The following is a 112,045-nucleotide window of genomic DNA, read 5'->3' on the forward strand; positions in this document are numbered from 1 at the left end:
GGCGGCATCGAGAAGCAGGACGGCACGGGCAACATCTCCTACGACCCGGCCAACCACGAGTTCATGGTCCGCACCCGCCAGGCCAAGATCGACGGTATCGACGTCCCCGACGTCGAGGTCGACGACCCGGACGGCGCCCGCACCCTGGTGCTGGGCTGGGGCTCCACGTACGGGCCGATCACCGCGGCGGTGCGGCGGCTGCGCAGGGCCGGGGAGTCGGTCGCGCAGGCGCACCTGCGTCACCTGAACCCCTTCCCGCGGAATCTGGGCGCGGTGCTGGAGCGTTACGACAAGGTGGTGGTCCCCGAGATGAACCTCGGGCAGCTCGCCACGCTGATCCGGGCGAAGTACCTGGTCGACGCCCGCTCGTACAACCAGGTCAACGGCATGCCGTTCAAGGCGGAGCAGCTCGCCGCGGCGCTGAAGGAGGCCATTGATGGCTGAGACGTCCACGACAGGCACCCGCACCGTCGAGGCGCTGTCCCTGGTCCCCAAGGCCGAGGGCAGGCAGTCGATGAAGGACTTCAAGTCCGATCAGGAAGTGCGCTGGTGCCCGGGCTGCGGCGACTACGCCATCCTCGCCGCGGTGCAGGGCTTCATGCCCGAGCTGGGCCTGGCGAAGGAGAACATCGTCTTCGTCTCGGGCATCGGCTGCTCCTCGCGCTTCCCGTACTACATGAACACCTACGGGATGCACTCCATCCACGGCCGCGCCCCGGCCATCGCCACCGGCCTGGCCGGCTCCCGCCGGGACCTGTCGGTGTGGGTCGTCACCGGTGACGGGGACGCGCTGTCCATCGGCGGCAACCACCTGATCCACGCCCTGCGGCGCAACGTCAACCTCAAGATCCTGCTGTTCAACAACCGCATCTACGGCCTGACCAAGGGCCAGTACTCGCCCACCTCCGAGGTCGGCAAGATCACCAAATCGACGCCGATGGGCTCGCTGGACGCCCCGTTCAACCCGGTGTCGCTGGCCATCGGCGCGGAGGCGTCGTTCGTGGCCCGCACGGTGGACTCCGACCGCAAGCACCTCACCGAGGTGCTGCGCCAGGCCGCCGCCCACGAGGGCACCGCCCTGATCGAGATCTACCAGAACTGCAACATCTTCAACGACGGCGCCTTCGACGCCCTGAAGGACAAGCAGCAGGCCGAGGAGGCCGTGATCCGCCTGGAGCACGGGCAGCCGATCCGCTTCGGCGCCGACCAGGCCAAGGGCGTCGTGCGCGACCAGCTGACCGGGGATCTGAAGGTGGTCGCGGTGACGCCGGACAACGAGGGCCAGGTCCTCGTCCACGACGCGCACGCCCCCTCCCCGACCACGGCCTTCGCGCTGTCCCGGCTGGCCGACCCGGACACCCTGCACCACACCCCGATCGGTGTGTTCCGCTCGGTCGACCGGCCCGTCTACGACACGCAGATGACCGACCAGCTGGACACCGCGATCGAGCAGCACGGCAAGGGCGATCTGGCGGCCCTGCTGGCGGGCGGCGACACCTGGACCGTCGTCGGCTGACCCTGCCGAAGAGCACTCCGGCGAGGCCCGGGACCGCTAGGAGGCGGCCCGGGCCTCGTCGTACGCCCGGCGCGCCTGCTCCACGTCGTCCATGCGGCGGTGGGTCCAGCTCGCCAGGGACCGGACCTGCTCGGCGGCCTCGCGGCCGAGGGCGGTGAGGGAGTAGTCGACGCGCGGGGGGATGACGGGCTTGGCGTCGCGGTGGACCAGGCCGTCCCGCTCCAGGGTCTGGAGCGTCTGCGTGAGCATCTTCTCGCTGACCGCGCGGCCCCCGGCGGTGCCGACGGCCCGGCGCAGCTCACTGAAGCGGTACGACCGCTCCAGGAGCGCGATCAGGGCGAGTACGCCCCAGCGGCTGGTGACGTGTTCCAGGACGAGCCGGTGCGGGCACAGGGTCTCATCCCCGCGATCACTTACTGACATGCCAGTACCTTACTTCAAAGTGGGTACTTACGAAAAGTAAGCGCCGCTCCTAGGGTTAGTGACATCACACCCCACAAGGAGAGTCATCCCATGAGCATCGTCGTCACCGGAGCCACCGGGCACCTCGGCCGCCTCGTCGTGGAGCAGCTGCTGGAGAAGGTCCCCGCCGAGCGGATCACGGCCGTCGTACGCACCCCGGAGAAGGCCACCGGCCTCGCGGAGCGCGGTGTGCGGATCGCCGTGGCCGACTACAACGACCCGGCGTCCTTCGACGGCCTCTTCGCGGCGGGCGACAAGGTGCTGCTGGTGTCGGGCAACGAGTTCGACAAGGGCCGGGTGCAGCAGCACACGGTCGTCATCGAGGCGGCCAGGGCGGCCGGTGTGTCCCTGCTCGCCTACACCAGCGCGCCCAGCAGCCTGACCGCCGCGCTCGCCGACGACCACCGGGGCACCGAGAAGGCCCTGCTGGACTCCGGCGTGCCCTACACGCTGCTGCGCAACGGCTGGTACCACGAGAACTACACCGAGAACCTCGCCCCGGTGCTGGCGCACGACGCGGTGGTCGCCGCCGCGGGCGACGGCAGGGTCTCCTCCGCCTCCCGCGCCGACTACGCCGCCGCGGCCGTCGCCGTACTGACCGGCGAAGGACACGAGAACACGGCGTACGAGCTGGGCGGCGACACCGCCTGGAGCTTCGCCGAGTACGCGGCCGAGCTGAGCAGGCAGACCGGGAAGGACATCGCCTACCACGCCGTCTCCCCCGAGGCCCTGGTCACCGTCCTGACGGGCGCGGGCGTGCCCGAGCCCTTCGCGCAGATCCTCGCGGGGGTCGACGTCTCCATCGGGCAGGGCGAGCTGGTCGTCCCCGGCGGCGACCTGTCCCGGCTGATCGGTCGCCCGACCACCCCCCTCTCCGAGGCCCTCGCCACGGCCCTCGACGGCTGACACCCGGGCTCGTCACCACGCTCACGGGCCCCGCGCCGCCGCGCCCCCGGACTGTCATGACCGTATGCCGATACGGGCATGACAGCCGGGGGCCACCGGCGTTACCGTCGTCCGCGGAGACACGCAAGGCGCGAAGGAGGGGCCCGTGACCGGCAAGCCGAGGGGTGAGCGGCACATAGGACTGCTGAACGGCTTCGCGGCCTACGGGATGTGGGGCCTGGTGCCCCTGTTCTGGCCCCTGCTGAAGCCCGCCGGCGCGGTGGAGATCCTGGCCCACCGGATGGTGTGGTCGCTGGTCTTCGTCGGCGCCGCGCTGCTCGTGCTGCGCCGCTGGGCCTGGGCGGGCGAGCTGCTGCGGCAGCCGCGCAAGCTCGGGCTGATCACGGTCGCGGCGGCGGTCATCACGATCAACTGGGGCCTGTACATCTGGTCCGTCAACTCCGGGCACGTCGTCGAGGCCTCGCTCGGGTACTTCATCAACCCGCTGGTCACCATCGCCATCGGCGTGCTGCTGCTGAAGGAGCGGCTGCGGCCGGTGCAGTGGGCCGCCGTCGGGACCGGCTGCGCCGCGGTGGTCGTCCTGACCGTCGGGTACGGCCGGCCCCCGTGGATCTCCCTGGCCCTGGCCTTCTCCTTCGCCACCTACGGCCTGGTGAAGAAGAAGGTGAACCTCGGCGGCGTGGAGTCGCTCGCCGCCGAGACCGCGATCCAGTTCCTGCCCGCGCTCGTCTTCCTGATCTGGCTGGGCGGCCGGGGCGAGTCGACCTTCGCGACCGAGGGCGCGGGGCACGCGGCGCTGCTGGCCTCGGCCGGCATCGTCACCGCGCTCCCGCTGGTCTGCTTCGGCGCGGCCGCCATCCGCATCCCCCTGTCCACCATCGGTCTGCTGCAGTACATGACGCCGGTCTTCCAGTTCCTGCTGGGCGTCCTCTACTTCCACGAGGAGATGCCGCCGGAGCGCTGGGCCGGGTTCACGCTGGTGTGGCTGGCGCTCGCGCTGCTCACCTGGGACGCGTTGCGCACCGCCCGCCGCGCCTCCCGGGCGCTCACCAGGGAGATCAAGGCGCCCAGCGCCACCAGGGCGACCGGCACCGACAGCGCCGCTCGGAAGGCCGAGAGCGTCTCCTCGGGGCCGGACCCGGTGGACGCCAGGCCGTAGACGGCCGTCACCGCGGAGATGCCGATGGCGGAGCCGAACTGTGTCGCCGTGGTGAGCAGTCCGCCGGCCAGGCCCTGCTCCGAGGCGCTCACCCCGTCCGTCGCGGCGATGGTCAGCGGGCCGTAGGCCAGGGCGAAGGCGAGGCCCGACAGGAAGAGGGTCGGGAACATCATCGCGTAGGACCAGTCCATGCCCACCGGCAGGAACAGCGCGTAGGCGGCCACCGCCAGCGCGAAGCCGCCGACGATCACGCGGGCGTTGCCGAAGCGGGCGACCAGTCGCGGGGTGAGGGTCGGGGCGAGGACGGCGTCGATGCCCATGACCAGCAGGGCGAGCGCGGTCTCCGTGGACGACCAGCCGCGCAGTTCCTGCAGGTAGAGCGTGACGACGAACTGGAAGCCGAAGAAGGCGCCGAGGAACAGCAGGGCCCCCAGGTCGGCCCGGACGACCGGGCCCTGGCGCAGGATGCCCAGGCGGACGAGCGGGTCGGGGCAGCGTCGTTCGACCACGACGAAGGCGGCGGCCAGGAGCAGCGCCGTGAGGCCCGTGGCCAGGGTGATCGGCCACTGGTGCAGGCCGTGTTCCAGGCGGACGACGGTGTAGGCGGCGAGCAGCATGGCGCCCGCCGCGGTGGCCGCGCCGGGCAGGTCGAAGGTGCGCCGGCGCGAGGGCGGGGCGTCGCGCCGGGGGATCAGGCGGACGGCGGCCGCGAGCAGGGCCGCGGCCAGCAGCACGGGCGCGAAGAACACCCAGCGCCAGCCCAGCTCGGTGAGCAGCCCGCCGATCACCAGGCCGAGGGAGAACCCGGCCGCGCCGGTCCCGGCGAAGATCAGCAGGGCCTTGTTGCGTGCGGGCCCCTCCTCGTAGGAGGTGGTGATCAAAGAGAGGGCGGCCGGGGTCATGAAGGCGGCGGCGACGCCCGTGACGAACCGGGCGACGATAAGCATCCAGCCCTCGGTGGCGAAGCCGCCCAGCCCCGAGAAGGCGAGGAAGACGGTCAGCCAGAGCAGGAACATCCGCCGCCGGCCGAGCAGGTCGGCGGCGCGGCCGCCGAGCAGGGTGAAGCCGGCGTAGCCGAGGACGTAGGCGGTCATCACCCAGGCCGCGGTGCCGGTGGTCAGGCCGAGATCGGAGCGGACGGCCGGGACCGCCACCGCCATCATCGCGACGTCGATGCCTTCGAGGAAGATCGTTCCGCACAGGACGAGCAGCAGCGCCCAGGCACGCGTGCCCATGGATCCACACTCCCCCGCCGAGGACCGCTCGCGCAACCGAGATACGCGCGAGCTGCGCCGGGGCAGCGACGGGACCGGCCGGCCATCCCGTCCCTGGAGGCCAGGACGGAACAGCACCGGGAGGAGAAGCATGGGCCTCGCGCGGCGGACGGCCGTGGGCGTCGCGCGGGCGGACGGCCGTGGGCCTCGCACGGCGGACGGCCGTGGGCCTCGCACGGCGGACGGCCCTGAGCGCCGCGCGGGCGGACGGCCGTGGGCGCGGTCCGCGGTGAGCGGGAACAGCGCGTCGCGCGGGGCGCGGGCGCGCCGGGGCTGCGCGGCGGAGACGGTGGCATGGAGCCCGTCGGGCAGCCTGCTGCGCTCCGCCCAGGCGACCAGGCCGGCGGGTGCGTGCTGCACCTCCCAGCGGGCGAAGGCGCCGGGACCGCCGGGGGTCGGCAGTTCCAGGCACAGCGCGCCGGGGTCGAGGCGGAAGGGCTTGCCCCGGGCCGGGACCAGGGTCGGGTCGGGGGACGGATCCGGCGATCCGGCGGCGCGTTCGCTCACCCGGCCAGTACAAGTGGTTCCATGACGCAGACACCGACATCCCCGGCCCCCGTCCACTTCAAGGTCGTCGTCGACGCAGGGGACCCGCAGGCGCAGGCCGACTTCTGGGCCGCCGCCCTGCACTACGAGGTCGAGGACAACAGCGCCCTCATCGAGAAGCTGCTCGGCTTCGGCGCCCTGCCCGAGGACGCCACGGTCTCCTTCCACGGCCGCCGCGCCTTCCGGGACCTGGTCGCCGTGCGCCACCCGGGGGACCCGGTCGACGAGGAGAGCGGGACCGGGCTGGGGCGGCGGCTGCTGTTCCAGCGGGTGCCGGAGGCCAAGACGGTCAAGAACCGGCTCCACCTCGACCTGCACCCGGGCCAAGGGCGGCGCGAGGAGGAGGTCGCGCGGCTGGAGGGGCTGGGGGCGAGTGTGCTGCGGAGGGTGAAGGAACAGGGCGGTGAGTGGGTGGTCATGGCGGACCCGGAGGGCAACGAGTTCTGCGTCCAGTGACGTGACCGGCTTCCCCAACTCTGTGGCCGATTACCGGTCTTGACGGAAAGTCAGTCCCAGCTTCACCATCTGGGCACCCCATTCACTCCGGGCTGCCCGTGGACACCCCACGGCTTCCCGACGGAATCCGGAGTCCCCACATGAAGCTCTCCGTTTCCGCGCGCACCGTCGCCGCGGGCGGCATGGCAACAGCCATGCTCCTGACCGGCGGTGCCGTGGCCGACGCCGCGTCCTCCGCTCCCTCCAGAGCGGCGGCCGCGCCGGACATACCGGTGGCGAACGTCAAGACGCACCTGTCCCAGCTGCAGTCCATAGCCACCGCCAACGGCGGCAACCGCGCGCACGGCCGGACCGGCTACAAGGCCTCGCTGGACTACGTGAAGGCCAAGCTGGACGCGGCCGGGTACACCACCACCATCCAGCAGTTCACCGCCTCCAGCCGCACCGGCTACAACCTGATAGCCGACTGGCCCGGCGGTGACACGAGTCAGGTCGTGATGGCCGGCTCACACCTCGACAGCGTCTCCTCCGGTCCCGGCATCAACGACAACGGCTCGGGCTCGGCCGCCGTGCTGGAGACCGCGCTCGCCGTGGCCCGGGCCCAGTACAAGCCCACCAAGCACCTGCGGTTCGCCTGGTGGGGCGCCGAGGAACTCGGCCTCGTCGGCTCCCGCTACTACGTCAACCGGCTCACCACCGGCGACCGTTCACGGATCAGCGCCTACCTGAACTTCGACATGATCGGCTCCCCGAACCCGGGCTACTTCGTCTACGACGACGACCCGGCGATCGAGAAGACCTTCAAGGACTACTTCACCGGCATCGGCGTCCCCACCGAGATCGAGACCGAGGGCGACGGCCGCTCCGACCACGCGCCCTTCAAGAGCGCGGGCGTTCCGGTGGGCGGGCTGTTCACCGGGGCGAGCCGGACGATGACGTCGGCGCAGGCGGCGAAGTGGGGCGGTACGGCGGGCCGGGCCTTCGACCGGTGCTACCACTCCTCCTGCGACACCACCGCCAACATCAACGACACCGCGCTGAACCGCAACAGCGACGCCCTCGCGTACGCGGTGTGGGAGCTGTCCGAGTAGCAGCCGCGGGCCGGTCCGCCTAGGCGCCGCCGGCGCGTGCGGTGAGACGGCCCATGCGGGCACGGGCCGACTCCAGTTCCTCGATCTCCTCGGCGGCCGCGCCGCCCTCGGCGGCGAGTTCGGTCCACAGGGCGATCAGTTCGTGCCCCAGCTCCAGCCCGGTCGCCGCGTCGCGCACCGCCCGCCAGGCGGTCGCGGCGCTGCGCACGTTGCCGTAGGCGCCCTCCGCGTCACCGGTGCGGCGGCGGGCGGCGGCCAGGTCCAGCGACATCCGGAAGGCCCGGAGCGGATCACCCGCCAAGTACGCGATGTAGGAACCGAGTTCGCGCAGCCGGAGCACCTCGGTGTGCTCCGGCCCGAGCGTGCCGGACGCCCGGGCGACGGTCTGCTCCGCCAGGTCCGCCGCCGCGTCGATCCGGCCCTCCTTCACCGCCTCGTTGATCCGCGCGACCGGCTCCGCGAGCACCGCGGGGGCGTTCGGGTCACCCGGGGCGGTGAGGGGCTCGTCGCCGAGCACGGCCTCCGCGACGGCGTCGAAACCGCGCGGCGGGGTGGGCTTGGGGTCGGGGTCGGCCGCGAGCAGGGCGGCCTCGGGCACCGGCACGGGCCGCGGCGCCGGAGGGTCCTCGGGGACGGGCAGCGGCCTGGCCTCCATGGCCGGGGGCGGGCCGAAGGAACCGGTCGGGGGTGCGACGGTGCCGGGGGCCGACGGCGGGGCCGGGGGCGTGTCCTGCGGTACGGCGCGCAGTTCGAAGGTCGGGACGGACTCGCCGGCCGGCTGCGCCTCGGGCACGGCCCGCAGGGGGAACGTCGGGGCGGCGCCCCGCTCCGGCGCGGGACGCAGGACGTGGGTCGCGCTGTCCCCCCGCCCGGGCTGCCGCTCGGCAGTCACGCCGGCAGGACCTTGCGGCTCGGCGGCCCCGGGAAGGGGCCCCTGCCGCTCCGACGCCCCGGGAACAGGAACCGGCCTCCCCGGCGCCCCGGGAACAGGCCCCTGCCGCTCCGGCGCCCCGGAAACAGGCCCCTGCCGCTCCGGCGCCCCGGAAACAGGCCCCTGCATCCCCGGCACCCCGGGAACAGAAACCGCCCTCTCCGACGCCCCGGGAACAGGCCCCTGCCGCTCCGGCACTCCGGGAACAGGTGCCTGCCGCTCCGGTGTCCTGGGGACGGGTTCGGCCGTGAAGTGGCTGGAGCCGTCCGGGTCCACGCGCAGCGGGACGACGTAGCCGATGCGCTCGTCGTCGACCGTGGCCAGCACGGGATGCCCGGTCGCCAGGGCGATGTGGTGGAGCCGGTCGAGCACGGCTCGCTGGATCTCCTCGCCGGGGGCCGCGAAGACCGGGACCCCGCCGACCGACGCGCCGTCGGACGCCCCGCCCGGACCCGCCGGGGAGCCCGTCCCCGCCCGGGGGACGTGGACCTCGATCGGCGTCGCCGGGGTCGCCGCGCGCACGGCCTGCTTGTGTTCCCGCTTCTTCTCGCGGCTGAGTCGAGACATCGTCCCCTCACTCGGCGTCGTACACCTACTGTCGAGTGTGTCCGCTCGCCCACGCTTCTCACGTCACCGCGGTGTCACAGGCTCGTCCCAAGGACAACGCCTGCCGGAGGGGATCGTTCCGCAGGGTGCGGGCACCGAACACACGAGGGAGGAGAGGGGCATGCCCACAGGGCGACAGGGGCCGGAGATCTGGTTGCGCGGCCCGGTGACCGCGACCGGGCCGGGAGCGCCGCAGCCTCCGCACGACCGCGCGGCGCCGCGGAGCTTCTCCTGGGTCGGCACGCACGGCGGGGCGGGCGTCTCCACCCTCGCCGCGGTCTACGGCGGCCACGACAGCGGCCGCTCCTGGCCCGGGGCGGGCGCCCCGCGCTCGGTGCTGCTGGTCGCCCGGACGCACGCGGCCGGTCTGGGCTCGGCCGCCGCGGCGGTGGAGGCCTTCCGGCGCGGGCAGGCCCCGCCGGGTCTCGACCTCGACGCCGTCGTGCTCGTGGCGGACGCCCCGGGCCGGCTGCCGCGCCCGCTCGCCCAGCGCGTCAGATCCCTGGAGTCGGTGATCGACGTGTACCGCGTGCCGTGGGTGACGGCCTGGCGGCTCGGCGAACCCGGCGGGCCGCCCCGCGAGACACAGGCCCTGGCCCGCCTCACCGGAGCGGTGCGCTGACGGCCGTTCCCCCGTCCGCCACCGGGATCGCGGCGGCCGTACGCTCCCGGCGCCTGCGCGCCACCGGCGTGGCCGCGGCGGCACTGCGCCGGATCGAGCGGGCCGACCCGGACCTGTGCGCGTTCCTGGAGGTGTGGCACGAGGAGGCACTGCGCCGGGCGGCGGAGGTGGACGCGCTGCTGGACGGGGGCGGCGTCTCGGGCGAACCGCCCCTCCCACTCGCCGGTGTCCCTGTCGCCGTGAAGGGCCGTCACGGGCTGCGCTCCGCGAAGGCGCTGGTCGAGGCCGGGTGCGTGGTCGTGGGGGCGACCTCCGTGCCCGGGCCGGGGACGCCGTGGCAGACCTGGGGGCTCGGGGCCCGGGGTCGGACGGTGAATCCGTGGCGCGCGGACCGGACGCCGGGAGGTTCCTCGGCCGGGGCCGCCGCGGCGGTGGCGGCCGGTCTGGTGCCGCTGGCGACCGGCGCGGACGGGGCCGGGTCGGTGCGGATCCCGGCGGCGTGGTGCGGGGTCCTCGGGCTGAAGGCGACGAACGGACGGCTGCCCTCCACCGACCGTACGGGCCTCGCCGCCCCCGGCGTGCTCGCCCGTTCGGCGCGGGACGCGCAGCTGTGGTGGCGAGTGGTGTCGGGGGAGCCGCCGCCGCCCGCGGTGGCGCTGCCCGTCACCGCCGTCTGGTCCCCCGGCCTGGGCTTCGCCGCGCCCGACCCGGAGCCGGTGGCACTCGCCCGGGCGGCGGTGGAGCGGCTCGTGGCGGCCGGGGTGGTCCGGCTCGTACGGCCGCGGGTGCCGGTGGAGCTCGCCGACCCGGGGCCGGCGTGGCTCGCGCTGCGGGCGGCCGGGACCGGGCGGCCGGCGGGTGGTCCGGGTCCCGGGGCGGACGGGGCCCACCGTGTGCGGGCCCGGAACGACCGGCGGCTGGCGGGGCTGTTCGGCGAAGCGCAGCTGCTGCTCACCCCCACCGCCCCGACGGCACCGCACGGCCACGAGGGACCCGGGGACCGCTACTCCACCTCCCTCACCTGGGCGTTCAACCTCAGCGGGCATCCGGCGCTGAGCCTGCCCGCCGGGTTCGGCGGCGACGGCTGCCCGGCCGGGCTGCAGCTGGTGGCACCGCACGGGCGGGAGGCGTTGCTGCTGGCCGTGGCGCGGGAGGCGCAGGCCCGGGCCGGTCACCGACCCGGCCCCGGACGAGACCCTGGCGGATTTACTTGCGCACGCATATGATGCAAGCGCCTGTAATTGACCTACGCCCATCATTCAGGGGGAACAGCCATGACCCGCCGCTTCCTTTTCGTCCTGGGCAGCGCCCGCTCCGACGGGAACTCCGCGTTGCTGGCCCGCCGGGCCGCCGAGCAGCTGCCGGCCGACGCCGAACAGCAGTGGCTCGACCTGACCGCCCATCCGGTGCCGGACTTCGAGGACCTGCGGCACGACAGCGACCACGTCCGGCCGACCGAGGGCAATGTGGCGCTGCTGCTCGACGCCACGCTCGGCGCGACCGACATCGTGATCGTCTCGCCCCTGTACTGGTACTCGGTCTCGGCGCAGACCAAGCGCTACCTGGACTACTGGTCCGGCTGGCTGCGCACGCCCGGCCTGGACTTCAGGGAGACCCTGGCCGGACGGACGCTCTGGGGCGTCACCGCCCTCGCGCACGAGGAGCAGGTGGTGGCCGACCCGCTGATCGGGACGCTGCACAACTCGGCCGCGTACATGGGGATGCGGTTCGGCGGGGTGCTGCTCGGCAACGGCAGCAAGCCCGGTGATGTGCTGGCCGACACCGAGGCGCTGGCCCGGGCCAAGACGTTCTTCGCCCAGGAGGCTCCGCTCGCGCGGTTCCTGTACGAGACGTGAGCGCCGGGTGCGCGGCCGGGGGACACGGAAGCCGGGGACGGTGCGCGCCGGGACGCTCACGTCCCGGCGCCTGCGACGTCCCCGGCCTCGTGCTCCCGGTCTCCCGGCGCGCGTGGCGGGTCACTTCCCCGCGTCGGCCGCCTTCACGAGCGCGTCCTTGGTGACCGCGCCGACGTAGACCTGGCCGTCGTCGGTGACGAGGGCGTTGACCAGGCGGGTCGAGAAGACCGTGCCCGAGCCGAACGCGCCGGTGACCTTGTCGCCGAGCGAGTCGACGAAGCCGCCGAGGTCGCCGCCGGCCGCGCCGGAGGGCACACCCTCGCCGCCGGTGCCGAAGGTGGCGATGGCGTTCCAGCCCTCGCCGATGGTCTTCATGCCGCCGGGACCCTCGCCGAGGTCCTTCCCGGACTCCGGGGCGTGTCCGCCCTTGCGGGCGTGCTCCTCGACGCCCTGGCCGAACTCCTTGCCGGCGTCCTTCTCCTCGGTGACCTTCGCGCCCTTGGGCGGGGTGAAGTCGAAGGTGGAGGCGGCCGGCCGGGAGAAGTCGACCTTGGTGAAGCCGGCGTCCACGACGGCCGAACCGCCGCTCGCGGGAACCAGCGTGAACTTCAGCGGCATGCCGGTCTTCGCGTCCACCGCCACGGTGACGGCTCCGACCGTCGAACCGGACTGCTTCGGCTCGACGACCAGCTTGTAGGCGTCGCGGCCGGCGACCCGGGCGGTGCCGTCCACCGTGACGGAGGTGGTGTCGTCGACGGCCTTCAGCACCTCCTCGGCGAAGTCCTTGGGCGTGGCGGGCGGCTGCTCCTTCTCCGCCTTCGGGCTCTGCGGGCCGGTGCCGTGGTAGACCTCGCCGGACTTGCCGTCGTAGGCCCAGACGTCCTTGCCGTTGTGGATGACGCTGTACTCGGCCGCGTTCTCCACCAGGGACAGCTTCTGCCGGTCCGGACCGTCGGCGGCGACGCGCAGGGTGTGCGTGCCGGAGGCCAGTTCGGTGAGCTTGGCGGTCGGGTCGGCGGAGGAACCGTCGCCGCCGCCCGCGGCGCCGGAGAGCAGACCGGACTCCAGGCCGCCGAGGTTCGGCAGACCGAGGTCCGTGGTGATCTTCACCGTGCCGGACAGCTGCTCGACGTCCGACTTCGCGATCTTCTCGACGAGCTGCTGGGCGGTGATGTCCGGCAGGTCGGGGTCGCCGGAGTCGGCGAGCGCCGGGACCAGGCCGATCGTCGCGGCCGCCACCCCGATCACCGTGACCGGGACGACGTAGCGAGCGGCCTTGCGCCGCCGGGACTGCCGCTCGTCGGCCTCCCCGCCGGTCGTGCTGTCGTCGGATGCGTACGGTGCCATGTGTGCCCTACCTCCGTGGTCGGCGGCGGCCGTCCGTGTCGTCCACGCACTCGTCCGTGAGCCGCCATTCTCACCCGAACAGGTGAGGAGTGGTGTCTTCCGTGGTTTCCATCTGACCAAATCGGCCGGGCGGATACGTCAGACCGCGGGCTCAACTCCGCGTACTGCTGGGGTATGACACGCGGGGGCGGCTTCTCCCCCGACCCGTAGGGGTCCGGGGAGGGGCGGGGTCAGCCGGCGCGGTGCACCACGGCGTCGCACAGCTCCAGCAGCGCCGTCTTCGCGGCGCAGTCGCGCAGCGGTGCCAGTGCCGAGCGGGCGTCCTGGGCGTAGCGGACGGTGTCCTGGCGGGCCTGCTCCAGCGCCGGGTGGGCGCGCAGCCGCCGCAGGGCCTCGGCGTGCCGGGCGTCGTCGGTGAGGTCGGAGTCGAGCAGCTCGCACAGGGCGACGTCCTCGGCGAGGCCGAGCCGGGCGGCCCGCTCGCGCAGCCGGAGCACCGGCAGGGTGGGGATGCCCTCGCGCAGGTCGGTGCCGGGGGTCTTGCCGGACTCGTGGGAGTCGGAGGCGATGTCCAGGACGTCGTCCGCGAGCTGGAAGGCGACGCCGAGCCGCTCGCCGTACTGGGTGAGCACGTGCACGACCGTCTCGTCGGCGCCGGACATCATCGCGCCGAAGCGGCAGGACACGGCGACCAGCGAGCCGGTCTTGCCGCCCAGCACGTCGAGGTAGTGCTCGACGGGGTCGCGGCCGTCCTGCGGTCCGGCGGTCTCCAGGATCTGCCCGGTCACCAGCCGTTCGAACGCCTCGGCCTGCACCCGCACGGCCTCCGGGCCGAGGTCGGCCAGGATGTGCGAGGCGCGGGCGAAGAGGAAGTCGCCGGTGAGGACCGCGACGGAGTTGCCCCAGCGGGTGTTCGCGCTCTCCACGCCGCGGCGCACGGCGGCCTCGTCCATCACGTCGTCGTGGTACAGCGTGGCGAGGTGGGTGAGTTCCACGACGACGGCCGAGGGCACGATGCCCGGCGCGTACCGGTCGCCGAACTGGGCGGCGAGCATCACCAGCAGCGGCCTGAACCGCTTGCCGCCGGCGCGCACCAGGTGCTGGGCGGCCTCCGTGATGAAGGGCACCTCGCTCTTGGTGGCCTCGAGCAAGCCTTCCTCGACAGCCGTCAGTCCGGCCTGGACGTCGGCTTCCAGAGCCTGGTCCCGCACGCTCAGCCCGAACGGCCCGACGTCGGTCACGAGGGGTCTCCTGTCTGCTGGTGTCTGGCGGTGCTACGCGCATTGTCGATAGGTCGCTGCCCTCACTCGAGTCAGCGTATCCGGTCACGTTTCGATCACCGCCAGCGCCCATGGTTACAGGCCGGGCGGTATCCGATCAGGACCGCAATGTTTTCGATCAGGTCATAAGAGCAGACATTTATCGACTTACCGGGAGGTAGCACCCTATGCCCGATTTGCCGACATAGGGAAGCGAATCCCAGTTGTGCACATTGCTCTCGGAGTCGTGATCAGTGAGTTGAATCACGCCCACCCTTTCACGACGGCACCCGGAACGCGGCCCCTACACCCTTCCCCCTCAAGCGAGTTGAGCCTTGGCGAAAGCAAAGGATCAAGCTGCCCCATACCGGTCCACCAAGGTCAACAAGCGCCATATGTGACTCCCGTGCTTGTTCCCGACATGTGCTCTCGCATACGTTCCCGCCCTGTCCGGCGGACGCCGAATCCTGCCACCGTCCGGGCACCCATCCACCGATCACTCACGCAGGGCAGGAGCGGGGGACCCAGGTAAGTCGCCGGTCCGCACAGCGGAACGGCTCGGGGTGAAGCCGCGCACGGCACACGGTGCCGTACGCGGCCGGGCACCTCCCGGCCCGAACCCGACAGCTCACCTCGCAGGCGCCGGAGAGGAACATCGCCATGCCCGGACGAGGCACGCACCGTCGCCCCCGTAAGAACCCGATCACCCGTGGTGTCGTCGCAGCCGGCACCGGCGGGGCGGCCCTGGCCCTCCCGCTCCTCGGCGCGGTGAACGCCGTCGCCGCCGAGCCGCAGAGCGCGCCCGCCGCGCACGTCCTGCCGCAGGCCGCCCAGCCCGCGAAGTCGCTCACGTACACCGTGACCAAGGGCGACACGCTCTACCGCATCGCGGACACGTATGACGTCTCGGGCGGCTGGAAGCAGCTGTACAAGGACAACCGCTCCGTCGTCGGCGACAACCCCAAGCTGATCCACCCGGGTCTGAAGCTGAAGGTGAAGGGCGCCGAGGCCGCCGCCCCGGAGAAGAAGGCGACCCAGTCGTCGGCGCCGGCCAAGCCGGCCGCGAAGCCCGCCACCCAGTCGGCCGCGAAGCCCGCCGGCGGTGTCGCCCAGGCCACCCAGGCCGCCACGAAGACCTACGCGGACAACCTGGACGGCTGGATCCGCGAGGCGCTGGACATCATGGCGCAGAAGGGGATCCCGGGCTCCTACGACGGCATCCACCGCAACATCATGCGCGAGTCGTCCGGCAACCCCCTGGCGATCAACAACTGGGACTCGAACGCGGTCGCGGGCACCCCGTCCAAGGGCCTGCTCCAGGTCATCGACCCGACCTTCGCCGCGTACCACGTGGACGGAACCCCCTTCGACCCGTACGACCCGGTCGCCAACATCACGGCGGCCTGCAACTACGCGGCCGACCGCTACGGCTCGATCGACAACGTCAACGGCCCGTACTGAGCCGCCCCGCCCAGCAGTCGCTCGAGGACGACGGCGATGCCGTCGTCCTCGTTCGACGCGGTGACCTCGTCGGCCACCGCCTTCAGCTCGGGATGGGCGTTGGCCATCGCCACCCCGCGGGCGGCCCAGTCGAACATCGGGATGTCGTTGGGCATGTCACCGAAGGCCAGGGTGTCCGCGGGCCGCAGCCCCAGATGCTCGGCGGCCAGCGCCAGCCCCGTCGCCTTGGTCACCCCGCACGGCTGCAACTCCACCGTGCCCGGACCGGACATGGTCACGGTCGCCAGTGAGCCGACCACCGACCGGGCCGTCGCCGCCAGTTCGTCGTCCGACAGGAACGGGTGGCGCAGCAGCACCTTGCTGATCGGCTCCCCCCACAGGTCGTCGCGCCGCTCGACCCGGACGGCCGGCAGGGTCGGGTGCGGCATGAGGTAGCCCGGCTCGATCAGCGTCAGCCCGTCCACGCCGTCCTGGTCGACCGCCGCGTACACCTGCCCCACCTCGGCCTCGATCTTGCCGAGGGCCGTCTCCGCGAGTTCCCGGTCCAGCGTGATGGACCACAGCAGCCGGTCCGCGCCGGCGTCGTACACCTGCGCGCCCTGCCCGCACACCGCGAGCCCCGTGCAGCGCAGGTCGTCCAGGAGCGGCCGCACTCTCGGCGCCGGGCGGCCCGTCACCACGAGGTGCTGGGCACCGGCGTCCGCCACCCGCGCGAGCACGGCGAGGGACCGGTCGGACAGGGTGTCGTCGCCGCGCAGCAACGTCCCGTCCAGATCGGTGGCGATGAGCGAATATGCGAGGGGTGCGGCCATGATCAGAGAATACGGACAGCGGGCCCCTGCGTTTCATCGCGCGACGGACGCCGATTGCCCGGTTGAAGGCCTCTGCACCGATTGGCAACAACATGCTCCGCTACCTACCCGAGGGACCGTCCCGGGCGGTACCTTCCATGTGTCCAGGGGGGACTTGATCGGGGGGTCGGGTTGAGCAGTGGACGCATTCGTGTGGCCGGGCCCGGGGAGCTCGGCGAAGAGGAGCGGGAGTGCTGGCGTGCGCTGCGCGCCGCCTCCCGGGCACCGCGCAACCCCTTCATGGAACCGGAGTTCACCGAGGCCGTCGGCCGGGTGAGGCCGCAGGCCCGCGTCGCCGTGGTGCGTGAAGGGGCGGAGCCGGCCGGCTTCCTGCCGTACGAGCGGGGCCCGTTGGGGCAGGGCCGGGCCATCGGGCTCGGTGTCTCCGACGCCCAGGGCGCCGTCCTGCGGCCGGGTCTGGCACTGGAGACGGGCGAACTGCTGCGGGCCTGCTCGCTGTCGAGTTTCGCCTTCGACAACCTGGAGGCGGAGCAGCGGCTGTTCGTCGGGCACGCGGCCGAGGAACACGCCACGTTCGTCATCGACGTGGAGAAGGGCTACGAGACCTACGAGTCGGTGCTGCGCGGCCAGTCGCCGAAGTTCCTCAAGACGACCCTGGCCAAGGAGCGCCGGCTGGGCCGGCAGACGGGCGAGCTGCGGTTCGTGTTCGACGAACGCGACCCTGCCGCGCTGCGCACGCTCATGGAGTGGAAGTCGGCGCAGTACCGCAGGACCGGCCGCCGGGACCGGTTCGCCCAGGAGTGGATCACCCGGCTCGTCGGGCAGCTGGCCCAAACCCGGGCCGCGCAGTGCAGCGGCACGCTCTCCGTACTGTACGCCGGTGAGCGGCCCGTCGCCGCGCACTTCGGACTGCGTTCGGCCTCGGTCCTGGCCTGCTGGTTCCCGGCGTACGACCCGGAGTTCGCCAAGTTCTCGCCGGGTCTGGTGCTGCATCTGCGCATGGCCGAGGCGGCGGCGGCCGAGGGCATCACCACGCTCGATCTGGGGCGGGGCGCCGCCGAGTACAAGGACGCGCTGAAGACGGGCGAACTGCCCGTGTACGAGGGCGCGGTGCTGCGGCCCGGGGCGGGCGCGGCACTGCACTGGCTGCGCCGTGAGCCGGTACGCCGCGCGCACGGCTTCGTCCGCGCCCGGCCGCGGCTGGCGGCACTGGCGGCGCGGACCTTGAAGGGCGCGGCCCGGCTGCGCCGTACCTGACACGAGTGGGGGGAGGGCGCATGGCCCGTACGGCACGTGCGCGGGAGGAGATACGGCGGTTCCTGGCCATCGGGGCGGTGCAGGTCGCCGAGCTGGACCTCGGCGCCGGGGAGGCGGTGCTCGTCCCGGGTCCGGGCAGCTTGCCCGTGACGTCCGGGGAGGTGTTCGTGCTGGTGCGCAAGGGCGGCCGGCCGGTGGGCACGTTGCTCGGACGGGTTCCCGAGGGGGCGGACCCGAAGGCCGTGCTGGCGGCCCGTGCGGCGGTGGAGTGCGCGGCGGCACCCGGCGAGGAGCCGGAGCGGTCCGGGGAGCCGCCGTTCACGAGCGTCGTCGTGGCCACGCGGGAACGGGCCGGGCAACTGGCCAGGGCACTGGACTCCCTGCTGGCGCAGGACCATCCGCGCTTCGAGATCGTCGTCGTCGACAACGCGCCCGTGACGGACGGGACCCGGGAGCTGATCGAGCGGAAGTACGCCGAACGCGTGCGGTACGTCTGCGAGCCCGTTCCGGGGCTCGCAGCCGCGCACAACGCGGGGCTGGCCGCCGTGGCGGGCGAGGTGGTGGCCTTCACCGACGACGACGTGGTCGCCGACCCGCGCTGGCTGACCGAGCTGACCGCGCCGTTCGCCGCGGACGCCCGGCTCGGCTGCGCCACCGGCCTGATCCTGCCCGCGCGGCTCACCACGCCGGCCCAGGTGCTGCTGGAGAGCCACGGCGGCTTCGCCAAGGGCTTCACCCCCAGGACGTACGACCCGGCGAGGCCCCCGGGCGACGAGCCGCTGTTCCCGTTCACGGCGGGGCGGTTCGGCTCCGGCGCGAACATGGCGTTCCGGACGCGGGTGCTGCGCGAGGTGGGCGGCTTCGACCCGGCCACCGGGGCGGGGACGGCCGCCCGGGGCGGCGACGACCTGTACGGCTTCGTCCGCGTCCTGGCCCAGGGCCACCGGCTGCACTACACGCCGTACGCCCTGGTCTGGCACCACCACCGGGAGACCTGGCGGGACCTGGAGACGCAGGCCTACGGCTACGGGGCCGGGCTCACCGCCTACCTCACGGCGGTCCTGGTGAACCGGCCCGGGCTGCTGCCGGCGTTCCTCGCGCGGCTGCCGCGCGGCCTCGCCCACGCCCGTGCGCTGACGGCCGTCCGCGAGACACACGGCGGCGGCACACCGGGCGACCACGACGTGCGGACCCACCCGTGGCCGCGACGGCTGTCCCGGCTGCAGCGCAGGGGCATGCTCTACGGCCCGCTCGGCTACCTCAGGGCGCGGCGGGTGCTTCGTACGGCGGTGCGGGGGGCGAGATGACAACGGGCGGCGGGGACCGGAGGAGACCGGAGACGCCAGGCGGGGCGGGGGGCGCGGCGTCGGCGGAGCCCGGCCCGCGGGAGGGGACAGGGCACGCGGCGTCGGCGGAGCACGGCTCACGGGCCGGTGGGAGGGCCCGGGGGCGGGACGGGGCGGGTGGCCGTGCGGTCATCCCGGTCTTCCTCTACCACTGCGTGTGCGACGATCCGCCGGACTGGATCGCCGAGTTCACGGTGACGCCGAAGCAGTTCGCCGCGCATCTGGACGCCGTCGTGCGCAGCGGGCGCACGCCCGTCACGATCAGCGCGCTCGCCGACCACCTGGCCGGGCGGGCACCGCTGCCGCCGCGGCCCGTGCTGCTCACCTTCGACGACGGGTTCGCCGACCTGCCCGGCCCCACCGCCGAGGCGCTGGCGCGGCGGGAGTTGCCCGCGACCGCCTATCTGACCACCGGCGCCATCACCCCGGGCGGCCGCAGTCTGCTGCCTCCCGCCGCGATGATGACCCTGGACCGGGCCGTGGAGCTGGAACGTTCCGGCATGGAGATCGGCAGTCACACCGTCACGCACGCCCAGCTCGACACCCTGTCCGCGAAGGACCTGGCCCACGAACTCCGCACGTCCAAGGCGGTGCTGGAGGACGCCCTCGGGCACGAGGTGCGCCACCTCGCCTACCCGCACGGCTACAACAGCCCGCGCGTACGGGCCATGTCGGCCCGGGCGGGCTACGAGACGGCGACCGCCGTCCGGCACGCGCTCAGCTCCGAGCGCGACGAGACCCACCGCATCGCACGGCTCATCGTCCGGCGCACCCACACCCTCGCCGACGTGGAGGGCTGGCTGGCGGGGGCGGGTGCCCGGATCGCCCCGTACCGGGACGGGCCGAGGACGATCGCCTGGCGCTGGTACCGGCGGGCCCGGGCGGCGGTGCGCGGCCCGGAGTTCGCGGGCTGACCGAGGCCGCATCGTGATGTGCGGGTGTACAACCCCGTAGGGGAGCCGGTCGTCTGTAAGGCGCCGGAGGGATGAGCCTCCGGCGCCTTTCCGTACGGAGATCGGGGATCAGGTGGGCAAGCAGGTCTGGAGAGTCGCCGTCGCCGGTGGTGCGGCGGCGGTGTTCACGGCCGTGGCCGCGGTGCCGGCCGGGGCGGCCGAGGGCGGGGTGGCGTTCACCCGTGTCCAGGTGAACGGCGGCAAGCCGGTCGTGATCGGGGTGTCGAAGGAGGTCGCGGTGCCCGCCTCCTTCCGGATGGCGACCACGCGGGCGTGGGAGTACCCGGCGGTGTACCTCTACCGCGACAACGGGGACGAGCTGTGGCACGCCATCGAGACCAGCGACTGCAACAAGGTGAGCGCGGGCGTCTGCGACTTCGACGAGACGATGTACTTCGACCCGAGCGTGTGGGACATGCGCAACAGCGAGGCCGGGGTCTGGAAGGTCGCGGCCCGGGTGCACTTCAAGGGGGACGGCGGTGACACCGACCACGAGGATCTGACGGTCCACGTCAAGCGCAACTCCCGCCTGACCGTCAACGCCTCGCCCGAGCCGGTGGACAAGGGCCGGACCATCACGGTGACCGGGAAGGTCACGCGGGCCGACTGGGAGGCCAGGAAGTACGCCTCCTACGGGGGCCGCCTGGTGAGCCTGCAGTTCAAGCCGGCCGGCACCGCCTCCTACAGCACGGTGAAGAAGGTGTACGCGAACGGCTCGGGTGAGCTCAGGACGACCGTGAAGGCCTCCACGACCGGTACGTGGCGCTGGGTGTACTACGGCAACACCACCACCGGACCGTCCACGTCGTCCGGGGACAACGTCGTGGTGAAGTAGCCGGTCGCTCGGAGGACACCGGCTACTCCAGCGGCTGGTTGAGGTACGGGTCCGCGACCGCGGTGCGCAGGCTGTCCCAGGCCGCGTCGTTGGCCAGGGCGAGGTCGCAGTGGGGCCCGGGGTCGCGGTAGTTCCACTGCAGGGCCGCCTTGACGCCGTCCAGTCGCTTCAGCACGGAAGGCACCTGCGCGTACCACTCGGCCTGCCGGTCCGGGCGGTCCGGATCGGCGGCGGTGCCGAACTCGGAGAGCATCAGCGGCTTGTCCCGGGAGATGTGCTCGCGGATCCAGGCGTGCGTGACGTCCTGGGTCCGGGCGAAGGTGCGCCAGCCGGTGTCGTGGCAGCGGAAGTAGTTGTACTGGTTGTAGCCGACCCAGTCGACGTACTCGTCGCCCGGGTACATCGCCATCATCGTGTCGGCGTGGTCGAGGTAGCCGGTGGTGATCCACGTCCACACCACGTTGCGGACGCCGAGTTCCCGGAACCGGTCGTGGATGTGCCGCCAGGCCCGCACGAACTGCGCCGGTGTGCCGTTGGCGGGGGTGCGGGTGTCCATCTCCAGGTCGAAGGAGAGGAACACCTTCTTTCCGTAGTCCTTGATGCGCCGGGCCTGGACGTCGACGACCCGCTCGTCCAGTTCCCCGGCGGCGATCTGCTCCCATGTCGGCTGCTGCTTCCTCGTGCCGCCCCACCACTTGCTCTCCCAGGACAGCAGCAGCATGCGGTCCCGGCCGACCCGCTGCTCCTCCGGGGTGAGCAACTGGCCCTCGCGGCGGGCCCCCTCGGGCAGCGACATGTCGTGGTACGTGTACACGATGTCGAGCTTGCGGCCCACGCGTCGCTCGTAGGCGGCGACCTTCTCCGGCAGGTCGTCCCGCTCGTGCGGCACGAACGCGCCGAACCAGGCCCCGCAGGGCGGCTCCAGCAAGGCCGTCGGACGGCAGCCGGCCCGGGAACCGGCGGTTCCCGGCTCCGGACCCGACGCGTTGCGCAGCGCCAGGACGGCGACCAGGACGGCGCTGACCACCGTCGCGGAGGTGAGCAGCAGCCGGCGCCGCTTCGAGGCGAACGGCCCGCCGGGGCGCCGCCCGGCGGAGCGCTCCCCACGGTGCTGCCCGGCCCGGCCCGGGCCGCGGCGGAGAAAGGGACGGGGACGGTCGAACCTCACTGAGCGGAACCCTCCGGAGTCGTCGGCGTCGTCCGCGCCCGCGGCGAGGCGCGCAGCGGCGGGCAGAGCGCGGCGAGTGTGGTCAGCAACGTCAGCGTCAGCAGCACGCGCTGGGCGCTGAAGGTGTGCGTGGCGATCAGGACGGTCGCGACGAGCATCACGGCCGCGACGGACACGAACAGGGCCAGCATCAGCCGCTCCAGCAGGTCGGAGCGGCGGGCGAACTCCGCCTCGCGGCCCTCGGCCGGGCCCTCGGCGGGCTGCGCCGCCAGAGCGGGGGCGCACACCCGGACCAGGGCGGCGCCCGGCCCCGCCGCCAGGAAGAGCACGACCGCCGCGCCGCGCAGCGGTGATCCGCCGGGCAGGGCGAGCGTGGCGAGGGCCAGCCAGCCGCCGAACGGGGGCACCATCCGGACCAGGAGTTCCTGCGGTGTCATCGCCGCGCTCCTTCCGGCTGCTTCAGTGCGTAGAGCCACCCGGCGCCGTTCTGCGCCACGAGCTCGAACCGCGGCGAGGCCGCGACGGAGTCCCGGATGCGGTCCAGCTGTGCCCTGGTGAGCTGCCCGTTCATCTCGGAGTTGGCGTACTGCCCCTGGGTGAGCAGCAGGTAGGCGCGGGCCGGCCGCGCCACCCCGGCCATGTCGGTGGCGAGGGTCGCGGCGGGCCGGGCGACGATCCGGTCGACGTGACTGCGCGCGTCGTCCAGGAACCAGTAGTGGTCGACGCTTCCGTAGGAGTCGTAGGCCAGCGGGTAGTTGCGGTTGGCGGCGACGACGAGGGAGCCGTCGGGTGCCTGGTCGAACAACTGCCGCACGAGGGACACCTCCTGCGGCGGGAAGTAGTTGATCCGGTCCTTGCCCGAGTAGGCGGGGACGAACGCCAGGGTCGCGGCCAGGAGCGCCCCCAGGGGCACCCAGGTGGCGGCCCCCCACCGACGGGCCCCCGCGAGGGCGGGCCGGACGTCGTGGGTCTCCCGCGGCCCGGCGTCCGAGGGGGTGCGCGCCCCGGGCAGGATCGCGGCGGCGGCGAAGAAGGCGGCGCCGGGCAGCATGAACAGCAGGACGCGGAAGATCATCTCGCTGCCGTAGCTGCTCGCCGCGAACATCGGCAGCGGGGCCGCTGCGATCAGCAGCAGCGGCCGGGCCCGGTGGCGCAGCGCCCGCCGGCGCAGCACGCCGTGGGCCGCGAGCAGCAGCACCGAGCCGGACAGCAGCCGGGCCGCCCAGGAGGTGGCGACGGCCCCGGTGCCCGTCGGGGTGGCGCCGTAGCCGGTCTCGACGTTGGCGCCGACGTCCCCGACCGAGCGGATCATGTCGGGCATCGCGGCGGACAGGAACGGCAGCGCGGCCGTGAGGCACCAGGCCAGGAAGATCACGACGGTGGTGGCGAGCGGGACCCAGTCGCGGTGGCCGCGGCTGAGACACAGGGCGAGCAGGCAGACGACCAGCATGCCGGGGGTGAGCTGGTGGGAGATGACGATGGCCGTGACCAGCAGGGTGACGAGCACCGTCCACACCGCGGGCCGCGGCCCGCCGCCCGCCGTGGTCCGGCCGAAGCGGCGCAGCACCACGGCGAGCACCCCCAGGTGCAGCGCGTAGGCCACCGACTGGGGCGAGAAGTAGTCCTGCCCGACCCAGTTGGCGACGTAGAACAGCCAGACCGCGGTCCAGATCAGCCGCCGGTCCTGCGTGAAGGTGCGGTAGATCAGCAGCAGCGGGAGCAGCAGCATCAGGCTGGAGACCAGGGGCCACCAGGCCATGAACAGCGTCGACGACTCCACGCCCAGCAGTCGCACCAGGGCGGCCTGGGCGGCGAAGAAGCCCGGCCACTGGTCGTAGACGGCCATGTCGCCGACCTGGTCGGCCGTCTGCAGGCCGCCCGCCGTCAGCAGGTGGTCGATGACCGCGTCGTGCTTCCACGCCCAGGCGTACAGCGGCGTCGGGTAGAGCACGGCCTGGGTGGCCCGCTCCATCACCAGCAGCCCCAGCACGTACGCCGCCGCCCAGACCCCCGGGTGGCGCGGGTCGCGGACCGTGCGGAAGAACCCGGCGGTGAGGACCGCCAGTCCGGCCCAGAACGCCGGGTGCAGCGCGCTGACCAGCCCGTAGTCGTCGAGCCGTGAGACGTCGGTGTGCCGCACGGCGTACGCCCACAGCGCGAGCGCCACGAGCAGCGGGATGCCCGGCCAGGCGAGCGCGCGGCGCCCCGGCAGGCCGGGGGGCAGGTCGGACAGGTCCGTCACGGGCTCGTGGACGGGGCCCGACGACTCCGGAGAGGCGGGGCCTGCCGCCTGCCCGGCGGTTCCCGGACGGCTGTCCGGGGTGCCCGTGCCGGCCCGTGCGGGTGCGGGTTCCGGCGTGGATCTCTCCTTCGGAGTGGCTGGCGGACGCACGGTGGTTCCCCCCTGGCGGTTCGGCTCGGTTCGGCTCTGTTCGGCTCGGGCGTGATCAGTCGTGGCGACCGGCCGGCGGTCTGTGCGGGGCGCGGCGGGACGCGGAGCGGGTGAAGCGGACGGGGCCCCACGCCGGCGCGGCTCGGCGCAGGAGCGGTGCCAGGGGGGCGAGGATGGCGAGGACGGCGAGGACGCACAGGGCGGCGAGCAGGAGCGGCGCGAGGGGCGCGAGCGCGTCACGCCACACCCAGCCGCCGACCGCCACGAGGTACAGCACCCCCCAGCGCCCCTGCCACGGCAGGCGTCCGGCCGCCCGGGCGAGCAGCGGCCACAGCGGTACGAGGCACAGCAGCAGGCACAGCGGCGGCGCCCAGCGCAGCAGCGGCCCGGGCCCGTCCAGCCCGAGCACGTCGGCCAGGGAGCCGGCCGCCCTCGCGTACCACGCCCCGTCCACCGGCCGCGGTTGCCACCCGAGGGCGACCGGCGCGGTGTGCAGGGCGAGCAGGGCGGCGGCCAGGGCCGTGCCGGGCAGCCACGGGCCGGGCCGGGTGAGCAGGGTGACGGCGGCGGCGAACACCACGAGCAGCACGGCGCCCGCGGTGAGCGACGGCAACGGCAGGCCCTGCAGCAACTGCCGTCCGGTCGGCGCCGTTCCGGTGGGGTGTGCGAGCCAGGGCAGGTCGCGCAGCGGCGCGCAGAAGAAGATCACGGCGACGCCGAGGAGACTCCACAGGGCGCCGCGCAGCCGCCGCTCCCCCGGGTCCCCTCCCGCGGGCAGGACCGCCGGGCCGGGCGCATGCCCCGTTCCCCCGGTCTCCGCCGGCACCTGGCCGTGCCCGGCGGCCCCTTCCGGCCGCACGATCAGAGCCATCGTGTCCGCCTGGAGTGCCTCGCGTTCGTATCCGGGGCGCCCGATGAACAGGGTGACGGTGTCCTGGTCGCCGCCCGGCCGGTACGCGGCGTCGCGGGCCCAGGTCGTGCCGTACCCGGCGGTGGCGTTCAGCCTGGCCCAGCGGGTGCCGTAGGCGGCGTGGTCCGGGTCCGGGTCCGGCTCCGGATCCGGTACGGCGGAAGGGCGGGGCGCGGGCGGGAGGGGCGCGGGCGGGCTGGTGGCGGGGCGCAGGGCCGCACGCAGCCCGGCGGCGGACACGACGGCGATCAGCGTCATGCTCAGCAGGACCGCCCAGCCGGCGCCGGCGATCCCGGCCGGGGTGAAGAGCACGGCCGCGCTGCCCAGCACCAGGGTGCACATGGCCCCTTGGAGCGCGGCGAGCACGCCCGTGCGCCCCTGGACGCGCAGCACGCCGATGTACAGCTCCACCACGACCCGGGGCAGCGCGCCGAGGGCGAGCAGCCGCAGCACGGTCGAGCCGTGCTCGGCGTAGTCCGGGCTGAACGGCGTGAGGATGTACGGGGCGAACACGACCAGGACCGCCACGACCGGGACCAGCAGCAGCGTCATGCGGCGCAGGGCGCCCCGGACGCCGTCGGCGAGCCGGCGCGGATCGTGCGAGGCGTGCGCGGTGAGCGAGGAGGCCATGTTGATGGCCATGAACTCCATCGTGCCGCCGACGGTGTACGCCACGTAGAAGTAGCCGTTCTCGGCGGCGCTGAAGCGGACCGCGACCATCACCGGCAGCAGGTTGATCATGGCGAGGCTGAACAGCGCGCCGAGGGAGTCCCCGGCCAGGAACCGGCCCATGTCCCGCAGCTTCGGCGGGTCCTTGTCGCGGTCGGCCCGGGCCTGCCGCGGGATGAGCCGGCGGAAGATCAGCCAGCCCAGGGGCAGCGTGGAGAAGGCGATGGCCACCGCCCAGGAGACGAAGATGCCGAGCACGGGCAGGGTGCCGGCGAACACGGCCAGCAGGGCCAGCTTGCCGACGGAGAACGCCGCGTTGCCGGCCGGCACCCACTCCGCCTTGCGCAGGCCGGTGAGGACGCCGTCCTGGAGGGTCAGCAGCGCCCAGGCCACGCACGCCGCGACGAACACCGCGCCCGCCAGGGGCGTGCCCAGCGGGGCGTAGGAGGCGCCCCACGCGTCCAGTGTGAGCAGGAAGACGGCGGCGGCGAGCGCGACGACCAGCGAGCTGGCCACGTACGTGCCCCACACCAGCCGCCCGGTCTCCCGGCCGGCGCGCGGGACGAAGCGGACGACGGCGCCGATCATCGTGGTCGCGGTGATGCTGGCGAGCAGCCGCATCGCGGCGATGGCGGCCGAGCCCTGGCCGACCGCCTCCTCGGAGTAGTAGCGGGCCGCCACCAGCCAGAAGCCCAGCCCCAGGACGGCCGAGACGCCGGTGCTGAGCATGAGGAAGTAGGCGTTCTTGAACAGCGAGTCGTGGGTGTGCCCGCTGTCGGCAGGCCGCGGTCCGTCGCCGGCGCGCGCGGCGGCGGACTCGTGCACCTGGGTCTCAGCCACGGAACTACCCCAGCCCTCCCGCTGTCGGCCCGCTCCCGGACAGTGCGTCCGGCGGGGCGGCCGGCCGGGCACCGGACCGCTCCAGCACCTCGACGACCGTCCGTGCCCGCAGCGGGTCCACGGGCAGCGCGTGCCGCGCGAACCAGCGGGCCGCCCCGGGGGCCGGTGAGGGGTCGGTGAACTCCGCACCGGCGTAGTCGTCCAGCGGCGGGTCGTACAAGTAGCCGACGACGATGCCCCGTTGCGCCAGGGCCGCGATCGCCGCGTCCCGGTCCGCCACGAACAGCGGCACCCGGAACAACGGCTGTGTCCCGTACGCGTCACGGGGTGTGGCCCACGGCGTGCCCAGCAGCAGCTCGGTGCCCGCGCGGCAGGCGTCCAGCACTCCGTCCAGCCGGGCCAGCCTGCGTTCGATGCGGGCCAGCCGGAGCGGGCCGGACTCCAGGCGGTAGTCGTGCATGTCCACGCGCACCCAGGGGTGGTGGGCGTCGAGCCCCGGCGTGTGACGGGCGGCGCGGGCGAGCAGGTCCGGGCGCAGCGGCATGCGGATCTCGTCGCGGTCCGCCAGCCCGAGCAGCCGCACCGCGGCCCACGCGGCGCGGCGCAGCCGCAGCCCCCGCACGGCCGCCTCGGCGTACGGCCGGGCCAGGTAGGCCAGTTCGGCCAGCGGCCGGCCCGGTGCGAGCAGGTCCGCGCAGGTCTTCCGCACCGCCTCGCCCAGCCCCGGGTCGGCGAGCGAGAGCATGCCCCCGGCCTGGGCGCCCACGTGCTTGGACAGGCTGAACACCGAGGCCTCGCCCCACGCGCCGACCGGCCGGCCCCCCACCGTGCTGCCGATCGCGTGCGCACCGTCCTCGAACAGCGGGATGCCGAGGGCGTCGCACCTGCGCCGCAGCCGCGGCGCCGGGTCCGGGTTGCCGTACAGGTTCGTCGTCAGCACGGCCGACACCGAGCCCCACACCTCGTCCGGCACCGCGTCGACGTCGATGGACGCGTCGAACGGGTTCAACGGCGCCTGCACGGGCCGCAGTCCGGCCGCGAGCACGACGAAGAAGATCACGTCGTCGTTGACCGGCGACATCAGCACCCGTCCGCCGGGCGGGCACCAGTGGCGCAGCGCCACGTACAACCCGAAACGGCACGACGGTACGTACACACATTCCCGGCCGAGCCGCGTGCGCATGGTGTCTTCCAGCCGCTCGAGCCGTGAACCATGCCGCAGCGAACCCGGGCCGGCCTCCCCAATGGCCATCCGCCCCCCTGGTGTGCCGTCGGAACGCCCCCTCCCCGAGGCCTTCCGGCACCCGCCCAGAGTCGCCCTGTTCGCACCGCTCCGTCAAGATTGCGTCGCGTCCTGTGGATAACTTCCGGCACGTGTGCATGTGGTGCCCCGTCCGGCGCGCCGGTCACGCTCCCCGTCCGGTCGCGCCGGTCCCGCGGGCCCGACCGATCCGGCCGGTTCGGCGGCGCCGCACGGGCTTCACCTGCCCCCTTCGTCCCGTTCGTCTCGCCGGACCCTGCCCGGATCGGGTGCGTCGCACGTAACGTGTGGCAGGACCACGGACACGTGGCGACGACATGGCACACCCGAAAGCGAGGCAGCACCCGATGCCCCCCTTCGATGTCCCCGAGGGTGACCCCTTCGGCCCGCACAACCTGCCGTACGGCGTGTTCTCCCTCCCCGGTTCCGACGACCGGAGGGTGGGCGTCCGGCTGGGCGACCATGTGCTGGACGCGGGCGCCGCGGCCCACGCGCTCGGCTCCCCGTACGCCTCCCTGCTCGCGCAGCCGACGCTCAACCCGCTGCTGGCGGCCGGGCGCACCGCCTGGTCGGACGTGCGCCGGGCGCTCACCGCGTGGGTGACCGTGCCGTCCCACCGCGAGACCGTCGAGGCGCTGTTCCACCCGCTGTCCTCGGTGACGCTGCACCTGCCCTTCGAGGTCGCGGACTACGTCGACTTCTACGCCTCGGAGAACCACGCCCGGAACGTGGGCCAGATTTTCCGGCCCGACGCGGAGGACTCCCTCACCCCCAACTGGAAGCACCTGCCGATCGGCTACCACGGCCGCTCCGGCACCGTCGTGGTCTCCGGCACGGAGGTCCAGCGCCCCTCGGGCCAGCGCAAGGCGCCCACCGACGCCGCGCCGGTGTTCGGCCCGTCGGTCCGCCTGGACATCGAGGCGGAGGTCGGCTTCGTCGTGGGCGTGCCCTCCCGCATGGGCGCACCGGTGGCCCTGGCCGACTTCCGCGAGCACGTCTTCGGGCTGTGCCTCCTCAACGACTGGTCCGCCCGCGACATCCAGGCCTGGGAGTACGTGCCCCTCGGCCCGTTCCTCGGCAAGTCCTTCGCCACGTCCGTGTCCGCGTGGATCACCCCCCTGGACGCCCTGGACGAGGCCCGGGTCGCACCCCCGGCCCGGACGCACGAGCTGCTGCCGTACCTGGACGACGCCGGCGACGAACCCGGCGGCTACGACCTGCGCATCAGCGTCGCGATCAACGGCCACGTCGTCTCCGAGCCGCCCTTCTCCACCATGTACTGGACGGCCGCCCAGCAGCTGGCCCACATGACGGTCAACGGCGCGTCCCTGCGCACCGGCGACCTCTACGGCTCCGGCACGGTCAGCGGCCGGACCGAGCGGGAGCGCGGCTCCCTGCTGGAGCTGACCTGGAACGGCCGCGACCCGCTGGAACTGCCCGACGGCAAGCGCACGTTCCTGGAGGACGGCGACGTGGTCACCCTGACGGCCTGGGCCCCGGGCCCGGACGGCGTGCGGGTGGGACTGGGCGAGGTGACGGGCCGGATCGTGAGCGGCTGAACCGGCCCGCGGGACAGGGGGCGGCGGCGCTCGCATCCGCGTTCAGCCCCTGACGCGCGCCGCCCGGCCCGTCATACTGGGCGTCGGGCGGTGTGCGCGCACCCGCGCGTGCACGGCGCGTGGGGTGCGCCCGTGGCGTTCCACCGGTGTGCGCGGCCGTGTCACCGGCGGGCGGGACGGCCGCATCACCGCGCGCACGGCGACCGCCTCCCTCCGCACGACCCGTAGCCGCCCCTTTTCCACCAGGAACCGGAGCCCGTGGCCATGACCGTCTGCCTGCTCCTGCTGAGCGTCGTCGCCGTGACGGCCGCCGTCCCCGTTCCCCGTGCGCTGACCCGGGCCTCGTGGCCGGAGCGGGAACCGGTCGTCGCGCTGTGGGTGTGGCAGTGCCTGGTCGCCACCGTCCTGCTGTGCTGCGTCACGGCGCTCTCCCTGGGGGCGGCCGCCGTGTTCGGCACGGTCCGGGCCCAGCTCTTCGCGCCGGCGCCGCCCGCGGTGACGGCGGCGTACGACCTGTCGGCCGCCCCGCCGTGGGCCGCCGCCCTCACCCTCCTGCTGGCCTGCGGGGCCGCCTGGACCACCGCGATGCTCGCGCGCGAACTCGTCGAGGCGCGCCGCCGCCGGTCCCTGGCCCGCGCCCATCTGCGCGAGCGCGCCCCCGACCTGCCGGCGGGCCTGCCCGCCGCCCGCGGACCGCTCCTCGTTCTGGAGGACGAGTACCCGGACGCCTGGTGGATGCCCGGCAGCCCGCCCCAGCTGATCGTCACCACGGGTGCCCTGCACCGGCTCACCGGCCACCAGCTCGACGCCGTGCTCACCCACGAACGCAACCACGCCCGGGCCCACCACGACTGGCTGCTGCACCTGTCCACCGCCCTGGCCACCGGCTTCCCGCGGATCCCGCTGTTCGCGCACTTCTGCGACCAGACGCACCGCCTGGTCGAACTCGCCGCCGACGACACGGCCTCGCGCCGCTGCGGCCATCTCACCACCGCGCTGGCCCTGATCGAACTCAACCAGCACCGCGGCGTGCTGTCCTGCGCCTCCAGCCACCGGCTGCTGGGCGAGCGGGTCGACCGGCTGCTGGAGCCGCCACCGCGGCTGGACCGCCGGCACCGCGCCCTGACCACCACCACGGCCGCGCTCGTGCCGCTGCTGCCCCTGCTGATCGCGTTCGCGCCGGGACTGACGGCCCTGTCGTAACCCTTCGGGGAAGGCGGCGGCGCCCGCCCCGCCCGGTGGCGGTTCCCGCCACCGAGGGAACCGAACGGCCAGCTCAGCAGTCGGGCCGGTCACTTTCCCGGTGGCGCAACATTGCCGCAACACCACTTTCCCTATCGGATAGGTATGGTCCGGTCCATGCCCAGTGACCGCATCCGAGACCACGCCGGACAGGGAGCCGCGACCACCGTCGCCGCCCACCGCGCGCGGCGACGGCTGCGCGCCGACCGGGCCCGGCAACTGGCCGACCTGCTGCGCAGGCAGTTGCTCACCGGTGCCTTCCCCGACGGCGCCCTCCCCCACGAGTCGACCCTCGCCGCCGACTACGGCGCCGGCCGCAACACGGTCCGCGAGGCCCTCGACCTGCTGCGGGCCGAGGGGCTGGTGGAACGCCGGCCCGGCGTCGGCACCGTGGTCACGGCCCACAAGTACCCCCACGGCCTGGACCGCCTGATGGGCCTCGCCGAGACCCTGCGCGAGCACGGCCGGGTCACCAACGAGGTCCGCACGATGGGCCCCGCCCCGGCACCCGCGCCGGTCGCCGCCCGCCTCGACCTGGCACCCGGCACCGACGTCCTGTACATCGAACGCCTGCGCAGGCTGAACGGCCTGCCCCTGTCCCTCGACCTCACCTACGTCCCCCTCGACATCGGCACCGCGCTGCTCGGTGCCGACCTCGAGAACACCGACGTCTTCCGGCTGCTGGAAGCCGTCACCGGCCGGCGCCTCGGCCACGCCGAGATCACCCTCGAAGCGGTCAGCGCGGACACCCACTCGGCCGCCGTGCTGGAGGCCCCGCACGGCGCCGCCGTCCTGATGCTGGAGCGCCTCACCCACCTCGAGGACGGCCGCCCGGTCGACCTGGAGTTCATCCGCTTCCGCGGGGACCGCATCGCCATGAGCGGCTCCCTGCACCGGAACCGGTAACCCGCCACCCGCCCGCCCACCTTCCTGGAGACAGCCATGCCCTTGGCGCCCCAGCGGGCCGACGTGCCCGTGACCATCGACCAGTCGAAGTGCATCGACGGCTGCACGCTCTGCGTGGACATGTGCCCGCTGGACTCCCTCGCCATCGACGAGCGCAACGGCAAGGCCTACATGCATGTCGACGAGTGCTGGTACTGCGGCCCGTGCGCGGCGCGCTGCCCCACCGGGGCCGTCACGGTCAACATGCCCTACCTGCTCCGGTGAGAGGCCCGAACTCCCATGAAACGCACAGCAGTCGCCCTGTCCGCGGTCGTCCTCCTGCTCCCGCTCAGCGCCTGCGGCGGTGACGCCGAGGCCGGTGGCGGCTCCACGGTCACCGTCACCGTCGGCTACCAGTCCCGGACGATCAACACCGTCACGGCGGGCACCCTGCTCCGCTCCCTGGGTGCCTTCGAGAAGCAGCTGAACGCCCTGCACGACGGCGTGCGCTACAAGGTGGACTGGCAGGACTACGCCACCGGCGCGCCCATCACCGCGCAGATGACCGCCGGGAAGATCGACATCGGTTCGATGGGCGACTTCCCGCTCCTCATCAACGCGGCCCGCGGCAAGCAGCTGAACAGCCCGACCCGCCTGGTCTCGGTCACCGGCTACAACCTGCGCGGCGGCCTCAACACCATCGTCACCGCGCCCGGTTCGTCACGGGAGTCGCTGAAGGACCTGAAGGGCGCGAAGGTCTCCACGAGCGTGGGGTCGGCCGCCGACGGCACCCTCGTACGGGCCCTGCAGCGCGCCGGCATCGACCCGGAGGACGGGATCGAGAAGCTCAACCAGCAGCCCTCCGTCGGCGCCTCGGCCCTGACCGCGGGCAGCGCCGACGCACTGTCGCAGTTCGTCGCCTGGCCGGGTCTGCTCGCCTTCCAGGGCAAGGCGAAGGCGCTCTACGACGGCGCCCGGCTGAACCTGCCCACCTTCCACGGCGTCACCGCGCGCGAGGAGTTCGCCACGCGGCGCCCGGCCGTGCTGGAGGCCTTCCTCAAGGCCCAGGCGGAGGCGACGGACTACCTCCACCGCCACCCGGTGGCCGCCGCGGAGAAGGTGGCGAAGGCCACCGGCCTGCCCGCGGAGGTCGTCTACCTCTACAACGGCGCCCACGGCATCGCCACGTTCGACCCGGCCATCAAGCCCCAGCTCGTGGCCGCGCTGAAGAAGGACGTCGCGATCCTCAAGTCGGCGAAGCTCACCGGCGACGTGGACGTCGACTCCTTCGTGGACGACCGGTACGTGAAGAAGGCCCTCGGGACGACGGCGTACTCGCGGCATCTCGCCACGAAGCCCGCCCCGGCCGCGAGCGAGGCCTGGCCCGAGGGCGCCTCGAAGACGGTCACCTTCGGCTCCCCCTCCGAGCTGCTGCGTCACCTCGCCGGGCACCGCGACGGGATCCGCGCCGCCTACGTCCCCGACGCCACCACCGGCACCCTCTGGTTCGCCGACAAGGCCGTGTGGGTGACCGACGGCCGGCGGCTGCTGCCGTTCGTCGCTCCCGACACCGCACGCGCCTACGTCGCCGCGCACCGCGGGGCACGGGTCGTCTCCTACGCCGACGCCCTGGAGCGGGCGTCGTGAGGCGGTACGCGCTCCGGGCGGCCTCCCTGGCCGCCGCCCTCGGTCTGTGGCAGGTGCTGACCAGCAGGGACGTCGACCTGTGGCTGCGCTTCTCGCAGTTCCCCACGGTCACCGACGTCGCCCGGGCCTTCGGCGCCCGGCTGTCCGGGCCGGACTACTGGACCGACCTCACCGACAGCCTCACCCGCATCCTCACCGGTTTCCTGCTGGCCGCCGTCCTGGGTGTGGCCACGGGCGTGCTCGTGGCGCGCTCACGGCTGGCCGAGGACCTGCTCGGCCCCGTCCTGGAGGTGCTCCGGCCGGTCCCCGCCATCGCCCTGGTCCCGGTCGCGATCCTGCTGTTCCCCTCCAACGAGCAGGGCATCGTCTTCATCACCTGCACCGCCGCCTTCTTCCCGGTCCTGGTCTCCACCCGGCACGCCGTGCGGGCCCTGACCCCCGTGTGGGAGGAGGCCGTACGCACCATGGGCGGCGGCCGGTGGCGGATCCTCGGCTCCGTCGTGCTGCCGGGCGCGCTGCCCGGGGTGTTCGGCGGCCTGTCCGTCGGCATCGGCGTGTCCTGGATCTGCGTGATCTCCGCCGAGATGATCTCCGGCCAGTACGGCGTCGGCTACCGCACCTGGCAGGACTACACCGTCGTCGACTACCCGGGCGTGTTCGTCGGCATGGTCACCATCGGCGTCCTGGGCTGGCTCACCTCCACCGCGGTGGAACTCCTGGGCCGCCGCCTCACCCGCTGGCTGCCGCGCACCGCGCACGGTACGGCGGCCCGGGCGCACCGGCCGGACCGGCCGGGGAAGCCGGCACCCGCCCCCGCAGGCGGAACCCCGTCCGAGGCGCCCGGCGGCGCCCGAACCGAGGAGGCCCGCGATGAGCACCTCGTCTGAGACCGTCCCCGCCACCGCATCCCCGGCGAAGCAGGCCGGTGTCCCGGACGGCCCGCCCGGCGCCGCGGTGCGCGGCACCCGCCTCACGCTGTCCGGAGCGGGTCTGGGCCGTCCCGGCGCTCCCGCCCTGGACGGCGTGGACCTGGACGTCCCGCCCGGCGAGATCCTCACCGTCGTCGGCCCGTCCGGTTGCGGCAAGTCGACCCTGCTGCGCACCCTGGCCGGGCTGCTGCCGCCGCTCACGGGCACCCTCACCGAGGACGGGCGGCCGCTGACCGGCCCCTCGGCCGAACGCGCCCTGGTCTTCCAGGAGGACGCGCTGCTGCCCTGGCGCACCCTGCGTGGCAACGTCGAACTCCCGCTCGCCATCCGGGGGGTGCCCCGCGCCGACCGGCGGGAGCAGGCCCGGTCCTGGCTGGAGCGGGTCGGACTCGGGCCCCAGGAGCGGCAGTTGCCGCACCGCGTCTCCGGCGGGCAGCGCCAGCGCGTGCAACTGGCGCGTGCCCTGGCCGGACGGCCCCGCGCCGTGCTGATGGACGAGCCGTTCGGCGCGCTGGACGCACAGACCCGGGCCGGCATGCAGGACCTGCTGGTGGAGGTGCTGCGGGGCACCGGCGCCACCGTCGTCTTCGTCACCCACGACGTGGACGAGGCGCTGTTCCTCGGCGACCGGGTGGCCCTGCTCGGCGCGGGCGGCCTGCTCTCCGTGCGCGCCATCCCCCGCCCGCGCGACCGCTCCGCGCACGACGACCCGGACCGCACGGCCCTGCGGCGCGACGTCCTCACCTCGCTCGGTACGTGATTCGGTACGTGACTCGGTACGTGAAAGGCACCCCGGTGACCACCTCCGTGAACCCCTCTGCGGACACCCCCCTGGCCGTCCCGCCCCTCGCCGACGCCGAGGAGCTGAGCTGCGACGTCCTCGTCATCGGCGGCGGCACCGCCGGCACCATGGCGGCCCTGACCGCCGCCGAGCACGGCGCGGACGTGCTGCTGCTGGAGAAGGCCCACGTCCGCCACTCCGGCGCGCTCGCCATGGGCATGGACGGCGTCAACAACGCCGTCATCCCCGGCCGCGCCGAACCCGACGACTACGTCGCCGAGATCACCCGCGCCAACGACGGCATCGTCGACCAGTCCACCGTCCGCCAGACCGCCACGCGCGGCTTCGCCATGGTGCAGCGGCTGGAGTCCTACGGCGTGAAGTTCGAGAAGGACGAGCACGGCGACTACGCCGTCCGCCAGGTGCACCGCTCCGGCTCCTACGTGCTGCCGATGCCGGAGGGCAAGGACGTCAAGAAGGTGCTGTACCGGCAGCTGCGACGGCGCGAGATGCGCGAGCGGATCCGCATCGAGAACCGGGTGATGCCGGTGCGGGTCCTCACGGCGGACGGGCGGGCCGTCGGGGCGGCCGGCTTCCACACCCGCACGGGGCGGTTCGTCCAGATCCGCGCGGGCGCGGTGATCCTCGCGACCGGCGCCTGCGGCCGCCTCGGCCTGCCCGCCTCCGGCTACCTCTACGGCACCTACGAGAACCCCACCAACGCGGGCGACGGCTACGCCATGGCCTACCACGCGGGCGCCGAACTCACCGGCATCGAGTGCTTCCAGATCAACCCACTGATCAAGGACTACAACGGCCCGGCCTGCGCCTACGTCGCCAACCCCTTCGGCGGCTACCAGGTGAACCGGCACGGTGAGCGCTTCGTCGACTCCGACTACTGGTCGGGGCAGATGATGGCCGAGTTCGCGGCGGAGGTGGCCTCCGACCGGGGGCCCGTCTACCTGAAGCTGAGCCACCTGCCCGAGGAGTCGGTCTCCGCCCTGGAGACCATCCTCCACTCCACCGAACGCCCCACCCGCGGCACCTTCCACTCCGGCCGCGGCCACGACTACCGCACCCACGACGTCGAGATGCACATCTCCGAGATCGGCCTGTGCGGCGGCCACTCCGCCTCCGGCGTCCGCGTCGACGACCACGCCCGCACGACCGTGCCCCGCCTCTACGCGGCCGGCGACCTGGCCTGCGTCCCGCACAACTACATGATCGGCGCGTTCGTCTTCGGCGACCTGGCCGGCGCCGACGCTTCCCGGTACTCGGCGTACGAAGGGCCGCTGCCGGCCGACCAGCTGCGCGAGGCGCACGAACTGGTCTACCGGCCGCTGCGCAACCCCGACGGCCCGCCGCAGCCCCAGGTCGAGTACAAACTGCGCCGCTTCGTGAACGACTACGTGGCCCCGCCCAAGTCCGGCGCCCGGCTGTCGCTGGCGCTGGAGGCGTTCGAGCGGATGCGCGACGACATCGCGGAGATGGGGGCCCGCACCCCGCACGAACTGATGCGCTGCGCCGAGGTCACCTTCATCCGCGACTGCGCGGAGATGGCCGCCCGCTCCTCCCTGGCCCGCACGGAGTCCCGCTGGGGTCTCTACCACGACCGTCTCGACCACCCCGGCCGCGACGACGCGTCCTGGTTCCACCACCTCGATCTGCGCAAGTCCCCGTCCGGTGCCATGGAGTTCACGGCCCGTCCCGTGGCCCCCTACCTCGTCCCGGTCGACGGCTTCGACCCGGTCGGCGGCGCGCCCCGGCACATCGGCGAGGTCCACGCGGAGGACGTGGCGACGGCCGGCTCACGCGAGGTGGCACCGGTGGCCGCCGGCGTCGGGGCGGGCGCGCCGGGCCTGCCCACCGCGGGACCGCAGGCACCGCCCTCCCCCGGGCCGGACGGTGATCGGTCCGCCGCCCGGCTCCTCGAACTCGTCGCCCTCGCCGACGAGCAGCCCGAACTCGACGCCCTGCGGCCCTATCTGGCCGACCCGGCACCCGCCGTCCGCCGGGAGGCCGTCGCCGTCCTCACCGAGACGCTGCCCCCGGGAACCGGGCCCGCCCTCGCCTCGGCCCTGCGCGACCAGGCCGCCGAGGTCCGTGCCGCCGCGGCCGCCTCCCTGCGGGAGCTCGTCGAGACGCTCCCGCCGGGGCCCGGCCTGCGGGACGGTCTCGTCGCCGCCCTGGCCGAGCCGGACCCGGTGGTGCGCGCCGCCGCCCTCGACGTCCTGCGCGCCCTGCGTCTCGGGGACGCGGCCCTGTTCGCCGCCTCCCTGACCGACTCCGACATCGCCGTCCGGACCGAGGCCGTACGGGCGCTCGTCTCGGTGGACGCGGCCGAGGAACTGGCCGCCGCGGCCTCCGCCGACCCGTCCCGCGAAGTGCGGGTCGCCATCGCCAGGGGCCTGGCCACGGTGGGCGCCGAACGCCTGGCCGGCACCGGCCCCGGCGACCTCACGGGAGGCGCTTCCCCGGCTGACGCCCCGGCACGGATCGCCGCCGGGGCCGGCGGCCGCCCGCGGGCCGGTGCCGGAGCGGAGACCGGGTCCGTGACCGCGGCCCTCACCGAGCTGCTCGGCGACCCCGACGCCCTGGTGCGCGCCGCCGCCTACGCCGCCCTCGGCACCACCGGCTGCCCCGGCCCCCTGTCCAGCCGGGCGGTGGCCGCGCTGGCCGAACCGGCCTGGCAGGTGCGGGCCGGAGCGGCGACGGCCCTGTCGGTCGCCGAGGCCGACGTGGCCGTCCCGGCCCTGGCCAAGGCCCTGGCGGACTCCAACGCCGACGTCCGCAAGGCCGCCGTCCTCGCCCTGACCCGGCACGGCACGACCGAGGAGGCCCGGGCGGCACTCGCCACGGCGACGGCGGACTCGGACGCGGACGTCAGGGCGTACGCGGCGCGGGCGTTGTGACCACCGGCGGCGCCCCGCCCCGGGCGGGGCGTCGCCGGTGCAGGTCCCGCCGCTCAGCCGGCGGCCCGGGTCACCTCCAGTCCTCGGGCTCCGGCTCCTCGTCCGCATCGGGCCAGAGGTCCGCGTCATCCCCCGGCGCGGCCGGGGCGGGAGACGGGGCCGAGGGCGTCTCGTCACCGGGGGCCGGGCCGGCCGGTGCGTCCAGCGAGGCGAGCACCTCCAGCACACCCTCCCCGTACGTCACCCGCTTCTTCTCGCCCACTCCGCCGATCCCGCCCAGCTCTGCCACCGACGTGGGCCACGCCAGGACGATCTCCCTGAGCGTCGCGTCGTGGAAGATGACGTACGCCGGGACGCCCTGCTCACGTGCCTGCTCGGCGCGCCAGGCCCGCAGCGCCTCGAAGGCCGGCTGGAGCTGCGCGGGCAGCTCGACCGCGGCGGCCTTGCCCTTGCGCTCCCCCCGTCCGGAACCCAGGGAGGAGCCGGACCGGCCGGTCACCGGCCTCGCCGGCTCCTTGCGCAGCGGCACCTCCCGCTCCCGCCGCAGCACCGCCCCGCTGGCCTCGGTGAGCACCAGCGTGCCGTAGTCACCCTCCACCGCGAGCAGGCCCTGCGCCAGCAGCTGGCGGATGACGCCCCGCCACTCCGGCTCGCTCAGGTCCTCACCGATGCCGAACACGGACAACTGGTCGTGGTCGAACTGGATGACCTTGGCGGTGCGCTTGCCCAGCAGGATGTCGACGATCTGCACCGCGCCGAACTTCTGCCCGCGCTCCCGCTGCAGCCGCACCACCGTCGACAGCACCTTCTGCGCCGCGACCGTGCCGTCCCAGGTCTCGGGCGGGGTCAGGCAGGTGTCGCAGTTGCCGCAGCCGGACGGGTCCGGGTCCTGGCCGAAGTAGGCGAGGAGCTGGCCCCTGCGGCACCGGGCCGTCTCGCACAGCGCCAGCATCGAGTCAAGGTGGGCCTGCGCCCGCCGCCGGAACGCCTCGTCGCCCTCACCGGACTGGATCAGCTTGCGCTGCTGGATGACGTCGTTGAGCCCGTAGGCCATCCAGGCCGTCGAGGGCAGACCGTCCCGGCCGGCCCGGCCCGTCTCCTGGTAGTACCCCTCGACCGACTTGGGCAGGTCGAGGTGGGCGACGAAGCGGACGTCCGGCTTGTCGATGCCCATGCCGAAGGCGATGGTCGCCACCACGACCAGGCCGTCCTCGCGCAGGAAGCGGGACTGGTGGGCGGCGCGGGTGCCCGCGTCCAGGCCCGCGTGGTACGGCACCGCCTCGATGCCGTTGCGGCTGAGGAACTCCGCCGTCTTGTCGACGGAGTTGCGCGACAGGCAGTAGACGATGCCCGCGTCGCCCGGGTGCTCCTCGCGCAGGAAGCTCAGCAGCTGCTTCTTCGGGTCGGCCTTGGGCACGATGCGGTACTGGATGTTGGGCCGGTCGAAACTCGCCACGAAGTGCCGCGCCGACGGCATGTCCAGCCGCTCGGTGATCTCCTGGTGCGTGGCCCGGGTGGCCGTCGCCGTCAGCGCGATCCGCGGCACGTCGGGCCAGCGCTCGCCGAGCAGGGACAGCGCCAGGTAGTCGGGCCGGAAGTCGTGCCCCCACTGGGAGACGCAGTGCGCCTCGTCGATCGCGAAGACGGAGATCTTGCCCCGGGAGAGCAGGTCGAGCGTGCTCTCCAGCCGCAGCCGCTCCGGCGCCAGGTACAGCAGATCCAGCTCCCCGGCCAGGAACTCTGCCTCGACCATCCGCCGCTCGTCGAAGTCCTGCGTGGAGTTCATGAACCCGGCGCGCACGCCCGCGGCACGCAGCGCGTCCACCTGGTCCTGCATGAGCGCGATCAGCGGGGAGACGACCACCCCGGTGCCCGGTCTGACCAGGGCGGGGATCTGGTAGCACAGGGACTTCCCGGCACCGGTCGGCATGAGCACCACGGCGTCCCCGCCGGACACCACGTGCTCGACGACCGCCTCCTGCTCGCCCCGGAAGGCCTCGTACCCGAAGACCCGGTGCAGCGTGGCCAGGGCCTCGTTCTCGGTCACTGCCATCTCGGCGATACCGCCCGTCCCGCCCATCGTCGTGTCCCCCGTACGTCGTCCCTCGACCACTGCGTCCACGATAGGCGCACCCACCGACAGCACCCGAGTTGTCCACAGGCAGCGCCCGTGTCCCTCCGTGACCGACCGGCGACCGGGCGCTTCCCTCCGCTTCTGGTCGAGAACGCCCGGGCCGCGCCGGCTCCCGCCTGCCTCCCCCGCCGCGCAGGACGGCGGCCCGGCTCCCCCCGAGAGGAGCCGGGCCGCCGTCCCGCCGCGGGCCGGGCGTCAGCGGACGAAGACGCCCGCCTGCCCCGCCAGGTCCAGGAAGTACTGCGGGGCCACACCGAGCACCAGCGTGACCGCCACTCCCACACCGATCGCCGCCATGGTCAGCGGTGACGGCACCGCCACCGTCGGGCCCTCGGGCCGCGGCTCGCTGAAGAACATCAGCACGATGACGCGGATGTAGAAGAACGCCGCGATCGCCGACGAGATCACGCCGATGACAACCAGTGGGGCGGCCCCGCCCTCCGCCGCCGCCTTGAACACGGCGAACTTGCCCGAGAAGCCGGACGTCAGCGGGATGCCCGCGAAGGCCAGCAGGAACACCGCGAACACGGCGGCCACCAGCGGCGAACGCCGGCCCAGCCCCGCCCACTTGGACAGGTGCGTCGCCTCACCGCCCGCGTCGCGCACCAGCGTGACCACCGCGAAGGCGCCGATCGTCACGAACGAGTACGCGGCCAGGTAGAAGAGGACGGACGAGACGCCGTCGGGCGTGGTCGCGATGACACCCGCGAGGATGAACCCGGCGTGCGCGATCGACGAGTACGCCAGCAGCCGCTTGATGTCGGTCTGCGTGATCGCCACGATCGCACCGCCCAGCATGGTGACGATCGCCACGGCCCACATCACCGGCCGCCAGTCCCAGCGCAGACCGGGCAGGACGACGTACAGCACGCGCAGCAGCGCGCCGAAGGCGGCCACCTTGGTCGCCGCCGCCATGAAGCCGGTCACCGGGGTCGGGGCGCCCTGGTAGACGTCCGGGGTCCACATGTGGAACGGCACCGCGCCCACCTTGAACAGCAGGCCCATCACCAGCAGCGCGGCACCGATCAGGAGCAGCGCGTCGTTGCCCATCGTGCCGGCGAGCGCCGGGTCGACGTCCTGCACGGTGCCGTCGACGACCTGCGCGATCGTCGCGTACGACATCGAGCCCGCGTAGCCGTACAGCAGCGCGATGCCGAACAGGGTGAACGCGGAGGCGAACGCGCCGAGCAGGAAGTACTTGACCGCCGCCTCCTGGGACATGAGCCGCTTGCGGCGGGCCAGGGCGCACAGCAGGTACAGCGGGAGGGAGAAGACCTCCAGGGCGACGAACAGCGTCAGCAGGTCGTTGGCCGCCGGGAAGATCAGCATGCCGGCCACCGCGAACATCAGCAGCGGGAACACCTCGGTGGTGGTGAACCCGGCCTTGACCGCTGCCTTCTCGCTCTCGCTGCCCGGCACGGAGGCGGCCTGCGCGGCGAAGGAGTCCACGCGCTTGCCGTGCGCCGCGGGATCCAGACGCCGCTCGGCGAAGGTGAACAGGCCGACCAGGGCCGTCAGCAGGATCGTGCCCTGCAGGAACAGGGCCGGTCCGTCGACGGCGATCGCGCCCATCGCCGCGATGCGCGCCTTGGTCGTGCCGTAGCCGTCGGCCGCGAGGGCGACCACCGCGGCGAACGCGGCCGCGAGGGCCACGACCGACACGAACATCTGCGCGTAATAGCGGGATTTGCGCGGTACGAACGCCTCGACCAGGATCCCGACGATCGCCGCTCCCACGACGATCAGGGTGGGCGCCAGTTGTCCGTACTCGAACTTCGGCGCGTCGATCTTGCTGATCGGGTCGGCCGCGTTTGTCCACAGGCTGTGGACGGCTGATGCGCTCACTTGGCCGCCTCCACCTCGGGCTGGGGGTCCTTCTTCTGTACGTCGGACATGGTCTGCTCGACCGCCGGGTTGACGATGTCCGTGACGGGCTTCGGGTAGACGCCCAGGAAGATCAGCAGTACGACCAGCGGGGCGACGACCACGACTTCACGGATCCTGAGGTCGGGCATCGTGGACACCTCCGGCTTCACCGGGCCCGTCATCGTCCGCTGGTAGAGGACGAGGGTGTAGAGCGCGGCGAGGACGATGCCGAAGGTGGCGATGATGCCGATGACCGGATAGCGGGTGAACGTGCCGACCAGGACCAGGAACTCACTCACGAACGGCGCCAGTCCCGGCAGGGACAGGGTGGCGAGGCTGCCGATCAGGAACGTGCCGGCGAGCACCGGGGCGACCTTCTGCACCCCGCCGTAGTCGGCGATGAGCCGCGAGCCGCGCCGGGAGATCAGGAAGCCGGCGACCAGCATCAGCGCCGCCGTCGAGATGCCGTGGTTGATCATGTAGAGCGTCGCCCCGGACTGGCCCTGGCTCGTCATCGCGAAGATGCCCATGATGATGAAGCCGAAGTGGGAGATCGACGCGTAGGCGATCAGCCGCTTGATGTCGCGCTGGCCGACCGCGAGCAGCGCCCCGTAGACGATGCTGATCAGCGCCAGGACGAGGATCACGGGCGTGGCCCACTTGCTGGCCTCCGGGAAGAGCTGGAGGCAGAAGCGGAGCATCGCGAAGGTGCCGACCTTGTCGACGACCGCCGTGATGAGGACCGCGACCGGGGCCGTCGACTCCTGCATCGCGTTGGGCAGCCAGGTGTGCAGCGGCCACAGCGGCGCCTTCACCGCGAAGGCGAAGAAGAAGCCGAGGAACAGCCAGCGTTCGGTGCCGGTCGCCATGTCCAGCGTGCCGTTGGCGCGGGCTTCGGCGATCTCCTGGAGCGAGAAGTTCCCGGCGACGACGTACAGGCCGATCACCGCGGCCAGCATGATCAGGCCGCCGGCCAGGTTGTAGAGGAGGAACTTCACCGCGGCGTACGAGCGTTGCGTGGCCGCCGTCTTCTCGCCGTGCTCGTGGGCACGGTCGCCGAAGCCGCCGATGAGGAAGTACATCGGGATCAGCATGGCTTCGAAGAAGATGTAGAAGAGGAAGACGTCGGTGGCCTCGAAGGAGAGGATCACCATCGCCTCGACGGCCAGGATCAGGGCGAAGAAGCCCTGCGTCGGCCGCCACCGGCTGCTGCCGGTCTCCAGGGGGTCGGCGTCGTGCCAGCCCGCCAGGATGATGAAGGGCATCAGCAGTGCGGTGAGCGCGATGAGCGCCACGCCGATGCCGTCGACGCCCAGTTCGTAGCGGACGCCGAAGTCGGCGATCCAGGCGTGGGACTCGGTGAGCTGGTAGCGGTCGCCGTCCGGGTCGAATCGGACCAGGACGGTGATCGCCAGGGCGAGGGTGGCGAGCGAGAAGAGCAGCGCCAGCCACTTGGCGGCGGTGCGCTTCGCGGCCGGTACGGCGGCCGTGGCGATCGCCCCGACGGCCGGGAGCGCCGCTGTCGCTGTCAGCAGAGGAAAGGACATCGGTATCAGACCGCCCTCATCAGCAGGGTCGCGGCGACGATGACCGCGGCGCCGCCGAACATCGAGACCGCGTAGGAGCGGGCGAAGCCGTTCTGCAGCTTGCGCATCCGCCCGGAGAGGCCGCCGACCGAGGCCGCCGTGCCGTTGACCACGCCGTCGACCAGGGTGTGGTCGACGTAGACCAGGGACCGCGTGAGGTGCTCGCCGCCGCGGACCAGGACGACGTGGTTGAAGTCGTCCTGGTAGAGGTCGCGCCGGGCGGCCCGGGTGAGCAGCGAGCCGCGCGGGGCGACGGCCGGGACCGGGCGGCGGCCGTACTGCGCCCAGGCGAGGGCCACGCCGATCACCATGCACGCCACCGTCGCGCCGGTGACCACGCCCGCGCTGATCGGCGGATGACCGTGACTGTGACCGGTGACGGGCTCCAGCCAGTGCAGGAAGCGGTCGCCGATGCTGAAGAACGCGCCGCCGGCCACCGATCCGATCGCCAGCACGATCATCGGGACGGTCATGATCTTTGGCGACTCGTGCGGGTGCGGCGGGGTGTACTCGCCGCGCGTCTCGGCGGCGGGCTCCACGTCGGGCTTGGCCGGCGACGGGGTCGGGGCGTCGCGCCAGCGCTCCTCGCCGAAGAACGTCATCAGCATCACGCGCGTCATGTAGAACGCGGTGATGGCCGCGCCGAGCAGGGCGCAGGCCCCGAGGATCCAGCCCTCGGTGCCGCCCTTGGCGAACGCCGCCTCGATGATCTTGTCCTTGGAGAAGAACCCGGACAGTCCGGGGAAACCGATGATCGCCAGGTAGCCGAGGCCGAAGGTGACGAAGGTGACCGGCATGTACTTCCGCAGGCCGCCGTACCGGCGCATGTCGACCTCGTCGTTCATGCCGTGCATGACCGAACCGGCGCCGAGGAACAGCCCGGCCTTGAAGAAGCCGTGCGTCACCAGGTGCATGATCGCGAAGACGTAGCCGATCGGGCCGAGGCCCGCGGCGAGGATCATGTACCCGATCTGCGACATGGTCGAGCCGGCCAGGGCCTTCTTGATGTCGTCCTTCGCGCAACCGACGATCGCACCGAACAGCAGCGTGACCGCGCCGACGATGGTGACGACCAGCTGCGCGTCCGGGGCGCCGTTGAAGACGGCCGCGGAGCGGACGATCAGGTAGACGCCCGCGGTGACCATGGTCGCGGCGTGGATGAGGGCCGAGACCGGGGTCGGGCCCTCCATCGCGTCCCCGAGCCAGGACTGCAGCGGCACCTGGGCGGACTTGCCGCAGGCGGCGAGCAGCAGCATCAGGGCGATGGCGGTGAGCTTGTCCTCACCGGCCGCGCCGGCCAGCCCGGCCTCCTCGTGGCCGCCGAGCACCGGCCCGAAGGCGAAGGTGCCGAACCACAGGAACATCAGCATGATCGCGATGGACAGGCCCATGTCGCCGACGCGGTTGACCAGGAAGGCCTTCTTGGCGGCCGTCGCGGCGCTGGGCTTGTGCTGCCAGAAGCCGATCAGCAGGTAGGAGGCGAGACCGACGCCCTCCCAGCCGACGTACAGCAGCAGGTAGTTGTCGGCGAGGACGAGGATCAGCATCGCCGCGAGGAAGAGGTTCAGATAGCCGAAGAAGCGGCGGCGCCGCTCGTCGTGCTCCATGTACCCGACGGAGTACAGGTGGATCAGCGATCCGACGCCCGTGATCAGCAGCACGAACGTCATGGACAGCTGGTCGAGCTGGAAGGCGACGTCCGCCTGGAAGCCCTCGACGGGGATCCAGCTGAACAGGTGCTGGCTCATGACGCGCTGGTCGGCGTCCTGGGCGAGCATGTCGCTGAACAGCACCAGGCCGAGCACGAAGGAGACGGCCGCGAGCAGGGTGCCGAGCCAGTGGCCGACAGCGTCCAGCCGGCGTCCGCCGCACAGCAGGACCGCCGCTCCGAGCAGGGGCGCCGCCACCAGCAGCGCGATGAGGTTCTCCACTTTTCTCCCGACCCCTTACAGCTTCATCAGGCTGGCGTCGTCGACCGAGGCCGAGTGGCGGGCACGGAACAGGGACACGATGATCGCCAGCCCGACCACGACCTCCGCGGCGGCGACGACCATCGTGAAGAACGCGATGATCTGGCCGTCGAGATTGCCGTGCATGCGGGAGAAGGCGACGAACGCGAGGTTGCAGGCGTTGAGCATCAGCTCGATGCACATGAACACCACGATCGCGTTGCGCCTGATCAGCACGCCGGTGGCGCCGATGGTGAACAACAGGGCGGCGAGGTAGAGGTAGTTGACGGGGTTCACTTCGACGCCTCCTCGGACCGCTGGAACTTCGCCGGCCCGACCGCCCTGCGCTCCAGGCGCTCCTCGGCCCGCTGCTCCAGGGCCTTGAGGTCGTTGAGCGCCTCCTGCGACACGTCACGGATCTGGCCGCGTTCGCGCAGGGTCTTGCTGACGGTGAGGTCGGACGGGGTGCCGTCGGGCAGCAGGCCCGCGATGTCGACCGCGTTGTGCCGGGCGTAGACGCCCGGGGCCGGCAGCGGCGGCAGGTACGTGCCCTTGCGCACGCGCTCCTCGGCCATCTCCCGCTGCGTCTTGGCGCGCTCGGTGCGCTCGCGGTGGGTGAGCACCATGGCGCCGACGGCGGCCGTGATCAGCAGGGCACCGGTGATCTCGAACGCGAAGACGTACCGGGTGAAGAGGAGGGCGGCGAGGCCCTCGACGTTGCCCCCGGCGTTGGCCTGGCCGATGCCGTTGAACTCCTTGAGGGAGGCGTTGCCGATCCCGGCGATCAGCAGGACGCCGAAGCCGAGTCCGCACAGCAGGGCGAGCCAGCGCTGGCCCTTGATGGTCTCCTTCAGGGAGTCCGCCGCGGTGACGCCGACCAGCATCACGACGAACAGGAACAGCATCATGATCGCGCCGGTGTAGACGACGATCTGCACGACGCCCAGGAAGTAGGCGCCGTTGGCGAGGTAGAACACCGCCAGGATGATCATGGTCCCGGCGAGGCAGAGCGCGCTGTGCACGGCCCTCTTCATGAGGATGGTGCACAGGGCGCCGATCACCGCGATCGTGCCGAGGATCCAGAACTGGACGGCCTCTCCGGTGGAGGTGGAGTAGGCGGCGAGCTGGGCGGTCATCGGCCGATCACCTCCTCGGACGCCGGTTCCGTCCCGCCGAAGGTCGAGTCGGCCTCCTGCACGACCTCGCCCTTCGAGTGGGCGACCTGCTGCTCGGTGCCGGGCGCCGCCTCCGTCACCAGGCCCCGGTAGTAGTCCTGTTCGTCCGTGCCGGGGTAGATGGCGTGGGGCGAGTCGACCATGCCCTCCTCCAGACCGGCGAGCAGCTGCTCCTTGGTGTAGATGAGGTTGGCCCGGCTGGAGTCGGCCAGCTCGAACTCGTTGGTCATCGTCAGCGCGCGCGTGGGGCACGCCTCGATGCACAGGCCGCACAGGATGCAGCGGGCGTAGTTGATCTGGTAGACGCGGCCGTAGCGCTCGCCCGGCGAGTAGCGCTCCTCGTCGGTGTTGTCGGCGCCCTCCACGTAGATGGCGTCGGCCGGGCAGGCCCAGGCGCACAACTCGCAGCCCACGCACTTCTCCAGGCCGTCCGGATGGCGGTTGAGCTGGTGCCGTCCGTGGAAGCGCGGAGCCGTGGTCTTCTGCTGCTCCGGGTACTGCTCGGTCAGCCGCTTCTTGAACATGGCCTTGAAGGTCACACCGAAGCCGGCCACGGGGTTCATGAAGCCGGGCTTGGTGTCCTTCGGTTCCTCGGCCTGCGAACGCTCGAGTTCCTCAGCCATCGGACGCCTCCTTTCCCTCCGTGGTTCCGCCCAAAGAATCGTCACTCTGAGTATCGGGCCCACCACTGACAATCAGCTCCCGCTCCCGGCGTGAGCGCCGGCGCGGAACGGGCGGGAGTTCCTGTCCCGGCAGGGGCGGTACGGGGTAGCCGCCCGCCATGGGGTCGAAGGCGGCCGGGGCCTCGGCGGGCTGCTCGGCCTTCTTGCCCTTCTCGCGGAACATGTCGGCGACGAAGGAGAGCAGCAGCAGGGCGAGCACGCCACCGCCGACGTAGAGGGCGATGTCGGCGAACTCGTAGCCCTCGTTGCGCAGGGCCCGGACGGTCGCGACGAGCATCAGCCACACCAGCGAGACCGGAATGAGGACCTTCCAGCCGAGCTTCATCAGCTGGTCGTAGCGCACGCGCGGGAGGGTGCCGCGGATCCAGATGAACATGAACAGCAGCAGCTGGACCTTGACGGTGAACCACAGCAGCGGCCACCAGCCGTGGTTGGCCCCCTCCCAGAAGGTGCTGATGGGCCAGGGGGCCCGCCAGCCGCCGAGGAACAGCGTGGTGGCGACGGCCGAGACGGTCACCATGTTGACGTACTCGGCGAGCATGAACATCGCGAACTTGATCGACGAGTACTCGGTGTTGAAGCCGCCGACCAGGTCGCCCTCGGACTCCGGCATGTCGAACGGGGCGCGGTTCGTCTCGCCGACCATGGTGACGATGTAGAGGATGAAGGAGACCGGCAGCAGCAGGATGTACCAGCGGTCGGTCTGGCCCTCGACGATCGTCGACGTCGACATCGACCCGGAGTAGAGGAACACCGAGGCGAAGGCGGCGCCCATCGCGATCTCGTAGGAGATCATCTGCGCGCAGGACCGCAGGCCGCCCAGCAGCGGGTACGTCGAGCCGGAGCTCCAGCCGGCCAGGACGATGCCGTAGATCCCGACGGAGGCGACCGCGAGGATGTACAGCATCGCGATCGGCAGGTCGGTGAGCTGCATGGTGGTGCGCTGGCCGAAGATCGAGATCTCGTTGCCGGCCGGGCCGAAGGGGATCACCGCGATCGCCATGAAGGCCGGGATGGCCGCGATGACCGGCGCGAGGACGTACACCGCCTTGTCCGCGCGCTTGACGATCACGTCCTCCTTCAGCATCAGCTTGATGCCGTCGGCGAGCGACTGGAGCATGCCCCAGGGGCCGTGCCGGTTGGGGCCGATGCGCAACTGCATCCAGGCCACGACCTTGCGCTCCATCACGATGGAGATCAGCACGGTCACCATCAGGAAGGCGAAGCAGAACACCGCCTTGACGACGACCAGCCACCAGGGGTCGGTGCCGAACATCGAGAGGTCTTCAGCGGCGAGGGACGGGCTCATGCCTCCACCTCCTTGGGGGCCTCGCCGGCGAGGGTCGCCGGGCCGATGCGGACGAGGGAGCCGGGCCGCGCCCCTGTGTCGGAGGCGACGCCGCCACCGGCGGAGTTCAGCGGCAGCCACACCACCCGGTCGGGCATGTCGGTGATCTGCAGCGGGAGTTCGACGACTCCCCGGGGTCCGCTCACCGCGAGGAGGTCGCCGTCCCCGACGCCCGCCTCGGCAGCCGTCGGTGCCGACACACGCGCGCGTGCGGCGTGCCGGGTGCCGGCGAGGGCCTCGTCACCCTGCTGCAGCAGGCCCTGGTCGAGCAGCAGCCGGTGCCCGGCGAGCACGGCCTCCCCGGCGGCCGGGCGGGGCAGCGCGGCGGCGGTCTCCACCGGTTCGCCGGCCCGCGGGCCGCCCCAGGCGCCGAGCCGGTCGATCTCCGCGCGCACGGTGCGCAGATCGGGCAGCCCCAGGTGGACGTCCATGGCGTCGGCGAGCATCTGCAGCACGCGCGCGTCGGAGGGCGCGAGGGTGCGGGTCATCTGGTCGGGCTTGAGCGCGGCCTCGAAGAAGCGGATCCGGCCTTCCCAGTTGAGGAAGGTGCCGGCCTTCTCGGCGACCGCGGCGACCGGCAGGACCACGTCGGCCTCGCGGGAGATCTCGCTGGGCCGCAGCTCCAGCGAGACGAGGAAGCCGACCTCGTCGAGGGCGGCACGCGCGCGTGCCGGGTCGGGCAGGTCGGCGATCTCGACGCCCGCCACCAGCAGCGCCTGGAGTTCGCCCGTGGCTGCGGCCTCCACGATCTGGCCGGTGTCCCGGCCGTAGCGGTGCGGGAGCCCGGCGACGCCCCAGACGGCGGCGACCTCGTCCCGGGCGCGCGGGTCGGTCGCCGGGCGTCCGCCCGGCAGCAGCGACGGCAGCGCGCCCGCCTCGATCGCGCCGCGCTCCCCGGCCCGGCGCGGGATCCACACCAGGCGGGCCCCGGTCGCGGCGGCGGTGCGCACGGCGGCGGTCAGTCCGCCGGCCACGGCGGCCAGCCGCTCGCCGACCGCGATGACGGCGCCCTCCGCGCGCAGCGCCTCGGCGGCGGTGGCGCCGTCGCCCTCCAGGCCGGCACCGCTCGCGAGCGCGTCCAGCCACTCGGTCTCGGTGCCGGGGGCCGCCGGGAGCAGCGTGCCGCCGGCCTTCCCGAGACCCCGGGTGGCGTGTGTGGCGAGCGAGAAGGTCCGCTGGCCGTGCTTGCGCCAGGCCTTGCGCAGCCGCAGGAAGACGCCGGGCGCCTCCTCCTCCGCCTCGAACCCGACCAGCAGGACCGCCGGGGCCTTCTCCAGCGCGGTGTAGGTGACACCCGTGCCGTCGAGGTCCCGGCCGCGGCCGGCGATCTGGGCGGCGAGGAAGTCCGCCTCCTCGCTGCTGTGCACGCGCGCGCGGAAGTCGATGTCGTTGGTGTCGAGCGCCACGCGCGCGAACTTGCTGTACGCGTAGGCGTCCTCGACCGTGAGGCGGCCGCCGGTCAGGACGCCGGTGCGGCCCCGGGAGGCCAGCAGCCCCTGGGCCGCGATCTGCAGCGCCTCCGGCCAGGAGGCCGGCTCCAGCTCGCCCTCGGCGTTGCGCACCAGCGGCGTGTCGAGCCGGTCGCGCTGCTGCGCGTACCGGAACCCGAAGCGCCCCTTGTCGCAGATCCACTCCTCGTTGACCTCGGGGTCCTCGGCCGCGAGGCGGCGCATGACCTTGCCGCGCCGGTGGTCGGTGCGGGTGGCGCAGCCACCGGAGCAGTGCTCGCACACCGACGGCGAGGAGACCAGGTCGAAGGGCCGGGAGCGGAATCGGTACGCCGCGGAGGTGAGCGCGCCGACGGGGCAGATCTGGATGGTGTTGCCGGAGAAGTACGACTCGAACGGGTCGCCCTCACCGGTGCCGACCTGCTGGAGCGCGCCCCGCTCGATCAGCTCGATCATCGGGTCGCCCGCGACCTGGTTGGAGAACCGGGTGCAGCGGGCGCACAGCACGCACCGCTCGCGGTCCAGCAGCACCTGCGTGGAGATGGGGACGGGCTTCTCGTAGGTCCGCTTGCGGCCCTCGAAGCGGGAGTCGGCGTCACCGTGCGACATGGCCTGGTTCTGCAGCGGACACTCGCCGCCCTTGTCGCAGACGGGGCAGTCCAGCGGGTGGTTGATGAGCAGGAGCTCCATCACACCCTTCTGGGCCTTCTCCGCGACGGGCGAGGTCAGGTGGGTCTTGACGACCATGCCGTCGGTGCAGGTGATGGTGCAGGAGGCCATCGGCTTGCGCTGGCCCTCCACCTCGACGATGCACTGGCGGCAGGCGCCCGCCGGGTCGAGGAGGGGGTGGTCGCAGAACCGGGGGATCTCGATGCCGAGCTGTTCGGCGGCCCGGATGACCAGGGTGCCCTTGGGCACGCTGATCTCGGCGCCGTCGATCGTCAGCGACACGAGGTCCTCCGGCGGGACCGCCGCCTGCCCCCCGCCGGAGGGAGAGCTGGTGGTCACGGTCATGCGTTCACCTCCGTGCGGTCGGCCCAGGCCGTCGACTTGGCCGGGTCGAAGGGGCATCCCCGGCCCGTGATGTGCTGCTCGTACTCCTCGCGGAAGTACTTGAGCGAGGAGAAGATCGGCGAGGCGGCGCCGTCGCCGAGGGCGCAGAAGGACTTGCCGTTGATGTTGTCGGCGATGTCGTTCAGCTTGTCGAGGTCGGACATCTGTCCCTTGCCGGCCTCGATGTCGCGCAGCAACTGCACGAGCCAGTAGGTCCCTTCGCGGCAGGGCGTGCACTTGCCGCAGGACTCGTGGGCGTAGAACTCCGTCCAGCGGGTGACGGCGCGGACCACGCAGGTCGTCTCGTCGAAGCACTGGAGGGCCTTGGTGCCGAGCATGGAACCGGCGGCCCCCACTCCCTCGTAGTCGAGGGGGACGTCGAGGTGCTCGTCGGTGAACATCGGGGTCGAGGAGCCGCCCGGTGTCCAGAACTTGAGGCGGTGCCCGGGGCGCATCCCGCCGCTCATCTCCAGCAGCTGGCGCAGGGTGATGCCGAGCGGCGCCTCGTACTGGCCGGGGCTGGCGACGTGGCCGGAGAGGGAGTAGAGCGTGAAGCCGGGCGACTTCTCGCTGCCCATCGACCGGAACCAGTCCTTGCCGCGCTGCATGATGGCGGGAACCGACGCGATGGACTCGACGTTGTTCACCACGGTGGGGCACGCGTAGAGGCCCGCGACGGCGGGGAAGGGGGGACGCAGCCGGGGCTGGCCGCGGCGGCCTTCGAGCGAGTCGAGCAGTGCGGTCTCCTCACCGCAGATGTAGGCGCCCGCGCCCGCGTGCACGGTGATGTCGAGGTCGAGTCCGCTGTCCAGGATGTTCTCGCCGAGGAAGCCGGCCTCGTACGCCTCGCGCACGGCGGAGTGCAACCGCCGCAGGACGGGGACGACCTCCCCGCGCAGATAGATGAAGGCGTGCGACGACCGGATCGCGTAGCACGCGATGATCATGCCCTCGATGAGGCTGTGCGGGTTGGCGAAGAGGAGCGGGATGTCCTTGCAGGTCCCCGGCTCCGACTCGTCGGCGTTGACCACGAGGTAGTGGGGTTTCCCGTCGCCCTGCGGGATGAACTGCCACTTCATGCCGGTGGGGAAGCCGGCGCCGCCGCGACCGCGCAGTCCGGAGTCCTTGACGTAGGCGATCACGTCGTCCGGCGTCATGGCGAGCGCCTTGCGCAGCCCTTCGTAGCCGTCGTGGCGCCGGTAGACGTCCAGCGTCCAGGACGCGTCCTCGTCCCAGAAGGCCGACAGCACCGGTGCCAGCAGCTTCTCGGGGCTCATGTCTTTCAGCTCGGGTGCCAAGGTCATCACTCCCCCTCCTCGGCGGTGGGCCCGGCCGGGTGGGCCGGGTCGGAGGCCGATGTGTCCTGCGGCGCGTCGTGCGAGCTCAGGTGCTCCGTCGGGGACGGATCGTGCGGCGCGTCGGTGCGGGCCTGCTCGCCGCGCGGGTGCACCACGCGCGCGGGCGACGCCTCGCCCTTGGCGAGCTTCAGGCCGACCAGGGAGGCGGGTCCGGCGCTGCCGCCGGCCTCGACGGCCCCGTCCCGCTCGTCGGGGAAGCCGGCCAGGATCCGGGCGGTCTCCTTGAAGGAGCACAGCGGGGCCCCGCGCGTGGGGGTGACCGGCCGGCCCGCGCGCAGGTCGTCGACGAGGCTCTTGGCGCTGGCGGGGGTCTGGTTGTCGAAGAACTCCCAGTTGACCATCACCACCGGCGCGAAGTCGCAGGCCGCGTTGCACTCGATGTGCTCCAGGGTGACCTTGCCGTCGCCCGTGGTCTCGCCGTTGCCGACACCGAGGTGCTCCTGGAGCTCCTCGAAGATCGCGTCGCCGCCCATGACCGCGCACAGGGTGTTGGTGCAGACGCCCACCTGGTAGTCGCCGCTCGGCCTGCGCCGGTACATCGTGTAGAAGGTGGCGACGGCGGTGACCTCGGCGGTGGTCAGGCCCAGCACGTCGGCGCAGAACTGCATGCCGGTGCGCGTGACGTGCCCCTCCTGCGACTGCACGAGGTGCAGCAGCGGAAGGAGGGCGGAGCGGGAGTCCGGGTAGCGGGCGATGATCTCGCGCGCGTCGGTCTCCAGCCGGGCCCGGACGTCGTCCGGGTAGGCGGGTGCGGGCAGTTCGGGCATGCCCAGGCTGACGCCCCGCTCGGAAGACGATGTGGTCACCGGTCGACGCCTCCCATCACGGGGTCGATGGACGCGACGGCGACGATGACGTCGGCGACCTGGCCGCCCTCGCACATCGCCGCCATGGCCTGCAGGTTGGTGAAGGACGGGTCGCGGAAGTGGACCCGGTAGGGGCGGGTGCCGCCGTCGGACACGACGTGCACGCCGAGCTCGCCCTTGGGGGACTCGACCGCCACGTAGGCCTGTCCCGGCGGGACCCGGAAGCCCTCGGTGACCAGCTTGAAGTGGTGGATCAGGGCCTCCATGGAGGTGCCCATGATCTTCTTGATGTGGTCGAGGGAGTTGCCGAGCCCGTCGGGTCCCAGCGCGAGCTGGGCGGGCCAGGCGATCTTCTTGTCGGCGACCATGACCGGACCGGGCTCCAGCCGGTCCAGGCACTGCTCGATGATCCGCAGCGACTGGCGCATCTCCTCCAGCCGGATCAGGAAGCGGCCGTAGGAGTCGCAGGTGTCGGAGGTCGGGACGTCGAAGTCGTACGTCTCGTAGCCGCAGTAGGGCTGGGCCTTGCGCAGGTCGTGCGGCAGGCCGGTGGAGCGCAGGATCGGGCCCGTCGCGCCGAGGGCCATGCAGCCGGCCAGGTCGAGGTAGCCGACGTCCTGCATGCGGGCCTTGAAGATGGGGTTCCCGGTGGCGAGCTTGTCGTACTCCGGGAGGTTCTTGTCCATCTTCTTCACGAACTCGCGGATCTGGTCCACCGCGCCGGGCGGCAGGTCCTGGGCGAGTCCGCCGGGGCGGATGTACGCGTGGTTCATCCGCAGGCCGGTGATCAGCTCGTAGATGTCGAGGATGAGTTCACGATCGCGGAAGCCGTAGATCATGATCGTCGTGGCGCCCAGCTCCATGCCGCCGGTGGCGATGCACACCAGGTGCGAGGAGAGCCGGTTCAGCTCCATCAGCAGCACGCGGATGATCGAGGCGCGGTCCGGGATCTGGTCCTCGATGCCGAGGAGCTTCTCGACGCCGAGGCAGTACGCCGTCTCGTTGAAGAACGGCGTCAGGTAGTCCATGCGCGTCACGAACGTGGTGCCCTGCGTCCACGTCCGGTACTCGAGGTTCTTCTCGATGCCGGTGTGGAGGTAGCCGATGCCGCAGCGGGCCTCGGTGACGGTCTCGCCCTCGATCTCCAGGATCAGGCGGAGCACCCCGTGCGTGGAGGGGTGCTGCGGGCCCATGTTGACGACGATGCGCTCGTCGTCGGCGCGGGCCGCCGACTCGACGACCTCGTCCCAGTCGCCGCCGGTGACCGTGTAGACGGTGCCTTCGGTGGTCTCCCGGGGGGAGGCGTGGGAAGTGCTCATGAGTACGACCTCCGCTGGTCCGGAGCCGGGATCTGGGCGCCCTTGTACTCGACGGGGATGCCGCCGAGGGGGTAGTCCTTGCGCTGCGGATGGCCCTGCCAGTCGTCCGGCATCATGATCCGGGTCAGCGCGGGGTGGCCGTCGAAGACGATGCCGAAGAAGTCGTACGTCTCGCGCTCGTGCCAGTCGTTCGTGGGGTACACGGAGAACAGCGACGGGATGTGCCGGTCGCTGTCGGGGCAGCTGACCTCCAGGCGGATCACCCGGTTGTGGGTGATCGAGCGCAGGTGGTAGACCGCGTGCAGCTCGCGGCCCTTGTCGTTCGGGTAGTGCACGCCGCTGACGCCGGTGCACAGCTCGAAGCGGAGCGCCGGGTCGTCGCGCAGCGTGCGGGCGACCAGCACCAGGTGCTCGCGCTCGATGTGGAAGGTCAGCTCGTCGCGGTCCACCACCGTCTTCTCGATGGCGTTGTCCGGGAGCAGCCCCTGTTCCTCCAGGGCGCCCTCCAGTTCGTCGGCGACCTCGTCGAACCATCCGCCGTAGGGGCGGCTCGCCGGTCCCGGGAGCCGGACCGAGCGGACCAGGCCGCCGTAGCCGGTGGTGTCACCGCCCCTGTCGGCGCCGAACATCCCCCGCTGGACGCGGATCTCCTCGCCGCCCTGGCCGCGTTGGCCCGGCAGGTTCTCGGCGGAGAGCGCCTTGTCGGGGTTCACGCCGTCTGCGTCCTTGTGCGCGTCGCTCACCGCAGCAGCCCCTTCATCTCGATGGTGGGCAGGGCCTTGAGCGCCGCTTCCTCCGCCTCACGGGCCGCCTCCTCGGCGTTCACGCCGAGCTTGGAGGACTGGATCTTCTGGTGGAGCTTGAGGATGGCGTCCATCAGCATCTCCGGCCGGGGCGGGCAGCCGGGGAGGTAGATGTCGACCGGCACGATGTGGTCGACGCCCTGGACGATCGCGTAGTTGTTGAACATGCCGCCCGAGGAGGCGCAGACCCCCATGGAGATCACCCACTTGGGGTTCGGCATCTGGTCGTAGACCTGCCGGAGCACCGGCGCCATCTTCTGGCTGACCCGGCCGGCGACGATCATCAGGTCCGCCTGGCGGGGCGAACCGCGGAAGACCTCCATGCCGAAGCGCGCCAGGTCGTACCGCCCGGCGCCGGTGGTCATCATCTCGATGGCGCAGCACGCGAGTCCGAACGTGGCCGGGAAGACGGACGCCTTGCGCACCCAGCCCGCGGCCTGTTCGACGGTGGTCAGCAGGAAGCCGCTCGGCAGCTTTTCTTCGAGTCCCATGACGTGTGGCCCCTCAGTCCCATTCCAGGCCGCCGCGCCGCCATACGTACGCGTACGCGACGAAGACGGTGAGCACGAAGAGCAGCATCTCCACGAGCCCGAAGATCCCCAGGGCGTCGAAGCTGACGGCCCAGGGGTAGAGGAAGACGATCTCGATATCGAAAATGATGAAGAGCATCGCCGTCAGGTAGTACTTGATCGGGAAGCGCCCGCCGCCGGCCGGCGTGGGGGTCGGCTCGATGCCGCACTCGTAGGCCTCGAGCTTGGCCCGGTTGTACCGCTTGGGCCCGATCAACGCGGCCATGACCACGGAAAAGATCGCAAAGCCTGCCCCGAGGGCTCCCAGTACGAGGATGGGCGCATAAGCGTTCACCGCTCCTCGCTCCTCTCAGTCGGCACTGACTGCTGGCGGTTGGCGTCGGGCTCACTTCCGCCCCACCCGTCCCCTGAACCCCGCCCGCCCCGGCGAAGATCGGGAACATGTGAAGCAGGTCACAAGCCCAACCGCGTGCATCTTATGCCCGACGCTCTGTGATCTGCGACACGGGGTATTGCACAAGCTTTGTGATCTCCACCACCTGACGATCGATCATGAAGTCGGATGAGCGGTGATCTTCACACGCGAAGCGTCCGAGTGATCACCAGAGGTGACATTTTGGCTCGTCAGCGCAGGCCGGAGGGGGCGTCTCAATATCAAGAGGGTTCGTGTGCATGCAAATTGGCGAGGGACTCGATCTCTTGATAGAGGCGCGTTCACACTTCAGAGGGCCTGCGGAACGGGGTGTGGACGCGTGCTTTCGTTCACGATCTCCGCCGGGTCGTGATCCGGCCGTGATCTCTACGCCCGGACGCACCCGCCGGGGCGGCCGTTCCGTGATCCCCGTCACATGGATGAGAGATCCAGGAATACGGGGCTTGGCCAATCGAGCCAACCGGTGGTAGGCGCGGGGCAATTCGGGCGTATTGATCAAACACCGTGATCACAGCCGGGTCACGGGGCGCCCGCAATGTCCGTTAGGGCGTCAATGAAGGGGCCGGTTCGGGGTTTTTGGGGCCCCTTTTGAACAACTGTGGCGCAGCACACGTTTCTTGAAGATATGAAGGAGCCCCTGGTACCGGTTGTTCCCATGTCCCACACCGCTCACATACGCAGCCACCGGAAGCCCCGCCGCAGCGCGACCTCTTCGATCGCCGTGCGTGCCGGAGTTGCCGGTGGCGTTCTCAGCATCGCAGCGGCGGGTGCGTCGGCCTCGGCGAGCGCCGCCGAGCCGGTGACGCAGACCATCGAACTGCCCACCCTGACGGCCGATCTGTCCGCTCAGGTCGCCCAGTCCGCCGCCGCCACCCAGCAGGCGGCCGCGAACTACGAACTGCGCGCCGAGCGTGACGCCGCCGCCGCCAAGGCCGCCGCCGAGGCCAAGAAGGACCTCGCCGCGGCGAAGAAGGCCGAGGCCAAGAAGAAGGCCGCCGAGGCCGCCCGCAAGGCCGCGGCCGAGCGTGCCAACCGCACTGCCGAGCGCGCCACCCTCTCGGCGTCCGCCTCCGGCTCCACGTCTGCCTCCGCCTCGGTCTCGGCGCCCGCCAGCGGCAGCGTCGCCACCGTCATCGCCTTCCTCAAGGCCCAGGTGGGCGACGCCTACGTCATGGGTGCCACCGGCCCCAACGCCTGGGACTGCTCCTCCCTGGTGCAGGCCGCGTACAAGCAGGTTGGTGTGGACCTGCCGCGCGTCTCCCAGGACCAGTCGATGGCCGGCACGGACGTCCCGCTGTCCAGCGTCCAGGTCGGCGACATCCTGTACTGGGGCGGCAAGGGCTCCGCGTACCACGTGGGTGTCTACATCGGGAACGGCCAGTACCTGGACGCGGCCAACCCGTCCAAGGGCGTCGTCATCCAGGACCTGTCGGGCTACCCGGCGTCGGGCGCCGTGCGCGTCCTCTGATCCCGCGCCCCCGCACGCATCACCGGCCGGAGGGCCGCCGCCGCACCGCCGGCGACGGCCCTCCGGCCGTGTGCGTCCCCCTCCCGCCGCCCTGACGGCCCTCTCGCGGCCCGTACCGGCCCCGGGGCGCCCCGCAGTGCCCCGCGGGCCCCTCGTCGCACTCACGGCCCACTGAGGCCCTCCTGCGCCCCGAGCGGTGCCCGCCGGTGCGCGCGCGGCCCGTCCCGACGGGGCACTTGAGCCCAAATTCTCCCCGTACGGCACCTCTGTGACAGCACGTCGACGCCCCGCGCGGACCATTCACGCGGACGACCGACGCGGACGACCGACGCGGACGGCACGGGGACGGCCCACGCGGACGGCCCGCCCGGAGCCGCCGTGGGACGGAGGCTCCGGACGGGCCGGGGAAGCGGGCGGGCCGGGGAAGCGGGCGGGCCGGGAGGCGGGCGGGTCAGGCCTTCGGGGCCACCTTGCTCAGCCCGTTGATGATGCGGTCCATCGCGTCGCCGCCGGTCGGGTCGGTGAGGTTCGCCAGGAGCTTCAGCGTGAACTTCATCAGCAGCGGGTGCGTGAGCCCGCGCTGCGTCGCGATCTGCATGACCTTCGGGTTGCCGATCAGCTTCACGAAGGCACGGCCCAGCGTGTAGTAGCCGCCGTAGGTGTCCTTGAGGACGCGCGGGTAGCGCTGCAGGGCCATCTCACGGCCGGCCGGCGTCGGGCGGGCGTGGGCCTGCACGATGACGTCGGCGGCGAGCTGCCCGGACTCCATCGCGTAGGCGATGCCCTCGCCGTTGAAGGGGTTCACCAGTCCGCCGGCGTCGCCGACGAGCAGCAGGCCCTTGGTGTAGTGCGGCTGGCGGTTGAAGGCCATGGGCAGGGCGGCACCGCGGATGGGCCCGGTCATGTTGTCGGGGGTGTAGCCCCAGTCCTCCGGCATGGACGCGCACCAGGCCTTGAGGACCTCGCGCCAGTCCAGCTCCTTGAAGGAGTCGGAGGTGTTGAGCACGCCGAGGCCCACGTTCGAGGTGCCGTCGCCCATGCCGAAGATCCAGCCGTAGCCGGGCAGCAGGCGGTCCTCGGGGCCGCGGCGGTCCCACAGCTCCAGCCAGGACTCCAGGTAGTCGTCCTCGTGGCGCGGGCTGGTGAAGTACGTGCGCACCGCCACGCCCATCGGGCGGTCCTCGCGGCGGTGCAGGCCCATGGCGAGGGACAGCCGGGTGGAGTTGCCGTCGGCGGCGACGACCAGCGGCGCGCGGAAGGTGACCTCGCGCTTGTCCTCGCCGAGCTTGGCGTGCACGCCCGTGATGCGGCCCGTGCGGTCGTCGACGATCGGGGCACCCACGTTGCACCGCTCGAACAGCCGGGCGCCGGCCTTCTGCGCCTGCCGGGCGAGCTGCTCGTCGAAGTCGTCGCGCTTGCGCACCAGGCCGTAGTCGGGGAAGGAGGCGAGATCCGGCCAGTCGAGCTGGAGCCGCACCCCGCCGCCGATGATGCGCAGGCCCTTGTTGCGCAGCCAGCCGGCTTCCTCGGAGATGTCGATGCCCATGGCCACCAGCTGCTTGACGGCGCGCGGCGTGAGCCCGTCGCCGCAGACCTTCTCGCGCGGGAACTCCGTCTTCTCCAGGAGCAGTACGTCGAGTCCGGCCTTGGCGAGGTGGTACGCGGTGGTGGAGCCGGCTGGCCCCGCGCCGACGACGATGACATCGGCGGTGTTTTCGGAGAGGGGCTCGGTCACGGCGGGATCTCCCCAAGGTTCGAAATCTGCGTGCCGACCGGCACTGGACACGGGCAGTCTATTCAGCAGGATCGATCACCCGGCTGAAGGGCTGCCCTGTGAACCGAGCTCTCCCCGCAGTACGGCTGCGCGTGCCCACCGACGAGGACGCCGTCGCCTGGCACCGGATCTTCGCCCACCCCGACGTCATGGAGTTCCACGGCGGCAGGTCGGCCGAGCTGTCCCTCTACGAGGAGCTCACCGCCCGGCAGCGGCGGCACGACGCCGAACGGGGCTTCTGCCTGTGGTCGGTGCTCGACGAGGAGGGCCGGGTGCTCGGCTTCACCGGCGCCCAGCCCTGGGAGCGGGACTGGGGTCCCACCGGGGAGATCGAGATCGGCTGGCGGCTGGGCCGGGAGCACTGGGGCAAGGGCTACGTCACCGCCGCCGCGCGGCAGACGCTGGAGCGGGTGCGGGCGGCCGGTGTGCCGGACGTGGTGGCGATGGTCGACGCCGCCAACAGCCGCTCCATCGCGGTGACGCGGCGGCTCGGCATGCGCCTGGCCGAGACGTTCACCACGCCGGTGTCCGAGCGGTCGGGTCACTGCTACCGGCTCGCCCTGTGAGGGAACGAGACCGTCACTCTACGTAGTTCACTGTCACAGAAAGACACCGGGCGCTTCCGGCCGGTACGGCGGCGGAGTTACCCTTCCTGTACCGCTGGGGGTGACATCTGTGCACATGTCCCGCAATACACCCGAAGTCCGCGTGCCGCGCCTGGTGGGCCTGATGGCCGTGGACGCACGTGAGGCGGCCCGGTCCCGGGGCCTGTCGCTCAGCGCGCCGGACCGGCCCGATCTCGGCGGCGTCGTCGTCGACTACGTCGTCCGCCAGTATCCGCAGCCCGGCGCGGAGGTGCCGCGGGACTCGATGGTCTACGTGTGGTTCGACTTCGGCCCCGGCGAGGGCGGCGGCGGCGTGCACGAGCCGCGCGTCCCGCCTGCGCCGCGGGGCGGACTCCAGCGCGAACTGGACGAGCCCGGCGACCCGTTCCCGGTCCTCAGCCCCCGCTGAGGACGGCCGCGTACGGCGGGGTCAGTCCTTCTTGAAGCCCCGGTGCAGCGCCACGATCCCGCCGCTCAGGTTGCGCCAGGCCACCCGGGTCCAGCCGGCGCCCCCCAGCCGCCCCGCCAGCGCGGCCTGGTCGGGCCAGGCACGGATGGACTCGGCGAGGTAGACGTAGGCGTCGGGGCTGGAGGACACCGCCCGGGCGACGGGCGGCAGGGCGCGCATCAGGTACTCGGTGTAGACCGTGCGGAACGGCGCCCACGTCGGGTGCGAGAACTCGCAGATCACGATGCGCCCGCCGGGCCGGGTCACGCGGTGCATCTCCCGCAGCGCGGCGTCCGTGTCCTGCACGTTGCGCAGCCCGAAGGAGATCGTGACGGCGTCGAAGGTGTCGTCCTTGAAGGGCAGTCGGGTGGCGTCGCCGGCGGTGTACGGCAGCCAGGGCTGACGCTGCTTGCCCACCTGGAGCATGCCCTGCGAGAAGTCGCACGGCACGACGTAGGCGCCGGTGCGGGCGAAGGGCAGCGAGGAGGTGCCCGTGCCGGCCGCCAGGTCGAGGATCTTCTGCGCGGGGCGGGCGTCGACCGCCTTGGCGACCTGCTTGCGCCACCGCCGGTCCTGGCCGAGGGACAGCACGTCGTTGGTCAGGTCGTACCGTTCCGCCACGTCGTCGAACATCGAGGCGACTTCGTGCGGCTGCTTGTCCAGGGATGCGCGGGTCACGGGCCCATTCTTGCAGCAGGCCCACCGGGCGGGAGCCGCGGCGTGCCCCCGGGCGTCCTCACCCGCGTGAGAGCTTCGCGGGCGGGAGAGGGAGCGTGCGCCATGAGGGGTTTCCGCGATCCGGTGGTGGCGGGGCTGGGCTGCCTGCTCGCCCTGGCCGTCGCGGGGTGCTCCGGGCAGGGCGGCGCGTCCGTGACGGCTCCCACGACAGCCGCCCCCGGCACGTCGTACGCGCCGTACGTCAGCGCCGCCGAACCCGCCCCCACCGACACGGCCGGCTCCCCCACGGCGTACAACCTGGCCTTCGTCACGGCCGACGGCGACGACTGCACCCCGCGCTGGGACGGCTCGCACGCCGTCGGCGACCCGGCCGTCGGGGCCCGGATCGCCGCGCTCGGCAGGGACGGTGGGCAGGTCCGGGTCTCCTTCGGCGGCGCCTCCGGGACGGAACTCGGCGCCGCGTGCGGCAGCGCCCGGGAACTGGCGGCGGCGTACGGGAAGGCCCTGGACGCGGCCGGCACATCCCTGGCCGACTTCGACATCGAGGGCGACGAGCTGACCGACTCCACGTCCGTGGAGCTGCGTTCGCGGGCGATCGCCCGGCTGCAGGACGAACGGCCCGGCCTGGAGGTGACGTTCACGCTCCCGGTGATGCCCTCGGGCCTGGACGCGCACGCGTTGGCCCTGCTCGGCTCCGCCAACGACCACGGGGTGCGGGTCCGCACCGTCAACCTGATGACGATGAACTACGCCCGTGAGTACCACGGCGACATGGGCGGTTACGCCCTCACGGCCGCCGAGGCCGCGCACGCGCAGCTGCGGACGGTCTTCGGCACCTCGGAGGCGGCCGCCTGGCGCGGCATGGCCCTCACCTCGATGATCGGCGTCAACGACGTCCCCGGCGAGACGTTCACGCTCGCCGACGCGGCCGAGGTCCGGGCCTTCGCCGAGGAGAAGGGCCTCGCATGGGTGTCGGTGTGGGCCGCCTTCCGCGACCGGCGGTGCGGCGAGGAGGCGCCGGCCACCGAGGCGCCGACCACGTGCAGCGGAGTGGAGCAGGAGGACGGGGCGTTCGGGGCGGCGTTCGGCGCGTAGGACGTCGGACGCCGGGCGTCGGAGGTCGGACGCTGCGCGCGGGACCGCGCGCTCAGCGCCCCCGGTACACCAGACGGCCGCCCACGACGGTGGCCACGCAGGTGGCCGCGCCGTCCCGCACGAGCGCGGCCCGGTCGGGTACGTCGAACACCGCGAACCGGGCGGGCCCGCCGACGGCGAGCCCGGGGAGCAGCACCAGCGGCCTCGGTGACAGGGACGCGGGCCCGGGCAGGGTGGCCGGACGCTGCGCCAGGGCGAGCCCCGCCCCGCGCACCGCGTCCAGGGCAGCGCGGCCTCGCAGCTCTCCGGCGACGGCGACCGTGCCGTGCGCCAGCATGCGCTGCACCCCGCGGCGCGCACTGGCGCCCCGCGCGGACGGGCCGGCGTCGAGGAGGGCCCGCGCGCGCTCCCCGAAGAGCGGTTCGGTGCCGAGCCGGTCCGCCTCGCGCGGGTCCGGGTGGTAGGCCTGCTCCAGCAGTTCCGGACCGTACGGGTTGAGCAGACCGGGCGTCAGGATGCCGGGCCACCGGCGCACCCGCGCCCGCGGATGGCCGGCGACCAGCTCCTCGTACGGGCCGACGGCGGCGAGCTGTGCGCCGTCGACCAGGACGGCCGTGTCGGGCGATGCCTCGCAGACGTGGAGGGTCAGCACGGGGGTGTCAGTTGGGAGCCAGCAGCTTCAGCTCGGGGTGAGCCGTGCCGCCCTCGATGGCCGTGGAGGAGATGTGCGAGACGACGCGGTCGTCGACGGGGTCGTTGGCCGGGTCGTCGTGGACGACCAGGTGCTCGTACGTCGTCGACCGCTGCGCGGGGACGCGGCCGGCCTTCCGGATGAGGTCGATGATCTCCATCCGGTTGGAGCGGTGCTTGGCGCCGGCGGAGGAGACGACGTTCTCCTCCAGCATGATCGAGCCCAGGTCGTCGGCGCCGTAGTGCAGGGAGAGCTGGCCGACCTCCTTGCCCGTGGTCAGCCAGGAGCCCTGGATGTGGGCGATGTTGTCCATGAACAGCCGGGCGATGGCGATCATGCGCAGGTACTCGAAGAGCGTCGCCTGCGTGCGGCCCTTCAGGTGGTTGTTCTCGGGCTGGTAGGTGTACGGGATGAACGCGCGGAAGCCGCCCGTGCGGTCCTGGACGTCCCGGATCATCCGCAGGTGCTCGATGCGCTCCGCGTTGGTCTCGCCGGTGCCCATGAGCATCGTGGAGGTGGACTCGACGCCCAGGTTGTGGGCGATCTCCATGATCTCCAGCCAGCGCTCGCCGGACTCCTTCAGCGGGGCGATGGCCTTGCGGGGCCGCTCGGGCAGCAGCTCGGCGCCGGCGCCGGCGAAGGAGTCGAGACCCGCGGCGTGGATGCGCTGGATGGCCTCCTCCACGCTCACCTTGGAGATCCGGGCCATGTGCTCGACCTCGGACGCGCCCAGCGAGTGGATCACCAGCTGCGGGAAGGCGTCCTTGATGGCCTTGAAGTGCTTCTCGTAGTACTCGACGCCGTAGTCCGGGTGGTGGCCGCCCTGGAACATGATCTGGGTGCCGCCCAGTTCGACCGTCTCGGCGCAGCGGCGCAGGATGTCGTCGAGGTCGCGCGTCCAGCCCTTGGCGGTGTCCTTGGGCGCGGCGTAGAAGGCGCAGAAGCGGCAGGCCGTCACGCAGACGTTCGTGTAGTTGATGTTGCGCTCGATGATGTACGTCGCGATGTGCTCGGTCCCGGCGTACCGGCGGCGGCGTACGGCGTCGGCGGCGGCGCCCAGGGCGTGCAGCGGGGCGTCCCGGTACAGCACGAGTGCCTCGTCCGGGGTGATCCGCCCACCGGCGGCTGCACGGTCGAGGATGGGCTGAAGGTCGGCCTTCTCGGTCACCGGGCGTCCCTTTCGTAAGGGTTGTGGACGGACCAGCCCAGCGTACGCCAGGGGATCAGGGCGCCGGACGCCAGGCCGCGGGGGCGGGGTAGGGCGGCGGGACGGGCGGGGCGGGCGGCGGGGCGAGGTGCTGCGGCCGGTGGCGCCGGGCGAGCGGAGGGCCAGCCACCCGGCCACCGGACCCGGCACCCGGCACCCGGGCGTCACGCCGTGTACGCGCCCACGAGGAGGCCGAGGAGGGCGCCGGTGATCAGGAACGGGCCGAAGGGGATGGCCGTCTTGCGGTCGGCGCGGCGCAGGAGCACGAGGGCGCCGCCGTACAGGGCGCCCAGGGCGAACCCGGCGAAGGTGCCGAGCAGGACCGTCGGCCAGCCGTACCAGCCGAGGGCGGCACCGGCGCCCAGGGCGAGTTTGACGTCGCCGAAGCCCATGCCCGCGGGGTTGATCAGGAAGAGGACGAAGTAGCCGCCGCCCAGGGCGAGCGCGCCGAGCAGCGCGGTGGTCCACTCCCCCGCGTGCTCGGGCACCAGGGCGGCGACGCCCAGCAGGGCCAGGGCCGCGGCGGCGAGCGGCAGGGTGAGGGGGTCGGGCAGCCGCCGCACATGGAGGTCGACGACCGTGAGCAGGACGCCGACGGGGGCGAGCAGCAGCCAGACGCCCAGCTCGGGCCGGGTACCGGTGGCGGCGGCGAGCAGGGCGCAGACGAGGGCGGTGGAGATCGCCAGGGGTGCCGCGCGCGGGCCGTCCCCGGCACCGGCGCAGTCCCGGCAGGCGGCCGGGCCCAGCCAGCCCCGCAGGAAGTGCCCTTGCGCGCACCGCTCCCGCCACGGTTCGCCGGACGGCACGGAGAACCGGTGGGCCGCACGCGGCAGCAGCAGGCCCGACGCCGCGCCCCACAGCAGGGCGGCCAGGGCCAGGAGAGGGGTGCTCATCCGGCCACCGCCCCGACGGGGGACGGGACGGTGGGGACGGAAGCGAAGGTGCGCGGTCGCGGCATGGCACGTCCCCCGGCGTCGTGTCGGCCCTGCGGTGACGCCTGCGGGATCCCCCGGCGTCGGACTCGGCCAAACCCTATGCGCTCGGCCTCTTCCTGCCCATGCCGAACTCGGGTTTCCGGCGCCTCACTTGGCACGCGCCCCGGCGGGGCCTCCCCGGATGCGGAAAGGCCCCGGATCGGCGATCCGGGGCCCTCGCGTCCGTCTCGTCAGGAGGCGACGGCGACGTTGAGGTGCAGGTCCGCCGCGATGCCCTGCGGCGAGACGGCGAGGCCCAGGCCGCCGCCGACACCGGCGGTGAGACCGGCGGCCGTGGTCTCGAGGTAGAGACCGGCCGCGGCGCCCGCCGCCGCGCCGCCCGCCTGTCCGCCGGCGACGGCGTCCAGTTCGGCGTCGGTCATCTGGGCGGTCTCGATCTGCGGGGTGAAGGCCATGAGCGGCGGGTCCCTTCGTTTCCATGAGGCACAGGGGCTGGGGCGCGACCGATCAAAACACGCGGGGTGGGAAGCGGCCAGCCGCCCGCGGCGGAGGCACGGCGGGCGCCGGTGACGGCGTCCACGAGTGTGGCCGTTCGGTCACCGGACGCCCCACTCCCTTCACACCTCGGCGACCCGGCGGTCGCGGAACACACCCGAGGTGTGGACCACCGGCCCCGCCCCCGCCCCCCGCCGGGTGTTCCTGCGGCCTCCCGGTGAACGGTGTGCAGATCCCCCGGAGGTTCGGGGTGCGCCGCCGTCCTCACACCGCCGGCAGGGAGAGTCAGGGTCGACGGCGACGGTCGTCCCGGCCCGCGCGGCACGGTCCAGGGGGCTGTACGCCGGTTCGCGCCCTACCGCACCTTCGACAGCCGGGCCTCCGGACGGCCCGCGCCCTCGCTCTCCGAGCGGTAGCGCAGGTCGTCGCCCACGGGCGTCAGCCGGACCGTCGTGGGGGCCGGATCGCAGCCGGCGTGGTTCGACTTCTCCCCGACCGACGCGGCCACCAGCTCCTTGCCCGTCGCCTTCTTCAGGGTCAGCACGTCGACACAGACACCGCCGAGCACGTCCGTCTGCCGCACCGTCCCCACCTTCCCTCCCACAGCCGCCTGTTCGACGGTGACGCGGAACGTTCCGACGGGGAGGCCGCCGTTCCGGGCCGTGCCCCGGCCCTCCCAGGTGCCGAGGTAGGCGGCGGGCACCGCGCCGGACGGGGCGGGGGCGGCGGTCGCCGCGGGCGGCGAGCCGGGGCCCGCGCCGGAGTCGCTCGCGTCGTCGTCGGAGCCGCGGCCCGGCAGCAGGTCGAGGACGAACACCGAGCCGATCGTCACGGCCGCCATCGCGCCCGCGACCGCCAATGCGACGGTGCAGCTCAGCTTCCGCACGCGCCCGCCGCCGTCCTGCCCGGACATGGCGGCGACGGACACGGACACCTTCCCCTTGCCGGGCCGCCGGCCGCCCAAGGTCCCGGGGCCTTCCCGATCCCGGCCGCCGTCCCCGTCCCGCGGGCCGGGCACATCCGGAGGAGCGGGCGGGGCCGTCCCGGGGGTGTGCGATGCCGGCATGACCGGCGGGGGACCGAACACGCCGGTGCCGGCCGCCGGGACCGCGTCACCGCCCGTTCCGGGCCGCCCGGCGGAAGGGCCGGTGAACCCGTCCGTCCCCGGTGGCCCCACGAACGGGTCGCTGAATCCGACCGGTCCCGAAGAGGTCTGCGTCGCCGCCGCCTCCAGGTTCAGCAGCCGCACGGCGCTGCGGCTGACCTGCTCCACCAGGGGGCCGGGTAGCCACCCGCCCGCCACCAGCCGGGCCGCGCCCCCGGGAGCCAGTCGGCGGGCCAGGTCCGCCGGGGTGGGGCGGTCACCCGGGTCCTTCGCCAGGCAGGCGGCCGTCAGGGTCCGCAACTCACCGTCCAGCAGGCCCAGTTCCGGCTCCTCGTGCACCACCTTGTACAGGAGGGCGGCCGAGGAGTCACCGGGGAAGGGCGGTTCGCCGGTCGCCGCGAACGCGAGGACCGCGCCGAGCGAGAAGACGTCCGCCGCCGCGGTGACGCCCCTGCCCAGGATCTGCTCGGGCGACATGTAGCCGGGCGAGCCGATGGAGACGCCCGTGGAGGTCAGGGAGGCCGTGCCGTCCGTGGCCCGGGCGATGCCGAAGTCGATCAGCAGGGGGCCGTCGAGGGTCAGCAGGACGTTCGACGGCTTGACGTCGCGGTGCACCAGACCCAGGTCGTGCACGGCGGACAGCGCCTCGGCCAGCCCGGCGCCCAGGGCCCGGACCGTGTGGGCCGGGAGGGGACCGCCGTCGGCGACCGCGGCCGACAGCGCGGGGCCCGCCGCGTACGCCGTCGCCACCCACGGCACCCGCGCGTCCGGGTCCGCGTCCAGGACGGGCGCGGTCCAGGCGCCGCCCACCCGGCGCGCGGCGTCCACCTCGCGCCTGAAGCGTGCGCGGAACTCCTCGTCCAGGGCGAAGTGCGGGTGGACGATCTTCACGGCGACCGTGCGGCCCCCGGCGCTGCGGCCGAGGTAGACCCGGCCCATGCCGCCGGAGCCCAGCCGGCCGAGCAGCCGGTAGGGCCCGACGACCGTGGGTTCGTCGATGTCGAGCGGCCGCATGCCGTCACCCCTCCCCCGTGGGCGGCCGGGGCGCACTCGTGGCCCCCTGCCGCCGCGCTCCTCGCAGCGTAGTGCCGCGGGGCGCACGGCTCACGGCTGGAGGAGGTCCACCTTCACGTCCGCGGGGAAACCGGTGGTCGGGCCGACCCGGCGGGCGAACTCGGCCACCGCCTCCAGCTGCGGGCCGCCGAAGCGGAAGTCCAGCGTGGTGAAGTAGCGGGCCAGGGTCTCCTCGTCGAAGGCCTCCCAGCGGGCGGCCTGCTCGGCGACCTTGCCGACCTCCTCCAGGGAGAGGTTGCGGGAGGCGAGGAAGGCCTCGTGCACCTTGCGCGTGATCACCGGCTCGCGCTCGGCGTAGTCGCGGCGCGCGGCCCAGACCGCGAAGACGAACGGCAGGCCCGTCCACTCCTTCCACAGGGCGCCCAGGTCGTGCACGTCCAGGCCGTAGCGCGGGCCGTCGAGCATGTTGGCGCGCAGGGCCGCGTCGCCGATGAGGACGGCGGCCTCGGCCTCCTGCATCATCAGGCTCAGGTCGGGCGGGCAGGTGTAGTAGTCCGGCTGGACGCCGTAGCGCTCGGCGAGGAGCAACTGGGCGAGGCGGACGGAGGTGCGGGAGGTCGACCCGAGGGCGACGCGGGCGCCGTCCAGCCGGTCGAGCGGGACCTGCGAGACGATCACGCACGACATCACCGGGCCGTCGCAGCCGACGGCGATGTCGGGGAAGGCGACCAGGTCGTCGGCGTGCTTGAGGAACTCGACGAGGGTGACGGGACCGATGTCGAGATCGCCCTGCACCAGCTTCTCGCTGAGCTTCTCCGGGGTGTCCTTGGTGAGCTCGAAGTCGAGGAGCGTGCCCGTTCTCGCGAGCCCCCAGTAGAGGGGCAGGCAGTTCAGGAACTGGATGTGGCCGACGCGCGGCCGGGTGCGAGGATTGTCCACATCGTGAGGCTAGCCCTCGGGGCGCACGACCCGGCGCGCGGGCCCGGGTGAAGGCGCGGGCCGGGCTCCGGTCGGCTCCGCCGTCGGGGTGGGGCGGGCGATCAGGTGTTCTCCGCCATCCGGCCCGGGATGTTCAAACATTCGGGTGACGTGATCTTGACCCCTATTGCATTCCGGGTCCCGCGTGCTAGGCTCGTCGCAAGTTGCAGTTTGGTTTCCCTTGCAGTACAGAGCCTGCGGAGCATGTGACCGCGGGCTCTCGTCATTCTCAGACATATGCACTTGTGCAGAATTCATCTTCACACTTGCTGGTTCTGGAGCAGGGCAACCCTTTTGAGCCCAAGGAGGGCTTATGGCTACCGGAACCGTGAAGTGGTTCAACGCCGAAAAGGGCTTTGGTTTCATCGCCCAGGAGGGCGGCGGCCCCGACGTCTTCGTCCACTACTCCGCGATCAACGCGCAGGGATTCCGGTCCCTGGAGGAGAACCAGCAGGTGTCTTTCGACGTCACGCAGGGTCCGAAGGGCCCGCAGGCTGAGAACGTCACCCCGGTCTGATCAGCAGTACCCAAGGAGCCCCGCGCCGTCAGGCGACGGGGCTCCTGCCCTTTTCGCCCCCGGACGTCCGGTGAATTCCCGGCGAATTCCCGGCGGGGGACGATCAGCGGATGGAACACGTTCCGGAGAACAGTGGGAGAGCGGCCCGGTAGGGTCCCGGGGCATGGCTGACACCGACTTCGTGAGCGCGACCCGTACCTTCTACGACGCCATCGCCGAGGACTACGCCGTACGGTTCCGTAACCCGCACACGGACGTGGTGCTGGACCGGTTGCAGCTGGACGCCTTCGCGGAGTTGGTCGGCGAGGGCGGGCGGGTCGCCGACCTGGGGTGCGGCCCCGGGCGGGTCACCGCCTACCTGGCGTCCCGGGGACTGTCCGTGTCCGGTCTGGACCTGTCGGAGTCCATGCTGGCGATCGCCCGGCGCGAGCACCCGGGGCTGCGCTTCGAGCGGGGCTCGATGCTGGAGCTGGACCTGCCCGACGCCTCGCTCGACGGGGTCGTGGCCTGGTACTCGACCATCCACACGCCCGACGAGCAGCTGCCCGCCCTGTTCGCCGGCTTCCACCGCGTCCTGCGCCCCGGCGGGCACCTGCTGCTGGGCTTCCAGTGCGGTGACGAGCCCCGTCACTACGAGCAGGCCTTCGGCCACGAGGTCTCCCTGACCTTCCTGCGGCGCAGGCCGGAGGGCGTCGCCGCCCTGCTGTCCGCGGCCGGTCTCGCCGTCCGCTCCACGACGGTGCGGGCACCGGACGAGGACCGGGGCGAGCCGGTCTCCCAGGCGTCCCTCATCGCCCGCAGGCCGCAGGAGCGGTGAGCCGGACCGCCGGTCGGCAGGCGGTGAGCCGCCCGCCGGCCGGCAGCCCGCCCTTCGGGGGCGCGGCCCCTACTCCAGCCCGATGGCCCGGCAGTCCGCCTTGTACGGGGCCGTGCAGATGTCCTTCACCGTGTACACGTCGTCCGTGATCACGGTCTCCTCGATGTTGTCCCGGGTCAGTGCGACCACCGGGACGAGCATCGACGGGATGTTGCGCTGCGTCGGGCTGTCGACCGTCTCGCGGGTCAGCGCCGCGAACTCGATCGAGCGGCCCTGCACCTTGGCGACGGCGATCTTCGCCGCGTTCGTCGCCTCCAGCAGGAAGGACTTGTACACGGTCATGTACTGCTCGCCGGAGACGACCCGTTGCACGGCGTCGAGGTTGGCGTCCTGTCCGGTCACGGGCGGGATCTTCGTGGCCCCGGCCTCCTTCAGTGCCTCGATGACGGCGCCCGCCATGCCGTCGTTGGCGGAGTAGACGGCCGCGATGTCGTTCAGCCCGACCGCCTTGATCGCCTTGCGCATGTTCGCCTTGGCGATGGCCGGCTTCCAGTCCGTGGTGTCGTAGCGCCGCACGATCTGCACCTGGCCCTGGAGTTCGCCGAGGGCGCCGGTCTTGAAGCGGGCGGTGTTGGGGTCGGCGGGGTCGCCGTTCATCATGACGACCTTGCTCTTCCCGGCCTGGTCACCCAGTTCGCCGACGATCGCGCGGCCCTGCACCTGGCCGACGAGTTCGTTGTCGTGGGAGACGTAGGCGTCGATCGGGCCCTCGGCCAGGCGGTCGTAGGCGATGACAGGGATGCCGGCCGCCTTGGCCCTGCGCACGTCCGGGGCGATGGCCTTGGAGTCGAGCGCGTTGACCAGGATGACGTCGACCTTGTCGGCGACCATCTGCCGGAACTGCTCGCTCTGTCTGGAGGCGCTGGCCTCGGCGTTGGCGTAACGGACCGTGCCGCGGCCGTCGGTGAGGGACTCGACCTCCTGCTTGATCAGGGGGTGGTCGAACTTCTCGAAGCGCGCCGTGTCCTTGTCCGGCAGCAGCAGGCCCACCGTGATGTCGTCGGCCTTCACCGCGGCGTCGTCGTCGCTCGCGTCGCCGCCGCCGCAGGCGGTGAGGGACACGGCCGACAGGGCGGCCGCCAAGGCCAGGGCGACGGGTCGCGCAGCGGTCCGGCGGGTGTTACGGGGTATCACTGGTGGTGCCTTCCGTGGGGGGAGCATCGCGTCGGCGTGGCAGAAAGCCAACGGGGCGGCACGGTGCGTCGTCAATAACCCCATGTGAAGACTCAGCGAAAGTGCCCTTCAGGTGTAGAGGCCCTCTACTTCGGCGGCGAAGTCGCGCAGGACGGCCTCGCGGCGGAGCTTCATCGAGGGGGTCAGATGGCCGGCCTCTTCGGTGAAGTCCACGGGCAGGACGGCGAACCGGCGGATCGACTCGGGGCGGGAGACCATCTTGTTGGCCTCGTCGACGGCCCGCTGAAGGACCGCGCGCAGCTCCTGGTCGTCGGCGAGGAGGGTGGGCGGCACGGGGTGCTTGCCGTTCATCTGGCGCCAGTGCGTGATGCCGTCCGGGTCGAGCGTGATGAGGGCGGTGACGTAGGGGCGGCCGTCGCCCAGGACGAGGCACTGGGAGATCAGCGGATGGGAGCGCAGCCAGTTCTCCAGGGGCGCCGGGGCCACGGACTTGCCGCCCGCGGTGATCAGCAGCTCCTTCTTGCGGCCGGTGATGGTGAGGTAGCCCTCGTCGTCCAGGGCGCCGAGGTCGCCGGTGGGGAGCCAGCCGTCGGGGGCGGCGGGGACGACACCGCCGGCCCCGGGGTCCCAGTAGCCGCGCAGGACGTGGTCGCCGGCGACGAGGATCTCGCCGTCGGCGGCGATGCGCACCCGGGTGCCGGGCAGGGGCCAGCCCACCGTGCCCAGGCGGGGTTTGAGGGGCGGGGTGACCGTGGAGGCGCCCGTGGTCTCCGTCAGGCCGTAGCCCTCGAAGATCTCGATGCCGGCACCGGCGTAGAAGGCGGCGAGGCGGCGGCCGAGGGGGGAACCGCCGCAGATCGCGTAGCGGACCCGGCCGCCCATGGCGCTGCGGAGCCGGCGGTAGACCAGTGGGTCGTACAGGGTGCGGGCGGCCTTGAGGGCGCGGGTGGGGCCGGGTCCGGTCCCGGTCTGGCGGGCCTCGACGGCCTCCCCGTAGCGCTGGGCCACCGCCGCCGCGCGGTCGAAGGTGGCGGCCCGGCCGGCCGATTCGGCCTTGGCGCGGGCGGAGTTGAAGACCTTCTCCAGCATGTAGGGGATGGCCAGCAGGCAGGTCGGCCGGAAGCTTTGCAGGTCCGGGAGCAGGTCCTGCGCCTTGATGCTGGGCGCGTGGCCCAGCCGGACGCGGGCCCGGATGCAGGCGATGGCCACCATGCGGCCGAAGACGTGGGACATGGGCAGGAACAGCAGGACGGAGGCCTCTTCGCTGGTCCTGGCCCGGAAGACCGGGTAGAGCAGCTCGATGGCGTTGTCGACCTCGGCGAAGAAGTTGCCGTGGGTGAGTGCGCAGCCCTTGGGGCGGCCGGTGGTGCCGGAGGTGTAGACGAGCGTGGCCAGGGTGTCGGGGCCGAGCATGCCGCGCCGTACCTCGACCTCCGGATCGGCCAGTCGTGCCCCGGCCTCGGCGAGCCGGTCCACATGGCCCTTCTCGACGATCCACAGGTGCTTCAGGTCGGGCAGGCGCTCGCGCTCGGGGCCGAGGGCGGCGGCCTGGGCGGCGGTCTCGGTGACCAGGGCGACCGCCCCCGAGTCCTGCAGGATCCAGCGGGTCTGGAACGCCGAGGAGGTGGGGTAGACGGGGACGGTGACCAGTCCGGCCGCCCAGGCGGCGAAGTCCAGGACGGTCCACTCGTAGATCGTGCGGGCCAGTACGGCGATCCGGTCGCCCGGTGCGAGCCCCTCGGCGATCAGCCCCTTCGCCACGGCCAGGACCTCGGCGGCGAACTCCCCGGCGGTGACGTCGCTCCACCGCCCCTCGGCGTCCTTGCGGCTGAGGGCGACGGCCCCCGGGTCGGCGCTCGCGTTGTCGAACGGCAGGTCGGCGAGCGAGCCGTGCGTCCACGGCGGGGCGAGGGGCGGCACGGACGCCTCCCGCACCGCCCCGTCCAGCCGCCGCACCTCGGGTTCGACCAGCACCGGTCCGCCGTACACGTCGCCGTGGGCGGAGGAGTGATTCGCAGTGGACACGGGCGGCTCCTGGGGCGTGCAGCGGGGGACTGCTTGCTGCATGACGTACGTGCCTCGCACGCCGAGGCGCTCAACCGGCGGGACCCGGACAGGGGTTACTGACGGTAGGAACGGGATCGTACGGCGTTCACGTGGCGGGTCTGTGCGCGTTCGGGGATGGTCCGGAGCCAGGCCTGTGCATGCTCGGGGGTTACCTGAGGGTCGTTCACCTCCGGCGCCGGACCCGGGCTCAGGCGCGCTCCAGCACGGCCGTCACGCCCTGCCCGCCCGCCGCGCACACCGAGATCAGGCCCCGGGCGGGGGCGTCCCGTTCGGCGAGGAGCTTGGCGAGGGTGGCCACGATCCGGGCGCCGGTGGCGGCGAAGGGGTGCCCGGTGGCGAGGGAGGAGCCGGCCACGTTGAGCCGGTCGCGGTCGAGTGGGCCGAGGCCGCGCTTCTCCCAGGCCGCGAGGGTGGCCAGCACCTGGGAGGCGAAGGCCTCGTGGATCTCGACGAGGTCGAAGTCGTCCAGGGTGAGCCCGGCCCGCTCCAGCATGCGCGGGACCGCGTACGCGGGTGCCATGAGCAGCCCGTCCTCACCGCCGGCCACGTCCCCGCCGGCGAAGTCGACGGCCGCCGTCTCGTACGCCGTCAGATACGCCAGCGGCGCCAGCCCTCGCTCGCGCGCCCATTCCTCGCTCGCCAGCAGCACGGTGGCCGCGCCGTCGGTCAGCGGGGTGGAGTTCCCGGCGGTCATGGTCGGTTCGGGGTGGTCGAGGCCGAACACCGGCGTGAGTGAGGCGAGTTCGTCCACCGTCGAGCCGGGTCGCAGGTTCTGGTCGCGGTCGAGGCCGCGGAAGGGGACCACCAGGTCCTGGAAGAAGCCGCGTTCGTACGCCGCCGCCAGTCGCTGGTGGCTGGTCGCGGCGAGTTCGTCCTGGGCCCGGCGGCCGATGCCCCAGGCGCGGGCGGTGACGGCGGCGTGCTCACCCATGGACAGTCCGGTGCGCGGCTCGGCGTTGCGCGGGATGTCGGGGACGAGGTGGCCCGGGCGCACCTTCGCCAGCGCCCTCAGCCGTCCGCCCAGGGTCTTGGCCCGGCGGGCCGCCAGCAGGATGCGGCGCAGCGAGTCGTTGACGCCGAGGGGGGCGTCGCTCGCGGTGTCGGCGCCGCCCGCGATCGCCGAGTCGGTCTGCCCGAGGGCGATCTTGTTGGCGGCGGCGATGACGGCCTGGAGTCCGGTGCCGCAGGCCTGCTGGATGTCGTAGGCGGGGGTGCGGGGATCCAGCGCCGAGCCGAGGACGGTCTCACGGGCGAGGTTGAAGTCGCGGCTGTGCTTGAGGACCGCTCCGGCGACGAACTCGCCCACCGCGCCCGGCCCGTGCAGGCCGTACCGCTCGACGAGGCCGTCCAGGGCGGCGGTGAGCATCTGCTGGTCGGAGGCGGTGGCGTAGGGACCGTCGGAGCGGGCGAAGGGGATGCGGGCGCCGCCGAGGATCGCCACGCGCCGTACCGACGGTGCCAGTTGCTGGGGGCTCATCTCGACCTGCTCCTCGTCCGTGACGTAGCCTTACCTCCGGTAACCTTACTCCAGAGTAAGCACGCGTGAGCGTGCAGAGCCGTCACCGGGACCCGGGAGTTGTCAATGGCCGACCGCTATCTGCGTTTCACCGGTACCGCGCCCGGCCGTTTCCTCACGCGCCGGCTCGGACTGCCGCAACCGGCTCCGCTGGCCCGCTGGTCCCCCGAGCACCCGGCCCTGGAGGGCGGTCTGCGCCTGCTCACCGCCGGGCGGACCGCCCTGGACGCGGCCCCCGTCCTGGCCCGTACGGGGCTGGGCCCGGCCGGCCCGGACCGGGCGGCCGCCGTCGTGCTGGACGCCACCGGGGTGCGGGACGTCGACGGACTGGCCGACGTGCACGCGGCGCTGCATCCGGTGCTGCGCTCGGTCGTCCCGAGCGGCCGCGTCGTGGTGCTCGGCGCTCCGCCCGACCCCGCCGACCACCACCAGGCCACGGCCCAGCAGGCCCTGGAGGGCTTCACCCGCTCGCTCGGCAAGGAGATCGGCCGGGGCAGGACGGTCAACCTGGTCAGGCTGACCGACGCCACGGCCGCCGAGTCCACGCTGCGGTTCCTGCTGTCGCCGAAGTCGGCCTACGTGAGCGGGCAGGTGATCGAGGTGGGCGCCCCGCAGGAGGCACCCGCCGCCCTCGACTGGGAGCGCCCCCTGGCGGGGCGTACCGCCCTGGTCACCGGTGCGGCCCGCGGCATCGGCGCCTCCGTCGCCGAGACGCTCGCGCGGGACGGGGCCCGGGTCGTCGTGCTCGACGTACCGCAGGCCGAACAGGACGCCCGGCGCGTGGCAGACCGGCTCGGCGGCACGGCGCTGCCCCTCGACATCACGGCCGCCGACGCGGGGGCCCGGATCGCCGACGCCCTCCCCGACGGCCTGGACCTGCTGATCCACAACGCGGGCATCACCCGGGACCGGCGGCTGGTGAACATGCCCGCCGAGCGCTGGAGTTCCGTGCTGGAGGTGAACCTGGCGAGCGTGCTGCGCACCACGGACGCCCTGCTGAAGGCGGGGGCGCTGCGGCGCGGCGGGTCGGTCGTGGCGACGGCGTCGATCGCGGGGCTGGCGGGCAATGCGGGCCAGACCAACTACGGGGCGAGCAAGGCGGGCGTGGTCGGCCTGGTCCGCTCGCTCGCGCCGCGGGCGCTCGCCGAGCACGGTGTGACGGTCAACGCGGTCGCGCCCGGTTTCGTCGAGACGGCGATGACGGCCGCGATCCCGCTGTTCATCCGGGAGGCGGGCCGGCGGATGAACTCCCTCGCCCAGGGCGGGCTTCCGGCCGACGTCGCCGAGACGACGGCCTGGCTGGCGCATCCGGCGTCGGGCGCGGTCAACGGCCAGGTCGTCCGCGTCTGCGGCCAGAGCCTGCTGGGGGCGTGATGACCGGCCCCACCGACCTCGTCCTGCGGACCTCCCCGTCCCTCGCCCCGCTCCTGGCGCGCGGCGCGCTCCTTTCGCCCGCCAAGCGGCCCTCGCCGGACGCCGCGTTCCCGCGCACCCGGCTCGTGCTGCCCGGCCTGCGGGTGGACCTCGCGCGGCTGGCGGCGTACGAGCGGGTCTGCGGGTTCCCCACCGGGGACGACGCCCTGCCGGTCACCTACCCGCACGTGCTGGGGTTCCCGCTGGCCATGCGGCTGATGAGCGGACGGGCCTTCCCGCTGCCGCTGCTGGGCCTGGTGCACACGTCGATCGGGGTCTCGCGGCACGGGCCGATGCCGGCGACCGGGCGCTACGAACTCTCCGTGCACATCGAGGCGTTGTCCCCGCACCGGCGCGGCACCGAGGCCGCCGTGGTCACGGAGGTGCGCGGCGGCGACGGGGAGCCGGTGTGGGAGTCCAGGAGCACCTACCTGGCCCGCCACCCGGTGCGGCGGACGCCCGGGCCCGCGCGCGAGGAGGAACACGTGCCGCTGCCCGCCGTGGCCGAGTGGCGCCTCGCCGGGGACGTGGGGCGCCGCTACGGGGCCGCCTCCGGCGACCGCAACCCCATCCACCTGCACCCGCTCACCGCGCGGCTGTTCGGCTTCCCCCGGGCGATCGCGCACGGCATGTGGACGGTGGCCCGCTGCCTGGCCGCCCACGGCACGCCCGGCCGCTGCTCGGTACGGGCGGAGTTCCGGGCGCCCGTGTTGCTGCCGGGCACGGTGACGTACGCGGCGAAGGGCGGCCGGTTCGAGCTGCGTGGCGCGCGGGAGCGGCTGCACCTCACGGGGGACGTCTACCCGGCGTGAGGTTCGGGGCGTTCCTGGGGCGGTGACCAGGGCCGGCCCGCCATGAGGTTGCCCAGCCCGGCCCAGGCGAAGTTCATCAGGGTGGCCGCGGCCTGGCGGGCCGTGACGCCCGGGGTGGCGTTGGCCCAGGCGGCGAGCGACTCGGCCGCGCCGACCAGGGCCTCGGCGAGTCCGGCGACCTCGCGCTCGGGCAGGTCGGGGTCGTGGGGGTACCTCCCTGCTCGAGCGCAGCCGAGAGCCTGGGGGAGCGCCTCCCGGGCCGCGGCGTGGATCATCTGGGTCACGAACGCGACGATCTCGGCGCGCATGGCGGTGATCTCGGCGGCGAACGGCTCGCCGTGCGTCCGGGCCTGGAGGTGCAGCACCGACCAGGCGTCCGGGTGCTCGGCGGTGTGCGCGAAGAACGCGCCGAGGCCCTCCCACAGTTGCCGGTCGGCGGGCAGGTCCGCGCGGACCCCGGCGCGCACCGCCTCGACGAGGGCGGCGGCCTCACGGCGGATGCAGGCGGTGAAGAGGTCTTCCTTGGAGTTGAGGTACAGGTAGACCAAGGGCTTGGAGACGCCCGCGAGTTCGGCTATCTCGTCCATCGAGGCGGTCATGTAGCCGCGCTGGCCGAAGATCTGCACGGCGGCGTCCAGCATCTGCTGCTCACGGACCGCACGCGGCATCCGCTTGGTCTTCACGGCACCCATAGCGCCCAAGCGTACGGGCCCCCCGGTCCGCCCCCGGCCGGAAACCGGCCGCGGCGGACCGGGGGGCCCTCCACGCGTCACGTCACCCGTGGTGTCAGACGGCGGCGGGGACACGCTCCGTGCTGTCGCGCGGCTCGTCGGCCGGCTCGTCCAGGGAGGAGCCGTCGGCCGTGGCGTAGGCGTCCCGGTCGAGCAGGTTCTCCCGGGCGGAGACCAGCACCGGGATCAGCGCCTGGCCGGCGACGTTGGTGGCGGTGCGCATCATGTCGAGGATCGGGTCGATCGCGAGCAGCAGGCCCACGCCCTCCATCGGCAGGCCGAGGGTGGACAGGGTCAGGGTCAGCATGACCGTCGCACCGGTGAGACCGGCCGTGGCGGCCGAGCCGACCACCGAGACGAAGGCGATCAGCAGGTAGTCGCCGACGCCCAGCTGGATGTCGAAGATCTGGGCGACGAAGATCGCGGCGATGGCCGGGTAGATCGCCGCGCAGCCGTCCATCTTGGTCGTGGCGCCGAACGGCACGGCGAAGGAGGCGTACTCCTTCGGCACGCCGAGGCGCTCGGTGACCTTCTGCGTCAGCGGCATCGTGCCGACCGAGGAGCGGGAGACGAAGGCCAGCTGGATGGCGGGCCAGGCGCCCTTGAAGAACTGCACCGGGTTGGTCTTGGCGACCGTGGCCAGCAGCAGCGGGTAGACGCCGAACATCACCAGGAGGCAGCCGATGTAGATGTCGGCGGTGAAGGTCGCGTACTTGCCGATCAGGTCCCAGCCGTAGGTGGCGATGGCGAAGCCGATGAGGCCGATCGTGCCGACCGGGGCGAGCCGGATGACCCACCACAGCGCCTTCTGCAGCAGGCTGAGGACGGATTCGCTCAGGGTGAGGATCGGCTGGGCCTTCTCGCCGAGCTGGAGGGCGGCGATACCGGCGACGGCGGCCATGAAGACGATCTGGAGCACGTTCAGCTCGGTGAACGGCGTGATCACGTCGGTGGGGATGATGCCGGTCAGGAAGTCGATCCACGAGCCGGTGTGCTCGGGCTTGCCGCCGTCCTTCGGCGTGAGCCCGGTGCCGGAACCCGGGTTGGTGACCAGGCCGATGACCAGGCCGATGCTGACCGCGATCAGCGAGGTGATCATGAACCAGAGGAGGGTGCGCGAGGCCAGGCGGGCCGCGTTGTTCACCTTCCGCAGGTTGGTGATCGACACGAGGATCGCGAAGAAGACGAGGGGGGCGACGGCCAGCTTCAGCAGGCCGATGAAGGTGTCGCCGACCTTCTCCAGGGTCGTGACCAGCCAGGACAGGTCCTGACTGCGGGCGAGCCAGCCGAGCAGCACACCCAGGACGAGACCGGCGAGTATCTGGGCCCAGAAGGGCACCTTGAAGGACTTCGTGTGTGAGGACACGGACTGACTCCGTTGGGGGGACGCGTAGGGGGGAGCTGACGTGGGGACGGCGGGGTGTTGCGTTACGTCAGGGACGACAGAAAGCGGACGCGCACCGACAGAGATCCACGTGCAGCCGCGCCACGAGCGGAACGCTCGGCGGCGAAGAGGGCGCGACTGCTGACGTCATACAACGACCTTAACACCGCAGCTTTGAGGACCTCAAAGCCTGACTTTGAGAGGTGATGGGACACACACACCCACACAACGCAAAGCGCCCCGTGTCCGCACAGGTACGGACACGGGGCGCTGCACGCCGGAAAGGAAGGGTTTCTACGAGGTCTGCCCCTGGGCCCGGGCGGTGTCGTCGGCGACGTCCTCCTGGCTGCGGTTGGCGTCCAGGTTCGCCTTCATGCGGTCGACCCGCTGCGCGACCTGGACGGACGCCCGGTCGCGCTCCTTGCGCAGCACGACGAAGCTGATCGGCGCGGAGATCAGCAGGGCGAGCAGGACGACCCACAGGCCGTTGCTGTTGCCCAGTCCGCGCGGGGCGAGACCCGAGTAGACGGCGCCCCAGACGACGACCAGGCAGCCCACGAAGACACCGAGGCGCATCAGCGTGTAGCGGAGCATCTCAATCCACTCTTCCGGTTTCGAACGGCCAGAACGCACCCAAACGGGCACCGTCCAGTGAAGCACGCCGGACGGCCGGTTCCGGCACGGGGGTCAGCCCAGGGGCAGCAGCATCACGACGTCGTCCCGGTCGTCCCCGGGCGCCACCCGGATCGCCCCCGGGATGCGGCCGACCTCCTTGTAGCCGCAGGAGGCGTAGAAGCGCTCCAGCCCGAGCCCGCCCCGGCAGGTCAGCCGGATCGCCTCGATCCCGTCGATCCCCCGGGCCGCGTCCGCGGCGGCGGCGAGCAGGTCGCGGCCGTACCCCTTGCCCTGGTGGCGCGGGTGGACCATCACCGTGTACAGCCACAGCCAGTGGGTCATCAGGGGGTGGGTGTTGAGAGTCAGGAACGCGGTCGCCGCGACCCGCCCCTCCCCGTCGTGCCCGACGAGCAGCCTGACCTGCCCTTCCGCCATCGACGCGAAGTGCCGCACCAGCACGGGCCGGATCTCCTCCGGCGTCACCGGCGGCACGAACCCGACGGCTCCCCCGGCGTTCGAGACGTCGGTCCACAGGTCGAGGACGCCGTCCCGCAGCTCGGGGGTGACGGCGGGATCGAGCGTGAAGGCAAGGGGCATACGCCGATCACACCCGCATGGCCTGCGGCGCTTCGCGAAGCGAGGGGTCGGGCCCGTCGTACTCCCGGATGATCTCGTAGCGCGTGTTCCGCTCCACCGGCCGGAACCCGGCGTCCCGGATCAGGTCCAGCAGGTCCTCACGCGTCAGCTTGTTCGGCGTGCCGTAGTTGTCCGCGTCATGCGTGATCTTGTACTCGACGACCGACCCGTCCATGTCGTCCGCCCCGTGCTGAAGGGCCAGCTGCGCCGTCTGCACGCCGTGCATGACCCAGAAGACCTTCACATGCGGCACGTTGTCGAACAGCAGCCGCGACACCGCGAAGGTCTTCAGCGCCTCCGCGCCGGTCGCCATCTGCGTCCGCGCCTGGAGGCGGTTGCGCACCTTGCCGTCCTGCATGTCGACGAAGTCGTGCTGGTACCGCAGCGGGATGAAGACCTGGAAACCGCCGGTCTCGTCCTGCAGCTCGCGCAGCCGCAGCACGTGGTCCACGCGGTGCCGGGGCTCCTCGATGTGCCCGTACAGCATCGTGCAGGGGGTCTTCAGACCCTTCTCGTGCGCGAGCCGGTGGATGCGGGACCAGTCCTCCCAGTGGGTGCGGTGGTCCACGATGTGCTGCCGGACCTCCCAGTCGAAGATCTCCGCACCACCGCCGGTCAGCGACTCCAGACCGGCGTCGATCAGCTCGTCGAGGATCTCCGAGGCGCTCATCCCCGAGATGGTCTCGAAGTGGTGGATCTCCGTCGCCGTGAAGGCCTTCAGGGAGACGTCCGGCAGCGCCGCCTTCAGCTCGCGCAGCGAGCGCGGGTAGTACCGCCACGGCAGGTTCGGGTGCAGCCCGTTGACGATGTGCAGCTCGGTGAGGTTCTCCGACTCCATCGCCTTCGCGAGCTTGACGGCCTCCTCGATGCGCATCGTGTACGCGTCCTTCTCCCCCGGCTTGCGCTGGAAGGAGCAGTACGCGCAGGAGGCCGTGCACACGTTCGTCATGTTGAGGTGACGGTTGACGTTGAAGTGCACGACGTCGCCGTTCTTGCGGGTGCGCACCTCGTGCGCGAGGCCGCCGAGCCAGGCCAGGTCGTCCGACTCGTACAGCGCGATGCCGTCCTCACGGGTCAGGCGCTCACCGGCCCTGACCTTCTCCTCCAGCTCGCGCTTGAGCCCGAGATCCATTGCCCACACCTTTCTACGACGACGACGACCCAACCGTACGGCTACATCTCTTCCGGCAGTTCCCCGACCCGGTTCTCCCACTTCGTGGAGAGCACGATCGTCGTGCGGGTCCGGGAGACGCCCTCGATCCCGCTGAGCCGCCGGATCATCCTCTCCAGGCCGTCCACGTCCGCCGCCCGCACCTTGAGCATGTACGAGTCGTCGCCCGCGATGAACCAGCAGTCCTCGATCTCCGACAGGTCCTTCAGCCGCTGCGCCACGTCCTCGTGGTCGGTGGCGTCGGAGAGCGAGATGCCGATGAGGGCGGTGACGCCGAGACCGAGCGAGGCGGCGTCGACGGTGGCCCGGTAGCCGGTGATGACCCCGGCCGCCTCCAGCCGGTTGATGCGGTCGGTGACGCTGGGTCCCGACAGCCCGACGAGGCGTCCCAGCTCCGCGTAGGAGGCCCGGCCGTTCTCCCTCAGGGCCTGGATGAGCTGCCTGTCCACCGCGTCCATTGCGATCGAAGCCTTCCGCTGAAGTTGTGGTTGAGTCCGAGGGGTTCGGAGTTCGGTCGTGCTCAGTCGGCGCGCTGCGCCCCGCCGCCGAGCTCACCTTGCCAACGGCGGTAGAGCCCGTGCGGCACGCCCGCCGCGTCGAGTACGCGCCCGGCGACGAAGTCCACCAGGTCCTGGATGTGCGTCGCCCCCGCGTAGAAGGCGGGTGAGGCCGGCACGACGATCGCGCCGGCGTCGTCCAGCGTGACGAGGTGCCGCAGGGTCTGGCCGTTCAGCGGGGTCTCCCGCACGGCCACGATCAGCTTGCGCCCCTCCTTCAGGGTGACGCTCGCCGCCCGCTGGAGCAGGTCCTTCGACAGCCCGAGCGCGACCCCCGCCACGCTCGCCGTCGAGGCGGGCACGATGAGCATGCCCTTGGTGGGGTACGACCCCGAGGAGGGACCGGCGGCCAGGTCGCCGGCGCTCCAGTGCCGTACGGCGTCGGTGTCGACGGAGAAGGTGCCCGGCTTGCCGTCGGCGCCCCGGGAGAGCCATTCGCGCAGGTCGGACCGCCAGTGAGCGTCCCGGAAGGAGATCCCGGTCTCGTCCAGCAGGGTGAGCCGGGAGGCCCGGGACACCACGAGGTCGACGCTCTCGCCCGCGGCGATGAGCGCCCGCAGCACAGCGGCGGCATACGGAGTGCCCGAGGCACCGGACACCCCTACGATCCAAGGCGTACGCGGCATCTCGCCTGGCTTGACTGGGTTCACGACACCGAGCCTATCCGGCGTCGGCAGGTGGGAACCGGCCCAGGGGGGTGGGCCGTTGCACGGAGGGGACGAGCGAGCACTGGGGGTCGCCATGCCGGATGCCGGAGCTGAGTGGTCCAGCGGCGACCGCGCGCTGGCCGCGGGCAAGCTGATGCTGGCCTGGATCGCGCTGTTGTGGCTGCTGGAAGCGGTGGACGCGGTCACGGGCCACGCCCTGGACCGCTTCGGCGTCACGCCCCGCGAGCCGTCGGAGCTGGTCGACGTCGTCCCGTCGGCGTTCATCCACTTCGGCTTCGCGCATCTCCTGGCGAACACCCTGCCGCTGCTGGTGCTGGGCTTCCTGGCCGCGCTCTCCGGGATCCGCCGCTTCCTGCTGGTCTGCGCGCTGGTCGTCGTCGCCGACGGCCTGGGCGTGTGGCTGATCTCCCCGGACCGCACCAACACGGCGGGCGCCTCCGGCCTGATCTTCGGCCTGTTCGGCTTCCTGCTGGTCAGCGGCTTCGTGGAGCGCCGCCCGCTGGGCATCCTCGCCGGTGTCCTGATCGCCGCCGTCTGGGGCGGCTCGATCCTGGCGGGCCTGGCCCCGACGCAGACGGGCGTCAGCTGGCAGGGCCATCTGCTGGGCCTGCTGGCGGGCGTGGCGGCGGCGTTCGTGCTGCGCCGCCGCCCCGCGCCGCCCGTGCTCACACGGTGAGGCCGCGCACCAGCAGGTCGAGCAGCGCGCACACGAACAGGGCGATCCCGATGAAGCCGTTGACGCTGAAGAACGCCCGGTTCAGGCGGGACAGGTCGTGCGGGCGGACGATGGAGTGCTCGTAGACGAACGCGCCGGCGACGATCAGCAGGCCCAGCCAGAAGAAGGCGCCCGCGCCGGTGGCCAGGCCGTACCAGACGAACAGGCCGGTCGTCACGGCGTGGCAGACCCGGGCGCCCCGGATGGCCGCCGGGATGCCGAAGCGCGCAGGGACGGACCTGACGCCGATCTCCCGGTCGGTCTCCACGTCCTGGCAGGCGTAGATCAGGTCGAAGCCGCCGATCCAGATGCCGACGGCGAGACCGAGGATCACCGCGTCCCAGGACCAGGAGCCCGAGATGGCCAGCCAGCCGCCGATCGGGCCCATCGCCTGGGCGAGGCCGAGGATGGCCTGCGGGAAGTTCGTGAACCGCTTGCCGTAGGGGTAGACCACCATCGGGACCACCGCGATGGGAGCCAGGGCCAGGCAGAGCGGGTTCAGCAGGGCCGCCGCGCCCAGGAAGACGGCCAGGGCGATCAGCGCGCCCGTCCAGGCGTGCTTGACCGACATCGCTCCGGTCACCAGCTCGCGCTGCGCGGTGCGCGGGTTCCGCGCGTCGATCTCCCGGTCGATGATCCGGTTGACGGCCATCGCGAAGGTCCGCAGACCGACCATGCAGACCGTGACGAGCAGCAGCCTGACCCAGTGGATGTTCCCGTCCCACTCGTACATCGCCGTGAGCGCGGCGATGTAGGCGAAGGGCAGCGCGAAGACCGAGTGCTCGATCATCACCAGCCGCAGGAAGGCCTTGGTGCGTCCCGGCTGCGGGATCGCGGCGGAAGCGGAGGTCACAGTCCGTACTCCTTCCAGCGACGGTCCACCTTCGCCGCCGTCTCCGGGTCCGACTCGACCATGTCCGGCCAGCCGCCGTCGCGCGTGTAGCCCTCCTCGGGCCACTTCTTCGTCGCGTCGATGCCCGCCTTGCCGCCCCAGAACTGCTGGTAGGAGGCGTGGTCCAGGTGGTCGACGGGACCTTCGACGATGCTCAGGTCGCGGGCGTAGTCCGTGTTGCCGAGCGCCCGCCAGGCCACTTCGTGCAGGTCGTGCACGTCGCAGTCGGAGTCGACGACCACGATCAGCTTGGTCAGGGACATCATGTGCGCGCCCCAGATGGCGTGCATCACCTTCTGCGCGTGCTTGGGGTACTTCTTGTCGATCGAGACGATCGCGCAGTTGTGGAAGCCGCCCGCCTCCGGCAGGTGGTAGTCCACGATGTCCGGCACGATGATCTTCAGCAGCGGCAGGAAGAAGCGTTCCGTCGCGCGGCCCAGCGGCCCGTCCTCCGTCGGGGGCCGGCCCACCACGATCGACTGGAGCAGCGGGCGCTTGCGCATCGTGACGCAGTCGATCGTCAGCGCCGGGAACGGCTCCTGCGGCGTGTAGAAGCCGGTGTGGTCGCCGAAGGGTCCCTCGGGCAGCATCTCGCCCGGCTCCAGCCAGCCCTCGATCACGACCTCCGCCTGGGCGGGCACCTGGAGCGGGACGGTCTTGCAGTCGACCATCTCGATCCGCTTGCCCGCGAGGAACCCGGCGAACAGGTACTCGTCGATGTCCCCGGGCAGCGGCGCGGTCGAGGCGTAGGTCACGGCGGGCGGGCAGCCGAAGGCGATCGCGACCGGCAGCCGCTCGCCGCGGCGCGCCGCCACCTGGTAGTGGTTGCGGCTGTCCTTGTGGATCTGCCAGTGCATGCCGATGGTGCGCTTGTCGTGCCGCTGGAGCCGGTACAGCCCGAGATTGCGGACGCCGCTCTCCGGGTCCTTGGTGTGGGTGAGCCCCAGGTTGAAGAAGGAGCCGCCGTCCTTCGGCCAGGTGAACAGCGCCGGGAGCCGGTCCAGGTCCACGTCGTCCCCGGTCAGGACGATCTCCTGCACGGGCCCGTCCTTCACCTTCTTCGGCGGCACGTGCGTCATCGCGCCGAGCTTGCCGAAGGCCTCGCGCACGCCGACGAACCCGTGCGGCAGCTCGGGCTTGAGCAGCCCGCCGATCCGCTCGGAGATCTCCGCGTACGACTTCAGGCCCAGGGCCTTCAGCAGCCGGCGGTCCGTGCCGAACACGTTCATCGCGAGCGGCATGCTCGACCCGCGCACGTTCTCGAAGAGCAGCGCCGGGCCGCCGGACTTCTGCACCCGGTCGACGATCTCCCCGACCTCCAGGTACGGGTCCACCTCGGCCTTGATGCGCTTGAGGTCGCCCTCGCGCTCCAGCGCCCTGAGCAGGGAGCGAAGATCGTCGTAAGCCATGGGGTCCAGTATCCCCGAGCGGCTACGCTGGCCTGGAACCACCCACCGCTTTGCTGAGAGGCCGCGCATGCTCCGGGTACTGATGTTCCTCGTGCCGCTGGCGCTGAGTGTGTACGCGTTCATCGACTGCATCAGCACCAAGGACGACGACATCCGCCACATGCCCAAGCCGCTGTGGGCGATTCTGGTGCTCCTGTTCCCGCTGGTCGGCTCGATCTCGTGGCTGATCGCCGGCAAGAGGCGCAGCCCCGCCGCCGACGGCTGGTCCGGCGCCCGCGCGGGCCGCTCGCGCCAGTGGGTCGCCCCGGACGACAACCCCGACTTCCTCAAGTCCCTCGACGAGGACAAGAAGAAGGACGACGACCCGAGGCGCCCGGACGAGTCCTGAGCCACCGGCCTCGCCGGTCGCGTGAAACCACTTGCCCTGGGTAAGCACATGGTCGCCAATGGTGTCCATGGAGACACAGCAGCCACCGGGGCAGTTCGACGTACCGCCTCTACCTGCCAAGCCGCCGCGCGCCATGACGGACCTCGAACTACGCGTCCACAAACGTCTGTTATGGGTCGGCACGGCCGCGTACCCCCTGCGCAACATCGCCCGGGTGTACACGTTCACCCTGCGCCCGAAGCGCAAGGAGGCGGTCTTCCGCTTCCTGAAACGCGCCGGGATCATCCTGGCCGTGGCCATCGGCCTGTCGGTCATCGGCGGCCTGATCTCCCTCGCGAACAGCTCCGGCGGCCCGTACGAGAGTGAGGGGTCCGGCGGCGGCGGGCTGATCATCTTCGTATGGATCTGCTCGGGCGCGGCGCTGATCTACTTCTTCGTGGAGATGCTCTCCGTCGCCACCGCCCCCTCGCACTACGTCCTCGCCATCGAGACGGCCGGCCCCTCCACCGCGATGGTGACCAGCTCCGACCCACAGCACCTGGACCGGCTCGTGGGCTATGTCTCGGGAGCACTGGAGAACCCCGACACGGAGTTCCAGGTGACGGTGGAGCGCCTGACGATCAACTCACCCACGAACTACCACTTCGGCGACAGCGTGAACATGTACGGCGGCAGCGGAAACACGGGGATCGCGGCATGAGCGGCAACAGCTACCACTACGGCGACAACGTCAACATGCACGGCGGCAGCGGCAACACGGGCATCGTGAAGAACGGCGGCGCGGGCGACACGGACCCCGCCCTGCGGCTGGCCCTCGCCGAACTGATCCGTGAGGTCAGGGAGTTGCGCGACCAGCTGCCGCAGCCCAGCGTGCAGCTCATCGACGAGTCCCTGCCGGTCCTCGCCGCCGACGCCGCACCCCCGCAGGAGCGGCACCGGGCGCTGATGGCCGTCGCCGCGATCGCCGCGGCCGTCGGAGCGGTGGGGCAGCCGGTGGCGGAGGCAGCCAACCGAATCCTGCAGATGCTGGGCGGACAGTAGGTCAGCGCAGGGAACCGACGAACGCGGACCAGGCGGACCGGCCGACGACCAGGACCGGTCCGTCAGGGTTCTTGCTGTCGCGGACGGGGACGGTTGCGGGGAAACCGGGGGCTATTTCGATGCAGTTGCCGCCGTTGCCGTCGCTGTAGCTGCTCTTGACCCAGGTGAGCTCGTTCCGGTCCATGATGCTCGTACCTCTCGATCGTCTCGTGGATCAGAGCGGCGGACTGGGGAGCTGACAGGGCGTCCGCCCTGAGCACATCATAGAACTGGTTATAGCGCTCGTAGAGGGCTGGATCGTTCGTGAAGTGGCCACGGTTGAGCGACTCCGAATACAGCCAGTGGCGTCCTTCGGGCAGCGTGATCAGGGACATGGAGCCGCTGGGACGGACGATCTCGGCGGGCCCGGCGGGGGCGACCTGGATGCGGATGTTGGGACGCCGCGCAACATGGAGCAGGTGGGCGCACTGCTCTCGCATGACAGCTGGACCGCCGACCACGTTCCGCAGACAGCTCTCGTCGAGAACGACGACGTACAGCGGACCGCCATCTGCGAGGAAGCGCTGCTGTCGGCTCAGTCGGGCCCGCACGCGTTCTTCCAGCTCCACGCCGCTGACATAGCGCGAGGACAGTGCCCGGATGTAGGACGCGGTCTGCAACAAGCCCGGCATAACACGCTCCTGGTACTCCCGAAGAGTCACCGCCTCCTCATCCATCTCGGCCCGGCGGCGGAACCAGTCGGGATGCTCCACCTGGGGGTACCAGTCGATCTTCGCCCACAGCCGCGCCAACACCCCGCCCGTTACTAGGAGTTCGTCGCACGCCTTGGCGAAGGACTCCTGCGGCACCCTCGTGCCCGCCTCCACCCGCGCCACATGGGAACGGTCGCAAGGGATCTGCCGCGCCAACGCCTCCTGCGTGAGCAGCGCCGCCTCGCGGAAATGCCGCAGCACCTCCCCGAACACCGCCGCCGTACTCGCCCCACCGTTCTGTCGGCTCACCGCTCCCCCTTCGTGACAGCGCTCCGGTGTCACACGCCAGGCATTGAAGCGGACCGTTCCCCTGCGCGACGCTCAGTACACCCAGAGTGACGGAGGTGCACGGAATGGAACCGGGAACGCTCGTCTACGACCCGCGGACGAACAGGGTCGGCGAGTACCAGGACAGGACCGGCCCGTATGTGATGCTGCGCCCGGTCGGCGGCGGCCGTGAGTGGCAGGCGGATCCGGGGAGCATCAGGCCGGCGACGCCGGACGAGCGGCTGAGCGCGGGAGTGCGGGCGGTCAACGACCGGTCCAGGGAGGGGCTGTCGGTCGATCCGGCCCGGCCGCCCCTGCCGGTGCGGGGATGCGCGGTGTGCGAGGACCTCGCCCTGCGCCGGGACCGGGCGCGGGCCGCCTTCGACGGCAGCGCCGTGACGGACGCCAACGTGCTGCTGCGTCAGCACCGGCGCGAGGAGCACGGCGGGGAGGCGGCGCCCGGCCGGCGAGTCTTCCGGTACGTGCCGTACACGATCGTGCAGGACCCGTCCGCCCTGCCCGAGTACGAGGCGCGCTGCGTCTCGGGCGAGGAGGCGGACTGTGGGGCCGGTTCCGGGGTGCGCTCGGCCCCCGCCGAGGTCGAGGAGTGGCAGCGCAGGCACACCCAGGAGACCCGCCACCTGCGGTACCGGCGCTGCTTCGCCGACTACGCGGTGCTGGAGCGCAAGGGCTGACGTCCCGCTGCCGGACTCGCTCCCGTCAGGGTCCGCCGAGCAACTTCTCCAGTCCGGGCGGGAGTTCCTCGCCGGAGTCGGCGACGACGAGGAGGTACGCGCCGGCGTCCTCGGCCACCGCGACGGCGACGGCGGGGTCCACGCCCCGCACGGCGTACGCCGTCACCGGGGCCGGGCCCTCCCCCTCGTCGCCGTCGCCGGGAGTGTCGTCGCACGCCGGGCGGGTGGCGGTGCCGAGCCGGCGCCCCACGGGCACGTCGTCGACCGCGCGGTCGACGTACCGGCGACCGTCGTAGTCGACGACGTACGCGCAGGACGCCTCGGCCCGCGCGCCGCCCTCCGGGGACGGCGCGCAGCCCGCGGACAGGGCGGCGGCCGCGGCCGCCGGCACCACCCACGACGGGAACGGCATCTTCATCGGCACGTCTCCTCCCGGAGCCTGCGCTCCTCCGTCTCGGCCACGCAACGAGGACGCGGCGGGACCCGGGAACGTTCGATCCCCGCTCGCGCGGTTGCGATCGCCAAGCGGGCGGCGTGCACCGGGCCGCTGATCGGAGGAATCGGCCGATACGTCAACGTCGCACCCCGCTCGGAGCCCGCATCGCCGTTCGAGGTGCCATCCGTTCCATTGAAAAGGGGCGACACCCGGTGTGAGCGGTGGCTTCGTCGTCATTCCCTTGGTCGGGTCTGTCCCAACTGCGAACGGAGACGCCCCGTGCGAATGAGTGACATCCAGCGTTGCGACGTCCGGCCCGGACGGCTCGTCGAATGGACGCTCAGTCCGGCGACCGTCGCGACGGCCAAGGCCCTGCCGGAGGACTCCCGGCCGCCCGCCTACATCCAGGAGTCCCACCTGCGCACGGCCCGCACCGTGCGCGAGGACGGCCTGTTCGTGCCGACCTGGATCGGCGCGGCCTTCGACCTGCCCGGCCGGGCCGACCTGGACGCGCTCGGCGAGGCGCTGCGCGACTGGACTCTGCGGCACGAGACGCTGCGCAGCGGCTTCCGCTGGGCGGGCGGCCCCGGGGACTCGCTGCGCCGCTTCACCCTCGACGCCGACGCCGTGGCCCTGCACCGCGAGGACGCCGGGGAGTTCACCGACCCGGCGGAACTCGCGCAGCACCTCCAGGATCGTTTCGACACCACGGCGGACGCGCTGCGCTGGCCCAACCTCATCTACACGGCCGTCGTCCGGGACGACTCCACCAGCGTCTACATGGCCTTCGACCACAGCAACGTCGACGCCTTCTCCATCTACCGCATCCCCGCCGAGGTCCACGAGCTGTACGCCGCCCACCTGGCCGGTCACGCCCCGCAGCAGCCGCCCGTCAGCAGCTACGTCGACTTCTGCGAGGCCGAGCGGGCGAACGCCGACAGCATCGACGCGGACCACGAGATCGTCGCCCGCTGGCGGGAGTTCATCCACCGTTGCGACGGGCGGCTGCCGAGCTTCCCGGTCGACCTCGGGCTGGAGCCGGGCGGCGGGCTGCCGGCCCAGAAGCTGATGCGCGAGATGCTCGTGGACGCGGAGACGGCCGCCGCCTTCGAGGCGTACTGCCGTCCCTACGGCGGCTCCCTCGTCGGCATCCTCGCGGCGACGGCCCTGATCGTCCACGAGATCGGCGGCGAGCCCGTCTACCGCACGGTGGTGCCCTTCCACACCCGGGCGAAGTCCGCGTACTCGGACTCCGTGGGCTGGTACGTCGGCGGCGCGCCCATCGAGGTGCCCGTCGCCGGGACGCCCGACTTCCCCGACGTGCTGAAGACCGTACGGGCCGCCCTGCACGCCACCCGGCCGCTGGCCCGCATGCCGCTCGCCCGGGTCCTGCGGCTGCTCGGCGCGGACTTCCGGCCCACGTCCCCGGACATGTACTCCATCGTGTCCTTCGCCGACGCCCGCGACACCCCCGACTCCACGCTCTGGACCGAGCGCAACGCCTACGGCCTGATCCGGGTCTCCTACGGCGACCAGGTCTGCGCCTGGCTCACCCGCCTCCACGAGGGCCTGTGGTTCGCGGCCCGCTACCCCGACACGGACGTGGCCCACAAGAACCTGCGGCTGTACACGGACCGGCTGCGCGACATCGTCGTCTCCGTCGCGGACCACGCCCCCCGCCCCGGGCGGTGAGGGTCCCCCCGGGGCCGCGCGTACGGCGAAGGCCGGTTCCCGCCGCCTGTGGCGCGGGAACCGGCCTTCGCCGGTGCGGGGCTCAGACGCCCGCGTACGAGTGCTTGCCGGAGACGAAGATGTTGACGCCGTAGTAGTTGAAGAGCCAGCAGCCGAAGGCGATCAGGGCCAGGTAGGCGGCCTTGCGGCCCTTCCAGCCGGCCGTGGCGCGGGCGTGCAGGTAGCCGGCGTAGGCGACCCAGGTGATGAAGGACCAGGTCTCCTTGGGGTCCCAGCCCCAGTAGCGGCCCCAGGCGTCACCGGCCCAGATGGCGCCCGCGATGATCGTGAAGGTCCACAGAGGGAAGACGGCCGCGTTGACGCGGTAGGAGAACTTGTCGAGGGAGGCGGCGGAGGGCAGCCGCTCCAGGACCGAGGTCGCGAAGGTGCCCGGCTTGCCGCCACCCGCCAGCTTGTTCTCGTACGAGTCCTTGAACAGGTACAGGATCGTGGCCATCGCACCCACGTAGAAGACCGCGCCGCAGAAGATCGCCGTGGAGACGTGGATGTACAGCCAGTAGGAGTGCAGCGCCGGGACGAGCTGGTCGCTGGCCGTGTAGAGGACCGTGACGGCCAGGCCCAGGTCCAGCAGGACCGCCGTGATCAGGAACAGGCCGAGCCAGCGCACGTTCTGCTTCAGCGCCAGCAGTCCGAGGTAGACGCCGACCGCGACCGTGGAGAACGTGATGTTGAACTCGTACATGTTGCCCCACGGCGCCCGCTCCACCGAGGCCGCGCGGGTGATGACGCCGCCCAGCTCGATCAGGAACGCCAGCAGCGTCAGGGAGATGGCGATGCGGCCGTACAGGTCGCCCTGCTCGTCGCCGCCGTGCGCTCCGGGTCCGTCCGGCACGTCCCGCTGCCCGGCGGCGGCCCGCACGGTGACCTTCGGCCGCTCCAGCACGGTGGTGCCGCCGGCCTTCTTGACCGTGACGGCCGGCGCGTTCACCGCCGCCGGGTCCGCGGTGAGCGCGGCGGCCGTGCGGGCGACCTTGCTGCGGCTGCCGAAGAGCCACTCCGCGATGTACGCGAAGAAGGCCAGGGTGTAGACGGCCATCGCGGAGTAGATCAGCACATTGCTGATCTCCGCGAGGTTTTCGTTGGTGGCGGCGGCGAGAGTCACTGCTGCTCAGCCCCTTCGGCGGGTACGGGGTTTTCGGTGCCCGGCTCCTGGCCGGGGCCGGGGGAATCTGCGGGGCCGGGCGCGCCCGGGGCCCGTGCGTAGAGCTCGCCGGCGAGGTCGCCCAGCTCCTCGGGGACCTTCGCGGACTCGCTGCGGCCGAGGCCGGCCATCTCGACGACCGTGACGCCGTCGGCGCCGCGGACCGCGCGCACCCAGACGCGGCGGCGCTGGATGAACAGGGACGCCGCCAGGCCGCCGATCGCGGCGAGGGCACCGGCGAGGGCCCAGCCGCTGCCGGGCTGCTGCACGACCTGGAAGCCGGCCCACTCCTTGACGTCCTTGCCGACGGTGACCGAACCGGCGCCGCCCGGGAGCTTCATGGTCTCGCCGGGCCGCAGCAGCTTCTTGAACAGCTTGCCCTTGGAGTCCTTGAACTCCTTCATGTTCTTCTTGTCCATCTGGTACACGCTCTGTGGGATGCCCGAGTCGGTTCCCAGGTCGCCGTGGTAGGCGGACAGCGCGAGCACCGGGTGGTCCAGCGCGGGGAACTGCGACAGCATCGTGCCGCTGGCGGACCCGCCGAACGTCGGGACGAAGAACGCGTTGAAGCCGAGCTGCTCCTTCTTCCCCTGCGGGTTGCGGTAGCCGTCGAGGACCTTGACGACACCGGAGGAGGTGACGTTCGCGTCCAGCGGCAGCAGCGGCACGGCGTCGTCGAAGACCACCTTGCCCTTGCCGTCGCGGACCGTGACGACGGGGGCGTAGCCGTGGCTGACGAGGTAGACCTTGGAGTCGCCGATCTCCAGCGGGTGGTTCACCTCGACGGTGGTCCTCCGCTCCTCGCCGTAGGCGCCGGAGCTGTAGGTCAGGTCGGCCTTGTAGACGCGCGGCGTGCCCTTGTTGGGGCCGGTGCGCTCGTAGGTGCCGGTGAACTTCTTCAGGTTGAAGCTGAAGGGCACCAGGTCGTCGGAGGTGAAGAGGCTGCCCGACTTGAAGTCGTCGTACTGGGTGAGGGTGTTGGAGAAGCCCTGCCCCTCGACGATGAGCTTGTTGCCCTCCGACTTGTACAGCTGGCCCCAGGCGAAGGCGACCAGCATCACGATCAGGGCGATGTGGAAGGCGAGGTTGCCGACCTCGCGCAGGTAGCCCTTCTCGGCGGCGACGGCGTCACCGGCGAGGTGGGCACGGAAGCGGCGCTTCTTCAGCAGGGCGAGGGCCGCCTCGCGGACCTGCTCGGGTTCGGCCGTGGTGCGCCAGGTGGTGTGCGCGGGCAGCCGGGTCAGGCGCCTGGGCGCGCCCGGCGGACGGCCGCGCAGCTGGCCCACGAACTGCCAGGTGCGGGGCACGATGCAGCCGATGAGGGAGACGAACAGCAGGATGTAGATCGCGGAGAACCACACCGAGCTGTACACGTGGAACATGCCGAGCTTGTCGTACACGTCCGAGAGGGCGGGGTGCGCCTCGCGGAAGTCGGCGACCTTCGTCTCGTCCTGGCCGGTCTGCGGGATCAGCGAGCCGGGGATGGCGCCGAGGGAGAGCAGCAGGAGCAGCAGCAGCGCGACCCGCATCGAGGTGAGCTGCCGCCAGAACCAGCGGGCCCAGCCGATGACGCCCAGGGCGGGAAGGTTCGGCGCCTCCTCCTTGGGGGCGGTGGACAGCTGGGAGCCGGCGGCCCCCAGCTCCTGGTCCTCGGCGGCGGACGGGGCCGGGTCGGAGGCGGTGGTCTTGCTCATCGATCAGATCCCCACAGTGAAGCCGTCGGACCAGACCTGCATCTCCTGCACGATGCGGTCCCACGCGCCGGTCAGCAGCAGCAGACCGGTCACGATCATCATGATGCCGCCGACCCGCATCACCCAGACGTAGTGGCGCTTGATCCAGCCGAAGGCTCCGAGCGCCTTGCGGAAGGCGACCGCGGCGAGCACGAAGGGCACGCCCAGGCCCAGACAGTACGCGACGGTCAGCACGGCCCCGCGACCGGCGCTGCCCTGGTCCGAGGAGAGCGCGAGCACCGAGGCGAGGGTGGGCCCGATGCAGGGGGTCCAGCCGATGCCGAACAGGGCGCCGAGCAGCGGCGCGCCGGCCAGCCCGGCCACCGGCCTGCGGTGGAAGCGGAACTCGCGCTGGGTGAACCAGGGCATCAGGCCCATGAAGAAGACACCGAGGACGATCATGAGAACGCCCAGCACCTTCGACACGACGTTCCGGTACTCCTGGAGTTCCGCGCCGAAGTAGCCGAACAGCGCCCCGGACGAGACGAAGACGACGGTGAAGCCGAGCACGAACAGCGAGGCGCCCGCGGCCATCCGGCCGCGCCGGGCGTCGGCCAGGTCGGTTCCGGCGACCCCGGTGACGTAGGAGAGGTATCCCGGCACCAGCGGCAGGACGCACGGCGAGAAGAAGGAGACGAGCCCACCGAGCAGCGCGATCGGCAGGGCCACCAGCAGGGCGCCCTTCAGGACGGTGCTGTTGGGGTCGGCGACCGCGGCGAGCGTGGTGACGGCGCTCACGTCACTTCTCCGCGACGACCGGCTTGAGCATCTTCAGCAGGCGTTCCTCGCTGAGCGCGGACAGCGAGCGGGCCGCGATCCTGCCGTCCCGGTCCAGGACGAGCGTCGACGGGATCGCCTGCGGGTTGAGGGTGCCCTTCTCGAAGCGCAGCAGCAGCTTGCCGGTGGGGTCGTAGAGGCTGGGGTAGGTGATGTCCCAGTCCTTCTCGAAGGCGAGGGCGGCGCCGGTGGAGGTGTCCCGCGTGTTGATGCCGACGAACTGCACGCCCTTGCCGGAGTAGGCCTTGGAGACCTTCGCGAAGTTCTTCGCCTCGGCCCGGCAGGGGTTGCACCAGGAACCCCACACGTTGAGGACGACGACCTTGCCCTTGTAGTCGGCGACGTCGAGCGTCTTGCCGGCGATGGTCCTGCCGGACAGGTCGGGCGCCTGGGTGCGCTCGCCCCGGGCGACCGTGGCGACGCCGTCGGTGCCGGTGACGAAGTTGGTGTTGCCGCCCCCGCCCGAGGTGCCGCCCGAACCGCACGCGGTCACGAGCAGCGCGGTCGCGGCGAGACCGGCGGTCAGCGCGGCGTGACGGCGGACACGGCGGACGCGGTTCGAGCCCAGGGGGGCACGGCTGGCGGCACTCATGTGAAAAGTTTCGCATGGCCGTTCAGGGGCGCTCACCCACCCCCCTTGCGGGCGGAAAACCGCATTTCAGGCGGCGTTCCCCGAGGCCTTGCCGCTCGGTGTGGACGCCGGTGAGGTGAACTCCCGCCAGCCACCGGCCGGCTGCTGCCCGACGCCGAGCGTCCGGAACCGGTCGAGCACCTCGGGCTTCTGCACGTCGAGCCAGTCGGTGAGCTGCCGGAAGGAGACGAGACGCACATCCGCGCCCTTCTCCTTCTCCCGCGCGATGTGCGTGAACGCCTCCTCGACGGCGTCCATGTAGATACCGCCGTTCCACTCCTCGAAGTGGTTGCCGATGAACAGCGGCGCCCGATTGGTCTTGTATGCCCGCTTAAATCCCTGGATGTACGCCTGGGCCGACTGCTTCCGCCAGCCCGGGTAGTTGTGCGCGGGGGCCTTGGTGGAGTTGAGGGACTGGTTGGCCAGCATGTTGTAGTCCATCGACAGGACCTCGAAGCCGCGGCCGGGGAAAGGTATCTGCTGCAGGGGCAGGTCCCAGATGCCCTGGCGCTTGCGCGGCCAGACCTGGAGGCCGCCGGGCGAGGAGGCGTCGTAGCGCCAGCCCAGCTCGCGGGCGGTGGGCAGCAGGTTGTCCTGCCCGAGCAGGCAGGGCGTACGGCCGCCCACCAGCTCCTTGTCGTAGTCGAACGGCAGCGACGGCAGGTCGGTCCAGCCGGAGTTGGTGCGCCACTCCTTGACGAAGGACTTCGCCTGGTCGATCTCGCTGCGCCACTGCTGCGGCGTCCAGTTCTTCACCGAGCCGTGGGACTCGCCGCAGAAGTGCCCGTTGAAGTGCGTGCCGATCTCGTGGCCCTCCAGCCAGGCGCGCCGGACGTTCTTCAAGGTGTCCTTGATGTGCGCGTCGGTGAGGTAGCCGATGTCGGAGGCGCCACGCGGGTTGTTCGGCGGGTTGTACAGGCGCTTCTTCGACTCGGGCAGCAGGTACAGCCCGGACAGGAAGAAGGTCATGCTCGCCCCGTGCTCCTTGGCGAGGTCCAGGAAGCGCGGGAAGAGACCGTTGCCGACCTCGCCGGCGCCGTCCCAGGAGAACACCACGAACTGCGGCGGGGTCTGACCCGGCTCCAGCGGCTGCGGCTTGTCCGGCTGGTGGGGCTGGGGGCCGGTGTAGGCGGTGGAGCCGTCGCCGATCGGCCGGGCGGCGGGCTTGGGCTTCGCCCGGCCCTGGGCGCGGTCACCGCCCCCGGAACCGCCGGTGCGGCCGTCGTCGTCCGACCCCGTGAGGCCGCCGCAGCCGGCCATCGAGACGGCGGCCGCGGCACCCGCGCCGAGTCCGAGCATTCCCCTGCGGGTGAGTGGGCGCATGACATCCCCGATCGTCACGTTCTCTGGTGGTCACCCACTCAGAGGCCGTGACGAACAGGGAGGTTCCGCCAGGATGCGCAGATTCCGTAACGAAACAGTCGTAAACGATCAGGAATCGATCCGAAAAGGTCGGACAGTGGTCCGGTGCCTACGCTCCGACGCCCTTGCTCTGGCCCTTCACCGGCCTGGCACCGGCACGCAGGTGCGGCGGGACCAGATCGCGGGCCGGTTCCGAGTAGCCGACCGAGACGATGCGGTCGCCGCGGTACGTGAACGTCGTCAGGGACGCCAGGGTGCACTGACGCCGGCGCGGGTCGTGCCAGAGCCGCCGCCGTTCGACGTAGGACCGGACGATCCAGATGGGCAGCTGGTGGCTCACCACGACCGCCTCGTGCCCGCGGGCCTGGTCCTTGGCGGCGCCCAGCGCGCTCATCATGCGCACCACCTGGTCGACGTACGGCTCGCCCCAGGACGGCCGGAACGGGTTGACCAGGTGCTTCCAGTTGTTCGGCTTGCGCAGCGCACCGTCGCCGACGCCGAACGTCTTGCCCTGGAAGATGTTCTCGGCCTCGATCAGCCGCTCGTCGGTCGCCAGGTCCAGCCCGTGCGCCTTGGCGATCGGCTCGGCCGTCTCCTGCGCCCGCTCCAGCGGCGAGGCGACGACGTAGGTCACGTCGCGGCCCGACAGGTGCTCGGCGACCCGGTCGGCCATGCGCCGGCCGAGGTCGGAGAGGTGGTAGCCGGGCAGCCGCCCGTAGAGGATGCCGTCCGGGTTGGCGACCTCGCCGTGCCGCATGAGGTGCACGACGGTGAGGTCGTCGTTCGTCTCGGTGGTCATGCCGTTGTCCGTCCCCTCGCTCATGCCGTCGCCTCCGCCGCCGCGCGGGCCGCCGCGGGAAGGGCGTCGGCGATGCGCTGCACGGCCCGTTCGTCGTGCGCGGTGGACACGAACCAGGACTCGAAGGAGGACGGCGGCAGGTAGACGCCGGCTGCCAGCAGGGAGTGGAAGAAGGCGGTGTAGCGGAAGGACTCCTGGGTCTTGGCGTCCTCGTAGTCGCGCACCGGTCGGTCGGTGAAGAACACCGAGAACATGTTGGAGGCGCTCTGCAGCCGGTGGGCGACGCCCTCCTTGGTGAGCGCCTCGGTGACCAGGCCCTGGATCTCCCGGGAGACGGCGTCGATCCTCGCGTACGCGGCGTCGTCGAGGAGGCGGAGCTGGGCGAGGCCGGCGGCGGTGGCGACGGGGTTGCCGGAGAGGGTGCCGGCCTGGTAGACGGGCCCGGCCGGGGCGAGGTGGGCCATCACGTCCGCACGGCCGCCGAAGGCCGCGGCGGGGAAGCCGCCGCCCATGACCTTGCCGAAGGTCATCAGGTCCGGGACGACGCCGTCGACCCCGAACCACCCGGCGCGGCTGGTCCGGAAGCCGGTCATGACCTCGTCGGAGATGTACAGGGCGCCGTTCTCGGCGCAGACGTCCTTCAGGCCCTGGTTGAAGCCGTCGGCGGGCGGGACGACGCCCATGTTGCCCGGGGACGCCTCGGTGATCACGCAGGCGATCTCACCGGGGTGGGCCCGGAAGGCCTCGCGCACGGCGTCGAGGTCGTTGTACGGCAGCACGATCGTGTCACCGGCCTGGGCGCCCGTGACGCCCGGGGTGTCGGGCAGCGCGAAGGTGGCGAGGCCGCTGCCGGCCGCGGCGAGCAGCGAGTCGACGTGCCCGTGGTAGCACCCGGCGAACTTGATCACCTTGGTGCGCCGGGTGAAGCCGCGCGCGAGCCGGATCGCCGACATGGTCGCCTCGGTGCCGCTGGACACCAGCCGCACCTGCTCCAGCGGCGCGACCCGGGCGACCATCTCCTCGGCGAGCGCGACCTCGCCCTCGCCGGGCGTACCGAAGGACGTGCCGCGGGCCACGGCGTCCTGCACGGCGGCGATCACCTCGGGGTGGGAGTGCCCGAGGATCATGGGCCCCCAGGAGCAGACGAGGTCGACGTACTCCCGCCCGTCCGCGTCGGTCAGATAGGGGCCGGTGCCGGACACCATGAACCGCGGCGTGCCGCCGACGGCTCGGAAGGCCCGCACCGGGGAGTTGACGCCGCCGGGCGTGACAGCCGCCGCGCGGTCGAACAGAGCCTGCGAGGCCGGTGCTTCATACGGATATGCGAGTTCGCTCATGACCTGCGACTTCTCCGACCTTCTCCGACGTAGTCGGGCTCCGGGTGCCAGTGACCTGTTCAGGGTAGGCCAGGGGGGCCGCGGCCCGGGGCGTGGGACAACCCGGTCCCGGGGGCGCCGGCGTCTGCGAGACTGGTCCCTGATACACGCAGCTCGAACGGCCCGGCGTGGTCAGAGGCTGCGACGGTCCCGCGGACGGATGTTTTCGCGCACGTTTCGGCGTGCGGCCGTGGGGGAGGTCACTGACACGATGATCGGGTTGCGCGGCGGGGGCGACGCGTCCTAGAAAAGCAGTCGGGTGGAGATATGCATCGCGGTGGCGGACTGGGCGAGGGGACTGATGACCTGGGTCCTCGACGCGCCCGTCGGGGCAGGCACCGGCGCGAGGCGGAGGACACGCAGGAACCACGTCGGACGCAAGGCCGGCCCGATGAACCGGAGCGCCTCGACGGACGTACTGAGGGCCAGGCGGACGATCTTCGGGCGGGGAGCAGGAATGGTGGTCGGGTGGGGGTGACGTACAAGTACTTCGGCGCGCCCGACGGCGCGACCGCGGCCCGCGTCCCGATCTCGATGCGCCCCGAGGAACTCGGCGGCGACGAACTCGGCATGAACGGCATGTTCACGAAGATCAAGCCGGAGACCATGGCCGCGATGGTGCTCACCGGCATCGAGGGCGTCCCCCTGCACAAGGTCCCGCCCCTGGAGCTGGTCGTCCTGCACCCGGACTACGCGGTGGTCAAGCTGCCCATGACGGTCGTCGACCCGCTGCGCGGGATAGGCGAGGAGGCCGTGGGAGCGGCGGCCTTCATCTGGTCCACGGTCCCGGACCGCGGCGGCCCCCGCGACGCGTTCAACGTCTACCAACTGCTGCACGAGTGGCAGGACTTCAGCCACCGCCTGCACGAGGCGGGGCACCAGCCGTACTGCTTGGTGTGGCCCTGACGCCTCGCGGGTCCGGGTCTCGCCGGCGCGGGTGTTGAGGCCGGTCACGAGCCGCAGCAGCCGCCCGCCGGAGCCTCCTCGACAGCCGTGCCTGCCGCTGCGGGCGCGAGGAGCTGCACGAGTCGCGGTTCCGGGGCTGCACAGCATCCGCCGCCGTCGGTCCGCCGGGTGTCGGGGGTGTCGAACAGGCCCGCGCCGCCGCACACTCCGGTCTCCGGGAGGGTGAGTTCGACACGGTCGGCGGAGTCGAGGTCGCCGGCGATCGCGGCGGCGACGGAGCGGACCTGCTCGTACCCGGTCAGGGCCAGGAAGGTGGGGGCGCGGCCGTAGGACTTCATCCCGACCAGGTAGACGCCCGGTTCGGGGTGGGAGAGCTCGCGGTGACCGTGCGGGTACACGGTGCCGCAGGAGTGCTGGTTCGGGTCGATCAACGGGGCCAGTTCCACCGGGGCCTGAAGACGCTCGTCCAGGCTCAGGCGCAGTTCGTCCACGAAGGCCAGGTCGGGGCGGAATCCGGTCAGCACGATCACCTCGTCGACCGGGTCGAGGCGACGTCCGTCGTCGCCCACCAGGACCACGCGGCCGTCACCGTCGCGTTCGAACGCTTCGGTGCGGAAGCCGGTGACCGCGTCCGCGTGCCCCTTGTCGACGGCGGCCTTCGCGGCGAGACCGAGGGCGCCGCGGGCGGGCAGCCGGTCGGCGGTGCCGCCGCCGAAGGTGGAGCCGGAGATGCCGCGGCGCAGGATCCACACCGCGTGCGTGCCCGTACCGTCCTCGGACTCGGCCAGCTCGGCGAGGTACGCGAGCGCGGTGAAGGCGGAGGCACCCGAGCCGACGACGGCCGTGCGCTTCCCCGCGTACCGCGCGCGTACGGCCGGGTCCTGCAGATCCGGTACGCGGTAGGTGATCCGGGCGGCCGCCGTCCTCTCGCCGAGCGCCGGCAGGCCGTTGCCGCCGGCCGGAGAGGGCGTGGCCCACGTACCCGAGGCGTCGATCACGGCGCGGGCGAGGAAGCGCTCCTCACGGCCGTCGGCGTACTCGACGTGCACGGCGAACGGCTGCCGCTCACGGTCGGAGTCGACGATCCGGTCGCGGCCGGCCCGGGAGACACCGGTGACGGTGGCCCCGGTGCGGACCCTGTCACCGAGGGCGTCCGCGAGGGGCTCCAAGTAACGCTCGGCCCACTCTCCGCCGGACGGATACGTCGCCGGGTCGGGGCGCGTCCAGCCGGTGGAGGCAAGGAGCTTCTCGGCGGCCGGGTCGACGACCTCGCCCCAGGTGGAGAACAGGCGCACGTGGCTCCACTCACGCACGGCTGCACCGGCTCGGCTGCCCGCTTCCAGGACGAGGGGCTCGATGCCGCGCTCGACGAGGTGCGTGGCGGCGGCGAGCCCGACGGGGCCGGCCCCGATGACGACGACAGGGAGCTGCTGGGTGCTCACGATGCTCGGTCTCCTTGAGAGGCGAAGGGGGTCGGTGTGCGTGCGTGAGGGAGGTCGGCTGGGTGTGCTGCCGACGTTCGGCTGCCCGCGTGGCGCCGGCGCCGACCCGGGCGCAGCTGGCGCAGCCGCTGACGCCGGCCGTACGGAGAGTGGTGGCCACGGCCATCCCTTGCTTCGACGCCTGTCGATATCCGCGTACGCCTCGGAGCTTGCCACCCGTATCGACGAGTGTCAACATAGACGCATGTCGAAATCAGAGGTGGCGGAACTTCCCGTCCTGCAGGACGGTGACGTCGTGCCGTGCTGCCCGCCGATCACCGCCGGAGAGCTGTCCCCGGCGGACGCGGAGAAGATGGCCGCCATGTTCAAGGCGCTGTCGGACCCGGTGCGCCTGCGCCTGTTCTCCAAGATCGCCTCGCATCCGGGCGGGGAGGCGTGCGTGTGCGACATCGCGGACGTCGGCGTGTCCCAGCCGACCGTCTCCCACCACCTCAAGAAGCTGCGCGAGGCCGGCCTGCTGACCTCCGAGCGGCGCGGCACCTGGGTCTACTACCAGGTCGCCCCGTCCGTGGTGGCGGCCATGGCCGCGATGCTCGATCCACGCGGCTGACCGCCGCCCGAGCCGGGCTGCGGTCAAGCGCCGCGACCGGGCGGGCGGCAGCGCAGCAGGTATGCCCTGAGGGCGTCCACGCGGTGAGCCATGGTGGCGCGGTCGGCGCGGTGGACAACCTGCCTGCCCCCACTTGCGGGACCACGGCTCCACCGGCGCGGCAGCATGACCAGCCGTCCGTGTGCTGCGTCACGGTGCCGTCGTCACCGCACCGGCGGCGAACTTCTTACGCCAGGCCAGTGCGACGTGGACCAGGCCGATCAGCACCGGGACTTCGATGAGCGGGCCGACCACGCCGGACAGGGCCTGGCCGGAGGTGACGCCGAAGGTGGCGATGGCGACCGCGATGGCCAGCTCGAAGTTGTTGCCCGCCGCGGTGAACGCCAGCGTGGTGGTGCGGTCGTAGGCGAGCCCGAGGCCCTTGCCGAGGAGGAAGGTGCCGAAGAACATGACCGCGAAGTACACCAGCAGCGGCAGCGCGATGCGGGCGACGTCCAGGGGGTGGGAGGTGATGGTCCCACCCTGCAGGGCGAAGAGGACGACGATCGTGAACAGCAGCCCGTACAGCGCCCAGGGGCCGATCTTCGGCAGGAAGCGGGACTCGTAACCCTCGCGACCCGCCTTCTTCTCGCCGAGCCGGCGGGTCAGGAAGCCGGCCAGCAGTGGGACGCCCAAGAAGACGACCACGTTGACAGCGATCTCCCGCATCGAGATGTCCAGATGCTCCCGGTCGCCCAGGCCCATCCAGCCGGGCAGCAGGTCGAGGTAGAACCAGCCCAGCAGACCGAACGCCAGGACCTGGAAGAGGGAGTTCAGGGCGACCAGTACGGCCGCGGCCTCGCGGTCGCCGCAGGCGAGGTCGTTCCAGATGATCACCATGGCGATGCAGCGGGCCAGGCCGACGATGATCAGTCCGGTGCGGTACTCGGGCAGGTCCGGCAGGAAGATCCACGCCAGGGCGAACATCACCGCCGGTCCGAGGATCCAGTTGACGACCAGGGAGGAGATCATCAGCTTCCGGTCGCCGGTGACGGCGTCCAGCCGGTCGTAGCGGACCTTGGCCAGGACCGGATACATCATGATCAGCAGGCCGAGCGCGATCGGCAGGGAGATACCGCCGATCTCCACCTTCGCCAGCGCGTCATCCAGCCCCGGAACAACCCGTCCGAGCCCGAGGCCGACGGCCATGGCGAGGAGGATCCACACCGCCAGGTAGCGGTCGAGGGTGGAGAGCTTCTCGACGATCGAGTCGTCACCGCCGCCAGTCCGCGCGATGGTGGGCTCGGTGGAGGTCACGGGCAGGCCCTCTTGTTCGCGGCGGCGGTGCGGGCGGAGGCGGCGAGTTCGGCGAACTGCTCGGACAGGCCGGCCAGGACCTCGGGCTTGAGCTTGTAGTAGGTATAGCGGCCGCAGGGCTCGGTCTCCACGATCCCGGCCTCGCGCAGCACCTTCATATGGTTGGAGAGGTTGGTCTGCTTGGCTCCGGTCTCCTCGACCAGATGCGTCGTGCAGAGCGTCTCGCGCGCCAGGAGGGTCACGATCCGCAGTCGGAGCGGATCGCCCAGCACCCGGATCACATCAGGGTCGACTGAAGTCAGCATGCGCTGATACTTTCACATCGCCGCTCGCTGATACCAGCGAAGGCTGAAGTCATCGGCGGCCGGGTTCCGCCGTGCGACAAGAGAGAACGATCATCATGGCCGACAAGCCGTCCGTCCTGTTCGTCTGCGTCCACAACGCCGGCCGCTCCCAGATGGCCGCCGCGTGGCTGACCCACCTGGCCGGCGACCGCGTCGAGGTCCGCTCCGCCGGCTCCGCCCCCGGCGCTCAGGTCAACCCGGCCGCCGTCGAGGCCATGACCGAGGTGGGCATCGACATCTCCGAGGAAACGCCGAAGATCCTCACCGTCGACGCGGTCCGCGAGTCGGACGTCTGCATCACGATGGGCTGCGGCGACACCTGTCCCGTCTTCCCCGGCAAGCGCTACCTCGACTGGAAGCTCGACGACCCGGCCGGCCAGGGCGTCGAGGCCGTCCGCCCCATCCGCGACGAGATCAAGAGCCTGGTCGAGGGCCTGATCGCCGAGATCGCCCCGGAGAAGCCGGGGGCGACGGCGTGAGCTGGATACGCGAGGTCGTCAGGTCGTCCTGACCGGGCGCCTACGCCACGAGCGGTTGCCGGCCACGCTGCACGAGGGCGCCGTCCCGCCGCACGCGTCATCAGGAAGCGCCGGGTCAGCGCCTCGCCGTCCCCCATCCCCGCACGAGGGGCAGGACTTCAGCCACCGCCTGCACGAGGCGGGGCATCAGCCGTATTGCCTGGTGTGGTCCTGAACCGCTGAGGTGCCCCGCCCCTCGCCGGGCGGCGGGCGGGCCTCAGGACATGGTGCCCCGGCACACCGTCCCCCTGGCCGGGGTGCGGCCCGTGCGGAGGTACGTGTCGACGGCCTCCTTGACGCAGCGGTTCTGCGGGTAGGTGCCGTGGCCCTCCTCCTCGGCCGTCAGGAGCACGCCGACACCGTCGCCCAGGGCGCGGGCCATGTGGCGGGCGCCGGCATACGGGGTGGTCGGGTCCCCGGTGCCGCCGACCACGAGGACGGGGGCCGCGCCGTCGGCGTTCACCCGGGGCGTGACGCGCTCACCGTCGAACGGCCAGTCGTAACAGAGGTAGACACCGGCGGACCAGGCCGCGCCGAAGACGGGTGAGGCGGCCTCGACGCGGCTCGCGTCCCGTTCGAGGCCTTCGAAGTCCGGGCGCAGGCTGGAGTCCGCGCAGGTGATCGCGGTCCGGGCGACGCGGTTGTCGTCCGGCGGGGTCGCCCCGCGGCCGGCGGAACCCGTGGCGGCCGCGCCGTCGTACAGCGGACCGCCGTCGTTGTGGTCGATCAGCGCGGTGAGGGCCTTGGCGAGCGGCGGCCAGCCGTCCGTGCCGAGGACGAGGTGGTCGCCGACGCGGTGGGCGAGGTCGTCGGCGTCCAGCGTCCTCCCGCCGCCGGCCGGGGCGGGCTTCTTCTCCAGACGATCGGCCAGCCGCGCCATGCGTCGCGCGGCCTCCTGTGGCCCGTCGCCGGTCGGGCAGCGGCGGACACGGGCCGCGCAGTGCGCGGCGAACCGGTCGAACGCCGCCTGGACCGCCTTGACCTGCGACACCTGCTCCTCGCTGAGGTCCTCGGTCGGATCGACGGGCGCTTCGAGGACGAGCCGCCCGACGTGCGACGGGTGCAGGTGGGCGTACACCGCGCCGAGCGCCGTTCCGTACGAGACCCCGAAGTAGTGCAGCCGCTCGTCGCCGAGGAGGTAGCGCATCAGGTCGAGGTCGCGCGCGGTGTGCGAGGTACCGATGTACGGGAGCAGCGCCCGGGAGTGCTCGGCGCAGGCGTTGGCCCCCTCGTAGCGCGTGCCGTCCGCTGTCTCTCCGCAGCGCAACGGGATGGTCGCGCCGACGCCTCGCGGATCGAAGGAGACCAGGTCGTAGCGGTCGAGGAGCGGCGCGTACTGGTTGATCCGCTCGGGCAGTCCGCTCACGCCGGACGCGCCGGGGCCACCGAAGTTGAGGAGGAGCGAGCCGATGCGCCGGGCGTTCGGGCCGGTGGCCTTGCGGCGGATCAAGGCGACGTCGATCGTCCTGCCGTCCGGTTTCCGGTAGTCGAGCGGGGTCTTCATGACGGCACAGTCGTAGCCGGTGCGCGCGGCGGGCGGCGAGGTGCAGCGGGACCAGTGCAGGCGCTGGCCGGTGGTGAGCGCGGCGGGCAGACCGGCGGGCGGGTTGTCCGCGGTGAACTCCGTACGCGGCTCGGCACTCCGGCCGTCGGCGTCGCGCTGGAGCCAGGCGCCGACGGCCCCGATCGCGGCGAGGACGACCCCCGCGACGATCATGGCAACGGCCGACAGGCCCGGTCTGCGGTTGCGTATCGGATATGCGTCCCTCATCGAAATCCCCCCGCGCTCCCGCCCCTGGACGCCCGCCCCGTGCGCGCATGCCGATGCTCGTGATCGTCCGATCGTCGAATGCGTGCAGAGTACAAGCCCCATACGGCAGTTGAGCGGGATCGGTGGGCTGTGGTCAGTCCCCCTGGGACCAGGCGGCCACCGGCAGGGACAGGTAGACGCCGACGTCGCGCAGGCCCGTCGCCGCCGTGAGGGCGTCGTGCAGGCCGTCCACCCGGTCCTGACGGTCGGCCGCCCTGCTCTCGAACCACTTCGACCGCACCTCGACGACCACGTCCAGGCCGCTGCGGTCCAGCGGGCCGAGCCGTCGGAAGCGCAGCTCCACGTCACCGGGTTGCAGGTCCCCGTCGTAGGGCTCCTCGGGGCACTCCACCGCCAGGGACACCAGGTGCGGGAGCACCGCGGCGAGTTCGCGCAGCGTCTCGTCGGGGATGTGCGGGGCGCAGGTGATCTCTACGAGGGGCATCGGGGCAGCGTACCCACCGCCGGAACCGCGCCCGGCCGGGACGTGCCGGGCCGCGGCATCGCGGGACGGGACGTGCCGCGGCATGGCGGGACGGTCAGGTGCCGCGGCATCGCGGGACGGTCAGGTGCCGCGGCATGGGGGGACGGTCAGGTGCCGCCGCCCACCGTGAAGCCGATCGCCGTCCCGCCGCCCTTGCGCCGGTACGCGAACGGCGCACCGCCGTGGGCGAGGGCCACCTCGCGCACGATGGACAGGCCGAGTCCCGAGCCCGGCAGGGAGCGGGCGTCGGCGGCCCGGTAGAAGCGGTCGAAGACGCGGTCGAGGTCCTGGTCGGCGATGCCGGGCCCGCGGTCGAGGACCTCGACGCGGATCGTGCCGGGCCGGGCGGGCCCGGAGACGACGATCTCCACCGGGTGCCTGCCGCCCTGGTCGAACTTCAGGGCGTTCTCGACCAGGTTGGACAGCGCCCGGGTCAGCATCGCGGGGCGCCCGTCGGTCGTGGTGTCGCCGCTCGTGCGCAGCGCGATCTCCCGGCCACTGCGGCGCCGGGCGAGCCCGGCCACCTCCTCGGCGACACCGGCGACGTCCACGCGCTGCGGCGGCTCCCTGTCGGACTGCCCGGCGGCCAGGTCGACCAGTTCGTTGACCAGGTCGGTCAGCTCGCGGGCCTCCTGGCCCAGGTCGGCGACGAGCTCCTCCCGGGCCTGCGGCGGCAGTTCGTCGATCCGGCGCAGCAGGGAGATGTTCGTGCGCAGCGAGGTGAGCGGGGTGCGCAACTCGTGGCCCGCGTCCTGCACCAGCCGGCGCTGGTCCTCCTCGGACTGGGCCAGCCGGCCCAGCATGCGGTCGAAGGCCCGGCCCAGCCGGCCCACCTCGTCGTTCCCGGCCACGGGCACCTGGACGCCCAGGCGGCGGGTGCGGGCGACGTCCTCGGCGGCGTCGGTGAGCACGACGAGACGGCGGGTGATGCGCCGGGCCAGCCACCAGCCGAACAGCCCGGCGCCGACCACGACCGCGGCCACCAGCAGCAGCGTCCGCTGCTGGAGCACCCGCAGCAGATCCTCGACGTCGCTGAACTCCTGGGCGATCTGCACCGCGCCCCGCCCGCCGCCCAGGGAGACCGTCGCGACGCGGTAGACGTCGTCACCGACGTCGACGTCCCGGTGCTGGGCGACCTGCCCGGAGGTCCTCGCTCCCGCGATCCGCACGTCGGTGCCGGTGACCGGCAGGCCCGGGCTGCCCCGGTCCACGACCCGCCCGTCCGGCCCGAGCACCTGCACGTCCGTGCGGGCGGGCCGCACCAGGTCGTGCCCCGGCGCGGCGGAGGAGAAGTCGCCGGGCGCCATGCGGTTCTGGCGGACCTCGTCACGCAGGTCCTGCACGACCTCGTCGAACACCGTCTGCTGGTCCACCCGCACCAGCCGGGCCGCCGCACTGTAGGACAGGATGCCGATCAGGATGGTCACGGCCGCCGTCACCACCGCGAACGACACGGCGAGGGTGGTGCGCAGCGAGACCAGCTTCGGCCGGCGTCCGGCGATCAGCCGGCCGAGGCGGCCCACTCAGTCCTCCCGCAGGACGTAACCCACGCCACGCACCGTGTGGATCAGCTGCGGCGCGTCCGGCTGGTCGAGCTTGCGGCGCAGGTAGCCGACGTAGACGGCGAGGTTCTTGGAGCCCGGGCCGAAGTCGTAGCCCCAGATGCGGTCGTAGATCGTGGAGTGGTCGAGGACGATGTCCGCGTTGCGCACGAGCAGTTCCAGCAGCTCGAACTCGGTGCGGGTGAGCTCCAGCTCGCGGCTGCCGCGCCAGGCGCGGCGCGCCTGCGGGTCCATGCGGATGCCGGCCGCCTCGACGAACCGGTCGGGCTCCGGCCGGGGCGCCTCGGCGGGGACGGCCACGCCCCCGGCCTCCACCGGGCTGGTGCGGCGCAGCAGGGCGCGCAGCCGGGCGAAGACCTCCTCGACGTCGAAGGGCTTGACCACGTAGTCGTCCGCGCCCGCGTCGAGTCCGGCGATGCGGTCCGCCGTCTCCACGAGGGCGGTCAGCATCAGCACCGGCGTCCGGTCCCCCTCGGCACGCAGCACCCGGCACACCTGGAGCCCGTCGATGCCGGGCATCATCACGTCCAGGACGAGGACGTCGGGGCGGCTGCGGTGGGCCTGCGCCAGGGCCTCGACACCGTCGGCGACCGCCGTGACCTGGTATCCCTCCAGGGTCAGGGCGCGCTCCAGGGCGTTGCGGATGGCGCGGTCGTCTTCGGCGAGCAGCACGGTGTGGGGCACGCGTCCAGTGTGCCAAGCCACGCGGTCCCGGGGACGGCACGGGCTGCGCCGGGGCGTCCTTCTTACTGCCCTCTCACCGGGCCGGCCCGCCCCGGCCCGCAGCCCTGCGGCCCCGGGGCCGGCGCCCGATCAGCGGCGCGGGGCGGCCAGCCGCGAGGCGTGCGTCGGGGCGTCCGGCACGTCCGCCGGGCGGTCGACGGCGAACTCCTTGCGCAGCACCGGCACGACCTCCTCGCCGAGCAGGTCGATCTGCTCCAGGACGGTCTTCAGCGGCAGTCCGGCGTGGTCCACCAGGAACAGCTGGCGCTGGTAGTCGCCGGCGTAGTCGCGGAAGGCCAGGGTCTTCTCGATCACCTGCTGCGGGGAGCCCACCGTCAGCGGCGTCTGGTCCTGGAAGTCCTCCAGCGACGGCCCGTGCCCGTACACCGGCGCGACGTCGAAGTAGGGGCGGAACTCGCGCACCGCGTCCTGGGAGTTCCTCCGCATGAACACGTGCCCGCCGAGGCCGACGATCGCCTGCTCGGGGGTGCCGTGCCCGTGGTGCGCGTAACGCTCCCGGTAGAGCTCGACCATGCGCCGGGTGTGGTCGGCCGGCCAGAAGATGTTGTTGTGGAAGAAGCCGTCACCGTAGTACGCGGCCTGCTCGGCGATCTCGGGCGAGCGGATCGAGCCGTGCCAGACGAACGGCGGTACGCCGTCCAGCGGGCGCGGGGTGGCGGTGAAGCCCTGCAGGGGCGTGCGGAACCTGCCCTCCCAGTCGACGCGCTCCTCGCGCCACAGCCGGTGCAGCAGGGCGTAGTTCTCCAGGGCGAGCGGGATGCCCTGGCGGATGTCCTGGCCGAACCAGGGGTAGACCGGGGCGGTGTTGCCGCGGCCCAGCATCAGGTCGACCCGGCCGTCGGCCAGGTGCTGGAGCATCGCGAAGTCCTCGGCGATCTTCACCGGGTCGTTGGTGGTGATGAGGGTGGTGGCCGTGGAGAGGATCAGCCGCTCGGTGCGGGCGGCGATGTAGCCGAGCATCGTGGTGGGCGAGGACGGCACGAACGGCGGGTTGTGGTGCTCGCCGGTCGCGAACACGTCGAGCCCGGCCTCCTCGGCCTTCAGCGCGATGGCGACCATGGCCTTGATGCGCTCGCGCTCGGTCGGCGTCCGGCCGGTGGTCGGGTCGGGCGTGACGTCGCCGACGCTGAAGATCCCGAACTGCATGGTCGCTCACCCTCCAGGTGGTTTACGGTTCAACTATACCTGGGGAACAGCCACCCGCAGGAGCCTGTTCCCGGCGCACCGGTGCCCGCCCGGGCGCCGGGGCCGAACTGGGCGCACCCGGGCCGCACCGCGCCCGCATGCGAAGCTGACCGCCATGTTCGTGCTGCGCTCCGCCGCCCTGTTCGTCCTGGCCGCCCTCCTGGAGATCGGCGGCGCCTGGCTCGTCTGGCAGGGCGTACGCGAACACAAGGGGTGGCTCTGGGCGGCCGGCGGCGTCCTCGCCCTCGGCGCCTACGGTTTCGTCGCGACGTTCCAGCCCGACGCCCACTTCGGCCGCGTCCTCGCCGCGTACGGCGGCATCTTCGTCGCCGGCTCGATCCTGTGGGGCGTCGTCGCGGACGGCTACCGCCCGGACCGCTGGGACATCACGGGCGCGCTGATCTGCCTGGCCGGCATGGCCGTGATCATGTACGCCCCCCGGGGCGACTGACCCCCCGCCCTGCACGCGCCTCCGCACGGCCGGACCGGCCCTCCCCTCCCCCGAGCACCCACGCCGCCCACCGCGGGGCCCCGCCTATCCTGGCCCCAGGTCCGCCCGCCGGCCCGAACCCACGCGAGAACCGCCCGCACCCCGCCCGAGGAGCACCCATGGCCACCGCCGCCCCGTCCGCCGCCTCCCGCATCGCCGTCGTCACGGGTGCGAGCAGCGGCATCGGCGCCGCCACGGCCCGGCAGCTCGCCGCCGCGGGCTACCGCGTCGTCCTGACCGCCCGCCGCAAGGACCGCATCGAGGCCCTGGCCGAGGAGATCGGCAAGGCCGGCCACCAGGCCACGGCCTACCCCCTCGACGTCACCGACCGGGCCGCCGTCGACGAGTTCGCCACCGCCTTCAAGACCATCGGCGTGCTGGTCAACAACGCGGGCGGAGCGCTCGGCGCCGACCCGGTCGCCACCGGCGACCCGGACGACTGGCGCCGGATGTACGAGACCAACGTCATCGGCACCCTCAACCTCACCCAGGCCCTGCTGCCCAAGCTGATCGACAGCGGCGACGGCACGGTCGTGGTCGTGTCCTCGACGGCCGGCCACGGCACCTACGAGGGCGGCGGTGGCTACGTCGCCGCCAAGCACGGCGCGCACGTCCTGGCCGAGACCCTGCGCCTGGAGATCGTCGGGCAGCCGGTCCGCGTCATCGAGGTCGCCCCCGGGATGGTCAGGACGGAGGAGTTCGCCCTGACCCGCTTCGGCGGCGACCGGGAGAAGGCGGAGAAGGTCTACCAGGGCGTCGCCGAGCCCCTCACCGCCGACGACGTGGCCGAGACGATCACCTGGGCGGTCACCCGCCCCGCCCACGTCAACGTCGACCTCCTGGTCCTGCGTCCCCGCGCCCAGGCCTCCAACACCAAGGTGCACCGGGAGGCGTAGGGCCCCGGGACTCAGCCCTTCACGCAGACCACCTGCTTGAGCTTGGCCACGACCTCGACCAGGTCCCGCTGCTGGTCGATGACCTGCTCGATCGGCTTGTAGGCGCCGGGGATCTCGTCGACGACACCGGAGTCCTTGCGGCACTCCACGCCCTGGGTCTGCTGCTCCAGGTCCTTCGTCGTGAACCGGCGCTTGGCCGCGGTGCGGCTCATCCGCCGGCCCGCGCCGTGCGAGGCCGAGTTGAAGGACTTCGCGTTGCCGAGGCCCTTCACGATGTACGACCCCGTGCCCATGGAGCCCGGGATGATCCCGTACTCGCCGGAGCCGGCCCGGATCGCGCCCTTGCGGGTCACGAGCAGGTCCATCCCGTCGTAGCGCTCCTCGGCCACGTAGTTGTGGTGCGCGCTGATCTCCGGCTCGAAGACGGGCTTCGCCTTCTTGAACTCCTTGCGGACCACGTCCTTCAGGAGCGCCATCATGATCGAGCGGTTGTGCTTCGCGTACTCCTGCGCCCAGAACAGGTCGTTGCGGTACGCCGCCATCTGCGGGGTGTCCGCCACGAAGACGGCGAGGTCGCGGTCGACCAGCCCCTGGTTGTGCGGGAGGTTCCGGGCCACTCC

105 protein-coding genes, 2 pseudogenes and 1 riboswitch (1 of these 108 cut by a window edge) are annotated in these 112,045 nt (G+C 72.3%); of the genes and pseudogenes, 41 read left to right on the plus strand and 66 right to left on the minus strand.

From position 1 onward, the window contains the following. Together ACZ4M5_RS31130 and ACZ4M5_RS31135 are read left to right on the plus strand one after the other, a co-directional pair. Positions 1-444: pseudogene (locus ACZ4M5_RS31130) on the plus strand (2-oxoacid:acceptor oxidoreductase subunit alpha); the annotation flags it as partial. Next, positions 437-1,516 (plus strand): 2-oxoacid:ferredoxin oxidoreductase subunit beta, encoded by a 1,080-nt coding sequence (locus tag ACZ4M5_RS31135; RefSeq protein WP_467741788.1) that lies wholly within the window; start codon positions 437-439, stop codon positions 1,514-1,516. The pseudogene ACZ4M5_RS31130 and the gene ACZ4M5_RS31135, both read left to right, overlap by 8 nt. Positions 1,517-1,552: 36 nt before the next feature. Here the strand turns inward: ACZ4M5_RS31135 and ACZ4M5_RS31140 are convergent, their stop codons facing one another. Then, positions 1,553-1,939, minus strand: coding sequence for a winged helix-turn-helix transcriptional regulator (locus tag ACZ4M5_RS31140; RefSeq protein WP_467741790.1), 387 nt, complete (start codon positions 1,937-1,939; stop codon positions 1,553-1,555). Between the two features lie 90 nt (positions 1,940-2,029). Here ACZ4M5_RS31140 and ACZ4M5_RS31145 point away from each other — a divergent pair, with 90 nt between their 5' ends. Together ACZ4M5_RS31145 and rarD are read left to right on the plus strand one after the other, a co-directional pair. After that, complete coding sequence (locus ACZ4M5_RS31145; protein ID WP_467741792.1) at positions 2,030-2,884, plus strand: SDR family oxidoreductase; 855 nt, start codon at positions 2,030-2,032, stop codon at positions 2,882-2,884. Between the two features lie 208 nt (positions 2,885-3,092). Further along, entirely contained in the window at positions 3,093-4,043 is a 951-nt protein-coding gene (rarD, locus tag ACZ4M5_RS31150; RefSeq protein WP_467742010.1) for an EamA family transporter RarD, read from the plus strand. An 80-nt stretch (positions 4,044-4,123) separates the two neighbouring features. On the opposite strand, the pseudogene ACZ4M5_RS31155 reads toward rarD, so the two are convergent. Next, positions 4,124-5,410, minus strand: a pseudogene (locus ACZ4M5_RS31155) (MFS transporter); the annotation flags it as partial. A 435-nt stretch (positions 5,411-5,845) separates the two neighbouring features. Between ACZ4M5_RS31155 and ACZ4M5_RS31160 the strand changes: the two are divergent. Further along, positions 5,846-6,319 carry a VOC family protein gene (locus tag ACZ4M5_RS31160; RefSeq protein WP_467741794.1) on the plus strand — a complete coding sequence of 158 codons (474 nt, stop codon included), beginning with the start codon at positions 5,846-5,848 and terminating at the stop codon, positions 6,317-6,319. 140 nt (positions 6,320-6,459) lie between these two features. Then, positions 6,460-7,410, plus strand: a complete 951-nt coding sequence (locus tag ACZ4M5_RS31165; RefSeq protein ID WP_398112065.1) for a M28 family metallopeptidase — start codon at positions 6,460-6,462, stop codon at positions 7,408-7,410. Positions 7,411-7,429: 19 nt separating this feature from the next. Here ACZ4M5_RS31165 and ACZ4M5_RS31170 read toward each other — a convergent pair whose 3' ends face one another. Beyond that, the gene (locus ACZ4M5_RS31170; RefSeq protein ID WP_467741797.1) at positions 7,430-8,908 is read right to left on the minus strand and encodes a tetratricopeptide repeat protein; all 1,479 of its coding nucleotides are present in this window, start codon (positions 8,906-8,908) and stop codon (positions 7,430-7,432) included. A gap of 160 nt (positions 8,909-9,068) precedes the next feature. Here ACZ4M5_RS31170 and ACZ4M5_RS31175 point away from each other — a divergent pair, with 160 nt between their 5' ends. Genes ACZ4M5_RS31175 through ACZ4M5_RS31185 form a run of 3 tightly spaced genes read left to right on the plus strand, consistent with a single transcriptional unit; the run spans position 9,069 to position 11,425 of the window. Then, positions 9,069-9,569 carry a DUF6668 family protein gene (locus ACZ4M5_RS31175; protein ID WP_467741799.1) on the plus strand — a complete coding sequence of 167 codons (501 nt, stop codon included), beginning with the start codon at positions 9,069-9,071 and terminating at the stop codon, positions 9,567-9,569. Next, positions 9,566-10,795 (plus strand): amidase, encoded by a 1,230-nt coding sequence (locus ACZ4M5_RS31180; RefSeq protein ID WP_467742012.1) that lies wholly within the window; start codon positions 9,566-9,568, stop codon positions 10,793-10,795. The genes ACZ4M5_RS31175 and ACZ4M5_RS31180 overlap by 4 nt, the downstream gene beginning before the upstream one ends. A gap of 48 nt (positions 10,796-10,843) precedes the next feature. Continuing rightward, positions 10,844-11,425, plus strand: a complete 582-nt coding sequence (locus ACZ4M5_RS31185) for a flavodoxin family protein (protein ID WP_467741801.1) — start codon at positions 10,844-10,846, stop codon at positions 11,423-11,425. A gap of 120 nt (positions 11,426-11,545) precedes the next feature. Here the strand turns inward: ACZ4M5_RS31185 and ACZ4M5_RS31190 are convergent, their stop codons facing one another. Both ACZ4M5_RS31190 and ACZ4M5_RS31195 read right to left on the minus strand, forming a co-directional pair. After that, positions 11,546-12,772, minus strand: a complete 1,227-nt coding sequence (locus tag ACZ4M5_RS31190; RefSeq protein WP_467741803.1) for a LolA family protein — start codon at positions 12,770-12,772, stop codon at positions 11,546-11,548. A 230-nt stretch (positions 12,773-13,002) separates the two neighbouring features. After that, a complete protein-coding gene (locus ACZ4M5_RS31195) occupies positions 13,003-14,013 on the minus strand; it encodes a polyprenyl synthetase family protein (RefSeq protein ID WP_467741805.1) in 1,011 nt (336 codons plus the stop codon). Between the two features lie 505 nt (positions 14,014-14,518). Beyond that, a riboswitch (cyclic di-AMP (ydaO/yuaA leader) is annotated at positions 14,519-14,688 on the plus strand. A 3-nt stretch (positions 14,689-14,691) separates the two neighbouring features. Between ACZ4M5_RS31195 and ACZ4M5_RS31200 the strand changes: the two genes are divergently transcribed. Next, on the plus strand, positions 14,692-15,492 hold the full coding sequence (locus ACZ4M5_RS31200) for a transglycosylase SLT domain-containing protein (RefSeq protein WP_467741807.1): 801 nt from the start codon (positions 14,692-14,694) through the stop codon (positions 15,490-15,492). Here the strand turns inward: ACZ4M5_RS31200 and ACZ4M5_RS31205 are convergent. Further along, the gene (locus tag ACZ4M5_RS31205) at positions 15,456-16,304 is read right to left on the minus strand and encodes an HAD family hydrolase (RefSeq protein WP_467741809.1); all 849 of its coding nucleotides are present in this window, start codon (positions 16,302-16,304) and stop codon (positions 15,456-15,458) included. The genes ACZ4M5_RS31200 and ACZ4M5_RS31205 overlap by 37 nt on opposite strands. A 186-nt stretch (positions 16,305-16,490) precedes the next feature. Between ACZ4M5_RS31205 and ACZ4M5_RS31210 the strand changes: the two genes are divergently transcribed. From ACZ4M5_RS31210 to ACZ4M5_RS31225, 4 genes are all read left to right on the plus strand, one after another. Continuing rightward, the gene (locus ACZ4M5_RS31210; RefSeq protein WP_467742014.1) at positions 16,491-17,561 is read left to right on the plus strand and encodes a GNAT family N-acetyltransferase; all 1,071 of its coding nucleotides are present in this window, start codon (positions 16,491-16,493) and stop codon (positions 17,559-17,561) included. A 20-nt stretch (positions 17,562-17,581) separates the two neighbouring features. Beyond that, a complete protein-coding gene (locus tag ACZ4M5_RS31215; protein ID WP_467741811.1) occupies positions 17,582-18,868 on the plus strand; it encodes a glycosyltransferase family 2 protein in 1,287 nt (428 codons plus the stop codon). Positions 18,869-19,038: 170 nt separating this feature from the next. After that, entirely contained in the window at positions 19,039-19,821 is a 783-nt protein-coding gene (locus ACZ4M5_RS31220; RefSeq protein WP_467742016.1) for a polysaccharide deacetylase family protein, read from the plus strand. A 112-nt stretch (positions 19,822-19,933) separates the two neighbouring features. Next, the gene (locus tag ACZ4M5_RS31225) at positions 19,934-20,695 is read left to right on the plus strand and encodes a hypothetical protein (protein WP_467741813.1); all 762 of its coding nucleotides are present in this window, start codon (positions 19,934-19,936) and stop codon (positions 20,693-20,695) included. A gap of 22 nt (positions 20,696-20,717) precedes the next feature. Here ACZ4M5_RS31225 and ACZ4M5_RS31230 read toward each other — a convergent pair whose 3' ends face one another. The 5 genes from ACZ4M5_RS31230 to ACZ4M5_RS31250 form a co-directional block, all read right to left on the minus strand. Beyond that, entirely contained in the window at positions 20,718-21,863 is a 1,146-nt protein-coding gene (locus ACZ4M5_RS31230) for a glycoside hydrolase family 26 protein (protein ID WP_467741815.1), read from the minus strand. Beyond that, positions 21,860-22,300 (minus strand): hypothetical protein, encoded by a 441-nt coding sequence (locus ACZ4M5_RS31235; protein ID WP_467741817.1) that lies wholly within the window; start codon positions 22,298-22,300, stop codon positions 21,860-21,862. Before ACZ4M5_RS31235 ends, ACZ4M5_RS31230 begins: the two co-directional genes overlap by 4 nt. Continuing rightward, complete coding sequence (locus tag ACZ4M5_RS31240; protein ID WP_467741819.1) at positions 22,297-24,105, minus strand: glycosyltransferase; 1,809 nt, start codon at positions 24,103-24,105, stop codon at positions 22,297-22,299. The genes ACZ4M5_RS31235 and ACZ4M5_RS31240 overlap by 4 nt, the downstream gene beginning before the upstream one ends. A 205-nt stretch (positions 24,106-24,310) precedes the next feature. After that, positions 24,311-26,674: a lipopolysaccharide biosynthesis protein gene (locus tag ACZ4M5_RS31245; RefSeq protein ID WP_467741823.1), complete on the minus strand. Its 2,364-nt coding sequence runs from the start codon at positions 26,672-26,674 to the stop codon at positions 24,311-24,313. Between the two features lie 4 nt (positions 26,675-26,678). Further along, positions 26,679-27,926: a DegT/DnrJ/EryC1/StrS family aminotransferase gene (locus ACZ4M5_RS31250; RefSeq protein WP_467741827.1), complete on the minus strand. Its 1,248-nt coding sequence runs from the start codon at positions 27,924-27,926 to the stop codon at positions 26,679-26,681. 356 nt (positions 27,927-28,282) lie between these two features. Between ACZ4M5_RS31250 and fahA the strand changes: the two genes are divergently transcribed. The 8 genes from fahA (at position 28,283) to ACZ4M5_RS31290 (ending at position 37,890) form a co-directional block, all read left to right on the plus strand. Beyond that, positions 28,283-29,494, plus strand: a complete 1,212-nt coding sequence (fahA, locus tag ACZ4M5_RS31255; RefSeq protein ID WP_467741829.1) for a fumarylacetoacetase — start codon at positions 28,283-28,285, stop codon at positions 29,492-29,494. 264 nt (positions 29,495-29,758) lie between these two features. Beyond that, the gene (locus ACZ4M5_RS31260) at positions 29,759-30,697 is read left to right on the plus strand and encodes a M56 family metallopeptidase (RefSeq protein WP_467742018.1); all 939 of its coding nucleotides are present in this window, start codon (positions 29,759-29,761) and stop codon (positions 30,695-30,697) included. Between the two features lie 156 nt (positions 30,698-30,853). Then, positions 30,854-31,642, plus strand: a complete 789-nt coding sequence (locus ACZ4M5_RS31265; protein ID WP_467741831.1) for a GntR family transcriptional regulator — start codon at positions 30,854-30,856, stop codon at positions 31,640-31,642. A 36-nt stretch (positions 31,643-31,678) separates the two neighbouring features. After that, positions 31,679-31,906, plus strand: a complete 228-nt coding sequence (locus ACZ4M5_RS31270; protein WP_398112084.1) for a 4Fe-4S dicluster domain-containing protein — start codon at positions 31,679-31,681, stop codon at positions 31,904-31,906. A 15-nt stretch (positions 31,907-31,921) separates the two neighbouring features. Continuing rightward, a complete protein-coding gene (locus tag ACZ4M5_RS31275) occupies positions 31,922-33,268 on the plus strand; it encodes an ABC transporter substrate-binding protein (RefSeq protein ID WP_467741834.1) in 1,347 nt (448 codons plus the stop codon). After that, on the plus strand, positions 33,265-34,155 hold the full coding sequence (locus ACZ4M5_RS31280) for an ABC transporter permease (protein ID WP_467741836.1): 891 nt from the start codon (positions 33,265-33,267) through the stop codon (positions 34,153-34,155). Before ACZ4M5_RS31275 ends, ACZ4M5_RS31280 begins: the two co-directional genes overlap by 4 nt. Then, the gene (locus ACZ4M5_RS31285) at positions 34,139-34,957 is read left to right on the plus strand and encodes an ABC transporter ATP-binding protein (RefSeq protein WP_467741838.1); all 819 of its coding nucleotides are present in this window, start codon (positions 34,139-34,141) and stop codon (positions 34,955-34,957) included. The genes ACZ4M5_RS31280 and ACZ4M5_RS31285 overlap by 17 nt, the downstream gene beginning before the upstream one ends. Before the next feature lie 35 nt (positions 34,958-34,992). After that, the gene (locus tag ACZ4M5_RS31290; RefSeq protein ID WP_467741840.1) at positions 34,993-37,890 is read left to right on the plus strand and encodes a fumarate reductase/succinate dehydrogenase flavoprotein subunit; all 2,898 of its coding nucleotides are present in this window, start codon (positions 34,993-34,995) and stop codon (positions 37,888-37,890) included. 70 nt (positions 37,891-37,960) lie between these two features. Here ACZ4M5_RS31290 and recQ read toward each other — a convergent pair whose 3' ends face one another. From recQ to ACZ4M5_RS31365, 15 genes are all read right to left on the minus strand, one after another. After that, positions 37,961-39,970, minus strand: a complete 2,010-nt coding sequence (gene recQ, locus ACZ4M5_RS31295) for a DNA helicase RecQ (RefSeq protein WP_467742020.1) — start codon at positions 39,968-39,970, stop codon at positions 37,961-37,963. Positions 39,971-40,219: 249 nt separating this feature from the next. After that, on the minus strand, positions 40,220-41,869 hold the full coding sequence (nuoN, locus tag ACZ4M5_RS31300) for an NADH-quinone oxidoreductase subunit NuoN (protein ID WP_467741842.1): 1,650 nt from the start codon (positions 41,867-41,869) through the stop codon (positions 40,220-40,222). Further along, positions 41,866-43,437, minus strand: a complete 1,572-nt coding sequence (locus ACZ4M5_RS31305) for an NADH-quinone oxidoreductase subunit M (protein WP_467741844.1) — start codon at positions 43,435-43,437, stop codon at positions 41,866-41,868. Before ACZ4M5_RS31305 ends, nuoN begins: the two co-directional genes overlap by 4 nt. A 5-nt stretch (positions 43,438-43,442) precedes the next feature. Continuing rightward, complete coding sequence (gene nuoL, locus ACZ4M5_RS31310) at positions 43,443-45,407, minus strand: NADH-quinone oxidoreductase subunit L (protein ID WP_467741846.1); 1,965 nt, start codon at positions 45,405-45,407, stop codon at positions 43,443-43,445. 15 nt (positions 45,408-45,422) lie between these two features. Next, entirely contained in the window at positions 45,423-45,722 is a 300-nt protein-coding gene (nuoK, locus tag ACZ4M5_RS31315; RefSeq protein ID WP_003992252.1) for an NADH-quinone oxidoreductase subunit NuoK, read from the minus strand. Beyond that, positions 45,719-46,561 (minus strand): NADH-quinone oxidoreductase subunit J, encoded by an 843-nt coding sequence (locus ACZ4M5_RS31320; protein ID WP_467741848.1) that lies wholly within the window; start codon positions 46,559-46,561, stop codon positions 45,719-45,721. The genes nuoK and ACZ4M5_RS31320 overlap by 4 nt, the downstream gene beginning before the upstream one ends. Beyond that, positions 46,558-47,223, minus strand: coding sequence for an NADH-quinone oxidoreductase subunit NuoI (gene nuoI / locus ACZ4M5_RS31325; protein ID WP_467741850.1), 666 nt, complete (start codon positions 47,221-47,223; stop codon positions 46,558-46,560). Before nuoI ends, ACZ4M5_RS31320 begins: the two co-directional genes overlap by 4 nt. Further along, complete coding sequence (gene nuoH, locus ACZ4M5_RS31330) at positions 47,216-48,592, minus strand: NADH-quinone oxidoreductase subunit NuoH (protein WP_467741852.1); 1,377 nt, start codon at positions 48,590-48,592, stop codon at positions 47,216-47,218. Before nuoH ends, nuoI begins: the two co-directional genes overlap by 8 nt. Next, positions 48,589-51,093, minus strand: a complete 2,505-nt coding sequence (locus ACZ4M5_RS31335) for an NADH-quinone oxidoreductase subunit G (protein WP_467741854.1) — start codon at positions 51,091-51,093, stop codon at positions 48,589-48,591. Before ACZ4M5_RS31335 ends, nuoH begins: the two co-directional genes overlap by 4 nt. Beyond that, complete coding sequence (gene nuoF, locus ACZ4M5_RS31340; RefSeq protein WP_467741856.1) at positions 51,090-52,436, minus strand: NADH-quinone oxidoreductase subunit NuoF; 1,347 nt, start codon at positions 52,434-52,436, stop codon at positions 51,090-51,092. The genes ACZ4M5_RS31335 and nuoF overlap by 4 nt, the downstream gene beginning before the upstream one ends. Next, the gene (gene nuoE, locus ACZ4M5_RS31345; RefSeq protein WP_467741858.1) at positions 52,436-53,296 is read right to left on the minus strand and encodes an NADH-quinone oxidoreductase subunit NuoE; all 861 of its coding nucleotides are present in this window, start codon (positions 53,294-53,296) and stop codon (positions 52,436-52,438) included. The genes nuoF and nuoE overlap by 1 nt, the downstream gene beginning before the upstream one ends. Beyond that, on the minus strand, positions 53,293-54,615 hold the full coding sequence (locus ACZ4M5_RS31350) for an NADH-quinone oxidoreductase subunit D (RefSeq protein ID WP_467741860.1): 1,323 nt from the start codon (positions 54,613-54,615) through the stop codon (positions 53,293-53,295). Before ACZ4M5_RS31350 ends, nuoE begins: the two co-directional genes overlap by 4 nt. Next, a complete protein-coding gene (locus ACZ4M5_RS31355; protein ID WP_467741862.1) occupies positions 54,612-55,358 on the minus strand; it encodes an NADH-quinone oxidoreductase subunit C in 747 nt (248 codons plus the stop codon). Before ACZ4M5_RS31355 ends, ACZ4M5_RS31350 begins: the two co-directional genes overlap by 4 nt. Further along, positions 55,355-55,909: a NuoB/complex I 20 kDa subunit family protein gene (locus tag ACZ4M5_RS31360; RefSeq protein ID WP_007383964.1), complete on the minus strand. Its 555-nt coding sequence runs from the start codon at positions 55,907-55,909 to the stop codon at positions 55,355-55,357. The genes ACZ4M5_RS31355 and ACZ4M5_RS31360 overlap by 4 nt, the downstream gene beginning before the upstream one ends. A gap of 13 nt (positions 55,910-55,922) precedes the next feature. After that, on the minus strand, positions 55,923-56,282 hold the full coding sequence (locus tag ACZ4M5_RS31365; protein WP_369195897.1) for an NADH-quinone oxidoreductase subunit A: 360 nt from the start codon (positions 56,280-56,282) through the stop codon (positions 55,923-55,925). Positions 56,283-57,006: 724 nt separating this feature from the next. On the opposite strand from ACZ4M5_RS31365, the gene ACZ4M5_RS31370 reads away from it, so the two are divergent. Continuing rightward, a complete protein-coding gene (locus ACZ4M5_RS31370) occupies positions 57,007-57,849 on the plus strand; it encodes a C40 family peptidase (protein WP_467741864.1) in 843 nt (280 codons plus the stop codon). A gap of 451 nt (positions 57,850-58,300) precedes the next feature. Here the strand turns inward: ACZ4M5_RS31370 and ACZ4M5_RS31375 are convergent, their stop codons facing one another. Continuing rightward, positions 58,301-59,584 (minus strand): geranylgeranyl reductase family protein, encoded by a 1,284-nt coding sequence (locus ACZ4M5_RS31375; RefSeq protein WP_467741866.1) that lies wholly within the window; start codon positions 59,582-59,584, stop codon positions 58,301-58,303. 98 nt (positions 59,585-59,682) lie between these two features. On the opposite strand from ACZ4M5_RS31375, the gene ACZ4M5_RS31380 reads away from it, so the two are divergent. Both ACZ4M5_RS31380 and ACZ4M5_RS31385 read left to right on the plus strand, forming a co-directional pair. Next, the gene (locus tag ACZ4M5_RS31380) at positions 59,683-60,189 is read left to right on the plus strand and encodes a GNAT family N-acetyltransferase (RefSeq protein ID WP_467741868.1); all 507 of its coding nucleotides are present in this window, start codon (positions 59,683-59,685) and stop codon (positions 60,187-60,189) included. Between the two features lie 115 nt (positions 60,190-60,304). Further along, a complete protein-coding gene (locus tag ACZ4M5_RS31385; protein WP_467741870.1) occupies positions 60,305-60,637 on the plus strand; it encodes a PASTA domain-containing protein in 333 nt (110 codons plus the stop codon). Positions 60,638-60,658: 21 nt separating this feature from the next. On the opposite strand, the gene ACZ4M5_RS31390 is transcribed toward ACZ4M5_RS31385, so the two are convergent. Next, positions 60,659-61,354 (minus strand): demethylmenaquinone methyltransferase, encoded by a 696-nt coding sequence (locus ACZ4M5_RS31390; RefSeq protein ID WP_467741872.1) that lies wholly within the window; start codon positions 61,352-61,354, stop codon positions 60,659-60,661. Between the two features lie 102 nt (positions 61,355-61,456). Between ACZ4M5_RS31390 and ACZ4M5_RS31395 the strand changes: the two genes are divergently transcribed. Further along, entirely contained in the window at positions 61,457-62,449 is a 993-nt protein-coding gene (locus ACZ4M5_RS31395; protein ID WP_467741874.1) for a chitinase, read from the plus strand. A 52-nt stretch (positions 62,450-62,501) separates the two neighbouring features. Here the strand turns inward: ACZ4M5_RS31395 and ACZ4M5_RS31400 are convergent, their stop codons facing one another. The 6 genes from ACZ4M5_RS31400 to ACZ4M5_RS31425 form a co-directional block, all read right to left on the minus strand. Beyond that, on the minus strand, positions 62,502-63,101 hold the full coding sequence (locus ACZ4M5_RS31400) for a hypothetical protein (protein WP_467741876.1): 600 nt from the start codon (positions 63,099-63,101) through the stop codon (positions 62,502-62,504). Between the two features lie 7 nt (positions 63,102-63,108). Next, positions 63,109-64,308 (minus strand): cyclic dehypoxanthinyl futalosine synthase, encoded by a 1,200-nt coding sequence (gene mqnC, locus ACZ4M5_RS31405; RefSeq protein WP_467741878.1) that lies wholly within the window; start codon positions 64,306-64,308, stop codon positions 63,109-63,111. 203 nt (positions 64,309-64,511) lie between these two features. Next, complete coding sequence (locus ACZ4M5_RS31410; protein ID WP_467741880.1) at positions 64,512-65,240, minus strand: prepilin peptidase; 729 nt, start codon at positions 65,238-65,240, stop codon at positions 64,512-64,514. Between the two features lie 272 nt (positions 65,241-65,512). Beyond that, the gene (locus ACZ4M5_RS31415; RefSeq protein WP_467741882.1) at positions 65,513-65,737 is read right to left on the minus strand and encodes a hypothetical protein; all 225 of its coding nucleotides are present in this window, start codon (positions 65,735-65,737) and stop codon (positions 65,513-65,515) included. A 395-nt stretch (positions 65,738-66,132) separates the two neighbouring features. Further along, positions 66,133-67,896 carry a serine/threonine-protein kinase gene (locus tag ACZ4M5_RS31420; RefSeq protein ID WP_467741884.1) on the minus strand — a complete coding sequence of 588 codons (1,764 nt, stop codon included), beginning with the start codon at positions 67,894-67,896 and terminating at the stop codon, positions 66,133-66,135. A gap of 90 nt (positions 67,897-67,986) precedes the next feature. Beyond that, positions 67,987-68,835: a menaquinone biosynthetic enzyme MqnA/MqnD family protein gene (locus ACZ4M5_RS31425; RefSeq protein WP_451877320.1), complete on the minus strand. Its 849-nt coding sequence runs from the start codon at positions 68,833-68,835 to the stop codon at positions 67,987-67,989. A 352-nt stretch (positions 68,836-69,187) separates the two neighbouring features. Here ACZ4M5_RS31425 and ACZ4M5_RS31430 point away from each other — a divergent pair, with 352 nt between their 5' ends. Together ACZ4M5_RS31430 and ACZ4M5_RS31435 are read left to right on the plus strand one after the other, a co-directional pair. Next, entirely contained in the window at positions 69,188-69,391 is a 204-nt protein-coding gene (locus ACZ4M5_RS31430; protein WP_003974443.1) for a cold-shock protein, read from the plus strand. Positions 69,392-69,554: 163 nt separating this feature from the next. Continuing rightward, positions 69,555-70,208: a class I SAM-dependent methyltransferase gene (locus tag ACZ4M5_RS31435; protein ID WP_467741886.1), complete on the plus strand. Its 654-nt coding sequence runs from the start codon at positions 69,555-69,557 to the stop codon at positions 70,206-70,208. A gap of 69 nt (positions 70,209-70,277) precedes the next feature. Here the strand turns inward: ACZ4M5_RS31435 and ACZ4M5_RS31440 are convergent, their stop codons facing one another. From ACZ4M5_RS31440 to ACZ4M5_RS31450, 3 genes are all read right to left on the minus strand, one after another. After that, positions 70,278-71,429, minus strand: coding sequence for a sugar ABC transporter substrate-binding protein (locus ACZ4M5_RS31440; RefSeq protein WP_467741888.1), 1,152 nt, complete (start codon positions 71,427-71,429; stop codon positions 70,278-70,280). An 81-nt stretch (positions 71,430-71,510) separates the two neighbouring features. Further along, a complete protein-coding gene (locus ACZ4M5_RS31445) occupies positions 71,511-73,427 on the minus strand; it encodes an AMP-dependent synthetase/ligase (RefSeq protein ID WP_467741890.1) in 1,917 nt (638 codons plus the stop codon). A gap of 229 nt (positions 73,428-73,656) precedes the next feature. Continuing rightward, positions 73,657-74,946: an acetyl-CoA C-acetyltransferase gene (locus ACZ4M5_RS31450; RefSeq protein WP_467741892.1), complete on the minus strand. Its 1,290-nt coding sequence runs from the start codon at positions 74,944-74,946 to the stop codon at positions 73,657-73,659. 105 nt (positions 74,947-75,051) lie between these two features. Here ACZ4M5_RS31450 and ACZ4M5_RS31455 point away from each other — a divergent pair, with 105 nt between their 5' ends. Next, the gene (locus tag ACZ4M5_RS31455; protein ID WP_467741894.1) at positions 75,052-76,359 is read left to right on the plus strand and encodes a 3-oxoacyl-ACP reductase; all 1,308 of its coding nucleotides are present in this window, start codon (positions 75,052-75,054) and stop codon (positions 76,357-76,359) included. After that, positions 76,359-77,210, plus strand: coding sequence for a MaoC family dehydratase (locus ACZ4M5_RS31460; RefSeq protein WP_467741896.1), 852 nt, complete (start codon positions 76,359-76,361; stop codon positions 77,208-77,210). Before ACZ4M5_RS31455 ends, ACZ4M5_RS31460 begins: the two co-directional genes overlap by 1 nt. On the opposite strand, the gene ACZ4M5_RS31465 is transcribed toward ACZ4M5_RS31460, so the two are convergent. From ACZ4M5_RS31465 to ACZ4M5_RS31500, 8 genes are all read right to left on the minus strand, one after another. After that, positions 77,198-77,902, minus strand: a complete 705-nt coding sequence (locus ACZ4M5_RS31465) for a TetR/AcrR family transcriptional regulator (protein WP_467741898.1) — start codon at positions 77,900-77,902, stop codon at positions 77,198-77,200. The two genes, ACZ4M5_RS31460 and ACZ4M5_RS31465, sit on opposite strands and share 13 nt — an antisense overlap. A 94-nt stretch (positions 77,903-77,996) precedes the next feature. Next, the gene (locus ACZ4M5_RS31470; protein ID WP_467741900.1) at positions 77,997-79,307 is read right to left on the minus strand and encodes a dicarboxylate/amino acid:cation symporter; all 1,311 of its coding nucleotides are present in this window, start codon (positions 79,305-79,307) and stop codon (positions 77,997-77,999) included. A gap of 67 nt (positions 79,308-79,374) precedes the next feature. Continuing rightward, the gene (locus tag ACZ4M5_RS31475; RefSeq protein ID WP_369195875.1) at positions 79,375-79,476 is read right to left on the minus strand and encodes a putative leader peptide; all 102 of its coding nucleotides are present in this window, start codon (positions 79,474-79,476) and stop codon (positions 79,375-79,377) included. A 143-nt stretch (positions 79,477-79,619) separates the two neighbouring features. Then, a complete protein-coding gene (locus ACZ4M5_RS31480; protein ID WP_467741902.1) occupies positions 79,620-79,919 on the minus strand; it encodes a DUF4229 domain-containing protein in 300 nt (99 codons plus the stop codon). 93 nt (positions 79,920-80,012) lie between these two features. Beyond that, complete coding sequence (locus ACZ4M5_RS31485; RefSeq protein ID WP_467741904.1) at positions 80,013-80,537, minus strand: GNAT family N-acetyltransferase; 525 nt, start codon at positions 80,535-80,537, stop codon at positions 80,013-80,015. 7 nt (positions 80,538-80,544) lie between these two features. Then, on the minus strand, positions 80,545-81,708 hold the full coding sequence (gene mqnE / locus ACZ4M5_RS31490) for an aminofutalosine synthase MqnE (RefSeq protein ID WP_467741906.1): 1,164 nt from the start codon (positions 81,706-81,708) through the stop codon (positions 80,545-80,547). 41 nt (positions 81,709-81,749) lie between these two features. Continuing rightward, on the minus strand, positions 81,750-82,205 hold the full coding sequence (locus ACZ4M5_RS31495) for an Lrp/AsnC family transcriptional regulator (RefSeq protein WP_398112129.1): 456 nt from the start codon (positions 82,203-82,205) through the stop codon (positions 81,750-81,752). A gap of 62 nt (positions 82,206-82,267) precedes the next feature. After that, a complete protein-coding gene (locus tag ACZ4M5_RS31500; RefSeq protein ID WP_467742022.1) occupies positions 82,268-82,930 on the minus strand; it encodes a UbiX family flavin prenyltransferase in 663 nt (220 codons plus the stop codon). Positions 82,931-83,045: 115 nt separating this feature from the next. Between ACZ4M5_RS31500 and ACZ4M5_RS31505 the strand changes: the two genes are divergently transcribed. Further along, entirely contained in the window at positions 83,046-83,648 is a 603-nt protein-coding gene (locus ACZ4M5_RS31505; protein ID WP_467741909.1) for a rhomboid family intramembrane serine protease, read from the plus strand. Here ACZ4M5_RS31505 and mqnP read toward each other — a convergent pair. Continuing rightward, positions 83,638-84,540: a menaquinone biosynthesis prenyltransferase MqnP gene (gene mqnP / locus ACZ4M5_RS31510; protein WP_467741911.1), complete on the minus strand. Its 903-nt coding sequence runs from the start codon at positions 84,538-84,540 to the stop codon at positions 83,638-83,640. The genes ACZ4M5_RS31505 and mqnP overlap by 11 nt on opposite strands. Then, positions 84,537-85,988 (minus strand): menaquinone biosynthesis decarboxylase, encoded by a 1,452-nt coding sequence (locus ACZ4M5_RS31515; RefSeq protein ID WP_467741913.1) that lies wholly within the window; start codon positions 85,986-85,988, stop codon positions 84,537-84,539. Before ACZ4M5_RS31515 ends, mqnP begins: the two co-directional genes overlap by 4 nt. Before the next feature lie 67 nt (positions 85,989-86,055). On the opposite strand from ACZ4M5_RS31515, the gene ACZ4M5_RS31520 reads away from it, so the two are divergent. From ACZ4M5_RS31520 to ACZ4M5_RS31530, 3 genes are all read left to right on the plus strand, one after another. Next, the gene (locus ACZ4M5_RS31520; RefSeq protein ID WP_398112133.1) at positions 86,056-86,376 is read left to right on the plus strand and encodes a PLD nuclease N-terminal domain-containing protein; all 321 of its coding nucleotides are present in this window, start codon (positions 86,056-86,058) and stop codon (positions 86,374-86,376) included. Positions 86,377-86,443: 67 nt separating this feature from the next. Further along, a complete protein-coding gene (locus ACZ4M5_RS31525) occupies positions 86,444-87,076 on the plus strand; it encodes a DUF6232 family protein (RefSeq protein ID WP_398112134.1) in 633 nt (210 codons plus the stop codon). After that, a complete protein-coding gene (locus ACZ4M5_RS31530; protein WP_467741916.1) occupies positions 87,073-87,417 on the plus strand; it encodes a hypothetical protein in 345 nt (114 codons plus the stop codon). The genes ACZ4M5_RS31525 and ACZ4M5_RS31530 overlap by 4 nt, the downstream gene beginning before the upstream one ends. Position 87,418: 1 nt before the next feature. Here ACZ4M5_RS31530 and ACZ4M5_RS31535 read toward each other — a convergent pair whose 3' ends face one another. Together ACZ4M5_RS31535 and ACZ4M5_RS31540 are read right to left on the minus strand one after the other, a co-directional pair. Next, positions 87,419-87,532: a DUF397 domain-containing protein gene (locus tag ACZ4M5_RS31535; protein WP_467742024.1), complete on the minus strand. Its 114-nt coding sequence runs from the start codon at positions 87,530-87,532 to the stop codon at positions 87,419-87,421. Next, entirely contained in the window at positions 87,480-88,418 is a 939-nt protein-coding gene (locus tag ACZ4M5_RS31540; RefSeq protein WP_467741918.1) for a helix-turn-helix domain-containing protein, read from the minus strand. Before ACZ4M5_RS31540 ends, ACZ4M5_RS31535 begins: the two co-directional genes overlap by 53 nt. Before the next feature lie 104 nt (positions 88,419-88,522). On the opposite strand from ACZ4M5_RS31540, the gene ACZ4M5_RS31545 reads away from it, so the two are divergent. Beyond that, on the plus strand, positions 88,523-89,131 hold the full coding sequence (locus ACZ4M5_RS31545; RefSeq protein WP_467741920.1) for a DUF7848 domain-containing protein: 609 nt from the start codon (positions 88,523-88,525) through the stop codon (positions 89,129-89,131). A gap of 25 nt (positions 89,132-89,156) precedes the next feature. Here the strand turns inward: ACZ4M5_RS31545 and ACZ4M5_RS31550 are convergent, their stop codons facing one another. Further along, positions 89,157-89,549 carry a DUF6281 family protein gene (locus ACZ4M5_RS31550; RefSeq protein ID WP_467741922.1) on the minus strand — a complete coding sequence of 131 codons (393 nt, stop codon included), beginning with the start codon at positions 89,547-89,549 and terminating at the stop codon, positions 89,157-89,159. Between the two features lie 297 nt (positions 89,550-89,846). On the opposite strand from ACZ4M5_RS31550, the gene ACZ4M5_RS31555 reads away from it, so the two are divergent. Next, positions 89,847-91,259: a condensation domain-containing protein gene (locus ACZ4M5_RS31555; RefSeq protein WP_467741924.1), complete on the plus strand. Its 1,413-nt coding sequence runs from the start codon at positions 89,847-89,849 to the stop codon at positions 91,257-91,259. Between the two features lie 82 nt (positions 91,260-91,341). Here ACZ4M5_RS31555 and ccsB read toward each other — a convergent pair whose 3' ends face one another. From ccsB to hemL, 7 genes are all read right to left on the minus strand, one after another. Continuing rightward, a complete protein-coding gene (gene ccsB / locus ACZ4M5_RS31560) occupies positions 91,342-92,421 on the minus strand; it encodes a c-type cytochrome biogenesis protein CcsB (protein ID WP_467741926.1) in 1,080 nt (359 codons plus the stop codon). Beyond that, positions 92,418-94,154 (minus strand): cytochrome c biogenesis protein ResB, encoded by a 1,737-nt coding sequence (gene resB, locus ACZ4M5_RS31565; RefSeq protein WP_467741928.1) that lies wholly within the window; start codon positions 94,152-94,154, stop codon positions 92,418-92,420. The genes ccsB and resB overlap by 4 nt, the downstream gene beginning before the upstream one ends. A 3-nt stretch (positions 94,155-94,157) precedes the next feature. Beyond that, entirely contained in the window at positions 94,158-94,931 is a 774-nt protein-coding gene (locus ACZ4M5_RS31570) for a cytochrome c biogenesis CcdA family protein (protein ID WP_467741930.1), read from the minus strand. A 1-nt stretch (position 94,932) separates the two neighbouring features. Next, positions 94,933-95,562, minus strand: a complete 630-nt coding sequence (locus ACZ4M5_RS31575; RefSeq protein WP_467741932.1) for a TlpA family protein disulfide reductase — start codon at positions 95,560-95,562, stop codon at positions 94,933-94,935. Positions 95,563-95,628: 66 nt separating this feature from the next. Next, positions 95,629-96,924 carry a polysaccharide deacetylase family protein gene (locus tag ACZ4M5_RS31580; RefSeq protein WP_467741934.1) on the minus strand — a complete coding sequence of 432 codons (1,296 nt, stop codon included), beginning with the start codon at positions 96,922-96,924 and terminating at the stop codon, positions 95,629-95,631. A 148-nt stretch (positions 96,925-97,072) separates the two neighbouring features. Further along, a complete protein-coding gene (locus ACZ4M5_RS31585; protein ID WP_467742026.1) occupies positions 97,073-97,762 on the minus strand; it encodes a histidine phosphatase family protein in 690 nt (229 codons plus the stop codon). Between the two features lie 20 nt (positions 97,763-97,782). Next, positions 97,783-99,099, minus strand: a complete 1,317-nt coding sequence (gene hemL, locus ACZ4M5_RS31590) for a glutamate-1-semialdehyde 2,1-aminomutase (RefSeq protein WP_467741936.1) — start codon at positions 99,097-99,099, stop codon at positions 97,783-97,785. A gap of 507 nt (positions 99,100-99,606) precedes the next feature. On the opposite strand from hemL, the gene ACZ4M5_RS31595 reads away from it, so the two are divergent. Then, the gene (locus tag ACZ4M5_RS31595; RefSeq protein WP_003974483.1) at positions 99,607-100,044 is read left to right on the plus strand and encodes a hypothetical protein; all 438 of its coding nucleotides are present in this window, start codon (positions 99,607-99,609) and stop codon (positions 100,042-100,044) included. Positions 100,045-100,088: 44 nt separating this feature from the next. Here ACZ4M5_RS31595 and ACZ4M5_RS31600 read toward each other — a convergent pair whose 3' ends face one another. Continuing rightward, positions 100,089-101,486, minus strand: coding sequence for an NAD(P)-binding domain-containing protein (locus ACZ4M5_RS31600; RefSeq protein ID WP_467741938.1), 1,398 nt, complete (start codon positions 101,484-101,486; stop codon positions 100,089-100,091). A gap of 244 nt (positions 101,487-101,730) precedes the next feature. Between ACZ4M5_RS31600 and ACZ4M5_RS31605 the strand changes: the two genes are divergently transcribed. After that, positions 101,731-102,096: an ArsR/SmtB family transcription factor gene (locus ACZ4M5_RS31605; protein ID WP_467741940.1), complete on the plus strand. Its 366-nt coding sequence runs from the start codon at positions 101,731-101,733 to the stop codon at positions 102,094-102,096. 189 nt (positions 102,097-102,285) lie between these two features. On the opposite strand, the gene arsB is transcribed toward ACZ4M5_RS31605, so the two are convergent. Next, positions 102,286-103,392 carry an ACR3 family arsenite efflux transporter gene (gene arsB, locus ACZ4M5_RS31610; protein ID WP_467741942.1) on the minus strand — a complete coding sequence of 369 codons (1,107 nt, stop codon included), beginning with the start codon at positions 103,390-103,392 and terminating at the stop codon, positions 102,286-102,288. Beyond that, positions 103,389-103,697, minus strand: a complete 309-nt coding sequence (locus tag ACZ4M5_RS31615) for an ArsR/SmtB family transcription factor (protein WP_467741944.1) — start codon at positions 103,695-103,697, stop codon at positions 103,389-103,391. The genes arsB and ACZ4M5_RS31615 overlap by 4 nt, the downstream gene beginning before the upstream one ends. 95 nt (positions 103,698-103,792) lie before the next feature. Between ACZ4M5_RS31615 and ACZ4M5_RS31620 the strand changes: the two genes are divergently transcribed. Next, positions 103,793-104,215 carry an arsenate reductase ArsC gene (locus ACZ4M5_RS31620; RefSeq protein WP_467741946.1) on the plus strand — a complete coding sequence of 141 codons (423 nt, stop codon included), beginning with the start codon at positions 103,793-103,795 and terminating at the stop codon, positions 104,213-104,215. A gap of 256 nt (positions 104,216-104,471) precedes the next feature. On the opposite strand, the gene ACZ4M5_RS31625 is transcribed toward ACZ4M5_RS31620, so the two are convergent. From ACZ4M5_RS31625 to ACZ4M5_RS31645, 5 genes are all read right to left on the minus strand, one after another. After that, positions 104,472-106,025, minus strand: coding sequence for an alpha/beta hydrolase (locus ACZ4M5_RS31625; RefSeq protein WP_467741948.1), 1,554 nt, complete (start codon positions 106,023-106,025; stop codon positions 104,472-104,474). Between the two features lie 133 nt (positions 106,026-106,158). Next, entirely contained in the window at positions 106,159-106,509 is a 351-nt protein-coding gene (locus ACZ4M5_RS31630; RefSeq protein ID WP_467741950.1) for a hypothetical protein, read from the minus strand. Between the two features lie 146 nt (positions 106,510-106,655). Then, entirely contained in the window at positions 106,656-108,071 is a 1,416-nt protein-coding gene (locus ACZ4M5_RS31635; protein WP_467741952.1) for a sensor histidine kinase, read from the minus strand. Beyond that, on the minus strand, positions 108,072-108,794 hold the full coding sequence (locus ACZ4M5_RS31640; protein WP_467741954.1) for a response regulator transcription factor: 723 nt from the start codon (positions 108,792-108,794) through the stop codon (positions 108,072-108,074). A 129-nt stretch (positions 108,795-108,923) separates the two neighbouring features. After that, positions 108,924-110,000: an LLM class flavin-dependent oxidoreductase gene (locus ACZ4M5_RS31645; RefSeq protein ID WP_467741956.1), complete on the minus strand. Its 1,077-nt coding sequence runs from the start codon at positions 109,998-110,000 to the stop codon at positions 108,924-108,926. A 154-nt stretch (positions 110,001-110,154) separates the two neighbouring features. Here ACZ4M5_RS31645 and ACZ4M5_RS31650 point away from each other — a divergent pair, with 154 nt between their 5' ends. Together ACZ4M5_RS31650 and ACZ4M5_RS31655 are read left to right on the plus strand one after the other, a co-directional pair. Next, positions 110,155-110,490, plus strand: a complete 336-nt coding sequence (locus ACZ4M5_RS31650) for a YnfA family protein (protein WP_467741958.1) — start codon at positions 110,155-110,157, stop codon at positions 110,488-110,490. 158 nt (positions 110,491-110,648) lie between these two features. Further along, the gene (locus ACZ4M5_RS31655; RefSeq protein ID WP_467741960.1) at positions 110,649-111,425 is read left to right on the plus strand and encodes an SDR family NAD(P)-dependent oxidoreductase; all 777 of its coding nucleotides are present in this window, start codon (positions 110,649-110,651) and stop codon (positions 111,423-111,425) included. Positions 111,426-111,436: 11 nt separating this feature from the next. On the opposite strand, the gene ACZ4M5_RS31660 is transcribed toward ACZ4M5_RS31655, so the two are convergent. Then, positions 111,437-112,045, minus strand: the 3' portion of a protein-coding gene (locus tag ACZ4M5_RS31660; RefSeq protein WP_467741962.1) for an RtcB family protein. Its footprint extends 585 nt past the window's final position; 609 of the gene's 1,194 nt are visible here — the last part of the coding sequence; its start codon lies off the right edge, out of view; the stop codon is at positions 111,437-111,439.

The organism is Streptomyces sp. NPDC026246 (assembly GCF_055567995.1).

What these genes read in the sequence shown, in the direction of transcription:
- ACZ4M5_RS31135 (WP_467741788.1), top strand. Translation starts at nt 437, where the DNA reads ATGGCTGAGACGTCCACGACAGGCACCCGCACCGTCGAGGCGCTGTCC.
- ACZ4M5_RS31140 (WP_467741790.1), bottom strand. Translation starts at nt 1,939, where the DNA reads ATGTCAGTAAGTGATCGCGGGGATGAGACCCTGTGCCCGCACCGGCTC.
- ACZ4M5_RS31145 (WP_467741792.1), top strand. Translation starts at nt 2,030, where the DNA reads ATGAGCATCGTCGTCACCGGAGCCACCGGGCACCTCGGCCGCCTCGTC.
- rarD (WP_467742010.1), top strand. Translation starts at nt 3,093, where the DNA reads ATGTGGGGCCTGGTGCCCCTGTTCTGGCCCCTGCTGAAGCCCGCCGGC.
- ACZ4M5_RS31160 (WP_467741794.1), top strand. Translation starts at nt 5,846, where the DNA reads ATGACGCAGACACCGACATCCCCGGCCCCCGTCCACTTCAAGGTCGTC.
- ACZ4M5_RS31165 (WP_398112065.1), top strand. Translation starts at nt 6,460, where the DNA reads ATGAAGCTCTCCGTTTCCGCGCGCACCGTCGCCGCGGGCGGCATGGCA.
- ACZ4M5_RS31170 (WP_467741797.1), bottom strand. Translation starts at nt 8,908, where the DNA reads ATGTCTCGACTCAGCCGCGAGAAGAAGCGGGAACACAAGCAGGCCGTG.
- ACZ4M5_RS31175 (WP_467741799.1), top strand. Translation starts at nt 9,069, where the DNA reads ATGCCCACAGGGCGACAGGGGCCGGAGATCTGGTTGCGCGGCCCGGTG.
- ACZ4M5_RS31185 (WP_467741801.1), top strand. Translation starts at nt 10,844, where the DNA reads ATGACCCGCCGCTTCCTTTTCGTCCTGGGCAGCGCCCGCTCCGACGGG.
- ACZ4M5_RS31190 (WP_467741803.1), bottom strand. Translation starts at nt 12,772, where the DNA reads ATGGCACCGTACGCATCCGACGACAGCACGACCGGCGGGGAGGCCGAC.
- ACZ4M5_RS31200 (WP_467741807.1), top strand. Translation starts at nt 14,692, where the DNA reads ATGCCCGGACGAGGCACGCACCGTCGCCCCCGTAAGAACCCGATCACC.
- ACZ4M5_RS31205 (WP_467741809.1), bottom strand. Translation starts at nt 16,304, where the DNA reads ATGGCCGCACCCCTCGCATATTCGCTCATCGCCACCGATCTGGACGGG.
- ACZ4M5_RS31215 (WP_467741811.1), top strand. Translation starts at nt 17,582, where the DNA reads ATGGCCCGTACGGCACGTGCGCGGGAGGAGATACGGCGGTTCCTGGCC.
- ACZ4M5_RS31235 (WP_467741817.1), bottom strand. Translation starts at nt 22,300, where the DNA reads ATGACACCGCAGGAACTCCTGGTCCGGATGGTGCCCCCGTTCGGCGGC.
- ACZ4M5_RS31250 (WP_467741827.1), bottom strand. Translation starts at nt 27,926, where the DNA reads ATGGCCATTGGGGAGGCCGGCCCGGGTTCGCTGCGGCATGGTTCACGG.
- fahA (WP_467741829.1), top strand. Translation starts at nt 28,283, where the DNA reads ATGCCCCCCTTCGATGTCCCCGAGGGTGACCCCTTCGGCCCGCACAAC.
- ACZ4M5_RS31260 (WP_467742018.1), top strand. Translation starts at nt 29,759, where the DNA reads ATGACCGTCTGCCTGCTCCTGCTGAGCGTCGTCGCCGTGACGGCCGCC.
- ACZ4M5_RS31265 (WP_467741831.1), top strand. Translation starts at nt 30,854, where the DNA reads ATGCCCAGTGACCGCATCCGAGACCACGCCGGACAGGGAGCCGCGACC.
- ACZ4M5_RS31270 (WP_398112084.1), top strand. Translation starts at nt 31,679, where the DNA reads ATGCCCTTGGCGCCCCAGCGGGCCGACGTGCCCGTGACCATCGACCAG.
- ACZ4M5_RS31275 (WP_467741834.1), top strand. Translation starts at nt 31,922, where the DNA reads ATGAAACGCACAGCAGTCGCCCTGTCCGCGGTCGTCCTCCTGCTCCCG.
- ACZ4M5_RS31285 (WP_467741838.1), top strand. Translation starts at nt 34,139, where the DNA reads ATGAGCACCTCGTCTGAGACCGTCCCCGCCACCGCATCCCCGGCGAAG.
- recQ (WP_467742020.1), bottom strand. Translation starts at nt 39,970, where the DNA reads ATGGGCGGGACGGGCGGTATCGCCGAGATGGCAGTGACCGAGAACGAG.
- ACZ4M5_RS31305 (WP_467741844.1), bottom strand. Translation starts at nt 43,437, where the DNA reads ATGTCCTTTCCTCTGCTGACAGCGACAGCGGCGCTCCCGGCCGTCGGG.
- ACZ4M5_RS31320 (WP_467741848.1), bottom strand. Translation starts at nt 46,561, where the DNA reads ATGACCGCCCAGCTCGCCGCCTACTCCACCTCCACCGGAGAGGCCGTC.
- nuoI (WP_467741850.1), bottom strand. Translation starts at nt 47,223, where the DNA reads ATGGCTGAGGAACTCGAGCGTTCGCAGGCCGAGGAACCGAAGGACACC.
- nuoH (WP_467741852.1), bottom strand. Translation starts at nt 48,592, where the DNA reads ATGAGCCCGTCCCTCGCCGCTGAAGACCTCTCGATGTTCGGCACCGAC.
- ACZ4M5_RS31335 (WP_467741854.1), bottom strand. Translation starts at nt 51,093, where the DNA reads ATGACCGTGACCACCAGCTCTCCCTCCGGCGGGGGGCAGGCGGCGGTC.
- nuoF (WP_467741856.1), bottom strand. Translation starts at nt 52,436, where the DNA reads ATGACCTTGGCACCCGAGCTGAAAGACATGAGCCCCGAGAAGCTGCTG.
- ACZ4M5_RS31350 (WP_467741860.1), bottom strand. Translation starts at nt 54,615, where the DNA reads ATGAGCACTTCCCACGCCTCCCCCCGGGAGACCACCGAAGGCACCGTC.
- ACZ4M5_RS31360 (WP_007383964.1), bottom strand. Translation starts at nt 55,909, where the DNA reads ATGGGACTCGAAGAAAAGCTGCCGAGCGGCTTCCTGCTGACCACCGTC.
- ACZ4M5_RS31370 (WP_467741864.1), top strand. Translation starts at nt 57,007, where the DNA reads ATGAAGGAGCCCCTGGTACCGGTTGTTCCCATGTCCCACACCGCTCAC.
- ACZ4M5_RS31385 (WP_467741870.1), top strand. Translation starts at nt 60,305, where the DNA reads ATGTCCCGCAATACACCCGAAGTCCGCGTGCCGCGCCTGGTGGGCCTG.
- ACZ4M5_RS31395 (WP_467741874.1), top strand. Translation starts at nt 61,457, where the DNA reads ATGAGGGGTTTCCGCGATCCGGTGGTGGCGGGGCTGGGCTGCCTGCTC.
- ACZ4M5_RS31410 (WP_467741880.1), bottom strand. Translation starts at nt 65,240, where the DNA reads ATGAGCACCCCTCTCCTGGCCCTGGCCGCCCTGCTGTGGGGCGCGGCG.
- ACZ4M5_RS31415 (WP_467741882.1), bottom strand. Translation starts at nt 65,737, where the DNA reads ATGGCCTTCACCCCGCAGATCGAGACCGCCCAGATGACCGACGCCGAA.
- ACZ4M5_RS31420 (WP_467741884.1), bottom strand. Translation starts at nt 67,896, where the DNA reads ATGCGGCCGCTCGACATCGACGAACCCACGGTCGTCGGGCCCTACCGG.
- ACZ4M5_RS31430 (WP_003974443.1), top strand. Translation starts at nt 69,188, where the DNA reads ATGGCTACCGGAACCGTGAAGTGGTTCAACGCCGAAAAGGGCTTTGGT.
- ACZ4M5_RS31435 (WP_467741886.1), top strand. Translation starts at nt 69,555, where the DNA reads ATGGCTGACACCGACTTCGTGAGCGCGACCCGTACCTTCTACGACGCC.
- ACZ4M5_RS31440 (WP_467741888.1), bottom strand. Translation starts at nt 71,429, where the DNA reads ATGCTCCCCCCACGGAAGGCACCACCAGTGATACCCCGTAACACCCGC.
- ACZ4M5_RS31450 (WP_467741892.1), bottom strand. Translation starts at nt 74,946, where the DNA reads ATGAGCCCCCAGCAACTGGCACCGTCGGTACGGCGCGTGGCGATCCTC.
- ACZ4M5_RS31455 (WP_467741894.1), top strand. Translation starts at nt 75,052, where the DNA reads ATGGCCGACCGCTATCTGCGTTTCACCGGTACCGCGCCCGGCCGTTTC.
- ACZ4M5_RS31460 (WP_467741896.1), top strand. Translation starts at nt 76,359, where the DNA reads ATGACCGGCCCCACCGACCTCGTCCTGCGGACCTCCCCGTCCCTCGCC.
- ACZ4M5_RS31465 (WP_467741898.1), bottom strand. Translation starts at nt 77,902, where the DNA reads ATGGGTGCCGTGAAGACCAAGCGGATGCCGCGTGCGGTCCGTGAGCAG.
- ACZ4M5_RS31475 (WP_369195875.1), bottom strand. Translation starts at nt 79,476, where the DNA reads ATGACGTCAGCAGTCGCGCCCTCTTCGCCGCCGAGCGTTCCGCTCGTG.
- ACZ4M5_RS31480 (WP_467741902.1), bottom strand. Translation starts at nt 79,919, where the DNA reads ATGCTCCGCTACACGCTGATGCGCCTCGGTGTCTTCGTGGGCTGCCTG.
- ACZ4M5_RS31485 (WP_467741904.1), bottom strand. Translation starts at nt 80,537, where the DNA reads ATGCCCCTTGCCTTCACGCTCGATCCCGCCGTCACCCCCGAGCTGCGG.
- mqnE (WP_467741906.1), bottom strand. Translation starts at nt 81,708, where the DNA reads ATGGATCTCGGGCTCAAGCGCGAGCTGGAGGAGAAGGTCAGGGCCGGT.
- ACZ4M5_RS31495 (WP_398112129.1), bottom strand. Translation starts at nt 82,205, where the DNA reads ATGGACGCGGTGGACAGGCAGCTCATCCAGGCCCTGAGGGAGAACGGC.
- ACZ4M5_RS31500 (WP_467742022.1), bottom strand. Translation starts at nt 82,930, where the DNA reads ATGCCGCGTACGCCTTGGATCGTAGGGGTGTCCGGTGCCTCGGGCACT.
- ACZ4M5_RS31505 (WP_467741909.1), top strand. Translation starts at nt 83,046, where the DNA reads ATGCCGGATGCCGGAGCTGAGTGGTCCAGCGGCGACCGCGCGCTGGCC.
- ACZ4M5_RS31515 (WP_467741913.1), bottom strand. Translation starts at nt 85,988, where the DNA reads ATGGCTTACGACGATCTTCGCTCCCTGCTCAGGGCGCTGGAGCGCGAG.
- ACZ4M5_RS31520 (WP_398112133.1), top strand. Translation starts at nt 86,056, where the DNA reads ATGCTCCGGGTACTGATGTTCCTCGTGCCGCTGGCGCTGAGTGTGTAC.
- ACZ4M5_RS31525 (WP_398112134.1), top strand. Translation starts at nt 86,444, where the DNA reads ATGGAGACACAGCAGCCACCGGGGCAGTTCGACGTACCGCCTCTACCT.
- ACZ4M5_RS31530 (WP_467741916.1), top strand. Translation starts at nt 87,073, where the DNA reads ATGAGCGGCAACAGCTACCACTACGGCGACAACGTCAACATGCACGGC.
- ACZ4M5_RS31545 (WP_467741920.1), top strand. Translation starts at nt 88,523, where the DNA reads ATGGAACCGGGAACGCTCGTCTACGACCCGCGGACGAACAGGGTCGGC.
- ACZ4M5_RS31550 (WP_467741922.1), bottom strand. Translation starts at nt 89,549, where the DNA reads ATGAAGATGCCGTTCCCGTCGTGGGTGGTGCCGGCGGCCGCGGCCGCC.
- resB (WP_467741928.1), bottom strand. Translation starts at nt 94,154, where the DNA reads ATGAGCAAGACCACCGCCTCCGACCCGGCCCCGTCCGCCGCCGAGGAC.
- ACZ4M5_RS31575 (WP_467741932.1), bottom strand. Translation starts at nt 95,562, where the DNA reads ATGAGTGCCGCCAGCCGTGCCCCCCTGGGCTCGAACCGCGTCCGCCGT.
- ACZ4M5_RS31580 (WP_467741934.1), bottom strand. Translation starts at nt 96,924, where the DNA reads ATGCGCCCACTCACCCGCAGGGGAATGCTCGGACTCGGCGCGGGTGCC.
- ACZ4M5_RS31585 (WP_467742026.1), bottom strand. Translation starts at nt 97,762, where the DNA reads ATGACCACCGAGACGAACGACGACCTCACCGTCGTGCACCTCATGCGG.
- hemL (WP_467741936.1), bottom strand. Translation starts at nt 99,099, where the DNA reads ATGAGCGAACTCGCATATCCGTATGAAGCACCGGCCTCGCAGGCTCTG.
- ACZ4M5_RS31605 (WP_467741940.1), top strand. Translation starts at nt 101,731, where the DNA reads ATGTCGAAATCAGAGGTGGCGGAACTTCCCGTCCTGCAGGACGGTGAC.
- ACZ4M5_RS31615 (WP_467741944.1), bottom strand. Translation starts at nt 103,697, where the DNA reads ATGCTGACTTCAGTCGACCCTGATGTGATCCGGGTGCTGGGCGATCCG.
- ACZ4M5_RS31620 (WP_467741946.1), top strand. Translation starts at nt 103,793, where the DNA reads ATGGCCGACAAGCCGTCCGTCCTGTTCGTCTGCGTCCACAACGCCGGC.
- ACZ4M5_RS31625 (WP_467741948.1), bottom strand. Translation starts at nt 106,025, where the DNA reads ATGAGGGACGCATATCCGATACGCAACCGCAGACCGGGCCTGTCGGCC.
- ACZ4M5_RS31630 (WP_467741950.1), bottom strand. Translation starts at nt 106,509, where the DNA reads ATGCCCCTCGTAGAGATCACCTGCGCCCCGCACATCCCCGACGAGACG.
- ACZ4M5_RS31645 (WP_467741956.1), bottom strand. Translation starts at nt 110,000, where the DNA reads ATGCAGTTCGGGATCTTCAGCGTCGGCGACGTCACGCCCGACCCGACC.
- ACZ4M5_RS31650 (WP_467741958.1), top strand. Translation starts at nt 110,155, where the DNA reads ATGTTCGTGCTGCGCTCCGCCGCCCTGTTCGTCCTGGCCGCCCTCCTG.
- ACZ4M5_RS31655 (WP_467741960.1), top strand. Translation starts at nt 110,649, where the DNA reads ATGGCCACCGCCGCCCCGTCCGCCGCCTCCCGCATCGCCGTCGTCACG.